96 protein-coding genes and 1 riboswitch (1 of these 97 running past the window's edge) are annotated in these 115,343 nt (G+C 67.0%); of the genes, 32 read left to right on the top strand and 64 right to left on the bottom strand.

The genetic code is table 11. The annotated features are described in order from the left end of the window. Together F1193_RS04365 and pxpB are read right to left on the bottom strand one after the other, a co-directional pair. Positions 1-335, bottom strand: the start of a protein-coding gene (locus tag F1193_RS04365; RefSeq protein ID WP_150096452.1) for a 5-oxoprolinase subunit C family protein. It extends 688 nt beyond the left edge of the window; 335 of the gene's 1,023 nt are visible here — the first part of the coding sequence; its start codon is at positions 333-335; the stop codon falls past the left edge of the window. Next, positions 332-1,045 carry a 5-oxoprolinase subunit PxpB gene (gene pxpB / locus F1193_RS04360; RefSeq protein WP_150096451.1) on the bottom strand — a complete coding sequence of 238 codons (714 nt, stop codon included), beginning with the start codon at positions 1,043-1,045 and terminating at the stop codon, positions 332-334. The genes F1193_RS04365 and pxpB overlap by 4 nt, the downstream gene beginning before the upstream one ends. A gap of 162 nt (positions 1,046-1,207) precedes the next feature. On the opposite strand from pxpB, the gene F1193_RS04355 reads away from it, so the two are divergent. Next, positions 1,208-1,981, top strand: a complete 774-nt coding sequence (locus F1193_RS04355; protein ID WP_150096450.1) for a LamB/YcsF family protein — start codon at positions 1,208-1,210, stop codon at positions 1,979-1,981. 64 nt (positions 1,982-2,045) lie between these two features. Further along, the gene (cofC, locus tag F1193_RS04350; protein ID WP_150096449.1) at positions 2,046-2,717 is read left to right on the top strand and encodes a 2-phospho-L-lactate guanylyltransferase; all 672 of its coding nucleotides are present in this window, start codon (positions 2,046-2,048) and stop codon (positions 2,715-2,717) included. Positions 2,718-2,723: 6 nt separating this feature from the next. On the opposite strand, the gene F1193_RS04345 is transcribed toward cofC, so the two are convergent. Continuing rightward, positions 2,724-3,716: a P1 family peptidase gene (locus tag F1193_RS04345; RefSeq protein WP_150096448.1), complete on the bottom strand. Its 993-nt coding sequence runs from the start codon at positions 3,714-3,716 to the stop codon at positions 2,724-2,726. 31 nt (positions 3,717-3,747) lie between these two features. Then, positions 3,748-4,893 carry a PQQ-dependent sugar dehydrogenase gene (locus F1193_RS04340; protein WP_150096447.1) on the bottom strand — a complete coding sequence of 382 codons (1,146 nt, stop codon included), beginning with the start codon at positions 4,891-4,893 and terminating at the stop codon, positions 3,748-3,750. 600 nt (positions 4,894-5,493) lie between these two features. On the opposite strand from F1193_RS04340, the gene F1193_RS04335 reads away from it, so the two are divergent. Further along, positions 5,494-6,222 (top strand): cytochrome c biogenesis CcdA family protein, encoded by a 729-nt coding sequence (locus F1193_RS04335; RefSeq protein WP_150096446.1) that lies wholly within the window; start codon positions 5,494-5,496, stop codon positions 6,220-6,222. A gap of 81 nt (positions 6,223-6,303) precedes the next feature. On the opposite strand, the gene F1193_RS04330 is transcribed toward F1193_RS04335, so the two are convergent. From F1193_RS04330 to F1193_RS04305, 6 genes are all read right to left on the bottom strand, one after another. Then, a complete protein-coding gene (locus F1193_RS04330) occupies positions 6,304-7,410 on the bottom strand; it encodes a branched-chain amino acid ABC transporter substrate-binding protein (RefSeq protein ID WP_150096445.1) in 1,107 nt (368 codons plus the stop codon). Positions 7,411-7,650: 240 nt separating this feature from the next. Beyond that, positions 7,651-8,124, bottom strand: coding sequence for a DUF6867 family protein (locus F1193_RS04325; RefSeq protein WP_246164122.1), 474 nt, complete (start codon positions 8,122-8,124; stop codon positions 7,651-7,653). 123 nt (positions 8,125-8,247) lie between these two features. Then, the gene (locus tag F1193_RS04320) at positions 8,248-9,015 is read right to left on the bottom strand and encodes an ABC transporter ATP-binding protein (protein WP_150096444.1); all 768 of its coding nucleotides are present in this window, start codon (positions 9,013-9,015) and stop codon (positions 8,248-8,250) included. Continuing rightward, entirely contained in the window at positions 9,008-9,928 is a 921-nt protein-coding gene (locus F1193_RS04315) for an ABC transporter ATP-binding protein (protein ID WP_150096443.1), read from the bottom strand. Before F1193_RS04315 ends, F1193_RS04320 begins: the two co-directional genes overlap by 8 nt. Further along, a complete protein-coding gene (livM, locus tag F1193_RS04310; protein ID WP_150096442.1) occupies positions 9,925-11,301 on the bottom strand; it encodes a high-affinity branched-chain amino acid ABC transporter permease LivM in 1,377 nt (458 codons plus the stop codon). Before livM ends, F1193_RS04315 begins: the two co-directional genes overlap by 4 nt. Before the next feature lies 1 nt (position 11,302). Next, a complete protein-coding gene (locus F1193_RS04305) occupies positions 11,303-12,220 on the bottom strand; it encodes a branched-chain amino acid ABC transporter permease (protein ID WP_150096441.1) in 918 nt (305 codons plus the stop codon). 315 nt (positions 12,221-12,535) lie between these two features. Here F1193_RS04305 and F1193_RS04300 point away from each other — a divergent pair, with 315 nt between their 5' ends. Beyond that, positions 12,536-13,042 (top strand): flavin reductase, encoded by a 507-nt coding sequence (locus F1193_RS04300; protein ID WP_150096440.1) that lies wholly within the window; start codon positions 12,536-12,538, stop codon positions 13,040-13,042. 113 nt (positions 13,043-13,155) lie between these two features. Here F1193_RS04300 and F1193_RS04295 read toward each other — a convergent pair whose 3' ends face one another. Together F1193_RS04295 and bcsS are read right to left on the bottom strand one after the other, a co-directional pair. Beyond that, positions 13,156-14,577 (bottom strand): FAD-binding oxidoreductase, encoded by a 1,422-nt coding sequence (locus tag F1193_RS04295; RefSeq protein WP_150096439.1) that lies wholly within the window; start codon positions 14,575-14,577, stop codon positions 13,156-13,158. A gap of 430 nt (positions 14,578-15,007) precedes the next feature. After that, a complete protein-coding gene (bcsS, locus tag F1193_RS04290; protein WP_170263351.1) occupies positions 15,008-15,736 on the bottom strand; it encodes a cellulose biosynthesis protein BcsS in 729 nt (242 codons plus the stop codon). Positions 15,737-15,880: 144 nt separating this feature from the next. Here bcsS and F1193_RS04285 point away from each other — a divergent pair, with 144 nt between their 5' ends. The 4 genes from F1193_RS04285 (at position 15,881) to F1193_RS04270 (ending at position 19,560) form a co-directional block, all read left to right on the top strand. Continuing rightward, on the top strand, positions 15,881-16,540 hold the full coding sequence (locus F1193_RS04285; protein WP_150096437.1) for a TetR/AcrR family transcriptional regulator: 660 nt from the start codon (positions 15,881-15,883) through the stop codon (positions 16,538-16,540). Beyond that, positions 16,537-17,313: an HlyD family secretion protein gene (locus F1193_RS04280; RefSeq protein WP_150096436.1), complete on the top strand. Its 777-nt coding sequence runs from the start codon at positions 16,537-16,539 to the stop codon at positions 17,311-17,313. Before F1193_RS04285 ends, F1193_RS04280 begins: the two co-directional genes overlap by 4 nt. Next, a complete protein-coding gene (locus tag F1193_RS04275) occupies positions 17,310-18,251 on the top strand; it encodes an ABC transporter ATP-binding protein (protein ID WP_150096435.1) in 942 nt (313 codons plus the stop codon). Before F1193_RS04280 ends, F1193_RS04275 begins: the two co-directional genes overlap by 4 nt. Positions 18,252-18,411: 160 nt before the next feature. Further along, a complete protein-coding gene (locus F1193_RS04270) occupies positions 18,412-19,560 on the top strand; it encodes an ABC transporter permease (RefSeq protein ID WP_150096434.1) in 1,149 nt (382 codons plus the stop codon). A gap of 166 nt (positions 19,561-19,726) precedes the next feature. Here the strand turns inward: F1193_RS04270 and F1193_RS04265 are convergent, their stop codons facing one another. Both F1193_RS04265 and F1193_RS04260 read right to left on the bottom strand, forming a co-directional pair. Next, entirely contained in the window at positions 19,727-20,236 is a 510-nt protein-coding gene (locus F1193_RS04265; RefSeq protein ID WP_150096433.1) for a DUF6803 family protein, read from the bottom strand. Between the two features lie 77 nt (positions 20,237-20,313). Beyond that, positions 20,314-20,667, bottom strand: coding sequence for a hypothetical protein (locus F1193_RS04260; RefSeq protein WP_150096432.1), 354 nt, complete (start codon positions 20,665-20,667; stop codon positions 20,314-20,316). Positions 20,668-20,817: 150 nt separating this feature from the next. Between F1193_RS04260 and F1193_RS04255 the strand changes: the two genes are divergently transcribed. After that, positions 20,818-21,564, top strand: coding sequence for a proteasome-type protease (locus F1193_RS04255; RefSeq protein ID WP_150096431.1), 747 nt, complete (start codon positions 20,818-20,820; stop codon positions 21,562-21,564). A 22-nt stretch (positions 21,565-21,586) separates the two neighbouring features. Here the strand turns inward: F1193_RS04255 and F1193_RS04250 are convergent, their stop codons facing one another. The 4 genes from F1193_RS04250 to F1193_RS04235 form a co-directional block, all read right to left on the bottom strand. Further along, positions 21,587-22,192, bottom strand: coding sequence for an exopolysaccharide biosynthesis protein (locus tag F1193_RS04250; protein WP_170263349.1), 606 nt, complete (start codon positions 22,190-22,192; stop codon positions 21,587-21,589). Between the two features lie 131 nt (positions 22,193-22,323). Next, entirely contained in the window at positions 22,324-22,608 is a 285-nt protein-coding gene (locus tag F1193_RS04245; RefSeq protein ID WP_150096517.1) for an usg protein, read from the bottom strand. 221 nt (positions 22,609-22,829) lie between these two features. Continuing rightward, positions 22,830-23,030, bottom strand: coding sequence for a hypothetical protein (locus tag F1193_RS04240; RefSeq protein WP_150096429.1), 201 nt, complete (start codon positions 23,028-23,030; stop codon positions 22,830-22,832). 344 nt (positions 23,031-23,374) lie between these two features. Beyond that, on the bottom strand, positions 23,375-24,157 hold the full coding sequence (locus tag F1193_RS04235) for a 3-hydroxybutyrate dehydrogenase (RefSeq protein ID WP_150096428.1): 783 nt from the start codon (positions 24,155-24,157) through the stop codon (positions 23,375-23,377). A gap of 329 nt (positions 24,158-24,486) precedes the next feature. On the opposite strand from F1193_RS04235, the gene groES reads away from it, so the two are divergent. After that, positions 24,487-24,801, top strand: a complete 315-nt coding sequence (gene groES / locus F1193_RS04230; RefSeq protein WP_150096427.1) for a co-chaperone GroES — start codon at positions 24,487-24,489, stop codon at positions 24,799-24,801. Between the two features lie 201 nt (positions 24,802-25,002). Then, complete coding sequence (gene groL / locus F1193_RS04225; protein ID WP_150096426.1) at positions 25,003-26,637, top strand: chaperonin GroEL; 1,635 nt, start codon at positions 25,003-25,005, stop codon at positions 26,635-26,637. Positions 26,638-26,985: 348 nt separating this feature from the next. On the opposite strand, the gene F1193_RS04220 is transcribed toward groL, so the two are convergent. From F1193_RS04220 to F1193_RS04210, 3 genes are read right to left on the bottom strand one after another with little or no spacing between them, the layout of a single operon-like run. Next, on the bottom strand, positions 26,986-27,837 hold the full coding sequence (locus F1193_RS04220; RefSeq protein ID WP_150096425.1) for a transglutaminase family protein: 852 nt from the start codon (positions 27,835-27,837) through the stop codon (positions 26,986-26,988). 29 nt (positions 27,838-27,866) lie between these two features. Next, on the bottom strand, positions 27,867-28,808 hold the full coding sequence (locus F1193_RS04215; RefSeq protein WP_150096424.1) for an alpha-E domain-containing protein: 942 nt from the start codon (positions 28,806-28,808) through the stop codon (positions 27,867-27,869). 33 nt (positions 28,809-28,841) lie between these two features. Then, entirely contained in the window at positions 28,842-30,257 is a 1,416-nt protein-coding gene (locus F1193_RS04210; RefSeq protein WP_150096423.1) for a circularly permuted type 2 ATP-grasp protein, read from the bottom strand. A gap of 377 nt (positions 30,258-30,634) precedes the next feature. Here F1193_RS04210 and F1193_RS04205 point away from each other — a divergent pair, with 377 nt between their 5' ends. Next, positions 30,635-31,384 (top strand): competence/damage-inducible protein A, encoded by a 750-nt coding sequence (locus tag F1193_RS04205; RefSeq protein WP_150096422.1) that lies wholly within the window; start codon positions 30,635-30,637, stop codon positions 31,382-31,384. A 157-nt stretch (positions 31,385-31,541) separates the two neighbouring features. On the opposite strand, the gene F1193_RS04200 is transcribed toward F1193_RS04205, so the two are convergent. The 7 genes from F1193_RS04200 to F1193_RS04175 form a co-directional block, all read right to left on the bottom strand. After that, the gene (locus F1193_RS04200; RefSeq protein ID WP_150096421.1) at positions 31,542-31,835 is read right to left on the bottom strand and encodes a HigA family addiction module antitoxin; all 294 of its coding nucleotides are present in this window, start codon (positions 31,833-31,835) and stop codon (positions 31,542-31,544) included. Positions 31,836-32,078: 243 nt separating this feature from the next. Continuing rightward, positions 32,079-32,243 (bottom strand): hypothetical protein, encoded by a 165-nt coding sequence (locus F1193_RS17030; protein WP_170263347.1) that lies wholly within the window; start codon positions 32,241-32,243, stop codon positions 32,079-32,081. 334 nt (positions 32,244-32,577) lie between these two features. Further along, the gene (locus F1193_RS04195; protein WP_425457204.1) at positions 32,578-34,527 is read right to left on the bottom strand and encodes a MacB family efflux pump subunit; all 1,950 of its coding nucleotides are present in this window, start codon (positions 34,525-34,527) and stop codon (positions 32,578-32,580) included. A gap of 94 nt (positions 34,528-34,621) precedes the next feature. Further along, positions 34,622-35,833, bottom strand: a complete 1,212-nt coding sequence (locus tag F1193_RS04190) for an efflux RND transporter periplasmic adaptor subunit (protein ID WP_150096419.1) — start codon at positions 35,831-35,833, stop codon at positions 34,622-34,624. Continuing rightward, positions 35,830-37,383 carry an efflux transporter outer membrane subunit gene (locus tag F1193_RS04185; protein WP_150096418.1) on the bottom strand — a complete coding sequence of 518 codons (1,554 nt, stop codon included), beginning with the start codon at positions 37,381-37,383 and terminating at the stop codon, positions 35,830-35,832. The genes F1193_RS04190 and F1193_RS04185 overlap by 4 nt, the downstream gene beginning before the upstream one ends. A gap of 581 nt (positions 37,384-37,964) precedes the next feature. After that, complete coding sequence (locus tag F1193_RS04180; RefSeq protein ID WP_150096417.1) at positions 37,965-38,945, bottom strand: hypothetical protein; 981 nt, start codon at positions 38,943-38,945, stop codon at positions 37,965-37,967. Continuing rightward, positions 38,932-40,407, bottom strand: a complete 1,476-nt coding sequence (locus F1193_RS04175; RefSeq protein ID WP_150096416.1) for an MBOAT family O-acyltransferase — start codon at positions 40,405-40,407, stop codon at positions 38,932-38,934. Before F1193_RS04175 ends, F1193_RS04180 begins: the two co-directional genes overlap by 14 nt. An 822-nt stretch (positions 40,408-41,229) precedes the next feature. Here F1193_RS04175 and F1193_RS04170 point away from each other — a divergent pair. Next, complete coding sequence (locus tag F1193_RS04170) at positions 41,230-42,009, top strand: transglutaminase-like cysteine peptidase (RefSeq protein ID WP_150096415.1); 780 nt, start codon at positions 41,230-41,232, stop codon at positions 42,007-42,009. Between the two features lie 286 nt (positions 42,010-42,295). Here the strand turns inward: F1193_RS04170 and F1193_RS04165 are convergent, their stop codons facing one another. The 7 genes from F1193_RS04165 to F1193_RS04135 all read right to left on the bottom strand — a co-directional run bounded on the left by F1193_RS04165 (position 42,296) and on the right by F1193_RS04135 (position 50,226). Continuing rightward, positions 42,296-42,838 (bottom strand): gamma-glutamylcyclotransferase family protein, encoded by a 543-nt coding sequence (locus F1193_RS04165; protein WP_150096414.1) that lies wholly within the window; start codon positions 42,836-42,838, stop codon positions 42,296-42,298. 35 nt (positions 42,839-42,873) lie between these two features. Beyond that, entirely contained in the window at positions 42,874-43,515 is a 642-nt protein-coding gene (gene anfO, locus F1193_RS04160; protein WP_150096413.1) for a Fe-only nitrogenase accessory protein AnfO, read from the bottom strand. A 189-nt stretch (positions 43,516-43,704) separates the two neighbouring features. Then, positions 43,705-45,132, bottom strand: a complete 1,428-nt coding sequence (gene anfK / locus F1193_RS04155; RefSeq protein WP_150096516.1) for a Fe-only nitrogenase subunit beta — start codon at positions 45,130-45,132, stop codon at positions 43,705-43,707. Between the two features lie 41 nt (positions 45,133-45,173). Then, on the bottom strand, positions 45,174-45,590 hold the full coding sequence (gene anfG, locus F1193_RS04150; RefSeq protein ID WP_210247293.1) for a Fe-only nitrogenase subunit delta: 417 nt from the start codon (positions 45,588-45,590) through the stop codon (positions 45,174-45,176). Between the two features lie 11 nt (positions 45,591-45,601). After that, positions 45,602-47,185: a nitrogenase iron-iron protein, alpha chain gene (anfD, locus tag F1193_RS04145; RefSeq protein WP_150096412.1), complete on the bottom strand. Its 1,584-nt coding sequence runs from the start codon at positions 47,183-47,185 to the stop codon at positions 45,602-45,604. Between the two features lie 66 nt (positions 47,186-47,251). Next, entirely contained in the window at positions 47,252-48,079 is an 828-nt protein-coding gene (gene nifH / locus F1193_RS04140; protein ID WP_150096411.1) for a nitrogenase iron protein, read from the bottom strand. A gap of 521 nt (positions 48,080-48,600) precedes the next feature. Beyond that, complete coding sequence (locus tag F1193_RS04135; protein ID WP_150096410.1) at positions 48,601-50,226, bottom strand: sigma 54-interacting transcriptional regulator; 1,626 nt, start codon at positions 50,224-50,226, stop codon at positions 48,601-48,603. A 223-nt stretch (positions 50,227-50,449) separates the two neighbouring features. Between F1193_RS04135 and F1193_RS04130 the strand changes: the two genes are divergently transcribed. Continuing rightward, a complete protein-coding gene (locus tag F1193_RS04130) occupies positions 50,450-51,097 on the top strand; it encodes a pyridoxamine 5'-phosphate oxidase family protein (RefSeq protein WP_150096409.1) in 648 nt (215 codons plus the stop codon). A 407-nt stretch (positions 51,098-51,504) separates the two neighbouring features. On the opposite strand, the gene F1193_RS04125 is transcribed toward F1193_RS04130, so the two are convergent. From F1193_RS04125 to F1193_RS04085, 9 genes are all read right to left on the bottom strand, one after another. Further along, positions 51,505-51,855: a hypothetical protein gene (locus F1193_RS04125; protein ID WP_150096408.1), complete on the bottom strand. Its 351-nt coding sequence runs from the start codon at positions 51,853-51,855 to the stop codon at positions 51,505-51,507. A gap of 296 nt (positions 51,856-52,151) precedes the next feature. Then, on the bottom strand, positions 52,152-52,472 hold the full coding sequence (locus tag F1193_RS04120) for a DMT family transporter (RefSeq protein WP_150096407.1): 321 nt from the start codon (positions 52,470-52,472) through the stop codon (positions 52,152-52,154). Positions 52,473-52,515: 43 nt separating this feature from the next. Beyond that, positions 52,516-54,294 (bottom strand): allophanate hydrolase, encoded by a 1,779-nt coding sequence (gene atzF, locus F1193_RS04115; RefSeq protein WP_150096406.1) that lies wholly within the window; start codon positions 54,292-54,294, stop codon positions 52,516-52,518. After that, complete coding sequence (gene uca, locus F1193_RS04110) at positions 54,294-57,902, bottom strand: urea carboxylase (RefSeq protein WP_150096405.1); 3,609 nt, start codon at positions 57,900-57,902, stop codon at positions 54,294-54,296. The genes atzF and uca overlap by 1 nt, the downstream gene beginning before the upstream one ends. A gap of 3 nt (positions 57,903-57,905) precedes the next feature. Beyond that, on the bottom strand, positions 57,906-58,553 hold the full coding sequence (locus F1193_RS04105) for an urea amidolyase associated protein UAAP2 (protein WP_150096404.1): 648 nt from the start codon (positions 58,551-58,553) through the stop codon (positions 57,906-57,908). 14 nt (positions 58,554-58,567) lie between these two features. Continuing rightward, a complete protein-coding gene (locus tag F1193_RS04100; RefSeq protein WP_150096403.1) occupies positions 58,568-59,284 on the bottom strand; it encodes an urea amidolyase associated protein UAAP1 in 717 nt (238 codons plus the stop codon). Beyond that, positions 59,265-60,140: an ABC transporter ATP-binding protein gene (locus F1193_RS04095; RefSeq protein WP_150096402.1), complete on the bottom strand. Its 876-nt coding sequence runs from the start codon at positions 60,138-60,140 to the stop codon at positions 59,265-59,267. The genes F1193_RS04100 and F1193_RS04095 overlap by 20 nt, the downstream gene beginning before the upstream one ends. After that, the gene (locus tag F1193_RS04090; protein WP_150096401.1) at positions 60,137-60,958 is read right to left on the bottom strand and encodes an ABC transporter permease; all 822 of its coding nucleotides are present in this window, start codon (positions 60,956-60,958) and stop codon (positions 60,137-60,139) included. Before F1193_RS04090 ends, F1193_RS04095 begins: the two co-directional genes overlap by 4 nt. Before the next feature lie 82 nt (positions 60,959-61,040). Then, the gene (locus F1193_RS04085) at positions 61,041-62,111 is read right to left on the bottom strand and encodes a putative urea ABC transporter substrate-binding protein (RefSeq protein ID WP_150096400.1); all 1,071 of its coding nucleotides are present in this window, start codon (positions 62,109-62,111) and stop codon (positions 61,041-61,043) included. 118 nt (positions 62,112-62,229) lie between these two features. Further along, positions 62,230-62,333: riboswitch (guanidine-I (ykkC/yxkD leader) on the bottom strand. Positions 62,334-62,551: 218 nt separating this feature from the next. Here F1193_RS04085 and pgeF point away from each other — a divergent pair. The 3 genes from pgeF (at position 62,552) to F1193_RS04070 (ending at position 65,577) form a co-directional block, all read left to right on the top strand. Beyond that, positions 62,552-63,346 carry a peptidoglycan editing factor PgeF gene (pgeF, locus tag F1193_RS04080; protein ID WP_246164115.1) on the top strand — a complete coding sequence of 265 codons (795 nt, stop codon included), beginning with the start codon at positions 62,552-62,554 and terminating at the stop codon, positions 63,344-63,346. A 339-nt stretch (positions 63,347-63,685) separates the two neighbouring features. Next, complete coding sequence (locus F1193_RS04075) at positions 63,686-64,264, top strand: hypothetical protein (RefSeq protein WP_150096398.1); 579 nt, start codon at positions 63,686-63,688, stop codon at positions 64,262-64,264. A gap of 359 nt (positions 64,265-64,623) precedes the next feature. Beyond that, the gene (locus F1193_RS04070; protein WP_150096397.1) at positions 64,624-65,577 is read left to right on the top strand and encodes a ribose-phosphate pyrophosphokinase; all 954 of its coding nucleotides are present in this window, start codon (positions 64,624-64,626) and stop codon (positions 65,575-65,577) included. A 193-nt stretch (positions 65,578-65,770) separates the two neighbouring features. On the opposite strand, the gene F1193_RS04065 is transcribed toward F1193_RS04070, so the two are convergent. After that, the gene (locus tag F1193_RS04065) at positions 65,771-69,547 is read right to left on the bottom strand and encodes a chemotaxis protein CheB (RefSeq protein ID WP_150096396.1); all 3,777 of its coding nucleotides are present in this window, start codon (positions 69,545-69,547) and stop codon (positions 65,771-65,773) included. A gap of 627 nt (positions 69,548-70,174) precedes the next feature. On the opposite strand from F1193_RS04065, the gene F1193_RS04060 reads away from it, so the two are divergent. Then, positions 70,175-70,834 carry a phosphoribosyltransferase gene (locus F1193_RS04060; protein ID WP_150096395.1) on the top strand — a complete coding sequence of 220 codons (660 nt, stop codon included), beginning with the start codon at positions 70,175-70,177 and terminating at the stop codon, positions 70,832-70,834. Between the two features lie 50 nt (positions 70,835-70,884). Then, positions 70,885-71,094 (top strand): ChaB family protein, encoded by a 210-nt coding sequence (locus tag F1193_RS04055; protein ID WP_150096394.1) that lies wholly within the window; start codon positions 70,885-70,887, stop codon positions 71,092-71,094. A 69-nt stretch (positions 71,095-71,163) separates the two neighbouring features. Here the strand turns inward: F1193_RS04055 and F1193_RS04050 are convergent, their stop codons facing one another. The 3 genes from F1193_RS04050 to F1193_RS04040 form a co-directional block, all read right to left on the bottom strand. Next, positions 71,164-72,735 (bottom strand): oleate hydratase, encoded by a 1,572-nt coding sequence (locus tag F1193_RS04050; protein WP_210247292.1) that lies wholly within the window; start codon positions 72,733-72,735, stop codon positions 71,164-71,166. 133 nt (positions 72,736-72,868) lie between these two features. After that, on the bottom strand, positions 72,869-73,342 hold the full coding sequence (locus tag F1193_RS04045) for a PaaI family thioesterase (protein ID WP_150096392.1): 474 nt from the start codon (positions 73,340-73,342) through the stop codon (positions 72,869-72,871). Between the two features lie 168 nt (positions 73,343-73,510). After that, positions 73,511-74,638, bottom strand: a complete 1,128-nt coding sequence (locus F1193_RS04040; protein WP_150096391.1) for an NAD(P)/FAD-dependent oxidoreductase — start codon at positions 74,636-74,638, stop codon at positions 73,511-73,513. Positions 74,639-75,073: 435 nt separating this feature from the next. Here F1193_RS04040 and F1193_RS04035 point away from each other — a divergent pair, with 435 nt between their 5' ends. Together F1193_RS04035 and F1193_RS04030 are read left to right on the top strand one after the other, a co-directional pair. Beyond that, on the top strand, positions 75,074-76,120 hold the full coding sequence (locus F1193_RS04035; protein WP_246164114.1) for a D-alanine--D-alanine ligase family protein: 1,047 nt from the start codon (positions 75,074-75,076) through the stop codon (positions 76,118-76,120). 57 nt (positions 76,121-76,177) lie between these two features. Continuing rightward, positions 76,178-76,717, top strand: coding sequence for an NAD(P)H nitroreductase (locus F1193_RS04030; protein ID WP_246164112.1), 540 nt, complete (start codon positions 76,178-76,180; stop codon positions 76,715-76,717). Between the two features lie 95 nt (positions 76,718-76,812). On the opposite strand, the gene F1193_RS04025 is transcribed toward F1193_RS04030, so the two are convergent. Beyond that, a complete protein-coding gene (locus F1193_RS04025) occupies positions 76,813-77,736 on the bottom strand; it encodes a hydrogen peroxide-inducible genes activator (protein ID WP_150096389.1) in 924 nt (307 codons plus the stop codon). Positions 77,737-77,905: 169 nt separating this feature from the next. On the opposite strand from F1193_RS04025, the gene katG reads away from it, so the two are divergent. The 9 genes from katG (at position 77,906) to F1193_RS17025 (ending at position 91,948) form a co-directional block, all read left to right on the top strand. Then, a complete protein-coding gene (gene katG, locus F1193_RS04020; protein WP_150096388.1) occupies positions 77,906-80,074 on the top strand; it encodes a catalase/peroxidase HPI in 2,169 nt (722 codons plus the stop codon). A 339-nt stretch (positions 80,075-80,413) separates the two neighbouring features. Further along, positions 80,414-81,484, top strand: coding sequence for an alkene reductase (locus tag F1193_RS04015; RefSeq protein WP_150096387.1), 1,071 nt, complete (start codon positions 80,414-80,416; stop codon positions 81,482-81,484). 19 nt (positions 81,485-81,503) lie between these two features. After that, positions 81,504-82,106, top strand: a complete 603-nt coding sequence (locus F1193_RS04010; protein ID WP_150096386.1) for a TetR/AcrR family transcriptional regulator — start codon at positions 81,504-81,506, stop codon at positions 82,104-82,106. Positions 82,107-82,357: 251 nt separating this feature from the next. Further along, a complete protein-coding gene (locus F1193_RS04005; RefSeq protein WP_150096385.1) occupies positions 82,358-83,530 on the top strand; it encodes a cell surface protein in 1,173 nt (390 codons plus the stop codon). Next, positions 83,530-84,495: a DUF6384 family protein gene (locus F1193_RS04000; protein WP_150096384.1), complete on the top strand. Its 966-nt coding sequence runs from the start codon at positions 83,530-83,532 to the stop codon at positions 84,493-84,495. The genes F1193_RS04005 and F1193_RS04000 overlap by 1 nt, the downstream gene beginning before the upstream one ends. A gap of 2 nt (positions 84,496-84,497) precedes the next feature. Further along, the gene (locus F1193_RS03995) at positions 84,498-85,934 is read left to right on the top strand and encodes a coiled-coil domain-containing protein (RefSeq protein WP_150096383.1); all 1,437 of its coding nucleotides are present in this window, start codon (positions 84,498-84,500) and stop codon (positions 85,932-85,934) included. A 265-nt stretch (positions 85,935-86,199) separates the two neighbouring features. Next, the gene (locus F1193_RS03990) at positions 86,200-87,120 is read left to right on the top strand and encodes a tellurite resistance TerB family protein (protein ID WP_170263345.1); all 921 of its coding nucleotides are present in this window, start codon (positions 86,200-86,202) and stop codon (positions 87,118-87,120) included. A 131-nt stretch (positions 87,121-87,251) separates the two neighbouring features. Further along, positions 87,252-87,686 (top strand): hypothetical protein, encoded by a 435-nt coding sequence (locus tag F1193_RS03985; protein ID WP_150096381.1) that lies wholly within the window; start codon positions 87,252-87,254, stop codon positions 87,684-87,686. Between the two features lie 575 nt (positions 87,687-88,261). Further along, positions 88,262-91,948 (top strand): cadherin domain-containing protein, encoded by a 3,687-nt coding sequence (locus F1193_RS17025; RefSeq protein WP_170263340.1) that lies wholly within the window; start codon positions 88,262-88,264, stop codon positions 91,946-91,948. 129 nt (positions 91,949-92,077) lie between these two features. Here the strand turns inward: F1193_RS17025 and F1193_RS03975 are convergent, their stop codons facing one another. From F1193_RS03975 to F1193_RS17750, 5 genes are all read right to left on the bottom strand, one after another. Beyond that, positions 92,078-92,848: a sulfite exporter TauE/SafE family protein gene (locus tag F1193_RS03975; protein ID WP_150096380.1), complete on the bottom strand. Its 771-nt coding sequence runs from the start codon at positions 92,846-92,848 to the stop codon at positions 92,078-92,080. 1,197 nt (positions 92,849-94,045) lie between these two features. After that, the gene (locus tag F1193_RS03970; RefSeq protein WP_150096379.1) at positions 94,046-95,968 is read right to left on the bottom strand and encodes a DUF4857 domain-containing protein; all 1,923 of its coding nucleotides are present in this window, start codon (positions 95,966-95,968) and stop codon (positions 94,046-94,048) included. Further along, positions 95,968-96,876, bottom strand: a complete 909-nt coding sequence (locus F1193_RS03965) for an ABC transporter ATP-binding protein (protein ID WP_150096378.1) — start codon at positions 96,874-96,876, stop codon at positions 95,968-95,970. The genes F1193_RS03970 and F1193_RS03965 overlap by 1 nt, the downstream gene beginning before the upstream one ends. Beyond that, complete coding sequence (locus F1193_RS03960) at positions 96,873-97,193, bottom strand: hypothetical protein (protein WP_210247291.1); 321 nt, start codon at positions 97,191-97,193, stop codon at positions 96,873-96,875. The genes F1193_RS03965 and F1193_RS03960 overlap by 4 nt, the downstream gene beginning before the upstream one ends. Positions 97,194-97,459: 266 nt before the next feature. Then, positions 97,460-97,927, bottom strand: coding sequence for an Hsp70 family protein (locus F1193_RS17750; RefSeq protein ID WP_425457201.1), 468 nt, complete (start codon positions 97,925-97,927; stop codon positions 97,460-97,462). On the opposite strand from F1193_RS17750, the gene F1193_RS17415 reads away from it, so the two are divergent. Both F1193_RS17415 and F1193_RS03950 read left to right on the top strand, forming a co-directional pair. After that, positions 97,838-98,302 (top strand): hypothetical protein, encoded by a 465-nt coding sequence (locus F1193_RS17415; protein WP_246164109.1) that lies wholly within the window; start codon positions 97,838-97,840, stop codon positions 98,300-98,302. The genes F1193_RS17750 and F1193_RS17415 overlap by 90 nt on opposite strands. 367 nt (positions 98,303-98,669) lie before the next feature. Continuing rightward, entirely contained in the window at positions 98,670-100,082 is a 1,413-nt protein-coding gene (locus F1193_RS03950) for an MATE family efflux transporter (RefSeq protein WP_150096377.1), read from the top strand. 316 nt (positions 100,083-100,398) lie between these two features. On the opposite strand, the gene F1193_RS03945 is transcribed toward F1193_RS03950, so the two are convergent. From F1193_RS03945 to F1193_RS03900, 10 genes are all read right to left on the bottom strand, one after another. Further along, on the bottom strand, positions 100,399-101,058 hold the full coding sequence (locus F1193_RS03945; RefSeq protein WP_150096376.1) for a protein-S-isoprenylcysteine O-methyltransferase: 660 nt from the start codon (positions 101,056-101,058) through the stop codon (positions 100,399-100,401). 12 nt (positions 101,059-101,070) lie between these two features. Further along, positions 101,071-101,727, bottom strand: a complete 657-nt coding sequence (locus tag F1193_RS03940) for a TonB family protein (protein ID WP_150096375.1) — start codon at positions 101,725-101,727, stop codon at positions 101,071-101,073. 86 nt (positions 101,728-101,813) lie between these two features. Continuing rightward, on the bottom strand, positions 101,814-102,350 hold the full coding sequence (locus tag F1193_RS03935) for an ExbD/TolR family protein (protein ID WP_210247289.1): 537 nt from the start codon (positions 102,348-102,350) through the stop codon (positions 101,814-101,816). Beyond that, entirely contained in the window at positions 102,350-102,985 is a 636-nt protein-coding gene (locus F1193_RS03930; RefSeq protein WP_150096373.1) for a MotA/TolQ/ExbB proton channel family protein, read from the bottom strand. Before F1193_RS03930 ends, F1193_RS03935 begins: the two co-directional genes overlap by 1 nt. A 27-nt stretch (positions 102,986-103,012) precedes the next feature. Continuing rightward, positions 103,013-105,211, bottom strand: coding sequence for a TonB-dependent receptor (locus F1193_RS03925; RefSeq protein ID WP_170263338.1), 2,199 nt, complete (start codon positions 105,209-105,211; stop codon positions 103,013-103,015). Between the two features lie 11 nt (positions 105,212-105,222). Then, positions 105,223-106,491, bottom strand: a complete 1,269-nt coding sequence (locus F1193_RS03920) for an MFS transporter (protein ID WP_150096371.1) — start codon at positions 106,489-106,491, stop codon at positions 105,223-105,225. Further along, the gene (locus tag F1193_RS03915; RefSeq protein ID WP_150096370.1) at positions 106,488-108,221 is read right to left on the bottom strand and encodes an ABC transporter ATP-binding protein; all 1,734 of its coding nucleotides are present in this window, start codon (positions 108,219-108,221) and stop codon (positions 106,488-106,490) included. Before F1193_RS03915 ends, F1193_RS03920 begins: the two co-directional genes overlap by 4 nt. Positions 108,222-108,223: 2 nt before the next feature. Next, entirely contained in the window at positions 108,224-109,936 is a 1,713-nt protein-coding gene (locus F1193_RS03910) for an ABC transporter ATP-binding protein (RefSeq protein WP_170263336.1), read from the bottom strand. A 288-nt stretch (positions 109,937-110,224) separates the two neighbouring features. After that, positions 110,225-111,148: a helix-turn-helix transcriptional regulator gene (locus F1193_RS03905; RefSeq protein WP_170263334.1), complete on the bottom strand. Its 924-nt coding sequence runs from the start codon at positions 111,146-111,148 to the stop codon at positions 110,225-110,227. A 638-nt stretch (positions 111,149-111,786) separates the two neighbouring features. Further along, entirely contained in the window at positions 111,787-114,675 is a 2,889-nt protein-coding gene (locus F1193_RS03900; RefSeq protein ID WP_150096367.1) for a DEAD/DEAH box helicase, read from the bottom strand. Positions 114,676-115,343 lie beyond the last annotated feature (668 nt).

The following is a 115,343-nucleotide window of genomic DNA, read 5'->3' as shown; positions in this document are numbered from 1 at the left end:
CGCAGGCCCGCAACCTCGATGACGTCGCCCGTCACCACCCGCACGCTGCGGCCGGGCGGAACGGTGCGCGGGGCGGGGCCGCCGATCGCGAGCGGCGTGTCGCCGCCGACCAGCGCGACGATGGCGCTCTCGGCCTCCACTTCGAGCGCCGGCCCGGCCAGCCGGATCTCCAGGGCCGCGGCGTCCGGCGGGTTGCCGGCCAGGGCGTTGGCCAGCGCATAGGACTCGGGGTCGAGCGCGCCAGAGGTCGGCACGCCGAACCGCTGCAGGCCGAAGCGGCCGCGGTCCTGCACCGTGGTGGAAAGGCCCGGACGGTGGACGAGGAGGGTGCTCACGGCAGCGGCTCCGGGTCGAGCCGGAAGCGCTCTGCCGCCACTGCCGCGGCGATGGCCTGCCACTCCGCTTGCGGGATGGGGCGGAAGCGCACCCTGTCGCCGGGCGCCAGCAGGGCCGGCGGATCGGCGGCGAGGTCGAACAGCTTCACCGGCGTGTTGCCGATCAGATGCCAGCCGCCGGGACTTTCGACCGGATAGATCGCGGTCATGGCCATGGCGATGGCCACCGAGCCCGCCGGCAGGCGGGTGCGCGGCGTCGTGCGCCGCGGCAGCCGCAATGCGGCGTCGACATCGCCGAGATAGGGATAGCCCGGCAGGAAGCCGAGCATATAGACGTGGTAGGTGATGCCGGCGTGGCGGCGCACCACCTCGTCCGTGCCGAGCCCGGTTGCCTCTGCGACCGCTGTGAGATCCGGCGCCTGCTCCGGCGCGTAGCAGACGGGGATCGTCCACAGCCGGCCTGGCGCGGCTGCCGCAACGCTGTCGGCGGCCAGCGGCGCAATGGCGGCCATCAGCTCGCCCTGGCCGATGAGAAGCGGATCGTAGAACACCATCAGCGAGCGGAAGGTCGGCAACAGCTCGCGCACGCCGGGGATGGCGCAGGCGGCGATGCGGCCGGCGAGGCGGGTGACCCGCGCGCTCACCTCGGCGTCGATGGTGTCGCCGAATTCGACGACAAGGGCGCTGTCGCCGGACGGCAGGAAGCGCATGACTGCTCCAGTGTGCGCGACTTCGGGGTTTTCGTGCTGGTTGTAAACCTTAACGAATTAATCATAGGCCGAGTTTGCGAGTGAAAACGATGTATTTGAATCAATTTTACGGATTATTTTGGTCCCTGCCGGACGGGGTGCTTGCCGGAAGGAAGGTGCTTGGTGGCCGAACGCATAAACCTTAACGCTGATATCGGCGAGGGCTTCGGACTTTACGCTATCGGCAATGACGAAGCGATCATGGAGATCGTGCGAAGCGTCAATGTCGCCTGCGGCATGCACGCTGGCGACCCGACGGTGATGCACGAGGCCGTGCTGAAAGCCAAGGCGCGCGGCGTTTCGGTCGGCGCCCATCCCGGCTTCAACGATCTGTGGGGGTTCGGGCGCCGCCGCATCGACATGTCGACTGCCGATCTCGAATACCTCGTCGCCTACCAGATCGGCGCGCTGGCCGGCATCGCCGCCTATGGCGGGCTCAAAGTGACGCATGTCAAGCCGCATGGCGCGCTCCACAACATGGCCGCGGTGAATGACGATTATGCCCTAGCTATCGGCCGGGGCATCAAGGCGGTGGACCGCGACCTCGTCTATCTGGCGCTGGCCGGCTCGGCGATGGAGCGGGCGGCGAAGACACTCGGGCTGCCGCTGGCGCGCGAGGCGTTCATCGACCGCGCCTATGGCGACGACGGCAACCTGCTGTCGCGTAAGGTGGCCGGTGCGGTGATCACCGATCCCAGGGTCGCCGCCGAGCGGTGCGTGCAGATGGTTGTGACGGGGGAAATCGTGTCGGCGAGCGGCAGGCGCCTGCCAACCAGGTTCGATTCGCTCGGGGTGCACGGCGACGAGGCGACCGCGCTGGCGGTGGCCCGCGCCTGTCGCGATGCGCTGGATGCCGCCGGCATCGCGGTCGTCACCTTGCCCGAGATGCTGGCATGAGCGGGGCAGCCATGCCGCAGGCAGGTGCTCTTCCGCTGCCGGTGTGCGTTGAGGATTCAGGGACATGATCAAACCGATCGTCATCATTCCTCTCAGGGCGGCCGCCGGCACGCTGGGACGGCTCGCGGACGCGTTCGATCCGCGCCAGCGCCGCGGCCTGCAGCGGGCGATGGCGCAGGACGTGGTGGCGGCGGCGCGCACGTTGCGCCCGGTGCCCGACGTGGCGCTGGTCGCCGAAGATCCGCTGTCGGCGCGGCGGCTGGCCGGCCGCCGCGGTCTGGTGGTCGAGGCGGCGCCCGGCGCCGGGCTCAATCTTCATCTCGCCTGCGCCGTGGCCATCCTCGGCGCGCATCGGCCGGACACCGCGGCGCTGGTGCTGGCGGCCGACATCCCGATGGTGCAGCCGCGCGAGATCGTCCGCCTGCTGCGGGCGACGGCCGAGCATGATCTGGTGGTGGTGCCGGACCGCCACGGCCGTGGCACGAATGCGCTGGCGTTCCGGCTGGCGCGGCCGCCGGCCTTCGCCTTCGGCCCCGACAGCTGCCTTGCGCATATCGACAATGCCAACCGGGCCGGCCTGACGGTGCGGGTGCTGGAGCTCGGCTCCTTCGCGCTCGATGTCGATGGCCCGGAAGACCTCGATCTGCTGCGGGGAAGTCCCGGCGCGCCGCGCACCCACGCCTTTCTCACCGGCGCCGGGCCGGACGACGAGGACGCCCATCAGGCGGCCGAGTAGGGACCCTCAACCACCGAAGCGGTCGCGCCAAGCCGGCAGCGCGCCGGGCAGGGGGAGGGCGCTCGCGGCATGCACCGCCCGGGCGCACGCCCGCGCCAGCGTGATCGCCGCCGCCGCGCCTAGCCGCGCCAGGTCGTAGATTGGGTCGGCCATCGGCCGGTGGCCGGTGGCGGCGGCGAACACCGTGTCGCCGTCGAGCGGGGTGTGGACGGGGTGAAGCGCGCGTGCCAGCCCATCCTGCGCCATCACCGCGAGCTGGCGCGCCTCGGGCTTGGTCAGCACGGCGTCGGTGGCGACCACGGCGATGGTGGTGTTGGCGCCAGGATCGGCGCCCTTCATCTTCAGCTTGGCGGCATCGGCGGGCCATGTGGACGGCAGGCCGCGGCCGCCGAATTCGCCGTCCTGCTCGAACGGCGCCGCCCAGAAATGGCCGCCCAGACCGATGGTGGCGCTGCCCACGGCATTGACCGCGACCAGCGCGCCGACGATGTGGCCGCTGTCGGCAATCGTGCTGGCCGAGCCGAGCCCGCCCTTGAGATCGGCGGTGGTGGCGCCGTAGCCGGCGCCGGCCGTGCCGAGCGTGAAGTCCGGACCGGCGGCGGCAGCCGCGGCGTAGCCCAGCTCGCGATAGGGCGGAAAGCGGCCCCACGCCTTGTTGCCGCCATTGAGGAGATCGAACAGCACGGCGGCGGTGACGATCGGCACCCGCACATCGCCGATGGCGAAACCGCGCCCGCGCTCGGCCAGCAGCGCCTGCACGCCGGCGGCGGCGTCGAGCCCGAAGGCCGAGCCGCCCGACAGCACGATGGCATCAATGGCGCCGACCGTCTTCTCGGGCGACAGCAGGTCGGTCTCGCGGGTTCCCGGTGCGCCGCCGCGCACGTCGACCGAGGCTGTGGCCGGCGTGTCGAACAGGATGGCGGTGACGCCGGAGGCGACCGTCGGGTCTTCGGCCTGCCCGACCGCGAGGCCGGGAACGTCGGTGATCAGGTTGCGCATATGGGAAGTGGAGCCTGTCGCCGCGGCGGCGTCAATTGCGCGCCGGGGTGAGGCGCAGGATTGCGCCGTCATTCTCGTCGGTCAGCAGCAGGATGGCGCCATCGGGGGCGACGCGCACGTCGCGGATGCGGGACCTCACGGGGATGCGCTCCTCGCCGGTGACCTTGTCGCCGTCGAGCGTGAGGCGCACCAGGCTCTGCCCCGCCAGCGCGCCGACCAGGAGGTTGCCGCGCCAAGCGGGAAAGGCGTCGCCGGCATAGAACGCCAGGCCCGATGGCGCGATCGACGGCGTCCAATGATGGATGGCGTCGGCGTATCGCGGATGGCTCGGCGGCAGCGGGATCGGCCTGCCGTCATAATGGGTGCCCCAGCTCACCTTCGGCCAGCCATAGTTCTTACCGGCCTCGACGATGTTGATCTCGTCGCCGCCGCGCGGCCCCATCTCGGCGACCCACAGCCTGCCGGTCTGCGGATGCAGCGCCGCGCCCTGGATGTTGCGGTGGCCGAGCGAGAAGATCTCGGGCCGCATCTCCTTGCGGCCGGCGAACGGGTTGTCGCTCGGCACCGTGCCGTCCGGGCCGAGGCGCACGATCTTGCCGAGGTGGCTGCGCGGATCCTGCGCCGGCTGGAACTTGAAGCGCTCGCCGAGCGTGAGGAACAGCGTGCCGTCCGGCCGGAAGACGATGCGCGCGCCGAAATGGTTCGGCCCCGGCACCTTCGGCTCCTGGCGGAAGATCACCTTGAGGTCGGTGAGCGCATCATTGCTCTCGGCCAGCCGGGCGCGGGCCAGCGCGGTTCCGGCGCCGTCGCGGCCGGCTTCGGCGAAGGCCAGATAGACCAGCCGGCTGGTGGCGAAGTCGGGTGCCAGCGCGATGTCGAGCAGGCCGCCCTGGCCCTCGGCGAACACATTCGGCACGCCGCTCAGCGGCGGCGACAGCCGGCCGTCCGGCGACACCACCCTGAGCCGGCCCGGGCGCTCGGTGACGAGGAGATTGCCGTCCGGCAATTGGGCGAGGCCCCAGGGATGCTCCAGGCCGGAGGCGACGGTTTCGACCTGGAGGACGCTGTCGGCGGTGCGCAGCGTGTGGACCTGCGCCCGCGCGGGCACGGTCGCCGCGGCGCCCAGCAGCAGGGCGGCGAGCAGGAGGCGGGTGATGTAAGGGATGGCGCGCATCATCCCCTCTCGAGTTTGCAGTCTCAGATTGCGGCGGTCGCAGGGTCAATGACTGCGGCCGGGCGTGGTTCCATGCCGGCGGGTGTCATAAAGGCGGATGTCATGAAGGTGGATGTCCGGGCGGCGGCGGTGCGCCGCTGGATCGGCCGCCGGGTGGGCGGCCGGCGCATCGGGGCGATGCACCGGCCGCAGCGCCGTGTGGACCACGGACGGACGCGCCCGACCGGACGATCGGCGAGAGCGAGCTTCGCGCTCGCCTTCTGTCCGGCGGTGACGGTGAAGCCTACCGCTCTTGGCCTTAAGCCGAGGTGAGAATGACTGTGAAAAGTGGTGCGTATAAACGCATATAATGCCGGTCGGCCATGACGACCATCGCGTTCAATTTTCTTCAAATTTTTCGAATCCCGGTATCGTCGATGCCGGCTGCCCGGCGGCAAGTCCGGCGAGAATGGCGCGGGATTTGCTTTTTGTGCGGTCCGCCGTACCGGTGCACGACAGCCCCGCGCGATCTCGCCTCGATTCTGATGGCGGCTGGTGTAAGAAACGCCCGCGCCTTCGCCCGTGCGCTTCCGTTCCAAAGAGGGCGATCCAGAAGGGCGATCCATGACCGACGTCACCTTTCCGGCCGCGTTCGTCGCAGGACTGATCAGCTTCCTGTCGCCCTGCGTGCTGCCTTTGGTGCCGCCTTATCTGGTCTATCTCGCCGGCACCACGCTCGACCGGCTGCAGACCGAGGCCGAGCCGGCGGCGGCGCGCCGGGCGCTGGCGGCGGCGGCCCTGTTCGTGCTCGGCTTCTCCAGCGTGTTCGTGGCGCTCGGCGCCGGGGCCTCGGTGATCGGCCAGGTGCTGCGCACCTATTCGACGGTGCTGTCCACCGTCGCCGGCATCGCCATCATCATCATGGGCCTGCATTTCCTCGGCCTGTTCCGCATCCCGTTCCTGATGCGCGAGGTGCGGGCCGAGGTGCGCCGGCCGGTGTCGCTCGCCGGTGCCTACGGCATGGGGCTGGCCTTCGCCTTCGGCTGGACGCCGTGCATCGGCCCGGTGCTGGCCACCATCCTGGCGGTGGCGGCGGCGGATTCGACGCTCGGCAAGGGGGCGGGGCTGCTCGCGGTCTATTCGGCCGGGCTCGGCGTGCCGTTCCTGGCCGCGGCGCTGTTCGTGGGGCCGTTCCTGCGCGTCGCCGGCCGGCTGAAGCGCCATCTCGGCCTGATCGAGAAGGCGATGGGGGTGCTGCTGGTCGTCACCGGCCTCGCCTTCCTGTTCGGCTGGGTGGCGGATGCCGCCTATCTCATCCTCGAAGCGGTCCCGGCGCTGGGCAAGCTCGGGTGAGGCTCGGAGGATATGAAAACGCCCGCCCCGAGGGGCGGGCGTCGTGATCGTGTGTGGCGATCGTCTGGGCAGCGCCCAGGCTCACATCTCGTTGTACGTGCCGTCCTTGTTCCAGATGTAGAACACATAGTCGATGACGGTGATGTCGCCCTTGGCGTCGAAGCCGAGCTTGCCCAGCACCGTGTCCCACTGGCCGGCGCGGATGGTCTCAGCCACCGTCTTGGGATCGGTGGTGCCGGCCTTCTCGACGGCCTGCGCCCAGATCTGGATCGCGGCGTAGGTGTAGAGGGTGTAGCCTTCCGGATCGATGTCCTTGGCCTTGAACTTCTCCAGCACCGCGGCGGCGGCGGGCTTCTTGCGGGCGTCGGGGCCGAAGGTCATCAGCGAGCCGGTGCCGGCCGGGCCGGTGATCTGCCAGAACTCCTTGGTGACCATGGCGTCGCCGGAGATGAGCTGGGTCTTCTGGCCCTGTTCGCGCAACTGGCGCAGGATCAGGCCGGATTCGGTGTGATAGCCGCCGACGTAGACGACATTGATGCGCGCGGCCTTCATCTTCGACACCAGGGCGGAGAAGTCCTTCTCGCCCTTGGTGTAGGCTTCGTACATCGTCTCCTTGACGCCGGCCTTGTTGAGCGCGGCCTTGGTGGCGTCGGCAAGTCCCTTGCCGTAGGTCGACTTGTCGTGAAGGATGGCGATCTTCTTGCCCTTGAAGTTCTTCGCGATGTAGGCGGCGGCGACGGCACCCTGCTGGTCGTCACGGCCGCAGACGCGGAAGGTGTTCCACAGCCCGCGCTCGGTGAACTGCGGGTTGGTCGAGGCCGGGGTGATCTGCAGCACGCCGTTCTCGGCATAGGCGTCGGACGCGGGAATCGACGACGATGAGCAGAAATGTCCGGCGACCAACACCACGCCTTCGCCGGCCAGCTTTTCGGCCACCGCGCGGGCCTGCTTCGGATCGCAGGCATCGTCCCCGACCAGGAGGCGGATCTGCTTGCCCAGCACGCCGCCGGCGGCATTGAGATCGGCCACCGCCAGTTCGGCGCCGTTGCGCATCTGCAGGCCGAAGGTGGCCTCGCCGCCGGTCATCGGCCCCGCGACCGCGATGGCGATGTCCTCCTGGGCGGCGGCGGCACCGCCGAACGCCAGGCTGGCGCCGAGCACCAGACTCGCGAAGGTGAGCTTTTTCATACGGTTCTCCCAGTGTCAGTTGGCGTGGGGGTTGAGCCGTGGAGCTTCGAACAACTCGACGGAGCCGGCTGATCCTGCGCGCAAGAAAAGACGGATCCGCCGGTTCGCAATCGGCAGCTTAGAGCATTCTCCGCAAAAGTGGAGACCGGTCCTGCGAAGGAACATGCGATAACTCAAGACCTTGCAACACCCGTCCGACCGGGTGGCCGAAGCCTTCGGTCGCCGCCATCCGCGTTCCGGTCACGGGCTGGCGGATGTCTCGTCGTCCCTCGTGATCGACCAGCCGAGCGGGCCGCGGCGCACATAGAGCCAGCCATATTGCGTGGCCATCTGGCGCGCCCGCGTCGTCCGGTAGCCGAGGCTGGCGATGGCGGCAAGGATGATGAAGTCGACCGTGTAATAGGGCAGCGACAGCAGCGTGCCGTGGAACAGCGCGTAATGGATGAACCGAACCGCCGCGGCCAGGATCAGCATATAGGCGAGAAGCTGCACATAGGGCCGCCAGGTTTCGGCCACCGCCTGTCCCGACAGCCACGCCGCGCCACCGCCGAGCAGCACGGTGACGATGATGAAGTCGCCCGTGGAAACCTCGATCACCAGCGCGGGATCGACGACCAGCAATGCCACCACCGCGGCGAGGGCGAGGAGCGGGCCGAGCGACTGCGCCGCGAAGAACGAGCCGCCGGAGAGCGGATTGTCGGAGGCGTGGTCCATGGCCGTATTCACCGCGATGTCTCCAGCGTCCGCAGGTTCGATTGACTCCGCGAACGCGTCTCGGATTCCTGCGTCATCGCATCCCCGTTCGCAACACCGGCTCCCGCTCGTACACGCACGGCTCTATTTTCGTCCGCCTTCGAGATAGGCGGCCTTGACCTCGGGCCGCTCCAGGAGCTCGCGGCCGGTGCCGGCCATGGTGATGGTGCCATTGACCATGACGTAGCCGCGATGGGCGAGCCGGAGCGCGTGATAGGCGTTCTGCTCGACCAGGAACACGGTGAGTCCTTCCGAGCGGTTGAGTTCGTCGATCACCTCGAAGATCTGCTTCACGATCAGCGGCGCGAGGCCGAGCGAGGGCTCGTCGAGCAGCAGCAGGCGCGGCCGGCTCATCAGCGCCCGCGCGATCGCCAGCATCTGCTGCTCGCCGCCCGACAGCGTGCCGCCGCGCTGGTGCAGCCGCTCCTTCAAGCGCGGGAACAGCGCGAACATGCGCTCCAGGTCGTCGTCGAAATGGACGTAGCCGTCCACCGCCGCGCCCATCTGCAAATTCTCGAACACCGTCATGCGCGGGAAGATGCGCCGGCCTTCCGGCGACTGGGCGATGCGCAGCGCGGCGATGTCGTGGGTCGCCAGCTTGGTGATGTCGAGGCCGCCGAAGCGGATGGCGCCCGCGCGCGCGCGCGGCTGGCCGAAGATCGTCATCATCAGCGTCGACTTGCCGGCACCATTGGCACCGATCAGCGTGACGATCTCGCCCTCATTGACGTCGAGGTCGACGCCCTTGAGCGCCTGGATCTTGCCGTAGAAGGTCTCGACGCCGCGCACCGCCAGCAGCGGCTCGCGCAGGGCCGGGGCTGCGAGGGGGGCAGAGGTCAGCGTGTCAGTCAAGGCCGACCTCCTCCACGATCTTCTCCACCTCTGCCTCGTCCTCGACGCCGAGATAGGCGGCGATCACCTTGGGATCGTTCTTGATCTCCTCGGGGCTGCCGTCGGCGATCTTGACGCCATAGTCGAGCACGACGACGTGGTCGGAGATCTCCATCACCACGCTCATGTCGTGCTCGATCAAGAGGATCGAGGTGCCGGTCTCCTGACGGATCGACAGCAGGAGCGCGTTCAGCGCCGCGCTCTCGCGCGGGTTGAGGCCGGCGGCCGGCTCGTCGAGGCAGAGCAGCACCGGGTCCGAGCACATGGCGCGGGCGATCTCCAGCCGCCGCTGGTCGCCATAGGGCAGGTCGCCGGCCGGATCGTCGGCGCGCGCCACCAGATTGACCTTTTCCAGCCAGTGCACCGCGCGCGCGACCGCGGCCTTCTCGGCCTTGCGGAAGCCGGGCAGGCCGATCAGCCCGCCGACGGTGAAATTGGAGGCGTGCATCAGCCCGTTGTGCTGGGCGACCAGCAGGTTCTCCAGCACGGTCATGCCCTGGAACAGGCGAATGTTCTGGAAGGTGCGGGCGACGCGGGCGTGGCGGGCGACCAGATGGTCGGGCAGGCGCTCCAGCAGGAACACCGCGCCGTCCGCAAAGCGAGCGAAGCCGCGGTCGTGCGCGGTCACCGGGCCGAGATGGGCCTTCAGCGTCGCAGCATCGCCATGCACAAGGGCGATGCGGCCCTCGGTCGGCCGGTAGAAGCCGGTGACGCAGTTGAACACCGTGGTCTTGCCGGCGCCATTGGGGCCGATGATGGCGGTGATGTCGCCGCGGCCGGCCTGGAACGACAGGTCGTTGACGGCGATCAGACCGCCGAAGCGCATCGTCAGGTGCTCGACCGCGAGAATCGGCTCGTTCTCCCAGCGCCTCATCCGTGGCCCTCCTGGATGAGGTCGCTGGAGATGGTCTTCTTCTCCTTCAGCGCGATCGAGGGCCGGCGCGTGGCGATGAGGCCGCGCGGCCGCCAGATCATGATCAGCACCATCACGAGGCCGAAGATCAGCATGCGGTATTGGGTGGGATCGAAGTTCGGTCCGAAGACGCTCTTGAGGAATTCGAGATTGCGCAACATCTCGACGCCGCCGACCATGGCGATGGCCGAGATCACCACGCCGAGCAGGCTGCCGGCGCCGCCCAGCACCACGATGGCCAGGATCATCGCCGATTCCATGAAGTTGAAGGATTCCGGCGAGATGAAGCCCTGCCGCGTGGCGAAGAACGAGCCGGCGAAGCCGCCGAACATCGCGCCCAGCGCGAAGGCGGTGAGCTTGGTGTTGGTGGTGTTTATGCCGAGCGAGCGGCAGGCGATCTCATCCTCGCGCAACGCCTCCCAGGCGCGGCCGATCGGCAGGCGGCGCAGCCGCGTCGAGACGAAGGCGGTGATGAGTGCCAGCATCAGGATGACGTAATAGAGAAAGACGATGCGGTGGGTGGGGTCGAAGTGAAGGCCGAAGGTCGCGGCAAACCCGTCCTTGCCCGGCGTGAAGGGCAGGCCGAAGAAGGTCGGGCGCGGGATGGAGGCGATGCCGTTGGGGCCGCCCGAGAAGTCCTGCCAGTTCAGCAGCACGATGCGGATGATCTCGCCGAACGCCAAAGTGACGATGGCGAGATAGTCGCCGCGCAGGCGCAGCACCGGAAAGCCGAGGACGATGCCCCAGAACGCCGCCAGCAGGCCGGCGATGGGCAGGCAGATCCAGAACGCCCAGGGGCCGAGTGCGGGCAGCGTCGCCGGGATCACCTGGGTGGAGATGATGGCGAACGAATAGGCACCCACCGCATAGAAGGCGACATAGCCGAGGTCCAACAGCCCGGCGAGGCCGACCACGATGTTCAGCCCCCAGCCCAGCATGATGTAGGTGAGGATGAGGATGCCGAGGTCGAGCTCGTAGCGGCCGGTGACGGGCAGGAACGGCAGCACGAGTGCCAAGCCGAGCAGCGCCGGGCCGGCCAGCCGGAACAGCGCGCTGCCGGCCGGCTTCAGCCGCTCCAGCACCGCCGAGGAGCCGGCCGCGTGCGGGCGGTGGCCGGTCCACAGCGTGAGCGCCAGACGGGCTGCGAACACCAGAGCGACCATCACCGCCACGAGGTCGAAGCGGGTGGTCAGGATCAACTTGTAGTCGGGACCCTGGTCGGTGCGGAAGCCGACCAGCGGCAGGGTGACGCCGAGCGCGATCAAAGCGGCGATCGCGGCATCCTTGAGGGCGGCGGCGAAATCGGCGCGGGCGGTCGCAGCGTCGCTCTTCATGTCACACCTTCTCGACCTCTGGCTTGCCGAGAATGCCCTGCGGCATGAAGATCAAAACGATGGCGAGAATGGAGAAGGCCGCGACGTCCTTGTATTCGACCGAGAAATAGGCCGACCACAGGGTCTCGATCAGGCCGATCAGAAGCCCGCCCAATACGGCGCCGGGGAGGGAGCCGATGCCGCCCAGCACCGCGGCGGTGAACGCCTTGACGCCCGGCACGAAACCGTCGGCGAAGCTCACAACACCATAATACATCAGGTACATGGTGCCGGCGACGGCGGCGAGCGCGGCGCCCATCACGAAGGTGAGCGAGATGGTGCGGTCGACATTGACGCCGAGCAGGGCGGCCATCTTGCGGTCCTGCTCGCAGGCGCGCTGGGCGCGACCGAGCGGCGTCTTCTGGACCACGTACCAGAAGCAGGCGAGCATCACCGAGGTGACGACGATGATAATGATCTGCTTGTAGGAGATCGTCACCTGATAGGAGCCCTCCTGCATCACCACGATGACGTCCGACAGCATCGGCGGAACCGGCTTGTTGCGCGGGCCCTGCGTCACCTGCACGAAGTTCATCAGGAAGATCGACATGCCGATCGCCGAGATCAGCGGCGCGAGGCGGAAGGAGCCGCGCAACGGCCGGTAGGCGAGGCGCTCGATGGTCCACCCGACGATGGAGGTGAACAGCATTGAGACGATCAGCACGATCAACAGCGCCAACACCACCGAGCCGACGCCGAGCCAGGTCGTCAGGATCAGGAAGGCGATCAGCGCGATGAAGGCCGACACCATGAACACGTCGCCATGGGCGAAGTTCACCATGCCGATGATGCCGAACACCATAGTGTAGCCGATGGCGATCAGGCCGTAGATCGAGCCCAGCGTCAGGCCATTGATCAATTGCTGAACGAACACTTCCATGTGCGACATATTCCTGCACGCGCCATGCCAAGCGGCTGGCGCGATCAGTTGACCGCGACGGCCCAGCGCGTCGCGCAATAGACCACATTACCGTCATAACGTGGCCTTCGGCTCGTCGCAACGTGACGAAACCGGTCTTCGCCCCCAGGCACCGAAACGTGACGGCACGGGCGCAGGCGCGCGCCGCGCCGATGCCGGCTCGAACGCCGCTTGAGGTGGCCGGAGGGGGCAGCCCGATCAGAACTGCGGCACCGTCCCGTCGCAGGCTCTTGCGCGAATGCCTATTTCCAGGGCATGGAGGCACCCGTGACACAGATGCTCGATATCTCAGAATTTCCGATCCTGGTTCCCGCGCAGACCTTTCGGGACGGCATGAGCCGTGTCGGCGCGGCGGTCCACATCATCACCACCGGCGGCCTCGCCGGGCGGGCCGGCTTCACCGCCACCGCCGTCTCCTCGGTGTCGGACGAGCCGCCGACCGTGCTGGTCTGCCTCAACCGCAACGGCCGCAGCGCCGCCGTGCTGGCGGAGAACGGCGTGTTCTGCATCAACACGCTCGCAGCCGAGGATCAGGCGCTGGCCGACGTGTTCGCCGGTCGCGGCGGCATCGGCGGCGAGGAGCGCTTCCTGCACGGCGCGTGGGAGGAACGCGCCACCGGCGCGCCGGTGCTCGGTGGGGCGCTGGTGGCGTTCGACTGCCGGGTGGTCGATCTGCGGCCCGTTGCCACCCACCAGGTCCTGATCGGACAGGTGGAGGCGGTGCACCTCGGTCCGGCGCGGCCGGCGCTGCTCTACGCCAACCGCGCCTATCACGGGCTGTGATTCGGATTCCGGCCTGGCCGGCTCGGATTGTCGTTTTCCCTTGATCGCGGCCCGGCGAAAGCGCTTGTGGTTAAGCGTGCGGAGCGACGATCGCGAGACGGGGGGAGACGGCGCTATTTGCGGCCCCACACCACGTTCTTGCCCCACAGCGCCTCGACCGCGACCTGGATGAAGCCGCGGACCCTGCGCGACTGGAAGGCGGAATTGGGCGTGTGGATCTTCGACCACAGTTCGCGGAACGGCGCAGCCTTGTACTTCGTGCGCAGGGCGGAATACCAGTCCTGGTCGTACTTCGTCCAGAAATCCTCCTGGCTGTAGAAGGTCTGAGCGTAGAGCATCTTGCGGCTCGGAAGATTGAGGATCATCTTCTCCAGGTTGATCGTGTCGTTCACCGCGTTACCGGTGGCGGGCTGACCGTAGATACCGACGTTCAGCAGCATCTCCTCGCCGTCCCGGTAATGGGACGACAGCTTCTGCGGGGTGGTGACCGATTTGATCGGGCACATCCACACCGGATAGATCTTCGGTCCGCTGGCATTGTAGCTGACGATGCGTGCCGCGTCGTTCCAGTCCATGTAGAAGTCCTGGACGACATATTCGTGCTGCACGTTCATGGCGTGCAGGCCGTCATAGAGCTTCCGCGTGCGCGAGATCGGCGCGAGGAAGAAGCGGGTCACCGGGTTGCTGTTGACGCCGAACAGCGGGAACAGGTGCTCGCCCATCCAGAACGCGCCCTTGTCGTAGCGGAAGAGGTAGTCGACCAGCGGCACGGCGATCGACTTGCCACCCTCGGCCGCCGTCTGGTGCATGTAGCGGTGATACCAGGGGTCGATGTTGCGGCCGAACCGGCGGATCGGATGGTCGGCCTTGTCGGTCAGCCGGCCGGTGATCACCGCGCCTAGGGTCTCGCTGAACAGCAGCCCCTCAATGAAGTCGATACTGTCGTCTTGGGTGTGGGTGCGAATCGCCTCGGTGCAGGCGGCGGCCGACCCATAGGGCTGGATATCGAGCGCAACATATCTGGCGGCCGGCTCCAGCTTGAGGCGGATGCGCGTCACCAGCGACAGCGAGCCGTGCGAGGTGGCGATGCCGTGGAACAGGTCGGCGTACTCATTGTCCGGGGTGGCGACGATCCGCGTGCCGTCGCCGAGCAGCATCTCGTATTCGAGCACAGTGTCGTTGAGCTGGCCGTATTTGAAGGACGAGCTTTCCAGCGCGCCGCCCTGCACCGCGCCGCCGGCGGTGATGCCGGGAAACTCGGGCACGACGAGCGGCATGAGGTTCGCCTGCAGCGTGGCGGCGATCAGCGCGTCCATCGGCACGCCGGGCTCGATGTCGATGTAGCGCGCCGCGCTGTCGAGGCCGACGATCTCGTTGAGGTCGGTCAGGTCGACCTCGGCGGCGTTGCCGCCGGCCACGCGCTGGCGCGTGCTGTTGGTGGAGCTTCTCTTGAAGCGGACGGTTCGGTTCTCCTTGAAGATGTCCGCAAGCTGGGCCTGGAGCTTCAAGACCTTGGCTTCATGAGTCTGGCTCATTTGAGCGCACCTGTTCCTGCCAGAATGACGCAACGTCCGTCTTATACGGTTTCCGGTTGATCCCTTCGGGATACCGGAAGCGGTTTCGCCGAAAACCCCAGGTCCTCAAGAGAGTCTCGATAACGGGATTTTCGGCGATCGGACGACGGTTCTCCGGCTTGATCAGCCGGAAACCGTCTTGCCCGATCGGCGGCACGGCCAGCCAACCACGGTCCCAGCCCGCGGGCGGTGCCGCGGCGGGAGGCGGTCCGCAGGCGATCGAGACAGGGGGACTCGATCTCGGCCGGCGACGGCTGGGGAAGAGAGCCGGGCACATTCAGACGCGCCGGCCCGCCGCCGCTTCGGCCGCGGACTGTCGGGCGATTACACGTTCGCGGCAAGATAGGCCACCTCCTATCGGCGGCGGGCGGACTCCAGGCGGCGGCCGGGATCAGAACCGCCGCCACATCGACACGAGGCCATAGGCGCTGGTGTCGGCGTCGCCCTCGGCGTCATCGGCGACGCCGGCCGCGAGCCGCGTCTCGAACGGGCCGACCGAGAGGCCGGTCAAGCCGAGGCCGAAGCGGAACTCGGAGCCCGCGGCATCGCCGACAGCGGCCGTCTCCGGCCCGAGGCAGACGCCGGCAATCCGGCCGCAGACGGCGGCGCGCAGCGCCCAGGACGCGCGCGCGCTGCCGTAGCTCGCCGACGCCATCACCTGAACCAGCGGCGACGGGGCAGCCCACAGCTCGCCGGCGATCGCCACGCCCCAGTGCGTGCCGCGGTCCGATGACGGAACGGCGGGGTGGTCCGGCTCGCGGGCATCGACCTCGCCGCCGACGAACAACGCGGTGCGCCGGCTCGGCGTGATCCAGCCATAGCCGGCGGCGAGCGTGGCGGTCTGCTTGCGGACGGTGATGTCGGTTGCGCTGTCATCGGGATGACTGGTCCGGTAGCCGCCGGCCGAGGCGGTCCCCCGCAGGCGCAGGCCGGAGCGGTCGATCCCGCCGGGGGCGTAGTCGGCGCCGATCCAGCCATTGGCGACGCGGCCGGTCGCCTCGGCGCCCGAGAAGATCAGCCAGGACGGGAGAGGGGAGGGCGACGGCGCGGCGTCCTCGGCCGCGACGGCTTCCACCACCGCAACCATGCAGCACAGCGCCGCCGCTCGCGTTGCCGACAACCCGGACATCGCCGCCCCCCAAGGTTAACTCAACCTTAACGGGCCTGGGGTTGCGAGTCACCGCGGGTCCAGGGCGCCTGCCAACTGATTCGATCCGGACTATTCCCAATGAATTATGACTGACCGGTCAGTCATAATTTCGGCATGACCACGCAGAAACCAGCCGGAACAAGCCGCACCCGGCGCCCCAGGGCGCCGGAGGGTGGCGAGCGCACGGAGAAGGGCGCAGCGCGCCGCGCCGCCATTCTCGATGCCGCGCTCGACGAATTCGCCGCGCGCGGCTTCGCTTCGGCCCGGCTCGACGACGTGGCCCGCCGGGCCGGCGTCGCCAAGGGCACCATCTATCTCTACTTCAAGGACAAGCAGGCGCTGTTCGAGGAGCTGGTGCGCACCAATCTGGTGCCGCACATCGCCGCCATCGAGGCGATGCCAACCGAGGGGCCGTTGCGCGCCCGCGTCGAGGCATTCGCCGAGCACTTCGTGCGCGAGGTGCTGATGACGCGGCGTGCCGATGTCATCCGGCTGGTGCTCGCCGAGGGGCGGCGCTTTCCGGCGCTTGCCGAATTCCATTATCGCGAGGTGGTGCAGCGGGCGCTGACGGCGCTGCAGCGGCTGATCCAGATCGGGGTGGAGCGCGGCGAGATCCGGCACGAGGCGCTGGTGCGGTTTCCGCAGCTTGTCATGGCGCCGATCATGATGGGGCTGATCTGGACCGGGCTGTTCAACCGCTTCGCGCCGCTCGATGTCGCCGCGATGATGCGCGCCCATCTCGACATGCTGTTCGCGCCGGGGAGGGAGCCATGAGGCGTCCGATCGCATCCATTCTCGCCGCGCTGGCGGCGCTGGCGCTGGCGTCGTGCGACAAGCCGGCCACCACCTTTCAGGGCTGGGTCGAGGCCGACATCGTCTATGTCGGGCCGGACGAGGCGGGGCGCATCGAGACGCTGACGGTGAAGGAGGGTGACACGGTGGCGCGCGGCGCCGATCTCTTCACCCTCGACGCCGACCTGCAGAAGGCCGACCTCGGCATTGCCGAGGCGGCGGTGGCCAATGCCAAGCGCACCTTCGAGCGCGCCAATGAACTCCTGAAGACCAAGACCGGCTCGCAGAAGAATTTCGACGACGCCCAAGCGCAATTGCGCGACACCGCCGCGCGGCTCGATGCGGCGCAGACGCGCCTCGCCCGCCGCAAGGTGGCGAGCCCGGTCGACGGCACGGTGGAGCAGCTCTATTTTCGCGTCGGCGAACTGGTGGCCGCCGGCCGGCCGGTGGTGGCGATCCTGCCGCCCGGCAACATCAAGGTCCGCTTCTTCCTGCCGCAGACCGAGGTTGCGCGCATCGCGCTGGGCGACAAGGTGCAGGTCGCCTGCGACGGCTGCGCGGCGGGGTTTTCCGCCAAGGTCACGTTCATCTCGCGCAGCGTCGAATTCACCCCGCCGGTGATCTACAGCCTGGAGGAGCGCGCCAAGCTGGTGTTCATGATCGAGGCGATGCCGGACCAGCCGGACAAGCTGCGGGTCGGCCAGCCGGTGCAGGTGAGGACCGCGGCGATGGCGGGGCGGGAGACGCGGCGATGACCGCGCCGGCCATCGCCATCGAGGTCGAGGGCCTGACCAAGTCGTTCGACGGCCGGCAGGTGGTGCGGAACCTGTCGATGACGGTGAAGCGCGGCACCATCTATGGATTCCTCGGCCCCAACGGCTCGGGCAAGACCACCACCATCCGCATGCTGTGCGGGCTCTTGACCCCGGATTCCGGCCGCGGCACCTGCCTCGGCTACGACATCCGCACCGAGGCCGACAAGATCAAGCTGCACGTCGGCTACATGACGCAGCGCTTCAGCCTCTATCAGGATCTCTCGGTGCGGGAGAACCTGGAGTTCATCGCCCGGCTCTACGGCATCCCCAATGCGCGCGGCGCGGCCGAGCGGATGATCGGGCGGCTGGGGCTTGAGGGCCGCGGCGAGCAGCTTGCGGGCTCGCTGTCGGGCGGCTGGAAGCAGCGGCTCGCGCTCGGCGCCTGCACGCTGCCCGAGCCGCAGCTTCTGCTGCTCGACGAGCCGACGGCCGGCGTCGACCCCAAGGCGCGACGCGAGTTCTGGGCGCAGATCCACACGCTGGCGGCCGAAGGGCTCACCGTGCTGGTCTCGACCCACTACATGGACGAGGCCGAGCGCTGCCACGAGATCGCCTACATCGCCTATGGCGACCTGCTGGCGCACGGCACGGTGGACGAGGTGATCGCCGGCTCGGGCCTCGTCACCTTCACCGTCAGCGGCCGCGGCGACAATGGCGGCCTGGCGCAGCTCGGCCGCGCGCTGGAGGCCGCGCCCGGCGTCGACATGGTGGCGCCGTTCGGCACCAGCCTGCACGTCTGCGGCCGCGACCGGGCGGCGCTGGAGGCGGCGATTGCGCCCTACCGCAGCGATGCGTCGCTGGCGTTCGAGCCGGCGGCGCCGACGCTGGAGGACGTGTTCATCGACCTGATGACGCGGGCGAAGGACAATTTCCAATGAGCGTGGCGTGGTCTCTCGTCATCCCGGCCAAGCGGCGAAGCCGCGCGAGCCGGGATCGTTTGCAGAATGGGGCGTCTGTTCATGCGGACGATCCCGGGTCCTCGCTTCGCTCGGCCCGGGATGACGAGGCATCCAATGTTCACGTCGTGGAGGCGTGGCAATGAGCGCGGCCGACACCATGCCCCGTCGCCGCGCTGGCTTCTTCCGCCGGGTGTTCGCGATGGTGGTGAAGGAGCTTCTGCAGCTCCGGCGCGACCGCGTCACGCTCGCCACCATGGTGTCGATCCCGCTGCTGCAGCTTGTGCTGTTCGGCTACGCCATCAACACCACGCCGCGCTTCCTGCCGACCGCCGTCCTGATGCAGGAATCGAGCGATGTCGGGCGCTCGATCATCGCGGCACTCCAGGCCACGCGCTATTTCAAGGTCACGCGCATCCTGCACTCCAAGGAGGAGTTCGACCGGGTGCTGGCCACCGGCGAGGCGCTGTTTGCCGTCGAGATTCCGGCGGGCTTCGAGCGCGCATTGCGGCGCGGCGAGATGCCGGCGCTGCTGATCGCCGCCGACGCCACCGATCCGGTCGCCACCGGCTCGGCGCTGGGCGCGCTCGACAAGCTGGTCGCCACCGCGCTGATGCACAGCCGCGCCATACCGGAGGCCACGACGCCCGCCTTCGAGATCCGCCAGCACCGCCGCTACAACCCGGCCGGCGTCACCCAGCTCAACATCGTGCCGGGGCTGCTCGGCACGATCCTGACGATGACCATGCTGATCTTCACCGCGCTGTCGGTGACGCGCGAGACCGAGCGCGGCACCATGGAGAGCCTGCTCGCGCTGCCGATCTCGCCGCTGGAGATCATGCTGGGCAAGATCCTGCCCTACATCCTGATCGGCGCCTTCCAGGCCTGCCTCATCCTCACGGCCGGCGTGCTGCTGTTCGACGTGCCGATCATCGGCAGCCTGCGACTTCTGGCGCTGCTGACGACGCTGTTCATCGCCACCAATCTCGCCATCGGCTACACCTTCTCGACCATCGCCCAGAACCAGCTTCAGGCGGTGCAGATGACGATGATGTTCTTCCTGCCCAACATCCTGATGAGCGGGTTCATGTTCCCGTTCTCGGGCATGCCGCGCTGGGCGCAGTGGATCGGCGAATGCCTGCCGCTCACCCATTTCGTGCGCATCGTGCGGGCGGTGATCCTCAAGGGCGCGACGTTCACCGACCTCAAGGTGGAGGCCGCGGCGCTCGCCGGCCTGATGCTGGTCGCCATGACGATCGCGGTGACCCGCTTCCGCCGCACGCTGGACTGACGGGGTTGCCGGGAGATCGCGAGGCGACCTCCCGGAAACCGCATCATGCGGTTTCCGGCCGATCAGGCCTTCGAGCCGTATTCCGATCACCGAAAATCCCATTATCGAACAAGGATTTTCGGCGAGACCGTTTCCGGCATCCCGAAGGGATCAGCCGGAAACCGCATCAATGCATCTCGTGCCCGTGGCTTGGCTGCTGGGGCATCACGCCGCCGGCCAGCGTCGGGTCGGTCATGCCGGCGATCATCGCGATATGGGCGACGATCAGGAACAGGCCGACGAAGGCGGCATGCAGGCCCATGCGGGCGTGATCGTCCTTCAATCCCCGGCCGATCAGGCCGAGATCGAGCGCGGCGATGCCGGCGAGCGGGATGACGCCGGCGAGATAGGCGACCACTGCGACGACGTCGATCGGCCCGCGCCAGCCGCCATCGCTGGTGAGCGGCACCACGACGTTGGGCACGAGATAGGCGAACACGCCGATGAAATAGAGCCCGACGACGATGCTCGCCGTGCGGTTCAGCGTGCGCACCGCGCCGTGATAGCGGCGGGTGTAGAGGAGATAGAGTTCGGTCACGGCGACCGTTTCGGCCAGGATCACCGGCACGGCCATGAAGATGAGGAGGTTCCAGGGCTGGTTGACGGCCAGCAGCTCCATGTAATGAGTCATGTTCATCGGTTGATCATCCGATCCAAGGCAGAGATGGACCGGCGCGGGTGGGCGCCGGCGATTGCGTTGGGGAGGTCGGACGATCAGCCGCGCGGCGGCGGGGTCGGCGGGCGCACGGGGAGGGCGCCGGGGTCGCGTTCGCTGCCGGCATCGATGCGGGCCGCCAGCCTCTCGGCCAGGGTGGCCGGCGGTTCATCGGGCAGCTTGATGCCGCACAGGCCGCAACTGCCGAGCCCGAGGCCGGGCGCCGTGCGCTCGGCCGGCGAGTGCTCGGACGGCGCTTGATCGGGCAGGGCGGGCAGATTGGGCAGGCTTGCCGCAGCGTCCGGTGACGTCGCCTGCGCGGCCGCGTGGCAACCGGCAACACCCACCGGCGCCGCAGAGACGACGATGGCCAGCAGCACCCCGGCGAACAGCGCAGCCACGAGCTTCAGCACGCCGCGACCCTATCACACGGCTTCCGGGAGATCACCTCGGGCTTCCCGGACACCAGGGGACCTTCGTTCCCGGCCGGCACCGGACGCCGATCGCCTGCCATTTGACATCCGGCTTTGCTATGAGTGCCCCGAACCTGGGGATGACGACCGATGACCTATTGCTGCGGACTTCTGGTGCGCGACGGCCTGGTGATGATTGCCGACACCCGCACCAATGCCGGCCTCGACAATGTGTCGACCTTCCGCAAGCTGCACGTGTTCGAGCGGCCGGGCGAGCGGGTTATGGGGCTCGCCTCCGCCGGCAACCTGTCGATCTCGCAGGCGGTGGTCAGCCTGCTGGCGGAAGGCATCGAGAATTTCGACACCGGCGAGCGCGAGACGCTGCTCGGCGCGCCGACCGTGTTCCAGGGAGCACAGCGCATCGGCAAGGCGATCCGCATGGTGCACGCGCTCTATGCCGCGGGTCTCGAGGAGTCGAAGGTGTCGTTCGACGTGTCGTTCCTGTTCGGCGGGCAGATCGCCGACGGCAAGCTGGAACTGTACATGATCTATGCGGCCGGCAACTCGATCATGTGCACCCGCGACACGCCCTATCTGCAGATCGGCGAGCACAAGTACGGCAAGCCGATTCTCGACCGCTCCTGCACCTTCGAGACCGACCTTTATGACGGGCTCAAGATCGGGCTGATCTCGATGGATTCGACCATGCGCTCGAACCTCGGCGTCGGCATGCCGCTCGACGTGCTGGTGGTGCGCCGCGATTCGCTGCACGCCGAGCTGAACCACCGGATCGAGCCCGGCGAGCCCTATTTCCACGATCTGCGCGAGCGCTGGTCGGCCGCCCTGCGCGCCGCCCACAACGCCATTCCGCGGCCGCCCTACGGCATGCCGAAATGATCGCGCGCGGGGGATCGGCGCGTCAGAAGGCGATCGCCTCGAAGCCCATCACCAAGCCGGCGAGCATGCTGGCCACCGCGATGACGGCCACCGTGCCCAAGGCGTAGCCGACCGCGACCACCCGGCCATCGTGCTCCAGGAGGCCCAGCGACAGGACCGCGATGGCGATCCCCGGCGGAATGTTGCCGATGATGGGCACCGGTAGCATCATTGCCACCGCCAGCACGGCGATGACCGCGCCGAACACCTGCCGGCCGGTGCCGGAGGTGAGAATCTGCAGGCGCGGCGAGGCCAGCCGCTCCACCCGCACGATCCAGGGCAGCGCCTTGTCCAGCACCTTGGCGAAGCTGCCGCGGGCAAATCCCCGGGTGCGGATGGCGGCGGGCAGCCAGGGCTCCTCGCGGCCGAAGGCGAGCTGCATCGCCAGCAGCAGAATGGCGCAGCCGGTAATCACCGAGATGCCCGGCACCATCGGGAAGCAGTTCGGGATGGCGAGCACCAGGAACAGCGCGCCGAACGCCTTGTGCTCCAGGCGGTGGAAAATCTCGCCGAACGTGACTTGGCCGTCGGGATCCCCGACCGCCAGTTCGGACAAGAGATCGGACGTGCGACGACCGGCGGCGGACATACTCAACTTCCCTGTGCCCGCCATTAGGTGTCTTAGGCTGCGGGCGAAATCAAGGGTCGGCCGCAGCCCTTCGCGACATCACGCTATCCGATCCGATCCGGCTACCTCTTATGCGCGTTTCCCGCGATCTCTCAGTGCAGCCGGAACAGGCCGTCGACCATCTTGAACTCGGCCGGCCCGATCAGCCGGCAATGGGCGACCGTCACCGAATGCAGCGGTCCTTCGAGTTGGCGCTGCCAGAACTCCAGAAACCGCGTCAGTGTCGGAAACTCGGGGTAGAGGTCGTACTCCTGCCAGACATAGGACTGCAGGAAACGGGGATAGTCGGGCAGACGATAAAAGATCTGGGCCGTGGTCAGACCGTAACCGGCGACCTGCTTGCGGAAATCGTCGCTCACCACACCATGGCTCATCATGTCGTCGTGCTCCTTCAAGGCGTCGGCGGAGGATTGTCGGAACACCAGCGGCCAGGGACAAGTCACAATTCGTTTTCCAGCGTCCAATCAAGGCGTTGGCAGCATCGATGGCGAATTGCTGACAAAATCTCGTGTGTCCGGCCCGGGCCGGAGCGGACGGGCGATGTCGCCTCCCTGACGCAGCTTCTGTCGCAAAACCGTCATCCTTCGCGGTGACGGATTCAGTGGGACACCGTGGCCGGCGGCGCGACGGCGGCCAGCCGGTGCGCCGATTGGCGGCCGACCGGCAGCTCGCCGGTGAGGCCGAGCGCGACGACCTGGCGTTCCTTGACGGCGATGGCCGGGCCTTCCCCAGCGGCGGCAAACAGCGCGAGCAGCCCGGCACTCGACAGGGTCAGCACGGACAGGCAGCGAACCAGCATATCGACCTCCACGATGTCGACGGTGCGTCCACAAGACCGCGCGGACGGCCGCACCGATCACCATGCAAGCGATGGTCCAGCCGCGGGGGGTGCCAATCCGTTAACGATGACGCTTCCGTGACCGGCCGGCGGGCCGCAGGCGAAAACGCCGCACCCGGAGGGTCAGCCGGGGCGGGGCCGGTCTTGTACGCGGGTGCCGAAGGCCTGAGGAACCCGCAGGGGGCCGGGCTGTGCCGCGGCCGCAAGGCGTTCTGCTTAAAAACCAGGCGGGATGCGGAATCGCCTGAAAACACGGCGGGCAGCCAGTGCCGACTGCCCGCCCGATGTCGCGTCGCAGGCCGGGTTCACTGCGCCGTCCAGCCGCCGTCCATGCTGAGGGAGGTGCCGCGCAGGTTGGAGGCGGCGTCCGAGCACAGGAACAGCACGAGCTCGCCGAGCTGCTCGGGGGTGACGAACTGCTTGGAGGGCTGCTTCTCGCTCAAGAGCTCGCGGCTCGCCTCCTCGTTGCTGATGCCCTTGCGGGCGGCGATGGCGTCGATCTGCTTCTGCACCAGTGGGGTGAGCACCCAGCCGGGGCAGATGGCGTTGGCGGTGATGCCGGTTTCCGCCGTCTCCAGCGCCACCACCTTGGTCAGGCCGAGGATGCCGTGCTTGGCGGCGACGTAGGCGGACTTATTGACCGAGGCGACGAGGCCGTGCGCCGAGGCGATGTTGACGATGCGCCCCCAATTGCGCGCCTTCATGCCCGGCAGCGCGTACTTGATGGCGTAGAACGCCGCCGACAGGTTGATGGCGAGCACCTGCTCCCACTTCTCCTCCGGGAAGTCCTCGACCGGCGAGACGAACTGGATGCCGGCATTGTTGATCAGAATGTCGAGGCGGCCGAACTGGGCGATCGCCGCCTCGATCAGCCCCTTGGTCTCGGCGGGCTTGGAGAGGTCGGCGCCATTGTAGGCGGCGCGCACCTTATGGGTCTCGGCGATGTCCGTCCGCAGCCTCTCGATCTCGGCGGGCTCGCCGAAGCCGTTCAGCATCACGTCGGCGCCCTTGGCGGCGAGCGCCTGCGCGATCCCCAGCCCGATGCCGCTGGTCGAGCCGGTCACCACCGCCACTTTGCCCTTCAACATGCTCGTCTCCCCATTGTCTTCGGCCCATTCGGACCTGACGCCATTGCCTTCAGCCGGACTGGGCCGGCCGGCCCCACCGGACGCTTCGGTTGCAGCTTACACGATGGCAGCCGGATGGAAGACGCCGGTTGCACCTGCCATCGCGCGAGGCGGCGCTGGCCAGCGACATGTTGGCACTCCCCCGCGGTGAGTGCCAATTTTTTGCCGGTCCCCTCTTGCGGGGCCGTCTGGCGGCGCCTATCTGGCGCTCGGACGGTGGCCCGCCTGGGGAGGGGGTGCCGGTCCCTGCGTGATTTATTCAGAAATCTCAATGTTTCAGGAGGAATGACATGAAGTTCCGGCCGCTCCATGATCGCGTCGTGGTCAAGCGCATCGACGCTGAGCAGAAGACCGCCGGGGGGATCATCATTCCCGATACGGCCAAGGAAAAGCCCCAGCAGGGCGAAGTTCTGGCGGTTGGCCCCGGCGCCCGCGATGAAGCCGGCAAGCTGGTCGCGCTCGATGTCAAGGTCGGCGACCGTGTGCTGTTCGGCAAGTGGTCGGGTACCGAGGTCAAGGTCGACGGCACCGAAGTGCTGATCATGAAAGAGTCCGACATCATGGGCGTGATCGAGGGCGCCGAGGCGTCCAAGAAGGCCGCCTGAAGCTGAAGGCCGCCTGAAGCTGAAGGCCGCTTGAAACATCAAAGCTGCCTGAAGAGCGAAGGCTGCCCGAGAAACTTCGCCTGAGACGGCGCTGACGAGCCGGCCGGGCTGCGCTCGGCCTCCACCTCGGACCCGATTGGAATGACGGCGGACCACTCCGCCCGCACGCGTTTTGCGGCGCGACAACCCAAGGACTGATCCATGGCTGCGAAAGACGTCAAGTTCTCCACCGACGCCCGCGACAAGATGCTGCGCGGTGTCGACACCCTCGCCAATGCGGTGAAGGTGACGCTCGGCCCCAAGGGCCGCAATGTCGTGCTCGAAAAGTCCTACGGCGCGCCGCGCATCACCAAGGACGGCGTCACCGTCGCCAAGGAAATCGAGCTTGAGGACAAGTTCGAGAACATGGGCGCGCAGATGGTGCGCGAGGTGGCCTCGAAGTCCTCCGACCTCGCCGGTGACGGCACCACCACCGCCACCGTTCTGGCCCAGGCCATCGTGAAGGAAGGCGTCAAGTCGGTCGCCGCCGGCATGAACCCGATGGATCTGAAGCGCGGCATCGATCTTGCCGTCGAGGCGGTGGTCGCCGACCTCAAGAAGAACTCCAAGAAGGTCACCTCCAACGAGGAGATCGCCCAGGTCGGCACCATTTCGTCCAATGGCGATTCCGAGATCGGCGGCTTCCTGGCCGATGCCATGAAGCGGGTCGGCAATGAGGGTGTGATCACCGTCGAGGAGGCCAAGAGCCTCGCCTCCGAACTCGACGTCGTCGAGGGCATGCAGTTCGACCGCGGCTACGTATCGCCCTACTTCGTCACCAATGCCGAGAAGATGCGCGTCGAGTTCGACGACGCCTACATCCTGATCTACGAGAAGAAGCTGTCCGGCCTGCAGGAGTTGCTGCCGCTGCTCGAAGCGGTGGTGCAGACCTCCCGTCCGCTGCTGATCGTGGCGGAAGACGTCGAGGGCGAGGCGCTGGCCACGCTGGTCGTCAACAAGCTGCGCGGCGGCCTCAAAGTGGCGGCCGTCAAGGCGCCGGGCTTCGGCGATCGCCGCAAGGCCATGCTGCAGGACATCGCCATCCTCACCGGCGGCACCGCCATCAGCGAGGATCTCGGCCTGAAGCTTGAGAACGTCACGCTCGCCCATCTCGGCCGCGCCAAGAAGGTGGTGATCGAGAAGGAGAACACCACCATCGTCGACGGCGCCGGCCAGAAGGCCGACATCGACGCCCGCGTCGCCCAGATCAAGGCCCAGATCGAGGAGACCACCTCGGACTACGACCGTGAGAAGCTGCAGGAGCGTCTCGCCAAGCTCGCCGGCGGCGTGGCGGTGCTGCGCGTCGGCGGCGCCACCGAGATCGAGGTGAAGGAGCGCAAGGACCGCGTTGACGACGCGCTCCACGCCACCCGCGCCGCGGTCGAGGAAGGCATCCTGCCGGGCGGCGGTGTTGCCCTGCTGCGCGCCACCAAGGTGCTCGACGCCATCCAGGTCGCCAATCCCGACCAGAAGACCGGCATCGAGATCGTGCGCAAGGCGCTGTCCTATCCGGCCCGCCAGATCGCGCTCAATGCCGGCGAGGACGGCTCGGTGATCGTCGGCAAGATCCTCGACGACAACACCTATGCGTTCGGCTTCGATGCCCAGTCCGGCCAGTATGTCAACCTGGTCGCCAAGGGCATCATCGACCCGACCAAGGTGGTTCGCACCGCGCTGCAGAACGCGGCGTCCGTCGCCAGCCTCCTCATCACCACCGAGGCGATGGTCGCCGAGTTGCCGAAGAAGCAGGCCGCGCCGGCCATGCCGGGCGGCGGCATGGGCGGCATGGACTACTGATCGCACGCGATCAGTAGGACCGACAATTCGACTGGGATGCGCGGGGCGGCTTCGGCCGCCCCGTTGCGTTTGGTGCTGCGTGGATTGAAGCTCACCGACGCGAATCCTGATGCTGTTCCCAGGGGATCGGCTCGGCTCTTTTCTTCCCTCTCCCCTTGCGGGAGAGGGTGCCGATCGATCTTCAGATCGTGAGGCGGGTCAGGGGTGAATCTTCAAGCGCGCGTTCGCACGTACCCCTCACCCGGCTCAACCTCGCTGACGCTCGGTTCGCCACCCTCTCCCGAAAGGGGAGAGGGAAGAACGCGGCGACCAATCGGGAAACATATGAGCCGATTCCGCCGGCGGCGGTCAGCTCTGGCTCTGCCGCTGCATCTGGCTCTGGGCGGGGACCGGCGACTGTCCGACATGGACCTCGACGGAAAGGCTCTCGCCGTCGCCCCCGCGGCGGCTGCCGCGCATCGGGGCGGCGCCGAGATAGTCGAGGCCCATGGCGACGCGGACGTGGGCGTCGGTGATGCAGATGCCATTGGTGGCGTCGAAGCCGACCCAGCCGAGATCGGGCACGAACGCCTCGGCCCAGGCGTGGCTGGCCTCCGCCTGATCCGCCTCGTTGCCGCCGTAGTAGTAGCCGGCGATATAGCGCGCCGGGATGCCGATGCGGCGGGCGGCGGCAATGAAGATGTGGGTGATGTCCTGGCAGACGCCGCGTTTCAGCGCGAAGGCTTCGGCGGCGGTGGTGGCCGCGTGGGTGGGGTCGCCGTCATAGACCATGTCCTCGTTCAGCCGGGTGAGCAGCGTGTGCAGCCGGCTGAGGATGGCAGGCTCGCTGCTGGCGGCGATGTCGAGCGCGAACGCCTCGATCGCCGGGTCGGCTCGGGTCAGGTCGGTTTCGCGCAGGAACAGCGAGGGCGGCAGCCGCTCGACCGTGCCGCGCACCACGCCATGGCTGTTCTCGGTTTCGACCTCGCCGGCGACCAGTACGCTGAGTTGGTCGAGATGCCCCTGCACCGAGAAGGTGTCGGTCAGGTTGCCGAAGGCGTCCTCGTGGCGCTCCAGCCGGCAGTCGGCCGAGACCTCGATGCGCCAGTCCACGACATACTGGCCGTCATGGTTGCGCGGCGCCAGACGCAGGATCTGGGTCAGCCCATTGACCGGTTGCTCGTAGCGATAGCGGGTTTCGTGGCTGATGCAGATTCGCATGGCGTCGCGCCGGGTGGGTCAGGAGACTATCACACCAGATATTGTTCGGTCACTTCGCTGCCGAGGCGATGATTGTCGGCGAGGAAACCGGTGATGAACTCGTGCAGGCCGGTACCGAAAATCGCTTCCATCCGGGCGTTCTGCAGGCGGGCGCGCATGGCCCGTGCGTGGCGCTGGGCCGGCCCCTGGCGGCCATACCCCTGCGCCAGCATGTCGAGATAGCGGGTGATGTTCTCGTAGCAGCTCGCCAGGGAGCGCGGCATCTGCTCGTTGAGGATCAGGAAGTCGGCGACCAGCCAGGGCTTGACGCTCTCGCGGTAGACCCAATGGAACGAGGTCACTGCCGAGACCGCGCGCAGCACGCTGGTCCACTGGTAGTAGTCGAGCGCGCCGCCGACGTGCGACTGATCGGGCAGCAGCAGATGGTATTTCACGTCGAGGATGCGGGCGGTGTTGTCGGCACGCTCGATATAGTGGCCCAGCCGCTCGAACCAGTAGGAATCGCGGCGCAGCATGGTGCGCGAGGCCGAGCCGTCGAACAGCAGCGAGGCCTCCTTGACCTTGTTGAGGAAACGGTTGACATCGTCGCGGTCGAGCTTGCGGCGGTTGAGCTTCTTCAGCTCCAGCCACACGTCGTTGATCGCCTCCCACATTTCGACGGTGAGCGCGGTGCGCACCGCGCGCGCATTGGCGCGGGCGGTCTCCAGGCAGTTCACGATCGAGGACGAGTTCTCCGGCGAGAAGGCGAGGAACTCGGTGACGGTGCGTTCGGTGGCGTCACGGTAGTGCTTGTGGAAGGAGTCGGCGCAGCCGGTTGTGGCGAGCGCCGACTCCCACTCGTTGGATGAACCGCCATAGGACGTGGGCAGCGAGGCCATGCGCTGGGCGACCTCGATGGTGCGGGCGACGAACTCGGCTCGCTCGATATAGCGGGCCAGCCAATAGAGATTGTCAGCGGTGCGCGACAGCATGAGCGTGGCCAGAGGACAGACGGTGAAGGGAAATCATGCGCCGAGCACCCAGGTGTCCTTGGTGCCGCCGCCCTGCGAGGAATTGACCACCAGCGAGCCGGCCTGCAGCGCCACGCGGGTGAGCCCGCCCGGCACGATGCGCACGCCGGTCTTGCCCTGCAGCACGTAAGGGCGCAGATCGACGTGGCGCGGCGCGATTCCCTCCTCGACCAGGCACGGCGCGGTGGACAGCGCCAAGGTCGGCTGGGCGATGAAGGTGGTGGGGTCGTGCTTCAGCTTGGCGCGGAAGGTCTCGATCTCTTCCTTGCAGGCCTTCGGCCCGATCAGCATGCCGTAGCCGCCCGAGCCGTGCGTCTCCTTGACCACCAGCTCCTCCAGATGTTCGAGCACGTATGCGAGGGACTCGGGCTCGCGGCAGCGCCAGGTCGGCACGTTCTTCAGGATCGGCTCCTCGCCGAGGAAGAAGCGGATGATGTCCGGCATGTAGGAATAGACCGCCTTGTCGTCGGCCACGCCGGTGCCCACGGCATTGGCGAGCGTGACGTTGCCGGCCCGGTAGGCGCCGAGCAGGCCCGGCACGCCGAGCGCCGAATCGGGGCGGAAGGCGAGGGGGTCGAGGAAGTCGTCGTCGACGCGGCGGTAGATGACGTCGACGCGCTGCGGCCCCTCGGTGGTGCGCATGAAGACGATGTTGTTCTCGATGAACAGGTCGCGCCCCTCGACCAGCTCGATGCCGAGCTTGTCGGCCAGGAACGAGTGCTCGTAATAGGCCGAATTGAACAGGCCCGGCGTCAGCAGCACCGCGGTCGGCTCGGCCGCGCTGGTGAGCGGGGCCACCGACTTCAGCGTCGCCAACAGCTCGTCCGGATAGTTCTCGACCGGCGCCACGCGGTGGGTGGCGAACAGTTCGGGGAACAGCCGGATCATGATCTCGCGGTTCTCCAGCATGTAGGACACGCCGGAGGGGGTGCGGGCATTGTCTTCCAGCACATAGAAGGTCTCGGGATCGACCCGCACCACGTCGATGCCGGCGATGTGGACCCAGATGTCGTGCGGCACGCGCTGGCCGTTCATCTCCGGCCGGAACACCGGGTTCTGGAAGATCAGCTCCTCGGGCACGATGCCGGCGCGCATCGCCTCGCGCTTGGAATAGACGTCCTGGATGTAGAGGTTGAGCGCGCGCACCCGCTGCTCCAGCCCCTTGGAGAGCTGGGTCCATTCCTCGTGGGCGATGATGCGCGGCACAATGTCGAAGGGGATCAGCCGCTCGGTCGATTCCGCGTCGCCATAGACCGCAAAGGTGATGCCGATGCGGCGGAACAGGAACTCCGCCTCCCGCCGCCGTTCCTCCAGGAGGGCGCGCGGCACCCCGGCAAGCCAGTCGGCCAATTGCCTGTAGCCGGGGCGGACCTGGCCGTTCATGCCCCGCATTTCATCGAAGGCCGTCATCGGGCGCCTTTCCGCTGGCGCGTGCGCGCCATGCACGCAAACTTAGACGCAAATTCCGGGCCGATGGAAGAGCCAATGCTGCATTGTGCGGCAATTCCGCTGGAGTGATCATCTCTGCCCAATAATTATGCAATTTGCCGTGCGGCCGCCTGCCGGACGGGCGCTGTCCGGCCGGGGGCCGATTCCGGCGACAATCGTATGGGATCGCGCCTGAATTCGGTCTACACGCATTTTCACACGGTTTCCGGAAGTTCACGTCGTGGTCCGGAAACAATCTCGCCGAAAATCCTTGTCCGGGAACGGGATTTCCGGTGACTGGAGCACGGTTCTCCGGCCAGCGGGCCGGGAACCGCATCCGTTCGCTGGGGGAGTAAGCGATGGCCGAGCCGAAATCCGTCACCGCCGCCGTGCTCGTCATCGGCGACGAGATCCTGTCCGGCCGCACCAAGGATCGCAATATCGGCCACCTTGCCGAACGCCTGACCGGGATCGGCATCGACCTCAAGGAGGTCCGCGTGGTCAGCGACGACGAGGCGGCGATCGTCGAGGCGGTGAACGCGCTGCGCGCCCGCTACACCTACGTGTTCACCACCGGCGGCATCGGCCCCACCCATGACGACATCACCGCCGATTCGATCGCCAAGGCGTTCGGCGTGGCGATCGGCGTCGACCCGCGCGCCAAGGCGCTGATGATGGAGCGCTTTGCCGAGGCCGACCTCAACGAGGCGCGCCTGCGCATGGCGCGCATCCCGGCCGGGGCCAACCTGATCGCCAACCGGATCTCCAAGGCGCCCGGGTTCTGGATCGGCAACGTCATCGTGATGGCGGGCGTGCCGGCCATCATGCAGGCGATGCTGGAGGAGGTGATCCCGAAGCTCGAAACCGGCCTGCCGATGCTGTCGGAGACGGTGCGCGCCGACCTGCGCGAAGGCGACATCGGCACCGAGTTGGCAGCGGTGGCCCAGGCCCATCCCGAAGTCACGATCGGCAGCTATCCGTTCCTGGACGATCTCGGCCTGCCCAACACCAACTTGGTGGTGCGGGGGCGCGACGCGGAGAAGCTCACGACGGCCAGGGCCGAGGTGGAGACGATGCTGGCCACGGTGCGGGCAAGGCTGGGGCGGTAAGCGGCTTCCACCAACGGCAGCGAAGGTCGGCCGTTGGTCCCGGTCGCGGATGTTCCGGACATCTCGGATCTCCGGAAAGAACTTCCGCGCGTGTCGACCGCCCGAGATGTCAGCGTTCTGGGTTGTCGATATTGGCTGTCGGTACTGGCCGCCGAGATTACGCCGCCCGAGGGGTTTCCTTGGCCGCGATCCGGGAGGCCGCGGCGTTGCGGGCCAGTTCGAGGTCGTAGGCCGCCTGCATGCCGATCCAGAATTCCGTCGATGTGCCGAAATAGCGGGCCAGGCGCAGCGCCGTATTGGGCGACACCGAACGCCGGCCACTGACGATCTCGCTGAGGCGCACTTGGGGAATGCCCAGCACCTTGGCCGCCGCATGTTCGCTCATGTTCAGCGGTTTGAGGAAATCCTTGCGCAGGACCTCGCCGGGGTGGGGCGGTGCGAAATCGGCCATTGCTTCATCCTCAGGCGCATTCCTCGCAGAACCGGGAGTCAGTCTTGCGAATGAGATGCAACAAAACAGGAATCAGGAGCGTCAGGTCTCTTACAGGCCCCGAGTGATCATTTTGTGTTCCCGGAACCACACACGCCGAAAATCCGCGGGTGAGACCGGAAGCCTTGACGATCGGAAGCCCGCACCCCCGGGCCCCCAGCCGGAGAAATGTTTCAAGCCCGCTTTGGCTGGTTCCGCCAGCCCTCATCGCACGCCGGCGACGGCAACCTCGGTCAGGTGTGCGGTGCGGTGCAGCGTGGTTGACACCACGCCAGCCTGGCCATGCACGGCCACGGCGACAACGGCGGACAGCACGGCGACCTGGAGGCCCAGGGCAAGGGTGAGCGTGGTCCAGAATGCGCGAGCCATGACGCCGTCCTGTGCCGGTTGTCCGGGTCCGCCCCTGGCGGCGCCGGACGTTCTGCAGCCGATGGAACCTGCGTGGGCGGGACTTGCGGGTCCGGTCCACGGCATCCTCCTAGCGCACTCCGATTTCGGTCCGGTTGGCATTTGACCGCCAAATCGCCTGGCGGGGTTCGTCCCCCGTTAACCCTGCCGCGGCGCGGGGGTTCCCGGCAGTTCACTCGGCTTCCCGTTGGTCCTTTCGGGATCGAAGGAAGCGGTCTCGCCGAAAACCTTGATCCGAGACGGATTATTCGGCGAGCGGAATACGGAACTCCGGCCTGATCGGCCGGAAACCGCATCAGTCCCGCGCCAGCGCCACCACCGGATCGAGCAGCGAGGCGTTGTGCGCCGGCAGATAGCCGAAAATGACGCCGATCAGGGTCGAGCACACCACGGCGGCGATGATCGAGGCGGTCGAGTAGATCAAAGTGAAGGGCGTCTCAAGCATCGCGAACACCGCGCCGAAGCCGAGCGCCAGCGCGATGCCGAGCACGCCGCCGATCAGGCACACCAGCACCGCCTCGATCAGGAACTGCTGCAGGATGTCGCTGCGCCGCGCTCCCACCGCCATGCGCACGCCGATCTCGTTGACGCGTTCGGATACCGACACCAGCATGATGTTCATCACGCCGATGCCGCCCACCACCAGCGAGATCACCGCGATCGAGGCGATCAGCATCGCCAGGATTTCCGTGGTCTGGGTGATGGTCTTGCGGATGTCGTCGGTGTTGAGGATGAAGAAGTCCTTGGTGCCGTGGCGCTGGATGAGGAGTTGCGTCACCGCGGCCAGCGCCAGGTCGGTCGGCGTGTCGTCGGCGACCCGCACCGTGATGGAGCGAAGCGCCGTGGTGCCGAGGAAGCGGGCCTGCACGGTGGAGTAGGGCAGGTAGACGGACGGGTTGGCGCTGGAGCCGAAGCCGCCCTGCTGCTTCTGCACCAAGCCGATGATGCGGCTCGGCACGTTGCCGACCAGGATGACCTCGCCGATCGGGCTCTTGCCGGGATCGTCGGCGAACAGCGCGTCGCGCGCCGTCTCGTCGATCACCACGTCCTGGGCGATGCGCTTGACGCTATCGGCGTCGAACAGCCGGCCCTCAAGCAGCTTGGTGCCCTTGACGTCGAAATAGCGGTCGCCGACGCCATTGACCATGCCGTTGGCCTCGGTCGAGCGGTAGCGCAGGGAGCGGGTGGTGGAGACAGTGGGCGTGACCGCCGCGACATAGGGTTGCTGCGCCAGCGCGTCGGCATCGGCCACCACCAGCGTGCGGATGCGGCCCGAGCGCGTGTCGCCGAAATTGAGGCCGGGGAACACTTCCAGGGTGTTGGTGCCGAGGCTGGAAATGTTCGCCAGCACCTTCTGGCGGGAGCCTTCGCCGAGCGCCACCATGCACACCACCGCGGCGATGCCGATGACGATGCCGAGCATGGTGAGGAAGGTGCGCAGGCCGTGGGCGCGCATGGCGAACGAGGCCATGCGGAACGCTTCGCGGAAGCGGCCGACCGCTGCGCGCCAGGGCGTGGACGGCGTGCCGGCGCCGCCGAGCCGCGGGGCCGCCGACGGGCGCGCCGGCGTCGCGTTTCGCCGGTCGGAGATGATCTCGCCGTCGCGCAGCTCGATGATGCGCTGGGCGCGGGCGGCGACCGAGGCATCGTGGGTGACGATGATCACCGTGGTGCCTTCGGCGTTGAGCTCGTCGAGGATGCGCAGCATCTCCTCGCCGCTGCGGCTGTCGAGCGCGCCGGTGGGCTCGTCGGCGAGGACGATCTCGCCGCCGTTCATCAAGGCGCGGGCGATCGACACGCGCTGCTGCTGGCCGCCGGAAAGCTGGCCGGGGCGGTGGTGGACGCGGTCGGCCATGCCGAGCCGGTCGAGCAGGCGCGCCGCGCGCGTCTGGCGCTCGGCGCGCGGCAGGCCGGCATAGACCGCCGGGATCTCGACATTGCCGAGCGCGGTCAGTTCCGACATCAGGTGGTAGCGCTGGAAGATGAAGCCGAAATGCTCGCGGCGCAGTTCGGCGAGCTCGTCCGGGCCGAGCTGCGCGGTTTCGCGGCCGGCGATGCGGTAGCTGCCCGAGGTCGGCCGGTCGAGGCAGCCGAGAATGTTCATCAAGGTGGATTTGCCGGAGCCCGAGGCGCCGACGATCGCCACCATCTCGCCGGCGGCGATGGTGAGGTCGACATCCTTCAGCGCGGCGATGGTGTCGTCGCCAGACTGGTATTCCCGCCGCAGGCCGCGGATCTCGATCAGCGGCGCATCCGGCGCGGAGCGCTGCGCGCTCGCCAGGGGAACATCGACGGCTTGAAGGGTGTCAACCAAGGCAAATCCACCCGCTGTGATCGGATCAGAACGGCCGTGGCGGGCCGCGGAAGCTCGGCGTGCCGGCATCCGACTTGCGGCTGGTGACCACGCGCTCGCCCTCCTTGAGACCGGCGCGGATCTCGGCCGTCGACTTGTTGTCGAGCCCGACCTCGACGTCGCGCGTCGAGACAGTGCCGGCGTCGTCGACCACATCCACCGTGTAGCCGCGGCCGCTGCGGCGCAGCGCCGCCGAGGGAACGGTCAGCACGCCCTTGGCCTCGCCCAGCACGATGCGCACCTGCGCCGTCATATAGGTGCGCAGCCGCCGTTCCGGGTTCGGCACGTTGAACACGCCATAATAATAGATCGCCGAGGACGACGTCGACGACGAGGATGAGGACGACGAGGCCGCCGAGGTCGAGGTGGTAAAGCTCGAATCCGACTTGATCGATTCCGGCGCCGGATCGATCGATTCCAGCGTGGCGTGGTAGCGCCGGTCGGGATCGCCCAGGATGGTGAAGTAGACCGGCTGGCCCGGCTTCACCCGCACCACGTCGGCTTCGGAGATCTCCACCTTGACGGTCATGGTGTCGATCTGGCCGAGCACCACCATGGTGGGCGCGGTCTGGGTGGCATTCACCGTCTGTCCTTCCTGCGTCACCACCGACAGTACGGTGCCGTCGATCGGGGCGGTGACGCGGGTGTAGCCGAGATTGGCTCTCGCATCCTCCACCGCCACCTCGCCCGACCGGATCTGCGCTTCGAGCGCGGCGATCTGCGCCTCGGTCTGCTTGACGGTGGCCTCGGCGGTGTCGAATTCCGCGCGCGAGGTGGCACGCTGGGCGAGCGTGAGCTTCTGGCGCTCAAGGGTGGCGCGGGCCAGCGCCACCGTCGCGATCTTCTCCAGGCGCTGGGCCCGCAGGTTCTCCAGCGAGGCCTGCGCCTTGCGCAGGGCGTTCTGCTGGTTGACCGGGTCGATCTCGGCAATCAGGTCGCCCGCGGCGACCTTCTGGCCGAGCTTGACCTTCATCGACACCACCCGGCCCGACGCCTGGGCGCCGACCGCGACCAGCTTGACCGGCTTCAGCGTGCCGCTGGCCAGCACGGTCTGCTCGATGTCCCCGGTGGTCGCCCGCGCGGTCATCATCGACTCTGTTGCCGGCGGCGCCCGGTAGGCCCGAAGCCCCAGCACGGCGAGGCCGGCGATGACGAGCGCTGCGACGGCGAGGCCGGCGCGTTTCTTGTTTCGTGTCATTGGCTTACGCGATAGAAATGGGGCCCGGTGCCGGTGTCGACGACCTCGGGGGTCGAGACGTCGACCGCGTCGGTCCAGCCGCCGCCCAGCGCCTTGGCGAGGGCGATGTAGTCGGTGGAAATGGAAACCCGGCTCTGCAGCAGCGAATCCTCGGCCGAATAGAGCGAGCGCTCGGCATCGAGCACGTCGAAGAAGCTCGTCGAGCCGAGCTGGAAGAGCTGGCGCGACAGGCGCGCCGCCTCGCGATAAGCGAGGGCGGATTCGCTGAGCCGGGCCGCCCGGGTGCGTTCCTTGGCGAGCGACACCAGCGCGTTCTCGACGTCTTCCAGTGCGGTCAGCACGGCGGCGCGGAAGGCGATGTGGGACTGGTCGCGCTGGGCCTCGGCGACGCCGACCGCAGCCAGCAGGCGGCCGGCATTGAAGATCGGCACGCTGAGCTGCGGCCCCCACGACCAGCCGATGGTCGAGCTCTTGCCGAGATCGCCGAATTTCTGCGCGCTGGTGGAGATGTTGCCGGTCAGCGTGACGGAGGGATAGAGCGCGGCCTCGGCCTCGCCGATATTGGCGGTGGACGCGGCCAGCCGGCGCTCGGCGGCGCGCACGTCCGGCCGGCTGAGCAGCACGTCGGCCGGCACGCCGGGCTTCAGCGGCAGGCGCGGCGCCGGGATGGACCGGGGCCGGGCGAGCGGGGCGGACAGCGCCGATGGCTCGCGCCCGAGAAGCACGCCCAGGCGATGGACGCTCTCGGCATAGGCGCTCTCCAGCGCCGGAATATTGGCCTCGGTCGAGGCGGCCTGGGCCGTGGCCTTGGCCACATCGACCGCCGAGGCCGAGCCGGCGTCGAACTTGCTCTTGGTGATGGCGGCGGTTTCGCGCTGCGAGGCGGCCGTGCGACGGGCCAGCGCGGCGCGCGCCTGATAGCCGCGGGCCTCGACATAAGTGGCGGCGACGTCGCCGATCAGCGTGAGCAGCGCGCCGTCGAGATCGTCCCAGGCGGCGTCCAGCGCATCGTTGGCGGCCTCGACATTGCGGCGGTTGGCGCCGAACAAGTCGAGCTCCCAGGAGGCATCGAAGCCCGCCTGATAGAGCGTGTAGGGCGGGGAGGCGATGGAGCCGGCCGTGTCGGTGCTCGACGCGCCGCGGCTGGTCGCCGTCTTGTTGCGGGTGGCCGAGGCGAAGCCGTCGACATTGGGATAGAGCGCGCCGATGGCCTGGCGGCGCAGCGCGCGCGCCTCGCGCACCTTGGCCTTGGCGGTGGCGACATCGAGGTTTCCGGCTACCGCCTCGTCGATCAGAGCGGTGAGGATCGGGTCGCGCAGGCCCTGCCACCAGCGGGTGAGGTCGCTCTTGGGCGCCGGCTGCGCCGCCGGCCGTTTCTTGGCGCTGCCGTACTGCTGGGGCAGATCGAGCAGCGGCGTGCGGTAATCCGGCCCGACCGCGCAGCCGGCGAGGCCCAGCGCGAGCGCGAGGCCGCCGGCCGCGGCGCCGTATCGCCGCCTCCACCGTGGCCCCGGGGCCGCCGGCCTGTCACTCGGCCTCTGGTCTGTCATTCTCACGATCCGCGGGCATTGGAGCGTCCGCCGATCCGAAGACGCCGGATCGACTGCCCCAGGTGGTACCAGACTCCAGCACCCACACCGGCTCCTTGGGTTGGCGCGGGCGCGGTTGCAAGGCGCCCACCCTTGGGGCAGAACCCGAAGGCGGGCGGCGGGCGACGGTTTGATCCGATGCATCGCCGGTCTGCTTAGCCTCGGCCTGGCCGGTTTGAAACTTAACGATTTCTAATATCGCCCGAGGCGGTTTGGCATTGCGTGTGGTCTTGCCGCAAGCCTCTCATCCGGCAGGCCGCGTGCCGGCAGCATGGTGTGCCAATCCGCCGCGGCTGGCGCCTACCGCGCCTGCCCGGGCGCACTCGCCGCAAATGTGGGAACCGGCGTCGCGAAAGAGAGTGGTACCGTTTCCGGCCTCCCGAAGGGATCAACCGGACACCGCATCATACGAACGGCCCCAAACGCTGAGGCGTGGGACCGTTGACTCTCGCGAATTTTCTCTTGGGAAATCAAATATTTTATGGAACTTCGCACGTGGCGCCAACGGTCGGCTATCGTCGCCGTTGGTCTTATGCCGGCGCTCATCTGGCGCGCAGGATGTCGCTTACGATACCGTTTGTCCGGATCATCCTGCCTTGCGCGTTGGGGTGGATTTCGGAATCGCAGAAATATTTCCGGTCCAGTGCCGGCGTCACCGATACCAGCATGTTCTCCGGCAGCAGTGCGGACAACTCCCTCACGAACTGCTCGGTAATCCCTCCAGTATCGGACGCCAACGGCGGGATGGAAACGATGACGGTGGCATACGGAAAGATGGTTCGAATTCCCTGCAGGCGTGGAAGAATGACGTCGAAAACGTCGCTCGCGCGATTCAAGATGTGTCTCTCGCTGTCATAGCGACACGTGATCATCTTGAAATTCAGATCGCCGTAGGCTTCGTCGACCGAGAGCTTTCCCTCTGCGTCCGTGCCCTTTCTGGATGGCCTGAGGAGTTGCGGGGCGACGACGGCGATCGCGTACAGCAGCGGTTCATTCGGTGTCAGCGTGACGTGAAGCTGCCGTCCGACCAGATCATGCGTCAGGTTCTCGTCCTGGCGCCTGCGTTCCAGCGCGAGATCGCCGAACGGCGCGATCGTCGACAGGACGACGAACTTCACCTTGGCGCGGACGGCGCGCGGAATGCTTTCCTCCATGAAATTGAAGTAATTCTTGTCGTAATGACCTTCGTGCATCAACGATATGTTGTAGGCCGACAAGCCGGTCTGGCGGGAAATCTGCTTGGCGCTCACGCCGAACAGGGAATTCGAGCCACCGACAATCACGACATCCAAGTCGTTCGTTGCACGCAAATGCGCGGTGCGCCGGTCAACGATCTCCTGAAGATGAATTATGTAGTCGTTTCCCGCATAACGAATATTGACAGCAATCATATGCCAGACATAGGCAATAGCCAAGGCTGCCATGATTGAGCGGACCAGCCACGCCTTGCGGCGGGACGTGGTTCTGGCTGCGCTCTTCGAACCGGCCTCGCCCGATGTGCTGTCGGTCCTAGCGTTGGCCATAGACTGCATAGCTTGCGCCCCCATCCGACTGAATGAGCAGTATGGTCGCTGCGAGTATGAGTATCTGGCTGATGTTCGTTCTCAGGTATTTGTAGGTTCGCTGGCGAAAGAGGCGCTGCTTTGCGAGCGCGAATTCCAGAAACACGAGCGTCGAGGCCATGGCCAGGCTGATATAGGCTATGGTGGGTATCTTTGCCTCGGAGATCTGTGCCGGGAAGGTGCTGTCGAACGTCATCTTGGCCAGGAGGCGTTCCGTGTCGCTGTCGACGAACAGCATCCGGCCGTACACGATCGCGAACACCATCAGGATTGTCGTAAGCAGCCGCCAGTCAGATTTCAATAATTTGATCGTTAGCCAGAAGCACACCGCGTGGAAAATGCCCCAAATTACGAAATTTATGGCGACGCCGTGCCAGAACGCGGAACTGACATAGACGATGAAGAGGGCGGTCGTGCCGCCGAACGCTTTTCGCGTCGGGGTGTAGAACAGGGTCTTGAGGACCGTCGACAGGCTGATGTGCCAACCACGCCAGAATTCGATGATGTTGCGCGCGGAAAACGGCTGCTGGAAGTTGAGCGGTATCTTAAGACCAATTATTCCGCAGACGGCGTAGACGATCAGCGACAGGCCGGCAAAATTGAAATACACGAACATTTCGAAGATCGCGGCGAACTGCAGGGAAGTCAAGATGTTCGTGCAATCGATCATCCAGAAGAAGTTGCCGAGCGGCGCGCCGACGATCTTGAAGAAGAAGAATCCAATCAGCGCGTAGGGAAAATAGTGTATCAGGCGCCTCTTGAGGCTGGAATATTTGATCAGTCCGGCGCTCGTGGCAATCGGTCCGGTAAACAACAGCAACGGATTGGCGGACGTGACCGCCGTCGAGACCGTCAGCGACCGCAGATAGACGTGGTAGGCGAGGCTGGCACCGTAAAACGACAGGCCGTAGACTGCGGGATTGGAGGAGATGACGTGGAATCCGGTCATCGTCTCGGTAACGCCGAGGAACGATGTTGCGGAGATCGCAAAGAACAGCAGATAGGGAATCGCCGAAAAATTGCGGGCGGCCGGCAGCGCAATCAAAACTGGATAAAGGACGCCGAGGACGATCAAGGTGGAATAGATCGTCTTGATTATGAATGGCGAGGTGTCGTTCGAAAACAATGACAACGTGGCGAGGGCAAAAAATCCAATCAGCCAGAATATGATGTATCTAAATAGGGTCGTATCAAATGGAATCGCGGGAGGTCGCCAGGTGGCGCGAATATCCCAATCCGATGCGGTTTGTGCGCTGATGCGCGTATTGTTCGGCCCGAGAACCGCGGGAATCATCTGCGGATCTGTAGCGTCAAATGTATCCGAAGGACTGTTTTGTTGTTGTGAATTCCGGCGCGATGCGGACGATCTGTCTGCCTCGCTTGCAGAAATACCTCCTGAGAGATAGTGATATTCTGTCGTCATCGAATGGATAATAAGGGCTGAATGTTACGGCTGTTTGTCAGCACCTTGGTAATCGGTGCCAGCGATGGAAAATCGTTGCGAGACAGCGGGGGCAGGGCGGCAAATCGGGCTGCAGACGGACGCACAGCGAAGAATTTCTGGCGACAGATCAAATGTTTGCGGGGCTTTGATCTGTCGTATCCCGTCTGCACGACCGGCTCCCGGTCTGCGGAGGGTGCTCTCGTGGATGAAATCCGACGCCTGGAACCCGCACGGGTCAGGCGTATGAGAAAAATATTTTTAAAATCAATATGTTATGGGCAGGCGTCGCCTGACTATTGCAGGCGCAAATGGCAGGGTCGGACTGCGAGCAGGTGTCGTGCGCGTGTCGCCGTGTCCGGCAGGCGCGGGTAACGGTTTCACGAACATTCGCAGGCGGAGGCGACGGTCGGCACGAAGGCGGTCGGGGCTTGAGGAATACGACAGGGTCAAGACTCGGCTTGATCGGCCGGCCTCCGTGTGAATTGGCGTCGGCGAGCGGCGGGCCGGTTTCGTGTGCCGGGCGCACGGTGTTGCGTCCGGCACGTCCTCGGATCTGTGCCCGCGGCAAGGCCGGGCTCGGCTTTCGCGAGGGAGCGGCGGCGCTCCGCGACCGACGCCGCGCGACGGGACACGCCCCGCGCGGCCGCCGGGGCGAGCTTGAACGTCTCATCATTTTGGCGAGTGCAGCGCAACATCTGTTGGATCTACCCTCGCCGCGGGGGGGATCGCGGAGCATTTCCGGGCGCTGGAGCTGATCTGGTGTGCAGCGCAGCACGTAGGACTGCGCCGTAACGACAACCGATGAACAACAAGAAGACGGGCGATAAGAACATGAACATAACTGGCGTGTGTGAAACGGCGCGTATGCCGCGCGGCATCTTTGGTGTCTGTGCGGCGAAGCAGTGGATTTTTGCCGCGCGGCGCGTTGCGGGCGCGGTCATCTTCAGCATGGCGGTCGGGGCCGGCGGCTTCGCCGCTGCGTCGCCGCTTGCGGTGACCCGGCTTGCGAACCCTATCCCCAAGAGCACTGCCATGGTGCCGGGCGGCGCGGTGTTGGCGCCGGTGGCCGCGGTCCGATTCTGCCTGGACAATTCCGAGGACTGCCGGGCCAATGGCTCGGAGGCGGTCGAATTGACCCAGGCGCGCTGGGCGGAACTCGAGTCGGTCAACCGGTCGGTCAACGACAGGATCAGGCCACGGCCGGACAGCGGGCTGGATACCTGGTCGCTCGGGGCCGCCGCGGGTGACTGCGACGATTATGCCGTGCAGAAGCGGCACGACCTCATCGTCCAGGGCTGGCCGGGCGGCGCGCTGTCGCTGGCGGTGGCGCGGCTGCGTACCGGTGAGTTCCATCTGGTGGTCGTCGCCCGCACCGACCGCGGCGACTATGTGCTCGACAACCTGTCGGACCGCGTGATGCCCTGGCGCAGCACCGGCTATGACTGGATCATGCGTTCGGCCACCGACGACCTGCGGCTTTGGCAGTCGATCGGCAGATCGCGGCGCCTGCGGTCGCTGCTCGATGGCGTGGTGCCGGGCATGGATCCGCGATCGCGCGGCGTCTCGAACATCGCGTCGTGAGCCGGGGACGGTTCTGCCAACACCGCCGCCCATCGAGACCTTGAGCCCATCAAGATCTTTGGCCTTTCAAGACTGATGCCTATGGCTTCAGCCTGTCGGTGACCTCGCCGGCAAGCGTGGGCTCATGCGGTTCTCCGGCTGATAAAGCCGGAAAACCGTATTCCGATCGCCGAAAACCCCGTCATCGCGAACCACTTGCGGAACTGGGGTTTTCGGCGAGACGGTTTCCGGTATCCCGAAGGGATCAACCGGAAACCGTGTCGCAGGCATTAAGGCTGCGGATCGGTCAGCAGGCGCAGGAGGATGCGAAGGCGGGCGCTGGGCGGCGCAGCGGCACGCTGTAGCTCGCCGGTCTCGAAGGGATGCGCTTGAGCCGCGCGACATAGGCTGCGGACAGGCCGTGCGCTTCGGCGCCGGCGATGATCTGCTGGATGTAGTCGCAGCTCGGCGCCTGCGGCTCGCCCTCCATCGCCCGCTTGTAGAACAGGGTGTCATAGCGCGTGCCATCAAGGCCGATCACCTCGTCTGGGTAGTGGAAATAGGGGCCGCTGCCGTCGAGCTTGACGCTCTGGCTGGCGTCGAGCCGATCGAGATCGGAGACCGAGAGCCGGTAGACGACACCGTGGACCGACGCATCGGCGCGGCGCACCAGTGTCTTCTCGCCGCCGTCCCAGGTGTCGCAATGGCCGAAGAAGCCGAGATCGTGGTGGGGCAGCACGGCGGGCGCCACCGGCTTCGCGGCGCGGCAGATCGAGGCCATGATGCCGGGGTTCATGGTCGGCCCGTAGGCGAAGTAGAGGATCGGCGGCGGCTTCAGTCGGGTCATCATGATCGCGTCCTTTCGCCCCGAGGGCATCGTCGGTCCTATTCGGCGCAGATGGTGATGGTGGACATCACGCCGTCGCGCACGACGATCTCGCGCTTGAGCTTGAGGCCGAGATCGCGCACCGAGCGCCACAGCCATTTCGGATTGTGGTCGCACACCAGCTCCAGCCGCCGGAAGGCGCGCTCTTCCAGGACCGGCAGCAGCACCGTCATCGAATCGTGCCCGCCATCGGGGATCTGGAAGCGAGTGAGGTCGGCGCGGTAGTGCTCCGCGCCGACCCGCTCCAATATCAACATCGGCAGTGGCGGATCGTCCGCCTGTTCCGCCGCCGCGAGGTCGGCCAGACGTTCGGCCTCCTTCAGCGCCACTGTGTCCAAGAGGTCGAGCGCGCAGCCTTGGCTGTGCCAGGTCTGGAAGCCCAGCTCCTCCTGCAGCACCGCATTGAGCGCGCCCTTGGAGCCGGCGGAGACGAACAGCCGGCAGTCCTCAAGCTGGCGTGCCACCTCGGCGAGGCGCGCCTTGAGGCCGGCGATGGTGGCGGGGGCCCCGGCGCCCGGAAACGGGATGTCCCGCTCGATGGTCCAGGCGCCTGAGGCGTCGTCATAGAGCACGATGCGGCCAAGCTCGTGGAGGCCGGCGAGGTCGCCGTTCTCGTCGATGAAGGCTGCGATCCGCATCATGGCAGGCTCGATCGAGGCAGGTTGAGGGATCCCGGACGATGTTCGCAGAGCCGGCTTGCGTGCGCTCGGGTTGCTCCCCCTCACCCGGTGCCCTCGCTCATATTGGGACTTCGATCTCGCCCCGAAAGGAGAGGTCGCGGGTTAAGCGAGCGGGTGAGGGGGGCGCGAACAGGGCAGCCCAGCGCTGCGTCACCAGACGTTGAGCAGCCACTCCTTGTTCTTCTTGTATTCCATGTCGGTGAACAGCGCGTTGGCCATCTGCTCGGCGAGCCAGGTGGCGCCGCCATAGCCGACGACGGGATGGCGATACATGCCGGCGCGGTCGTAGGTGGGGAAACCGACGCGCACCATCGGGATCGAGTAGTCGATCGACACGAAGCGCCCCTTGGAGTGGCCGAGGATCAGATCGAGCTCGATCTCGCCATCCTTGATGCGCCGTTCCAGCTCCCAGAAATCGGCATTGGTGACGATCTCCATCGGATAATCGACGCCGTCCTGAATCGCCTTGATGCGGGGATCGTCGCCATAGGACGAGTTGTCGTCGCCCAAGAGCAGCAGCACCGGCTTCATCTCGAGGTCGAGGCAGAATTCGGCGAGGCCGATGACGAGATCGGGATTGCCGTAGATCGCCACCTTCTTGTCGGCCAGGAACATGTGGGTGAGGTCGGCCAACGCATCGATGGCGATGCCGCGCTCCTTGACCAGCGAGGGCGGGATCGGCTTGCCGGTCATCTCCTTGAGGTTCCGCAGGAAGGTGTCGGTGTTGCGGATGCCGATCGGGGTCGGGCCGATGATGGTGGGCAGCTTGAACTTCTTCTGCAGGAACTGCGCGGCCTTGCCGCCCTCGTAGCGGTTCAGCGCGATGGTGCCGAGCGCGTTGGCGGTGTCCTGCAGGTCCTCAATGGTGGTGTTGCCGTGGGAGACCGCGCTGCCATCGGGCATGACGGGAGAGTCGAAATCCTCGATCTCGAACAGCACGGTGGCGTCGATGTCCATCTCGGCCAGCAGGTGCTTCAGCTCCTTCACGTCGCCGGGATTGACCCAGCCGGTGATGAGGTTGAGCTTGCCGTTCGGCTCGGTCTTGCGGGCGAACTTCTTGACGAAGTCGCGCACCGCGATGTCATAGCCCGACACCATCGAGCCGACGAAGCTCGGCGTCTTGATGACGAGGAGGTGCACGTCCCGGTCGCCATACTTCACCGGGAGAAGCTCTTCCTCCAGCTTGTTGACGACGCCGTCGCAGTCGTCGCCGATGATCTCGGTCGAGCAGGTGGTGATGATCGGGATGACACGGACGTGGGGATAGCGTTCGAGAAGCACGTCGATGCCCTGCTCGACGCGGCCGGTGGCGCCGAACACCGCGCCATCCTCGTGCACCGACGAGGAGGCGAGCTCGAAGCTCTCCTTGAGGTGCTGCGAGATGAGCAGGCGCACGAACATCACGCAGCCCTGGCCGCCATGTACGATGCCGATGCAGTCCTTGATGCCGATGGAGACAAACTGCGCGCCGGCCGGCTGGCAGGTGAAGATCGGGTTGATGGTGCCGATCCGCTCCTTGGCCTTGAGCTGGCAGAACTTGGATTCGCAGGCTTCGATTTCGCAGGTTTCGCTGGACATGGCTTCGCTGGACGTAGTTTCGCTGGACATGGGATCTCCGATCAATAGTGCGGCACGGTGAGTTCTTCGTTCAGCGAGCCATCGACGGTGAGATAGTCGATGCGCTCGTGCAGCCGTTGCAGCAGCGTCTTGATCTCCTCCCTGGTCATGTCGGCAAGCCACGGCAGGCGTTCGCGGTAGGCTTCGGCGAGGCTCACTGCCTCCACCCAATAGTAGCGGTCGCCCGGCGTTTCGCGCGCGATCTCCTCTCCGCAGAGAAGCTGTGCGGTCCTGGGGATGATGCCGGCATTCTGCTTCTTGCGGTCCCAGCCGCGCGAATTGAACTGCCACAGGCAGTATTTCATGATGTAGTCGACCATCTGCTCGAGACGGTCGTGGGTCACCGCGTCGATCGGCACGGCGAGCCCACCCACGACGATGCCGTCGGTGGGGGAGGCGGTCTTGGTCATGTCGTCCATGGCGGTCCTCCTCACTCGGCGGCGGTGGCGGCAGCGCTGGCGGTTCGCGCGAGACGCTCGAAGTCCGGATAGGTCTTGGCCCGCAACCCGGCGATCGGATCGAACTTGCCGTCGTAGGGCTTCAGAACCTGCGAGTTGCGGATGTCGTCGCTCAGGCTCGAGTCCGACAGCATGCGGGCGGTAAGGAAGCCGCGGCCTGTCGGAATCTCGTCCTTGCTGATGTCGAGCGCGGAGAGCTGGTGGATCGGCGAATAGATGCCATTGTAGATGTCGCGGGCGAAGCGCACCCAGCCCTCGTAGCCCTTCCACGGGCCGTTGTGGTAGGCGTGGGCGTTGAGGTAGGGCACGCGCACCTTCTTGGCCACCTCGCCCGGACGCTTGCCGGTGAAGATGATGTCCGGCTTCAGCTTGGCAAGCGCCTCAAGGCCTTCGAGCTCGTTGGGATCGTCGATCGCCAACGCCCCTTCGCCGCAACGCGAGACGCCCTTTTCCATATCGCCCTGGTGTCCGAACTTGGTGTAGACCGACACCACTTCGACGCCCATCTCCTCCTGGATGACGTGCGCCCAGTGCCACAGCTTGGAGCCGCCGGGCCACAGGCACACCTTCTTGCCGCGCAGCCGCTCCTTGTACCAGTCGAGCTGCGGCCTCCACTTCGCGGTCTCTTCCTCGATGATCTTGATCGCGCGATCCTCGATGCCGAAGAAGCGGCCGACCTTGCGCAGCGAGATCGACAGCGGCTCGAAGCCGAAGCCGTCGATATCCATGCGCGGGATGCCGTAGCGCACGCGCAGCTCGTCGCAGATGTATTCGGCCGAGCGGGCGCATTCGAGCACGTTGAGATGCGCGCGATGCATCGAGCGCAGGCCGTCATAGGTGCCGTTGCCGGTGAAGGTCGACAGAACCTGGATGCCCATGCGCTTGAAGAAATCGAGCATCACCTCCTGGTCGCCCTGGATGTTGTACTCGCCGACGTAGTTGATCACAAAGTCGGAGGTGATCTCCGGTTCGAACGTGCCGACCTTGTTGTTCACCCAGGCGATGTTGATCTTGTGGTGGCCGCCGGACTGTGAGGGTCCGGCGAAGCCCGGCGAGTTGCACACGAAGATGTCGACGTCGGGCAGCTCCTCCTTCACCTCGGCGGCGACGGCGTCGATGTCGTCGCCGATCAGTGCGGTGGCGCAGGTCTGGTAGATGGTCATGCGCTTGATGTCGGGGAACGCCTTGAAGGCCTCAAGGATGTTCTGCTTCAGCATGCCCTCGGCGCCGAACACGACGTGCTTTTCCTTCACGTCGGTGGCGAAGGTGTATTTGAGCTGGAAGTTGTTGTTGTCGGAGATGTAGCGCTTGGTCTGCCAGGTATCGTAGGTGCATCCCACCGGCCCGTGGCTGATGTGGATGACGTCCTTCATCGGCGTGCCGATCACGTGCTTGGCGCCGCAATAGGCGCAGCCGCGCTCCGAGATCGAGCCGGGGATGGTGTTGAGATAGCCGAGCGGCAGACAGGAGGTGAGGTCCTCTCCGGGACCTTTCACCACGGCGTGCTTCTTGCGCTCGGGAATGCAGGTACTGCAGTCGAATTCATGGTACGGCACGTCATGGCCTCCTAATTCGGGGTCATTGGTCGCACGAAGGTTTCGGGGGACGCATCGCGCGCGGCGTCAATCGCAGAGGCCGTACTTCACGACCATCTTCTCAAGCTCGTCCATGGTCAGCGGCTTGGGAATGACGAACATCTGGTTGTCGATGATGTTCTGGGCGAGCTTCTTGTACTCGTGCGCCTGGTTGACCGAGTCGTCGAACTCGGTGACTGTCTTCTTGTTGAATTCGGCCTTCTGTACGATATTGTCACGCGGCACGAAGTGGATCATCTGGGTGCCGATCGCCGCGGTGAATTCCTCCAGGAACTCGCGCTCGCCGTCGACGTTGCGGCTGTTGCAGATGATGCCGCCGAGGCGCACGCCGCTCTGCTTGGCGTATTTCACGAGGCCCTTGCAGATGTTGTTGGCGGCGTAGATCGCCATCATCTCGCCGGAGGCGACGATGTAGACCTCCTGGGCCTTGCCGTCGCGGATCGGCATGGCGAAGCCTCCGCACACCACGTCGCCCAGCACGTCGAAGAAGATGAAGTCGAGGTCGTCGGTGTAGGCCTCGTTCTCTTCCATCAGGTCGATGGCGGTGATGACGCCGCGGCCGGCACAGCCCACGCCCGGCTCCGGACCGCCCGATTCCACGCAGCGGATGCCCTTGAAGCCGGTCCGCACCACCTTTTCGACGGTGACCTTCTCCGCGCCGTAGATGCGCAAGGAGTCCATCACGGTTTCCTGCATCTGGCCGCCGAGGATCAGGCGCGTGGAGTCGGCCTTGGGGTCGCAGCCGTGGATGAAGATGTTCTTGCCGTGGAAATGAGCCAGAGCAGCGGCCGTATTCTGCGTCGTCGTCGACTTGCCGATGCCGCCCTTGCCGTAGATCGCAACCTTACGGGTCATAATTTCAGATTCCTTGATCTGGCTTGCGAAGAATTTCGCCTGACACGAGGCGGGTATCGCAACCGGCGTGCCAGAACGGTGGGCTTCCGGCGGGAAATCGGCGTCAAGCGCAGAATATTTCGAAGCCGCTTCCGGCAAGCCGCTAATGTTTTGGAGTATCGAACAAAAGCGCTGCCTCATTGCGCCGGCAACAGCTTGGCGATGCACACCGGGGGTGAATTCGGAGAGGAATCTACATTCCGGTAAATTTCACTTCGCCGGCCGGTCAAAGGCGGCGTCCGCGGGAATTCACCGGTCCGGTAAATTCGCGCGGCATTGTGCGGGTGCGGTAGATTCTGGTGGGCGGTGGGCGAGCCGATTGGCGCCGTGATCGCCGGGCTTGTTCCGGCGATCCCGATTGAAGAGGCTCAAGCGCGTGCGGCCATATCGTCGAGATGGCCGGGACAAGCCCGGCCAGGACCATGGCGAATGAGCTCAATGATGAGGAACGGAGATATCCGGCGCAAATCGCGCCACTGCGCTCAGGCCTCGTCGGCGTTCCATTTGCGCACATCGGCGCCGCGGAAGCTTTTGTAGCTGATGCCGTATCGCTCCATCCGCACGCCGAGCATGCGGCGGGTGAGGCCCAGCTCCTTGGCGGCATCGCCGATGTGGCCGTTCGATGTCTTCAGCGCCTCGACGATCATCTCGTATTCAACGGCGCGCAGCTTCGACTCCAGGCTGACGCCGAAGGCGGTGCCGCTTTCGTTCGGCGTCTGCAGCGAGGGCGGCAGATCGTAGGCGTGGATGACGTCGTCCTCCGACAGGATGACCGAGCGCTCGATGACGTTCTCCAGCTCGCGCACATTGCCGGGCCAGTGGTAGCTCATCAGCATGTTGAGCGCGGGCGTCGAGATGCGCTTGATGGTCTTGGCGTTCTCCTTGGAGAAGCACGTCACGAAGTGGTCGGCCAGCGTGATGACGTCGGCGCCGCGCTCGCGCAGCGGCGGCACGGTGATCGGGAACACGTTGAGGCGGTAGTAGAGGTCTTCGCGGAAGGTGCCGCGCTCGACCATTTCGGCGAGGTTGCGGTTGGTGGCGGCGATGATGCGCACGTCGACCTTCACCGGCCGCGTGCCGCCGACCCGCTCGAACTTCCTCTGCTGCAGCACCCGCAACAGCTTGGCCTGAATAGAGAGGCTGAGCTCGCCGACCTCGTCGAGGAAGATGGCGCCGCCGTCGGCCTGCTCGAAGCAGCCCTTGTGCAGGGCCAGCGCGCCGGTGAACGAGCCCTTCTCGTGGCCGAACAGCTCGCTTTCGGCGAGGTTCTCCGGCAGTGCCGCGCAGTTGGAGGTGACGAACGGCCCTTCCGCGGTGGCGCCGTTGTAGTGGAGGGCGTTGGCCACCAGCTCCTTGCCGACGCCGCTCTCGCCCAGGATCAGCACGGTGGCCTTGGTCGCGGCGACCTTTTCGATCAGGTTGTAGACGTCCTGCATCGGCTTGGAGTTGCCGATGATGTTGGAGGGCCGGAAGCGCTCCTTCAGCGCGGCCCGGATGCGGCGCGCCTCATGCTCCTGGCGCACCTTGTCGACATTCTCCATCAAATAGAGCTCGACCGCCGGCGCGATCATCGAGGCCACCATCGCCAGGAGTTCGACATCCTGGCGCAGCAGGCGCGGGTTCATGTAGACGCGCTCGGCGCCGATGGTGCCGAGCACCCGCTTGGCGTGGACGATCGGCACGCAGAAGAAGGCGGACTTGACGCGCGACGAGCTTCGGCGTGAGGCGCCCTCGGCGTCTGCGTCGCCGCCCTGATGCTGCACGACCACGGCCTTGCCGGTCTCCACCACCCTGGCGGTGACGCCGCCGTCGGGCGCGTAGGCGCCGGCCGTCTTCTCCGCCTCGGCAAGGCCGAAGGAGTCGTGGATGAAGATCGAGCCGGAGTGGCGGTCATAGAGCGTCACCATGCCGCGCTGTATCTTGAGGTGCTGGCGCATCACCCCGAGAATGATCGGCAGCGCGCGGGCGAGGTCGGCGGAATTTGTGTTGATCTGGCTGATCTTGTAGAGAATCGGCAGCACGCTCACGCGGCATTCGCCAGTGAAGCAGTGGCTGAACTCCTCGACAAAGTCATCGATGTCGAATGTGAGGACGGTGGTTTCGTCCATAGAGACCCTTCGCGCTGGACTGGGGGAACCCAGCTTGAAACCGTATAGCAAATTCGAGGCCAATCTTGGAAGAGCGGGGATCTCCGGCAAAATTATTTGCGTTATATAAAATGTCTATAAAACGAAAAGAGGCGGTCGGCATGCTCTGTGCAAGAGGCGGGGCAGGCTGGCCCGATCGGCATCCGCGGTGGGCCGCTGGCATGCAGCACAGGAGGCTTCGCGAATGACACCCACCCCGCCCAGCGAGCGCACCCGCGTCCGGCGCTACAATTGGCTCGCGCGCTATGACCGCGATACCATCGTCGCCATTCTCGACGCCATCCCCCACTGCCACATCGGCTATGTGGCCGACGGCCAGCCGCTCGTGACGCCGACGCTGCACTGGCGCGAGGGCGACCAGCTCTATTGGCATGGCTCGGCGGCGAGCCGGATGATCCGGGCGATCGAGGGTGCGGAGGTGTGTCTCACGGTCAGCGCCATCGACGGGCTGGTGATGGCGCGCTCGGCCTTCAACTTCAACGTCAACCACCGCTCGGTGATGGTGTTCGGCAGGCCCTCGAAGGTCACTGACCCGGCGGCCAAGGAGGCCCATTTGCGCACCATGGTCAATCGCCTGATTCCTGGGCAGTGGGAGCGGCTGCGGCCGATGAAGCCGAACGAACTGGAGGCGACCACGGTGATGTCGATGCCGTTCGACGAGGCATCGGCGAAGGTGCGGGTCGGCCCGCCGGAGGATGACGAGACCGATTACGCCTTCCCGGTGTGGGCCGGCGTCATCCCCATCCGCACCGAGGTACTGGCGCCGGAGCCCGATCCGCGCAACCTGCCGGGCGTGGAGATGCCGGCGGAGGCGCTGGCGTTCCGACCGTGATGCCGAGGGCGCAGGCAGGCTGACGCTTTCGGTCTGATCGATCGACGTCGTGGCCGGGCTCGTCCCGGCCATCTTCGTTATTGCTTCTCTCCTTCGGTTTCCGGGTGATCACGTCGCGATCCGCGGAATAAGACTCGCCGAAAATCCGCCGTGGAGAGCGAGATTTTCGGCGAACTGAACGCGAAACTCCTACGCTCCTTCGCCGACAGCCGGCTCCGGGCCGGCGGATGCGAAACATCACGAATCCCCGTTGGTGTGCCGCCCTCGACCTTGTCCTCGACCTCACCCTCGTCCTCAGAATCTTAAGTCTGCCCTGAGAACCGAACAGCCCTGCGTGAGCGAGGGGGAGCGGCCCTGCGCCACAGCTCCAGCTTTCGTTCTGCCACCGGTTGCAGGCGCTGGCGCCGTCAGGGCTCCAGCCGGTCGATCGCCCGTCTCAGCTTCTTCGCGGCAGACAAGGCGTGCTGGCACGCGGGGGCGATGCCATCCGGCTGAGCGAGACCGAGCTTCGACTTCATCTCCTGGAGGGCTTCGCTAAGCTCTGCCGTGGCCCTGTTGAGACCATACCCTCTCTTGAGCTTCACAAGTTTGCTGATTTGCCTGGTTGCAGAAATATATCTGCGAACCTCTTCGGTGCTCGGCGGGATATCCGAGCCGAGGCTTTCCTCTATTGGAATGAACAGGTCGTTGATTTGGTCCTGCAGCCAGGACTTACTTCGGAACCAAACGAGCGCGCCTGTCAGATTTGCGATATCCATGAGAGCCTCGCGCATTGAATGTCGAGAGCCTGAAGCCGTATTCCCTACGCCTAGCACGAAAAGGTTGCAATAATTTGTATCACACGTCCTGGTATGGCGGCCTTGTCGGATTCCTATGACCGCAGCGGACATCCGCAGATGGCGGGGCGCGCGTCGGTCGTCAGTCTTGATTCCGTCGATGAAGTTCCGGCGACGCCCGCATGCAATGCCGATGTCCGGTGGCGGATTTTGTCGGCCGCCGGACTTGGCGCTGCGGGCGGGTGTCCCCTGTGAATTCAAGCCGCGTCAGTCGGCGCTCAGTCGCCCGAGGCGAGCTTCATCAGCGCGATGCCGCAGACGATGAGCGCGGCGGCCACGAGGTGCAGCGCGGTCAGCGGTTCGCCCAGGAAGACGATGCCGATGGCGAAGGCGCCGACCGCACCGATGCCCGTCCACACCGCATAGGCGGTGCCGAGCGGCAGCACCTTCGTCGCCAGGGACAGCAGCACGAGGCTGGCGATCAGCGCGGTGATGGTGATGGCGGTCGGCAGCGGGCGGGTGAACCCCTCCGACAGCTTCATCGCATACGCCCACACGATCTCCAGCAGCCCGGCGAGAAGCAACGTGAGCCAAGCCAAGGACGTCTCCCTTCCTGCGCGCCTTAACGAACGACACAAGCCCTCATGACGATGCCGCGCAGGATGCGCGCCAGGCGCGCCAGCCGCCAAGCGCGGTGATGTCGAGCGCGTCCGTCACCGCCCGGCCTTCGCACAGGAAGCCCTTGACCTCGCTGCCATCGGCCAGCGTCACCGTGCCGATGCAGAGCGGCGGCGGCACCAGCGCCACGAAGCTGCCGAACCCGGCAGGGTCCAGCTCATAGACCTCGACCTCGATGCCGCCGGCGCCGGTCTCGTCGCGCACCAGGCCGGGCTTGGCGGGCGTCGTGCCCTTGAGCGCATAAAGGCTGTAGCCGGGCGCGGTGCGCGTGGTGGCGACGCGGCGGGCGTCGCGCTCGACAAGCTGGCCGTGCAGCGGCTGGCCTTCGAGATGGGCGCCGACCACGGCGAGCCGGACGCGACCGGCGGATGGCTCGATGCGCGCGGGCGGGGTCGTGGCGAGGCCCGCGCCGGTCGCGCCGATGCGGGCGCCGGGCAAGGCGCGATGCAGCGCGTCGGCGAGCAGCGCCAGGGGCTCATCCTCGAATGCCCGGCCGACCAGCGTGACGCCGAACGGCAGGCCGTCCGGCCGGAAGCCGGCCGGGATGGCGATGGCGGACAGATCCATCAGATTGACGAAATTGGTGTAGGTGCCGAGATTGCTGTTGAGCCGAACCGGGTCGGCCAGCACTTCGTCGATGCGATAGATCGTGGGCGCGGTGGGCAGCAGCAGGACGTCCATCTTCGCCCATTCCGCCTCGGCGGCGCGGACAAGCTCGGCGAGCCGGTACTGCGCCTTGAAGGCGTCAACGGCCGACCAGTTTTCGCCGCCGAGCACGATCGCGCGCACCACCTCGTGCACCGCCTCGGGATGCGTGGCCGCGAAATCGCCGATCGCGGCACGCCGCTCGGCCACCCACGGTCCGGCATAGAGCAGGGAGGCGGCATCGCGGAACGGCGCGAAGTCGATCGTCACCGCTTCGCCGCCCAGGGCTTCGAGCCGTGCGACGCTCTCGCGGAACAGCACTTCAGCAGCCGTATCGCCGAAGAAGGCGAGGTCGGCCGGTACGCCAAAGCGCACGCGCGCGGGCAGGGCCGGCGCCGGCTGCGGGCGGCGTGAGAAGCCATCCTCGGTATCGAAGCCGCCAGCGATGCGCAGCACCGCCAGCGCATCGCCGATCGTGCCGGCGAACACCGAGACGCAATCGAGGCTGCGGCAGGCCGGCACCACACCGCGTGTGCTGACGAGGCCGCGCGTCGGCTTCAGCCCCACCACGTTGTTGAACGCGGCCGGCACGCGGCCGGAGCCGGCGGTGTCGGTGCCGAGCGCGAACGCGACCTGCCCGGCGCCGACCGCGACGCCCGAGCCCGACGACGAGCCGCCCGAGATATGGTCGGCGCTGAACACCGAGGTGCAGGCGCCATAGGGGCTGCGGGTGCCGACCAGCCCGGTGGCGAACTGGTCCATATTGGTCTTGCCGATCAGGATGGCGCCGGCAGCCTGCAGACGCTCCACCACGGTGGCGGAGCGCTCGGGCGTATAGGCGAAGGCGGGGCAGGCGGCCGTCGTCGGCAGGCCAGCGACGTCGATATTGTCCTTCACCGCGAACGGGATGCCCCACAGCGGCCCGCGCGGTGCGGCGGCAAGCTGCGCCAGCGCTGCGTCCCTTGAAAGCAGCGTGATCCACACCGGCCGCTCGCCCCGCGCGGCGATGCGGTCATAGACGGCATCGAGCACGGCCTCGGGCGAGAGCGTGCCGGTGGCGTAGCCGTGCTGGAGCGAGGCGATATCGAGCGACAGCATCAGCGCGCCTCCGCCGGTACGACCACGGCCAGCGTCTGGCCGAGCGCCACCGCGCGCGCCTCGGCGCAGCGCAGCTCCGCGACCACGCCGGAGATCGGCGCGGCGACGTTGATCTCCATCTTCATGCTTTCCACCACCACCAGGATGTCGCCGGCCTCGACGCGCTGGCCGGGCTCGACGGCGATCTTCCACACGCTGCCCGGCACCGGCGATTCTGCGGCCACGCCGCCGGGCGGCAGCGGGTTGTCGTCACCACTGTCGAGGATCTCAGGCAGCTCGGCACCATAGCCGATCTGGCCCGAGGCCTCCCAGCGGGCGCGCTCCTCGTTGAAGGCCTGCTGCTGGCGCCGCTTGAAGGCGTCGATCTCGTCGCGGTTCGCGGCGAGGAAGCGGCGATAGTCGGCGAGGCGGAAGGTGCCATGCTCGATCCTGAGCTTCGCCTTGCCGCGCGGAAAATCCTCGCGGAAGGCCAGGAGCTCCTCGGCGCTCACCTCGACGAAGCGGATCTGATCGAAGAAGCGCAACAGCCACGGCTTGCCGGGCTCGAAGGCGTCGGTCGCCTTGAAGCTGTTCCACATCTGGCAGGTGCGGCCGACGAACTGGTAGCCGCCCGGGCCTTCCATGCCATAGACGCACAGATAGGCGCCGCCGATGCCCACCGCGTTTTCCGGTGTCCAGGTGCGCGCCGGATTGTACTTGGTGGTGACGAGACGGTGACGCGGATCGACCGGGGTCGCCACCGGCGCGCCGAGATAGACGTCGCCGAGGCCGAGCACGAGATAGCTCGCCGCGAACACGATGCGCTTGACCTCGTCGATACTGTCGAGACCGTTGATGCGGCGAATGAACTCGATATTGCTCGGGCACCACGGCGCATCCGCGCGCACCGACTGCATGTACTTGCGGATGGCGAGCTGGGTGGCCTCGTCGTCCCAGGACAGCGGCAGATGGACGATGCGGGTCGGCACTTCCATGTCGCCGGTGTCGGGCAGTGAAAGCTCGGCACGGCGCAGGAGGTCGAGCAGCGCCGGCAGCTTCAGGGTGCGGCTGTCGTAATGGATCTGCAGCGAGCGGATGCCGGGCGTCATCTCGATGATGCCGGCGCGCGCGAGCGCCTTCAAGGCCGTCATCAGCGCATGCACGCGGAAGCGCAGTTCGAGATCGAGCACCGGCGGACCGTATTCGACCAGCAGGTACTTGTCGCCGGCCCGGCGATAGACGACATGCGGGCGCTCGCCGGCCGGCGGCATCTCGCCCACGATGGCCGAGTCCGGCCCGCAATCGCCCGCGAGCCAGAGCGGATCGAACGGCACCGGCGCGAAGCCGGCGATCTCGGCCTCCTGCTGCGCCTCCATCGCTGCGGCTTCGGCGGGCTGAAGGCGGCGGAAGCGCACGCGGTCGCCGGGGCGAAGCTGGCCGATCTTCCACAATTCCGCCTGGACGATGGTGGCCGGGCAGACGAAGCCGCCGAGGCTCGGCCCGTCGAGGCCGAGGATCACCGGCATGTCGCCGGTGAAGTCGATGGTGCCGATGGCATAGGCGTTGTCGTGGATGTTGCTCGGGTGCAGGCCGGCCTCGCCGCCATCGCTGCGCGCCCAGGCCGGGCGCGGGCCGATGAGCCGCACGCCGGTGCGGTTGGAATTGTAGTGCACCTCCCAGGACGCCGCGAAGAAGGCGTCGATGTCATCGTCGGTGAAGAAGTCGGGCGCGCCGTGCGGCCCGTAGAGCACGCCGATCTCCCAGTTGCGGGTGAGCGGCGGCACGAGCGACTCCGGCACCGCGCAAGGCGCGGTCTCGCTCGCATCGCCGAGATGCAGCACGTCGCCGGCCTTCAGCGCCCGGCCGGCCGGGCCGCCGAATTTTCCGAGCGTGAAGGTCGATTTGGCGCCGAGATAGGCGGGCACGTCGAGGCCGCCGCGCACCGCGAGATAGGCGCGGCAGCCAGCACCGGTGACTGCGCCGAGCCGCAGCACCTGACCGGCTCGGACCTCAACCGGCTGGAGGAAGGGCAGGGGAGCGTCGTCGAGATGCGCCTCCATCGTCGCGCCGGCAAGGCAGATCACCGCAGCCGCGTTGAACTTCAGCGTCGGGCCGGACATGGTGATTTCGAGCGCGGCGGTGCCAGCCGCATTGCCTACCGCGCGGTTGGCGAGGCGGAAGGACAGATTGTCCATCGGCCCGGAGGGCGGCACGCCGACGTCCCAATAGCCGACGCGGCCGGGATAGTCCTGCACCGTGGTCTGGGTGCCGGCGGCGATCACCTCGATGGTGCGCGGGTGATAGGCGAAGGTCGCGAGCGTGCGCGTGGTCATGCGGCCGCTCGCGAAGTCCTCGCCGGCCACGACGGCGCGCAGATAATCGAGATTGGTCTCGATGCCGCTGATTTCGGTGGCGGTGAGCGCCGTGCCGAGCTTCGCCAGCGCATCGGCGCGGTCGGTGCCGGTGACGATAATCTTGGCGATCATCGGGTCGTAGTAGGGCGACACCTCGACGCCGGCCTCGACCCAGGTCTCGATACGTGCGCCTTCCGGCCAGCGCAGATGGGTGAGCAGGCCGGAGGAGGGCCGGAAGTCGCGTGCCGGATCCTCGGCATAGAGCCGCACCTGGATCGAGGCGCCGCGCGGCGCTGGCGGGTCGCGCAATGGCAGCGGCTCGCCCGCCGCCTGGCGGATCATCCATTCGACAAGATCGATGCCGGTCACCTGTTCGGTGACGCCATGCTCCACCTGCAGGCGGGTGTTGACCTCCAGAAAGTGAAAGGCGCCGCTGTCGGTGTCGTAGAGAAACTCCACCGTGCCGGCATTGGCATAATTGACCGTGCGGCCGAGCCGGGCCGCGGTGTCGAACAGCTTCTGGCGCAGCGCGGCCGACAGGCCGGGTGCCGGCGTCTCCTCGATCACCTTCTGGTTTCGCCGCTGCGCCGAGCAGTCGCGCTCGCCGAGCGCCACCACCTCGCCCTGGCCGTCGCCGAAGATCTGCACCTCGATGTGGCGGCCGCGCTCGACGTACTTTTCGACGAACAGCCCGGCATTGTTGAAGTTGTTGCGGGCCAGCCGCTGGACGCGCTCGAACAGCGGCGCAAGCTCGTCCGCGCTGCGGCAGAGCGTGAGGCCGATGCCGCCGCCGCCGGCGGTGCTCTTCAGCATCACCGGATAGCCGATGCGCGCGGCCTCGGCCCGGGCGTGGTCGAGATCGGCGAGCAGGTCCGAGCCCGGCGCCAGCGGCACGCCGGCAGCACGCGCCAGCTCGCGCGCGGTGTGCTTGAGGCCGAAGGCGCGCATGTGCTCTGGCCTCGGGCCGATGAACACGAGTCCATGCGCGGCGCAGGCGTCCGCGAACTCCGGGTTCTCCGACAGGAAGCCATAGCCGGGGTGGATCGCTTGCGCCCCGGTCTTGAGGGCGGCGTCGAGAATGGCCTCGGTGCGCAGGTAGCTCTGCGCGGCCGGGGCGGGGCCGACGAGGATCGCCTCGTCGGCCTCGGCCACATGCAGCGCGTGGCGGTCGGCCTCCGAATAGACGGCGACGGAGGCGATGCCCATACGGCGCAACGTGCGGATGACGCGGCAGGCGATGGCGCCGCGATTGGCGATCAGGACCTTTGAGAACATGCGTCAGGCCCCTTCGTCCCAGATCAGCACCTCGATCGGCGTCGGATTGTAGGCGTTGCACGGATTGTTGAGCTGCGGGCAGTTCGAGATCAGCACCAGCACGTTCATGGCGGCGACCATCTCGACATACTTGCCCGGCCCCGAGACGCCATCGGCGAAGGTGAGGCCGCCGTCCCGGGTGATCGGCACGTTCATGAAGAAGTTGATGTTGTGGCCGATGTCGCGCTTGGTGAGGCCGAAGCGGTCATGCTCCGCCAAGGCGAGCAGATAGGAATCGCGGCAGGCGTGCATGGTCTTCTTCTCAAGCGCATAGCGCACGGTGTTGGATTCCGTGGCGCAGGCGCCGCCCAGCGTGTCGTGCCGGCCCACCGTGTCGGCGGTGATGGTGAGCATCACATTGCCGTCGGTCGACAGCAGCTTCGAGCCGGTGCCGAGATAGACGTTGGCCTGGGCGCGGATGGTGTCGGTGGCCGAGTAGCGCTCGAACGGATCGTCGGCGTTGTAGAACAGCGTGTCGGCGGCCTGGTTGCCATCGACATCGACGATGCGGAACGTCTGACCCGTCTTCACTTCATGCAGCCAGTAGTCGCCGGCGGGAACGATGGCGCGATAGCGTGCGGCCGCGGGTGCGAGCGTGCTTTCCTTCAACATGGTGCGAACCCTCCTCAGCCGATCAGGTGATAGAGACGGTTGTTCTCAAGGCCGCGCCGGTTCTCCGGGCAGGCATTGAGGCAGACGTCGTCTTCGGCCATCGGCGGGGCGCTGCGGACCTGGTAGCGCACGGCGGCGCGCGGATAGTCGGCGGCGGGGTTCAGCGGGTGCGGGCAGGTGTGCAGCAGCACCAGCGTATCCATCTCGAAACGGAGATCGACGTGATCGCCGGCCTTGGCGTTGGTCGGGTCGAAGATCATGGCACCGTCGTCGGCCACCACCACTTTCGAGAACCAGTTGACGTTGGCGGCGAGGTCGCGGCGGCCGAGGCCATACTTGCCGCCCTCGACCAGGAAGCTGTCATGGCCGTTGAGCTGCCAGTCGTTGCGGCAGGCCTGATAGGTCCTGGTACCCCAGCGCTCGGCCACCATGGCGCGGGTGGTGTTGCCGCACACGGTGTCGTGCCAGCCGACGCTGTCATCAATGATCGAGCAGAATACCCGCCCCATGTCGGAATAGAGGCAGTTGCCGCGGGTGAGCTTGAAGGTGTGCTGGCACTTCAGCGTGTCGGGCGCGTTGTAGCGCTCCAGCAGGTTGGCGGGATTGTAGAACAGCATGCCGGCATTGGCGCCGCTATCGACAGCGACGAGACGCAGCACGAGTCCGCGCCGGACGACGAAGGACCAGTGCGTGCCGCCGGGCAGCACGTCCTCATACAGAAGTTCGCTCATGCGACTCTCTCCGCTTGCGCCGGGTCGTCCCGGCAAAATCGAAGAGCCTGGCCCAGGGTCGTCCCCGGGTGGCGCCCTCTTCATTCTCCGTCGCTGCGAGGGCGGGCAGTTTCGAGACGATCTCGGCGCGTTCGGCCTTGTCGTCGAGCGGGATGTTGAACTTCACGGTGGCGCCGTAGGCCTCGGGCGCCTGCGGGTCGTGGCGGACCTTGTCGAAGGCGAGCACGCGCGTCGCGAGCGAGAAGCCTTCCTTGAGGTCGTGGGTGACCATGAACACGGTCATGCGCTCGGCGCGCCACAGCTCGCGCACCAGCACGTACATCTGTGCCTTGGTGCCGGGATCGAGCGCGCCGAACGGCTCGTCCATCAGCAGGATGCGCGGCTTGCGCACCAGCGCCTGGGCGATGGAGAGCCGCTGCTGCATGCCGCCCGACAGCTCGCCGGGATATTTCGTGCGCGACGGGCTAAGGCCGACGCGCTCGATGGTCTCGGCAACCTCCTCCAGCGCGCGGCGCTTCTTGGCGCCATACAGCCGACCGGTCAGCGGCGCGCGGGCGAATTCGAGGCCGAGGACGATGTTCTCCTCGACGGTAAGATGCGGAAACACCGAATAGCGCTGGAACACCACGCCGCGATCGGGCCGCGGCTCGCCGGGCAGCGGCTTGCCATCGATGGTGATGGTGCCGCGCGTCGGCTGCTCCATCGCCAGAAGGAGGCGCAGGAACGTGGTCTTGCCGCAGCCGGACGGGCCGACCAGCGCGCAGAACTCGCCCGACGGGATGTCGAGATTGATGTGCTCCAGCACCACCTGGTCGCCATACTGCTTCCAGAGATTGCGTACGCGCACCGTGCTCATGCCATCCCCCGTGTCAGCCAGGGCGAGGTGCGGCGGTTGAGTGCGCGCAGGCCCCAGTCCATCAGGAAGGCCATAAGCGTGATCCAGGCGACATAGGGCAGGATCACGTCCATGGCGAGATAGCGCCGCACCAGGAAGATGCGATAGCCGAGCCCGTCCTGCGCGGCGATGGCCTCGGCCGAGATCAGGAACAGCCAGGCCGGGCCCAGCGACAGCCGCAGCGCATCGATGAGCTTCGGCAGCATGGTTGGCAGCACGAGGCGGGTGATGATCTGCCACGTCGAGGCGCCGAGCGTCTGCGCCTTGATGACGAGTTCGGGCGGGATCGCCTCGACGCGCATCGCGAGGTCGCGGATCAGGAACGGCGCGATGCCGATGACGATCAGCACCACCTTCGACAGCTCGTCGAGGCCGAATGAAATGAACAGGATCGGCAGCAGCGCCATCGGTGGGATCAGCGACACCACCGCGACGAAGGGCGACAGGCCGGCGCGGAGATAGGGCACGAGGCCGCTGGCGATGCCGATGACGAGACCGAGCGCGGCCGAGACCGCGAGCCCCCAGGCGAGGCGGGCGAGGCTCGCGGCGGTGTCGACCCACAGCAGCACCTGGCCGGTGCGCTGGTCGGGGGTGAAGGCGAGGCGGACAACGGTTTCGGCGATGGTGGAGAGCGCCGGCAGCAGCTTGTCGTTGGGGTTCTCGGCCAGACGCATGGCCGAGAAGGTGAGGTAGAGCGCCAGCACCGCGAGAAAGGGAAGCGCGCCCCAGAACAGCGCGCCGCCCCGGCCCGGCCGTCGATTGATGATGCGAAGGCCCATGCCTCAGTTTCTCCCGGTACCTGTCGTTGGAGCGTCCGGCCAGCTCATCGAACCAGCCGGAAGCTTCGCACTTGACGAACGTTCAGAGTTTGCCCTCGGCGGCGAGCTTCATGGCCTCGGCGTCGAAGCGCAGCTTCACGTTCTTCGCGTCGCCCAGGATCTCGCCGCCCGGGAAGGCGATGCCGACGGCGTCCTTGGTCTTGGCGCCCTCGCCGAGCAGGCCGTGCTCGAACGAGAAGGTCCGCACGAGGTCCATGGTCTTCGGAAGCTGCGGCGAGGTGGTGAACTCCATCGCCTCGGCGGGCTTGTAGAACATGCGGGTGGTGACGAGCTGCGACTTGTAGCCGGCGAGGTCGGTGCCCGAGGCTTTCGCCATATGGGTCAGCATCGCCTCGTCGCCTGCCGCCATCTTCTCCATCATCTCGTACCAGACGCCGGTCAGCGCCTTGGCGAGCGCCGGATTGTCCTTCAGCGTGCCGGTGTTGACGACCAGGAGATCGATGATCTCGCCGGGAACCTTGGAGGAATCGAACACCTTGGTGGCGCCCTTGACAGCGGCGACCTCGGCGAGCTGCGGGTTCCAGGTCACCACCGCCTTCGAATCGGACGAGGAGGTGAACACCGAGACGATGTCGGCATCCGAGGTGTTGACGATCGAGACATCCTTCTCGGTCAGGCCAACGCTGTCGAGTGCGCGCGCCAACAGATAGTGCGACACCGAGAGCTGGACGAGATTGATCTTCTCGCCCTTGATGTCGGCGACGGTCTTTCCGGTCTTCAGCACGACGCCGTCATTGCCGTTGGAGAAGTCGCCGACGATGAGGGCGGTGGAGTCGACGCCACCGGCTGCGGGGATGGTCAGCGCGTCCATGTTGGTCATGACGCAGCCATCGAAGCCGCCGGCGGTGTACTGGTTGATGGATTCGACATAGTCGTTGATCTGCACGATCTCGACATTGATGCCGTATTTGTCGGCCCACTTCTTCATCAGGCCGGAGTCGGCGGCGTAGCCCCAGGGCATCCAGCCGGCATAGATCGACCAGGCGATCTTGAAGCTCTTCTTCTCGACGGCGCCGGCCGGCGAGCAGGCGATGGCGGCGGCGGCGGCGAGCCCGAGGCAGAAGGCGGAAATTCGCTTGAGTGAGATGGTCATGGAACCTCTCGCGATTGGATCTCACGCATCGTTCGCGAGGAGATCCGAATCGGGAGGCCCATCGAGCGGGTGCACGGGCAGAGACCTCGCCTTGAGAATCCGAAGCTTCTCGCGGTGGATCTCCCGGGCTTTTATCCCGCCGTGGCTCCGCCCCAACGGGGCGGGAGCGCATCTCTCGGACCAGACGCCGCAGGTGCGGCCGGAACCCTAGATGCATTATGGCCAGTACCTCAGCACGTTTCATGCCAGAAGAACAGCCCGATAATTCGGTGGTCCGGATGAGACTGTGCCTATGGGATCGGCAATCCGGGTGGGGCCTGATCAGGTATTGTGCAGGCGGGGCACGCGCTTGCCGATGAGCGGGCTTCCGGTCTATCGCAACGGTGTCCGCAACGCCGATGCCCGCGCCTGCGAAATCCCGCCGCAACAGGACATCCTCCGTGCCGAACTCCCGCCCCGAAAGCCCGTTTCCCGTCGTCACCTCGCCGCGGCTCGCCGTGCTGGGCCATGTCCGCCATGCCTTCTTCACCCGGCAGGGCGGGGTGTCGGAGGGGCTCTATGCCAGCCTGAACGGCGGCCAGGGCTCGGATGACGAGCCCGCGCATGTGCGCGAGAACCGCGCCCGCATGGTGGCGGCGCTCGGCGTGCCGGGGCCGCTGGTCAGCGTCTACCAGGTGCATTCGCCGGACGTGGCGGTGGTGGCCGAGCCGTGGGAACGCGAGGCGGCGCCCAAGGCCGACGCCATGGTGACCGACCGGCCGGGGATCGCGCTCGGCATCACCACCGCCGATTGCGGGCCGGTGCTGTTCGCCGATCCCAACGCGCAGGTGATCGGCGCCGCCCACGCCGGTTGGCGCGGCGCGGTCGACGGGGTGATCGCGGCGACCGTGGAGGCCATGGAGCGGCTCGGCGCCCGGCGCAGCCGCATCCTGGCCGCCATCGGCCCGCTGATCCGCCAGCCCTCCTACGAGGTGGGGCCGGACTTCATCGCCCGGGTGCGCGAGGCCCATCCCTTGAGCGAGCGCTATTTCGCCGCCGGCACCGGCGATCGCGCCTATTTCGATCTGCCCGGCTTCATCCGCGACCGGCTGGCGGAGGCGGGGGTGGGGGAGATCGAGGATCTCGGCCTCGACACCTATGCGGACGAGGCGCGTTTCTTCAGCTATCGCCGCACCACCCACCGCGGCGAGCCGGATTACGGCCGGCTGATCAGCGCGATTGCTCTCAGTTCCTGATTGGTGGTGACAGCTCCGTTGCCGCCGTCCAAGAGGATATGGCCCGGGAGCCGTAGCAGCCGTATAGGGCGCAATAGCGAAAGCATTCTCAGCCGGGATGTCAGAACGACGGGATACGCTTCGCTATCCCGCCCTACCGTGCCCCGCTGCCGTCGTCGGGATCGTTTGCAGGAAGGGGTCTTTCCGGATGACGGTCCCGGGTCTCGCTGACGCTCGCCCGGGACGACGACTTCCAGGCGATCTTCCCGGCCACCCGCGCCTACGGGTCCACCCTCTCGACTCGGGCTTAACCTTTCATTAAACATCGCCCCTTGGTGCGACAGCAGCATGAGGGCGGGCATGCGCGAGAGCAGAGGCGGCTTTGCGTTTTTGCAGGGCTGGAACGGCCGGCTGGCCGTCCTGGCACTGGTGCTCAACGCCGCCGGCTGCGTCTCCAATGCCGATCAGGCCGCCTCGCTGGCCGCGCAGTCTGGGCTGGTGCCGGTCGCCTTCGAGTCGATCAGTGGTGCGCCGCAACCGGTGTTCGACCGTCTGGTCGCCGACATCGCCCGCGAGTCCGAGGCGCGGCGGGTCCTGATCGTCTCCCGAAACGACAATGCCGATTACCGCGTGCGCGCCTATCTGGCGGCGCACAATGAGGGCGCCGAAAGCAAGGTGGCGTGGGTGTTCGACGTGTTCGACGCCAGCCGGCGGCGCACCGTGCGGCTGTCCGGCGAGGAGGTGGCGGCCGGCAGCGACGCGTGGTCGGGCTCCAGCGCCGCCGTGGCCAAGATCGCCGCCCAGAGCGTTGCCGAGCTGTCGCAATGGCTGCGCACCGCGGCGCCGGCGGGCACGGCGGCCCCGCGCGCGGCCGAAGGAGCCGACGTCGCCGCCGGTGAGCCGGCCACCTCGGCCGTCACCGGCTACACAGCGGATTGACCACGTCTTTGCCGATCGGCGTTCCCGCTATTTACGCCTTGTCATCGCGTTGTTATCAGGACGCCGGCCGAAGAGCGCCCGCTCGGCGCGCTGCGAAGGGCAGCGCGCAAGGCCGAGTTTTTCGCAATGGGTTCGCCGCAAATCCCGTCGCGGGTCAGGCGGTTGGCGAGAAGGGAGTAGCCGGGATCACGGCGTGATCGTCCGGGGAACCGGCGTGATACGAAATCCGGCCGGCAGGGCCGGAGTTCCGCACGCCGGTCGCCGCAAATTCTGCTCTCCAGCACGGGTTTTCGGCGGGATTGTCTCCTGAGGTTGCGAAGCGGTCGTCCGGACACCGTGTGATGGGGATTTTCGACGTCATGTCTACGCGCAACGGCGTAATCAAACTCGTTGCCGGGAATTCGAACCGGGCGCTGGCCGAGGCAATCGGCGCCTATCTCGAAACGCCCTTGGCGAAGGCGGTGGTGCGGCGCTTCGCCGATATGGAGGTGTTCGTCGAGATCCAGGAGAACGTGCGCGGGCAGGACGTGTTCGTCGTCCAGTCGACCTCCTTCCCGGCCAACGACCATCTGATGGAGCTCCTGATCATCATCGATGCGCTGCGCCGCGCCTCGGCGCGCCGCATCACCGCGGTGCTTCCCTATTTCGGCTACGCCCGCCAGGACCGCAAGCCGGGCCCCCGCACGCCGATCTCGGCCAAGCTGGTCGCCAACCTGATCACCCGCGCCGGCGCCGACCGCGTGCTGACGCTGGATCTCCACGCCGGCCAGATCCAGGGCTTCTTCGACATCCCCACCGACAATCTCTACGCCTCGCCGGTGATGGTGCGCGACATCAAGGAGCGCTACGCCCTCGACAAGGTGACGGTGGTGTCGCCGGACGTCGGCGGCGTGGTGCGCGCCCGCGGCATCGCCAAGCGCATCGACGCGCCGCTCGCCATCGTGGATAAGCGCCGCGAGCGCCCCGGCGAGAGCGAGGTGATGAACATCATCGGCGACGTCGAGGGCCGCATCTGCGTGCTGGTCGACGACATCGTCGATTCCGGCGGCACGCTGGTGAATGCCGCCGAGGCGCTGCTGCACCAGGGCGCAACCGAGGTCTACGCCTACATCACCCATGGCGTGCTGTCGGGCGGGGCGGTGTCACGCATCACCGCCTCCAAGATCAAGGAGCTGGTGATCACCGACTCCATCCAGCCGACCGAGGCGGTGCGGGTCTCCCGCAATATCCGGGTGATCTCGATCGCCACGCTGCTCGGCGAAGCCATCTGCCGCACGGCGTCGGAAGAGAGCGTGTCGAGCCTGTTCGATTGAGGCGGTGCCAGTGATCGTCATCCCGGGCGAGGCGTGAGCCGAGACCCGGGATCGTCGACCGGCGAAGCTCCTTCTGCACACTGTCCGTTGTCGTGACGGCGCCTTAGCGACGGTCGCCCGCGTGCTTGGTGCAGAGGGCAGGGCGCCATCACGGGCGAGGGGGCACGTTGCCGCCCACCGCCGCAAAATCCGGTCACGATGCGCCGAACGGGCCGGGGGACTCATGGCCCCGCGCGAGCCGGGCGATGGCGATGTCGTCGCGCGCATGGTGCCGCGGCGTGTCGCCACCATTCGGCGACGGGCGCAGCAGCATGCGCTCCGGCCCGAAGGCCAGGGTCACGGCAGTGCCCTGGCCTGGCGTGCTGTCGATCGACAGCGTGCCGCCATGCGCCTGCATCAGCGCGATGCTCACCGGCAGGCCGAGCCCGGTTCCCTCCTCGCCGCCGGGCGACAGGAGGCCGGACGTGATCGGGCCGGAGCCGATCCGCGCGACCGTCTCCTGCGTCATGCCGACGCCCGTGTCCTGCACCTCGATCGCCGCGCCGCCGTTCTCGAACGCGGACACCTTCACCCGGACCGTGCTGCCGCGGGGCGAGAACTTGATGGCGTTCGACAGCACGTTCAACAGAACCTGGCGGATGCGGCGCTCGTCGATGTTCATGAACATCTGTGCGGCGCGGAAATCGGGCGCCACCATCACGCCGGCCTTGGCGGCAACGGGCGAGACCACATTGACGGTGTTCGACACCAGCTCGACGAGATCGACCATCGTCTCGCGAAGCTGGAGCATGCCGGCCTCGATCTTGGCGATGTCGAAAATATCGTTGATGAGGTTGGCGAGATGGACGCCGGAGGTGTGGATGTCGGTGATGTAGGAGAGGTAGCGCTCGTGCTGCAGATGGCCGAACACCTCGCTCAGGATGGCGTCGGAGAAGCCGACGATGGCGTTCAGCGGCGTGCGCAGCTCATGGCTCATCTTGGCGAGGAAGTCGGTCTTCGCCCGGCTCGCCTCCTCGGCTACCTTCTTGGCGGCCTCCAGCGTGACGCTCATCTCGCGGATGCGGGTGTTGTCGCGCAACGTGATGGCGCGGTAGCAGCCGCTCTCGATCGCGAATTCGCTGAGCAGCACGTCGAAATGGCGGAACTGGTCGTTGCGCGGGATCGAGATCTCCAGCCGGCGCTCGGCGTTGGGGCCTGAGGTCGACAGCAGGTGCTCCAGCAGCGCGTCCGCGCGGTCGCTGTCGAAGAACAGGCGGTCCGCCGGGAAGCCGATGACCTTGTCGGCCACGACATCCAGGAAGGCGCAGGCGGCCGGATTGCACACCACCACGCGGCCGGTGCGCTCGGTGATGATGATGCCCTCGCTCGACGTCTCGATCAGATGCTCGGCGCGCCGGCCGTGCTCGGCGGCGGCCTGCTGGGCGCGCCGCAGCTCGGTCATGTCCGACACGGTGATGATGGCGCCGCGCAGGCGCTTGCGCACCTTGTTGGCGGAGATCTGCATCAGGAACGTGCCCTGGTCGATCCGGATCTCGCCGACATGGTTGCGCCCGGTGGTCAGCACGGTCTCGATCCAGGTCAGGATCTGCGGCATGTCGGCGACGATTCCGCTCTTGAGCAGGTTCTGCTTGTCGGGCATCGGCGACAGCCGCAGAATCCGCGCTGCCTTGCTGTTGTAGCGCAGCACCTGCAGCTTCGGATCGATGAGGACGATCGCCTCGACCGAGTTGGCGAGGATGCCCTCAAGCTCGCCATTGATCTCCGCCAGCGCGTTGGTCTTGGCCGACAGCTCGTCATTGACGGTCGACAGCTCCTCATTGGTCGCCTGCAGCTCCTCGTTGGTGGTCTCCAGTTCCTCGTTGGAGGCCTGCAGCTCCTCGTTGGAGGCGTGCAGCTCCTCATTGGCCGCCTGCAGCTCCTCGTTCGAGGTCTCGAGCTCCTCGACGATCGACTGCAGGTTCTCCTTGGTCGCCTTGAGCTCCTGCTCCAGGGTGGCGACCTGCTGAACGTCGATCTCGTTGACCAGTCCGGCGGCCTTCTTGCCGCGCGGCCGCGCCGGGTCGGCCTCCTCGAAACTCAGCATGAACAGCGGGTCGTCGGCCTCGCTGTTGTCGACGGGGTGCATGGCGAGCCGGACGAGCCGGCCGGGCGGATGACTCTCGCGATACTGGCCCCGGATGGGGAGGCGGTCGCGCGTGCAGCGATGCAGCAGGACACGCAGATCCGACCGGAAGGCGGGATCGACAAGCGTCATCAGGTTGAAGTCGACCGGACCGGTTCCGGCGCCGACGCGGATGAAGCGGCTGACATTGCCGTAGAAATGCAGCGGGTCGCCATCCTGCGACAGCAGGATGCTGGGCGGGCCGTAGGAATCCGCCAGCAGGTTGATGCCGGCCTGAACCAGAGTCGGGTTCGGGAGGCCGACGCCCTTGCCGGGCCTTCTCGCGCCCTGGTCGGGCGGCGTGTCGGGCTCCTTGGGCCTCGGGACGTGGTGGGGCCGGTTGGAGACGTCGCGGCGATGGTAGATCTTGTGGCGGAAGTCGACGACGCTGAACAGCGAGCGGCTGGAGCCGAGCGATTCCGAGCGGCCGAGGAACAGATAGCCGCCCGGCGCCAGTGCGTAGTGGAACAGCTTGAGAATGCGCTCCTGCAGCGCCGGCTTGAAATAGATGAGCAGGTTGCGGCAACTGATCAGGTCGATGTTCTTGAACGGCGGATCGTTCACCACGTCGTGGCGCGAGAACACCACCATGTCGCGCACGAACTTGCTGATGCGGTGGACGTCGCCGGCCTTGACGAAATGGTTGCGCAGCAGCGCGCGATCGAGATGGGCGACGCTGGCGCCGGGAAACTCGCCGCGCCGCGCCTGCATGGTGGCGAGCGCGTCGATGTCGGTACCGAAAATCTGGACGCGCGGCGCATCATTGCGGACCAGCGTCTTCTTGGCCAGCAGCAGCGCAATCGAATAGGCTTCCTCGCCGGTGGCGCAGGCCGGCACCCAGATGCGCAGCGTTTCGCCGGTCTGCTTCTTGGCGGCGAGCTTTTCGAGCACCGGCTCAAGGGCTGCGAACGCCTCGGTGTCGCGCATGAACGACGTGACCGAAATCATGAAGGATTTCGCCAAGTCGTCGATTTCCTCGCGGTGGGTGTCGATGTGGCTGACGTAGTCCTTGAGGTTCTTGATCTTGAGCGTCGCCATGCGCCGGCCGATCCGTCGGCGCAGTGTCGTCTCCTTGTAGTTGCTGAAGTCCATGCCGGTGTGGCGGCGCACGACCTGAATGAGAGCGTGGAACGGGCTGACGCCGCTGGTCTTCTCCGTCATCTCCAGGTGGAGATCCTGGCCCTTGGCGGTGAGGCCGAGCTTGGCGGCGATCTCCTTGGGCGAAAGGACGATGTCGGCGCCGCCGGTCATGATGGCGGCGCGCGGCATGCTTTCATATTTCGCGGTGACCGGATCCTGGGCGAAGGTGATGCCGCCATGGGCCTTGATGGCGCGAATGCCGTTGGCGCCGTCGGAGCCGGTGCCCGACAGCACCACGCCGATGGCGCGGCCGGCGAGTTCGGACGCGAGGCTGGCGAAGAACTGGTCGATCGAGGGCTTCGGCCCCTTCTCGTCGAGAGGGGCGCGCAGCACGAGCTTGCCGGACCGGTAGAGCACGTCGCAGTTCGGCGGCGTCACATAGATGGTGTTGGGCTTCAGCGACGTGCGGTTGGTGATGCTGCGCACCGGAATCCGGGTCTCGCGCGCCAGCAGGTCGACCATCATGCTGCGGTGCTGCGGCGACAGATGCTGGATGATGACGAAGCAGAGATTGGAGGATTCCGGCAAAGCGGCGACCAAAGGCCGAAGTGCTTCAAGCCCGCCGGCCGAGGCGCCGATGCCGACGACCCGCAGATCGTCCTTTTCGGACGAAACGACCTTTGGCGGACCGTCGGGGCTGGAAACCTCCTGGCCTGGCTGATCTGTCAAGGCTCTCTCCAGCAACCTTGGCGGCGCCCAATGCAACTTTATGTCATGTGCAGGACGGTACGGCGCGCGAAGAATAAATCATCGTTGCCCGATTCTCTGGCTCGATTCGCAAATTGCGACATGAAAATGGGTCTATAAGTAGACTGCCGCATTCCGCATGGTGATCCTGCGCGCTGGGTGCCGAATTGCTTCGGCGTGGGAAGGGCGTCGGCCATCGTGAGGGTGCTGTTGCGCGCCAGGATCTCATCGACGTCGCGATTGATGCCAGGGACCGCAAAACGTGACTCGTCATGCTTGAAGTGGACCTGGTTTTGGGATCAGTGGTTTACGGTCCTCCAGCCCTGCCGCGCGGAAGTCGGATATCGTTCGCCGCGTCCGGTCCGGCGACGCCGGCTCGGCGCATGCTCCGGCGAGGCGCTGAACCGCACCGGCATCGGCACGTTGCTGTTCGACCGGCTGACGCGCCAAGGGATCTGGCCATCATTCCCGGCGCGACCCATATCTTTCTCGAGTCCGGCGCGATGGAGGCGGCGGCCGATCTCGCGTTCGGCCGGTTCGCGCGGTTCCTCGTCGCGCCGGCGCGCGGCGCTGGCGGATAATCGTGCGGGAAGGTTCCTGGAGGCCCCCATGCCGTTCATCGATCGCATCGACGCCGGCCGCCAACTCGCCAAGGCACTCGCGCCGCTCAAGGACGAACACCCGGTGATGCTGGCCTTGCCGCGCGGCGGGGTGCCGGTCGCGGCCGAAATCGCGGCCGCGCTGGCGGCGCCGCTCGATCTCATACTGGTGCGCAAGATCGGCGTGCCGTTCGAGCCGGAACTGGCGATGGCGGCGGTGGTCGACGGCCCTTCGCCGATCGTCGTGCGCAATGACGATGTGATCGCCAAGCTGGCCATCGGCGAGGCCGAGTTTGCCAGGGCCCGCGACAGCGAACTGGCCGAGATCGAACGGCGGCGTAAGCGCTACCTTGGCGATCGCGCCCATCCGGACCTGGCGGGCCGCACCGTCATCGTCGTCGATGACGGCATCGCCACCGGCGCCACCGTTCGCGCCGCGCTGCAGGCGACCCGGCAGCGCAATCCGGCCAAGCTCGTGCTGGCGGTACCGGTGGCGCCGCCGCAGGCGCTGGAGGCGCTGCGCGGCGAGGTGGACGAGATCGTGTGCCTGGAGACGCCCGAGCCGTTCGGTGCCATCGGCTTCTTCTATGACGACTTCCGGCAGGTGTCGGATGCCGAGGTCATCGAGCTGCTGGCGCGCCATCCCGCGGTGTCGCCGGCCGGCGGCTGAGACGGGGCCGCCTGCGGATCGTGCCGGAGACCTGTCTGGAGGGTCGGCCAATGCCCTATCGCAGCAATGACGATCTGCCGCCGTCCGTGGCCCGGCATCTGCCGTCGCACGCGCAGGACATCTTTCGCGCCGCCTTCAACAACGCGTTTGCCGCACATGCCGACGATCCGCGCCAGGAGGAAGCCGCCCATCGCATCGCCTGGGCGGCAGTGAAGCGGTCCTACGTCAAGGTGGGAGACGACTGGGTCGAGCGCCGCTGACCCGCCGCTCCCCTGGCAGACATGTTGCGTGGGGCCGTGCAAACGCCGCATCTGGCGCCGGCCCCAACGCTATCCGGCGAGCATGACGCGCGCGGCGTTCAACAGCACGTCGGGGCGATTGTCGGTGCGGACCACGGCGGGCGGCGCCGGCACGCGCCCGGTCATCGCCTGAACGGCCGCCCAGGCGGAGCGCACCGAGTATTCGACGGTGAACACGCAGTCGCGCTTCATCTCGCAGAACTGGCCGATAATGGCGAAGTTCTCGGCGCCGTCGGGGCGAACCGGCGGGCGATCCCCGGCCCGGCGCGGCATGAACTGGCTGGTGATGAACGGCATGCGGCAGGGGACGATGCGCGCGCCGGAGAACCACGCAGCCTGTGCTTCGGTCAGGCGCAACTGGCCGGCCAGTTCCTCAAGGATCTCGGCGCCGGTTGCCTGCCACATCGGCTTTCGGACGAAATCGCCGTCGCGCTCGCCGCGCAGCCCGTATCCCCAGAATACGTAGGTGCGTTGCGCCTGGGTGCGGAAATGCGGCTGGTGGAGCATGATGATCGATAGCGTCCAGCCAGAGCCGGCGAAGGTCACGAGACCGCCCGTGCCGGTGCGGTTGCCGCTGAAGCGCTCCATGAAGTCGAAGAATTCGGGGCCGTCCAGCGTGACGGTGAAGGAGTTCCAGGCGGTCTTGACGGTGTCGGCGCAGAAGACCTCAGGCCGGCCGAGGCCATCGTACCGTGCCGCGAGCCTGCGCCACAGCCGCCACGCGGCGCCCTCGCGGTCGTCAAGCGCGGGCACGGCCGTTGCCGAGCCGGTGCAGGAGGCGTCGGTCATCGAGCCCAGCGTGATGTAGACGCGGTCCGCCGGGGCGACGGCGATGGTCTCGCCGGAGTCGAGCGCGAGGCGGGTGACGCGGCGGGCGCGGCTGTCGCCTTCGATCTCGACATCGCTGACGGCGGCGCCGGTGTGGAATCGTACGCCTCTTGAACTCAGCCATGCGCGGATCGGCTCGATCAGCGAGTCGTATTGGTTGTAGCGGGTGCGCAGCACCCCGGCGATGCGCGCGAGGCCGGGAAACAGATGGATGAACCGGCGCATGTAGCGGCGCATCTCGGCCAGCGAATGCCAGGGCTGGAACGAGAACATCGTCGACCACATGATCCAGAAATTGGACTCGAAGAAACCGGGGCGGAACCAGGACTCGATGGTCCTGCCGTCGAGCCGCGACTCCGGCGTCAAGGTCAGGCGAACAAGGTCGAAGATGTCGCTGGCGCCGAGCCGGAGGCGCAACCGGTCCTCGGCCTTTTGGCCCTCGCGGATCAGACGGCACTCCGAGAAGCCCGGAACCTGCGCGTTGAAGGCCAGGATGTCGGCCTTGACGCTGATCGACGGATCATCGGTGGCGGGAATGGTGTCGAGCAGGTCGAACGTGCAGACATAGTTGCTCTCGAACATGCGCCCACCGCGTGTGAGATAGCCGTCCGTGGCGTTTCCCGAGCCATCGAGGCTGCCGCCAAGGACCGGGCGCTGTTCGAGGATGCAGATTTGATCGCCGGGCACGCCGGCATCGCGCACGAGGAGCACTGCGGCGGCAAGCGAGGCGATGCCGCCGCCGATCATGAAATGCTCAGCCGCTGTCTGTGACATGCCCATTCCCCCGTCTCGACGCTTCAGGCCGCGTCCGGCGTGGGCGTGGCCTAAGCCGATGGAACCGAACAGAGGATGGGATTATCGCCGCGCGCGCTGGTTCTGTCGCGGCCTTGAATCGGCGCTGCGGCTCTCAACCCGGCTGGGCCGTGCCGAAATCCTCCGGCATCTGGATTGCCACCACATGGCCGCGGGCGGTGAGCACGCCGGCCGCCAGCACCGCGGTCTCGACCACCACCTTGCGGCCCTTGACCTCGGTGATGCGGCCGCGCAGCTCGATCGGGCCGTCGATCGGCGTCGGCTTGAGGAAATCGACGTGCAGCGATCCGGTGACGAATCGGAATGGCGGCAGGGAATCGAGGTCGCGGCCCTCGGCGCGGTACATGGCGGCTGCGGCGCTGCCGGTGCTGTGGCAGTCGATCAGCGAGGCGATCAGCCCGCCATAGACGAAGCCCGGCACCGAGGTGTGATAGGGCTCGGGCGTGAAGCGGGTGACGGTCTCGTCGCCCTCCCACACGGTCTTGATCTGGTGGCCGTGCGCGTTCAGGCGGCCGCAGCCATAGCAGTGCGCGACGTTCTCCGGATAGTGGTCCTGGAAGGCATCCATGTGGGGTTCCCGCTCCGATGATTCCGATGAGTGTGAGACCGCCGGACGTCGAGGCCCGGCGGCCATGGCGAATGGCGGTCAGCCCGGCGCTGCCGCGTGCGGAATGGCCGAGCCTTGGCTTGAGGGTGCCCCTAGGGAGCCGCGCCGGTCAAGCCGGCAGGCGAGCGGTCAGCGGAACGTCCGCAGATAGTAGCCCTCGAAGAATCGTTTCAGCCAATGGAACAGCTTCATCCGTGGGCCGACGATGTTGAAGCGCTCGTTGCGGAACACCAGCATGCCGTCGTCGAGCGTGTCGACGATGCAGATCAGTTCCGGCTTGAACCGGGTCTTCGGTTCGCGCCCGGCCAGCGCGGCGGCGATGTTGGCGGCTGCGGCCTTGGCCTGCAGGTCGGCCTGATGGGCCTGCTTGGGCATCCAGTCGGGGCCTGGGAACGAGCCGGCATCGCCGACTACCCAGACATTCGGCCGTCCCTCCACCCGGCACATCGCGTCGGCCATCACCATGCCGCCCGGCGACAGCGGCAGGTCGGTACTGGCGAGCCAGGCCGGGCCGGTGATGCCTGGCATGAACAGGATCAGGTCGGCGTCGATCTCGCCGCCGTCGGTGACCACCTTCTTCTCCTCCATGCACACCATCTTGTGGCCGAGATGGGTCGCGATCTCCCGCCGCTTCATCTCGGCGATGAGGCCGTCGACGGCCTTCGGCCCGAGGCGGGCGCCGGGGCGCGGGGAAGGGTTGAAGAAGGTGATGTCGAAGCGGTGGCGGCGGCCCTGCCGGCGCAGCAGCGTGTCGATGATGAACAGGAACTCGAACATCGGCCCGCCGCGCACGGCGCCCTGCTCGTTGGGATTGGCGGAAAAGCCGATGGCGATGCGGCCGGAGGGCAGCGCTTCGAGGCGCCGGCCGATCTCTTCACCAACGGCGATGCCTTCGCACGGGATCAAGGCATGCTCGATGCCCGGCAGCTTGCGGATCAGCCGGCCGCCGGTGGCGATGACGAGATGGTCGTTGCGATAGGCGCCCTGGTCGGTCAGTACCGTGCGCCCGCCGTCTTCCAACCCGGTGACCGCGGCGCGTACGAAATTCACGCGGTGCTGGGCGAAGAAGTGCCTGAGCGGCACCTTGAGCTCCTCGCCCTTGCGCAGGTTCGCCGGCAGCCAGATCACGCTCGGCAGATAATGCAGCTCGTCGCGCGGCGAGATCATGGTGATCTCGGCATCGACCCTGTGCCGGCGCAGTTCGCGCGCGGCGGTGAGCGCGGCGAAGCCGCTGCCCAGGACGGTGATGTTTGTCACGTTCGGCTCTCCCGGTCGGATCGCCGACGTAAGGGACGCCGGCCGTGTGGATGCAATCATCGCCCAGCCTCGGTCTGCAGTCTGTGACGATGTCACCGGCGGTTGCGCCGGGCCCTTCGCCCGGGCGGAGGTCTTGGCGCCACCATTGCAATGATCCGGCTTCTTCCGCTAGGTCAGAATTCGGCCGGAGACGATGCGCTGCGAAGCCGCGCCGCGGTTCCCGCCGCCGGGACACGGACGTGTCCAGACAGCAGGCCGGCGATGGCTCTGCCGGTCTGGTCGGGCGACTGCACCGGCGTGTACGCGCCACACCGGATTCCGTGCCCGGGGGGAACATTCATCCGATGACGACTCGTCGCGCAGGCTGCGCGCTCGCCGGTTGGTGCGGGCCTGCCGGGGAAACAACGCCACTCGTCGGCCCATGCCGGAGGCACAATGTCCGTGTTGGCTCGTCAGTCGATCTGCGATCGCGTGATCCGGCCGCCGAAGGCGCCTGCAATCCGCATCCTGTTTCTCGCGCGCTACGCGCCGCAGGAGCCGGACTATGTGTGCCACGCGTTTGCCGGCGATGGCGGCTATCCCGCCTATTATCACCGCGTGTGGCGCACCCTCACTCAGCTTGGCTATCCGGTGATCACCACGCGAAGCTGCCACGCGCTGCTCGGCACGCCGGGCAATATCGATCTGGTGTTCTCGCTCTACAACCGGATGCCGATCAACAATCCCGAGGTGTTCGTCGCCTCGATGTGCGAGTTCCTGCGCGTGCCCTGCGTCGGCGCGCGACCCAACACGCGGGCGCTCGCCGAGGATAAGTGGTTCGCCAAGCTTGCGGCCAAGGCGATCGGCATTCCGGTGACGGACGGCGCGGTCTACGCGACGGCCGCGGACCTTGCGACGCCACCGTCGTTTCCGGGGCCGTATTTCGTCAAGAACCGCTTCGGTGCGGCCTCGGAAGGCGTGAGCGCGGACTCCATCCAGGACGACTGGGCGGGCGCGGCTCGCGTCGCAGCGGACCTGATGGCGCGCGGCATGGCGGTGCTGGTGGAGGGGTTCGCGCCGGGCATCGACATCACCGTGCCGGTGCTGGGCGGGACGCCGCCGCTGATGCTCGGCGTGGTGCGGCCGCGCTCGGACCGGGCCGGCGCCATCATCACCGAGGACCTCAAGCGCAACGACCCGCTGGGCTATGAGATGTTCAGGCCGGACGACGCATTGCGGACATCGCTGGACGCCGATGTCGCCGCGTTGTGGACGGCGGCCGGGCCGATGGATTATCTGCGGCTCGATTACCGCTTCGATCCGGCGACCGGCCGGCGGGTGTTTCTCGAATTCAACATCTGCTGCCACATCGGCCGCAGCGGCGCGATCTGCCTCGCCGCCGGCGAATGGGGCCTCAGCCAGGCCGACGTGCTGGGCCATGTGGTCGAATACAGCCTGCGCCGGCAGGCCGGGCTCAGGGAGGCACGCGCATGGGTGTCGTGACGGCGCTATCGACGCGCGCGCAAGTGACGATTGAGTGGGGGACGGATTGTGGACGCGATGACGCTTCTTCTCGAACGGCGTTCGTGCGCCAAGCTCACGTCGCCGGGGCCGGCGGGGGATCAGCTCGCCGCCATCCTGCGCGCGGGCATGCAGGTACCCGATTTCCAGCATCTGCGCCCGTGGGAGTTCATCGTCGCGGCGGACGATGGACGCAACCGGCTGGGCGAGCTGATGCGACAGGCGGCGGAGGCCGCCGGTGAGCCGGGCGAGGTGATCGAGCGCGCCGCGCGCATGCCGCTGCGCGCGCCGGTCGTCATCATCGTGGCGTCGCGTTTCAGGCCGCATCCTCTCGTCAACAAGTTCGAACAGCAGCTCAGTGCCGGCTGCGCGGTGATGGCCATGCAGATGGCCGCGCTCGCCCAGGGCTTCAACGGCATCTGGCGCTCCGGCTGGCCGATGTTCAACCGCCACCTGCACGCGGCGCTCGGCCTCGGCGACGAGGATCAGATCATCGGCTTCCTCTATCTCGGAACGGCGGAGGCACCGCCGCCGCCAGCGCGCGACGTCGATATCACCAATCACATCCGCGCGCTGTGACGAGGCACCCGCGGATCATTGGCGATTCCGGAAATGCGCGCATCGCGATCCGTGTTCGAGGTCGCGAATTCCGGCCATCGAGGCCGGTTCTCGGCTCATCCGGCGTGTGGCGCCGAATGGGGCAGGGCACGCCGACGCACGGTCTCGCGCACGGTCTCGGCAATGTGCGCGAACTGATCGGACAGGGGGTTCGTTCGGCGCCAGACCATGCCCAGCGTCCGTGTCGGGCGGGGCTGTCCGAGCCGCGCGACGGAGACGTCCGCGGAACGGGTTTCGATGGCGATGGCGATTTCCGGGATCAGGGTGACGCCGATGCCGGCGCCCACCATCTGCACCAAGGTCGAAAGCGAACTGCCTTCCATGAGGTTGCGTGTCGCCGATGAGGGCATCTTGCAGAAGGATAGCGCCTGGTCGCGGAAGCAATGCCCTTCCTCCAGCAGGAGAAGGCGCATCTCGCGCAGCGTCTCCGGACAGGGCACCGGCTTTGAAGCATCGGCCTTCGGGCGGACCAGGACGAACTCCTCCTCGAACAGCGCGTGCTCGTGCAGCGCCGGCTCCGACAGCGGCAAGGCGACAATGGCGGCATCCAGGCGGCCATCGATCAGGCCCTCGACGAGCTTGTGCGTCACTGCCTCGCGCGGCCTCAGATCAAGCCCGGGGAAGCGCTCCGTCAGCCCGTGGATGATCGCGGGCAGCAGATAGGGGGCGACCGTCGGGATGACGCCGAGGCGCAAGCGCCCGGTCAGCGGGCGCAGGGACGTGCGAACGAGGTCGTCAAGCTCGTCGACCGCCCGCAGGATGTCGCGCGTGCGCTCGACAAAGGCTTCACCGAGACTGGTGAGCCGGATCTGCCGCGTGCCCCGCTCGATCAGCGGCGCGCCGAGCAGATCCTCCAGTTCCTTCATCTGCAGGGACAGCGCAGGCTGCGAGATGGCGCAGGCTTCGGCCGCGCGCCCGAAATGGCCGTGCTGGGCCAGCGCCTCGAAATAGCGCAGATGTCGCATCGAGAGACCGCTCATAAGAAATACCTATCACACCAATAAGAAAATGCAAATTCGCTTTATGGAACGGCCCTGCTATCGATCGTTGAATAAGCGGAGGGTTTGCTGGCGAGGAGTCGCCATGCCCGTTAAGGAGGATGAAACGGATGCCCTTCGCTCACGCAGTCGGTAAATGAGGGAGAGAGACATGGATACGAAGACGATGGCATCCGCCGGGAAATGCCCGGTGATGCATGGCGCGAACACCTCGACCAGCAGCACGGTGATGGATTGGTGGCCCAACGCGCTGAACCTCGATATTCTCCACCAGCATGACACAAAGACCAACCCGCTCAAGGGATTCAACTACCGCGAGGAGGTCAAGAAGCTCGATTTTGCTGGGCTGAAGAAGGACCTCACCGCGCTGATGACCGACAGCCAGGACTGGTGGCCGGCGGACTGGGGTCACTATGGCGGCCTGATGATCCGCATGGCGTGGCACGCCGCCGGATCCTACCGCACGGCCGACGGCCGTGGCGGCGGCGGTACGGGCAACCAACGGTTCGCGCCGCTGAACTCGTGGCCGGACAACGCCAACCTCGACAAGGCCCGCCGCCTGCTGTGGCCGATCAAGAAGAAGTACGGCAACAAGATCAGCTGGGCCGACCTGATCGTCCTGGCGGGCACCGTGGCCTATGAGTCGATGGGCCTCAAGACCTTCGGCTTCGGTTTCGGCCGCGAGGACATCTGGCACCCGGAAAGGGACGTCTACTGGGGCTCGGAGAAGGAATGGCTGGCGAAGAGCGGCAACCGCTATGAAAGCGACGACCGCTCATCGTTGGAGAACCCGCTGGCGGCGGTGCAGATGGGTCTCATCTACGTCAATCCCGAGGGCGTGGACGGCAATCCCGACCCGCTGCGCACCGCCAAGGACGTGCGCGTGACGTTCGCCCGCATGGCGATGAACGACGAGGAAACCGTGGCGCTGACCGCAGGCGGCCACACCGTCGGCAAGTGCCACGGCAATGGCAGCGCCGCCAATCTCGGCCCCAGCCCGGAAGGCGCGGACGTGGCCGAGCAGGGCCTGGGCTGGATCAACCACACGACCCGCGGCGTCGGCCGCGATGCCGTGACCAGCGGCCTCGAGGGCGCCTGGACCACCCATCCGACCAAGTGGGACAACGGCTATTTCTATCTGCTGCTGACCTACGACTGGGAGCTCAAGAAGTCGCCGGCCGGCGCCTGGCAGTGGGAGCCGATCAACATCAAGGAGGAAGACAAGCCGGTCGACGCAGAGGATCCGTCCATCCGCCACAACCCGATCATGACCGATGCCGACATGGCCATGAAGATGGATCCGGTCTATCGGCAGATCGCGGAGCGGTTCTACAAGGATCCGGATCTTCTTTCGAAAACCTTCGCCCGCGCCTGGTTCAAGCTGACCCATCGCGACATGGGGCCGAAGGCGCGCTACATCGGTCCGGACGTGCCGGACGAGGACCTGATCTGGCAGGATCCGGTGCCGGCGGGCCACAGGGACTATGACGTGGCGGCGGTGAAGGCGAAGATCGCCGCTGGCGGCCTCACGGTTCCTGAGATGGTGTCGACCGCCTGGGACAGCGCCCGCACCTTCCGCGGCTCGGACATGCGCGGCGGCGCCAATGGCGCGCGCATCCGCCTCGCTCCGCAGAAGGACTGGGAAGGCAACGAGCCCGCGCGTCTCGCCAAGGTGCTGGGCGTGCTGGCCGGCATCGCCAAGGAGACCGGGGCGAGCCTCGCCGACGTGATCGTGCTCGCCGGCAATGTCGGCGTCGAGACCGCGGCGAAGGCGGCCGGCTTCGACGTCACCGTGCCGTTCGCGCCGGGCCGCGGCGATGCCTCGCAGGAGGAGACCGATGCGGAATCCTTCGAGGTGCTGGAGCCGCTGGCCGATGGCTACCGGAACTGGCTGAAGAAGGACTACGTCGTCAGCGCCGAGGAGCTGATGCTGGATCGCACCCAGCTCATGGGCCTGACCGCGCCCGAGATGACGGCGCTTGTCGGCGGCATGCGGGTGATGGGCACCAATCATGGCGGCACCAGGCATGGCGTGTTCACCGACCGGGAAGGCGCGCTGACGACCGACTTCTTCGTCAACCTGACCGACATGGCCAACACCTGGGTGCCCAAGGGTTCGAACCTCTACGAGATCCAGGACCGCAAGACGGGTGCCGTGAAGTGGACCGCGACGCGCATCGATCTGGTGTTCGGGTCGAACTCGATCCTGCGCGCCTATGCGGAAGTCTATGCCCAGGACGACAACAGGGCGAAGTTCGTGGGTGACTTCGTCGCCGCCTGGACCAAGGTGATGAACGCCGACCGGTTCGACTTGGCGTGACCTGAGCGAACACCCCTGCGCAGCCGGATGGTTGCGCGGGGGCTTCTGTCGTGAGGACTCGCGTCTCGGTCAGGCGGCAGGCGCTGCCGGGAACGCTCGAAGATCGAGCCTCATACGAACGGCCCCAGACGCTGACGCGTGGGGCCATTCGCAGTCGCGGATCTTCTTTCATGAAATCATATATTTCGTGAGAATCCGCGACCGGAGCCAACGGTCAGCTTTCGCTGTCATTGGTCTCACACATTCCATCCGTCGTCCCGTCCCGCGCTTCGCCTTGACCGTACCGGACGGCTCAACTAGGTTCTGGACCGATCAGTCCATTACCTTGAAGGTGCCAGCATGCCCGCGTTCGACCACCTCCTGTCGCCAGTCAAGCTGGGGGCGCTCAGCCTGCCGAACCGCGTGGTGATGGCCCCGCTCACCCGCAGCCGTGCGGTGGAGGGCGACGTGCCGTCGCCGCTGGCGGTCGAGTATTATTGCCAGCGCGCCGAGGCCGGCCTGATCATCAGCGAGGCGTCGCAGGTCTCGGCCCAGGCGAAGGGCTATCCGCGCACGCCGGGCATCTTCACAGACGCCCAGGTCGCCGGCTGGCGCGCCATCACCGACGCGGTCCATGGCCGCGGCGGCCGCATCTTTCTGCAGCTCTGGCACACCGGGCGGCTGTCGCACCCGTCAACCCAGCCCGATGGCGGCCAGCCGGTGGCGCCCTCCGCCATCCGGGCCGAGGGCCAGACCTTCACCGCCACCGGGCTTCAGCCGTTCGTGACGCCGCGTGCGCTGACGTTGGAGGAGATTCCCGGCGTCGTCGCCGATTTCGCCGCCGGCGCCGCCAACGCCAAGCGGGCTGGGTTCGACGGCGTCGAGATTCACGGCGCCAATGGCTATCTGATCGACCAGTTCCTGCGCGACGGCACCAACCAGCGCGACGACGCCTATGGCGGCCCGGTGGAGAACCGCGCCCGCTTCCTCAAGGAGGTGGTGGAGGCGGTCGTCGGCGTGTGGGGTGCCGACCGGGTGGGCGTGCGGCTGTCGCCGATGTTCGACAATTATGGCATGCGCGATTCCGACCCGGCGGCGACGTTCGGCTACGCCGCCGAAATGCTCGGCCGCTACGGCCTCGCCTATCTGCATGGCATGCAGGGCGGGCCGGCGGGGTTCGATTTCGGCGCGTTCCGGCGCCGGTTCGCCGGCAGCTACATCGCCAATAGCGGCTATGACGCGGCGCGGGCCGACGCGGCGATCGCGGCCGGCGATGCCGACCTCGTGGCGTTCGGCGTGCCGTTCATCGCCAATCCGGATCTGGTCGAGCGCTTCCGGCGTGGTGCGCCGCTGAATGCGCCCGATCCGGCGACGTTCTTCCAGGGCGAGGCGCGCGGCTACACCGACTATCCGACGCTTGCTGCGGGGTAGGCGGCGGATCGCGGGCGTCATGGTCAGGCCGCAGGAGTTCAACACCGCCGAGGTGCTCGACAAGGCGCTCGGCCTGTTCCGGCGCAAGGGGTTCGAGGCGACCTCGATGTCCGATCTCCTGGCCGCGACGGGGTTGAGCCGGAGCAGCCTCTATGCGGCCTTCGGCGGCAAGCGCGACCTGTTCCTCGCGGCGTTCGACGCCTACCGCGCCGAGCGCACCGCGGAGCTCAACCGCAACCTTGACAGCAGGCCGGCCCGCGAGGCGATCGAGACGTTCTTCCGGTCGATCATCGACTCGGTCCACGGGCCCGAGTCGTCCTGCGGCTGCATGAGCACCAACCAGGCGGTCGAGCTCGCGCCGCACGATGCGGCGATTCGCAGCCGCATCGCCGCCGATTTCCAGGCGATCGAGGATGCCTTCCGCCGCACCATCGCACGGGGGCAGGCGGAGGGCTCGATCGCGTCCGCCAGGGATGCGGGCGCCATCGCCCGGCTGCTCGTCGTGGCGTTCCCCGGCTTTCAGGTGATGGTCCGCGCCGGCGCCGACCCGGCGCGTCTCGACGCCGCGCTGAAGGAACTGCTTACGCTGCTGGGCGAGGGTCCGCCACATCCGTCGGCCTAGAGTGCGATCCGATCCGACTGCGCCAGATCGGGCGATCTAAGCTCTTGAGTTGTCGCGTTCTCTTTCGCGAAACCGGCATCCACTTTTGCGGAGAATGCTCTAGCCCCTTCTCTTTCGCGGGACCAGTCCCACTTCTCCGGAAAATGCACTAGAATCACGCTATTGGTGCACCGGTTTCGCGGTGCGCCGGGAGCTGTCCGCCACCACCTGCGGCGGAGACGGTTACGCTGGCGAGCGATGGAGACGATGCAATGGCAGACGTGATCCCGCCCACTTCGATGCAGTATCTCGACCGAGCGGTCGGCGCGTTGCGTGATGTCGGGCTCGCGCCCGAGAAGACCGAGCCTGCCCCGATCAACGCCCTGCTGGAGAAGATCTCCGACCTCGACCCCGACAAGATCCAGGTGATCGCCCGCACGCTCGGCCAGGCCTCGCTGTTCAACGAGGTCGTCCGAGAGCAGATCGCCGGCATGGAGATCGGCCAGCGCTACGAGCAGATCACCGCCGGCTTCAACTCGATCCGCGACGACGCCAAGCGCATGGTCGACCAGATCGCCGACAGCAAGCTCGACATCCTGGAGCGGGCCACCAATGTGTGGATGAAGATCGCGCGCGGCGACATTGCCGACCGCTTCGACAAGATCAAGGCGATCTATCTCGACGTCACCCAAGCCACGAAGGGCCAGATCGATCGCGAGCACGTCATTCTCGAAGCCTATCGTGACTTCCGCGGCGCGCTGAAGCAGTCCGAGGTGCTGGCCTTCGAAGTGCTGGCGACCGCCACCAAGGCGCTGGAGCGCGAGCGCAGCCTGCTCGCCGAGGCGTCGGCCAAGGTCGCCGGTTTCGCCGGCACGGAACCGGCCGAGCGGGCCAAGCTCGAGCTCGCACGCGACGAGCAGATCCGCCGCGTACAGGACGAGGAAAGACGCTATCAGATCGCCAAGGATCTGTCCGACAACCTGACCATCTCTTACAATACATCCGAAGTGGTGATGGCGCGGCTGCAGCAGACCACCAACGCCAAGGAGAGGATCTACGCGCAGTCGATCTCCTTCTTCTCGACCAATGACACCGTGCTGACCGCTCTCAAGGCATCCTTCACCGGCATGTTCGGCCTGCACGAGTCGACCGCCACGCTCGACGCCATGAAGGAAGGCATCTCGAAGTCGCTGGAGACGCTGTCGGAGGTCGGCTCAGAGGTGCAGGAGGCGGCCATCCGCTCCGGCTATGGACCGACCGTGCGGGCCGATGCGGTGAAGAAGCTGGTCGACTCGGTGGTCTCCTACCAGGAGCGCGCGCAGACCATCATCGACGAGATGCGCCAGATGGCGACGAAGAACTCCGCCGAGATCCGCGATGCCGTCGAGGACGGCAAGCGCCGTGTGGCGAAGCTGGTCGCTGACGGAAAGGCGCTGTCACTCTGATGGCGGCGGCGCCCGACACTGCGGCACCGCCTGCCGAGGCGGCGCGCAAGCCGGCCGGCTCGCTCGACGAGCTGATGCTGGCGATGGATGTCGTCGACACGCTGCGGCATCGCACGGTGATGGTGGAGCGCGAGCTCGCCGAGGATACGCGCGAGGGGGAGCTGATCGCGCGGCTGCGGGCGCTCTACAAGGGGCAGGGGATCGACGTTCCGGACAGCATTCTCGCCCAGGGCGTCAAGGCGCTGAAGGAGAGCCGCTTCGTCTACACGCCGTCGCCGCCTGGCTTGCGCCGGCTGGCGGCGCTGACGTGGGTTCGGCGCGATCGGTATGGCATGCGGCTTGGGCTCGTGGTTGCCGCCGGCCTGGCCGCGTGGCTGGTCTATGATGTCGGTGTCGTGCGGCCGCAGCGGCAGGCGGCCGAGGCCGTCCGTGTCGAGCTTTCCGAAACCCTGCCGCATCGGCTCGCCACGACGCGTGACGCCGTCTATTCCGAGGCGATCGACGCGGCCGCGCGCCAGCGGGCGGATGCACTCTTCACCCGTGGCCGCGCCGCCCTCGATCGGCGCGATGTCGCCGAGGCACGCACGGCCGCCGCCGATCTCGACGGGCTGGTGGTGCAACTGCGCCAGGAATACGAGCTGCGCATCGCCGGCCGGCCGGAGGATCGGACCGGGATCTACCGCGAGCATCCGAGCTACAAGGGACACGCCTTCTATCTCGTCGTCGATGCGATCGATCCGCAGGGGCGTCCCGTCAAGCTGCCGATCCGCAACGACGAGACCAACAAGATCGAGATGGTCAGCCGCTTCGCCGTGCGCGTTTCACAAGCGACCTACGAGGCCGTGCGCGACGACAAGGTGCGCAACGGCATCGTGCAGAACATACGGCTCGGCGAGAAGCGGCGGGGCACCCTGGAAACGGTGTTCAAGATGCCGGTGCTCGAAGGCCGCATCACCACCTGGTGAGGATGTCGATGATCTCGGGCCGCGATGCGATGATGACGGTCGAGCAGGCGATCAGCCGGGCGCGCACCGACGAGGGGCAGTATGATGTCGCGCTCCGCGCGGCGATGGAACAGGCTGCCATCCTGCGACGCACCGAGGCGGAGGGATTCCGCTCGCTCGCCCGCATCCGGCTTGACGCCGCGATCCGCGAGAACGTGATCGGCTCGCTCGACGCCAGCGAGCGGGCAGCGCTCGCCATGATCGACGAGCACCGGCGGCGTCTTGAGGCGTTGGCCGGGCAGCGCGACGAGGCGCAGCGCGCCCTGGAGCAGGCCGAAGGCGAGAAGCACCGCGTCGACCAGATTCTGGCGGAGGCGCTCGATCGGCTGGAGGATCTGCAGCAGGCAACGGCCGAGCGCATGCGATCCGATAAGGCCTGGCAGTCGGCGAAGGCCCGCCTCGATGCGGCGCGCGAGGTCGCCGGCAAGGCCGAGGAGAAGGCAGCCCAGACGGAAGCCGATCTCTCCGCCAAGCGCAAGCCCTACGAGGACGATCCGCTGTTCATGTATCTGTGGCGCCGGCGGCACGGCCAGTCCGAGGATACGAGCGGGTCGCTGGTGCGGTCGATCGACCGCTGGGTGGCCGATCTGGTCGGCTACCGCGACGCGCGGGCGAATTTCGTGATGCTGCAGGAGATCCCGTTGCGGCTTCGCGAGCACGCCGACGGCAAGCGGCGCGAGTTCGAGGCGGTCGAGCAAACCGTCGGGCAGATCGAGCGCGCCGCCCTGGTGGCCGATGGCGTCGAGCCGCTGGAGGCCGCCGTGGCGGCAGCGCAGGCCGAGGTGGAGCGGGCCGAAGCCGAGGTGACGGCGGCGACGGTACGCCTCGCGGCGCTCGACGCCGAGCGACAGGCCGAGGGCGGGGTCGGCGATGCCGCCGTGTTCGACAAGGCGACCGACATGCTGGCGCGCGCGCTGGCAACCCAGGATCTGCAAGACCTTCTCGCCAGCGCCAAGCGGACGCCGCAGCCGGCCGACGACCAGGCGATCGGCGTGATCGCCGAGACGCGCCGCCGGCTGCAGGCGGTCGAGAATGACCTCGGGCGCCTGCGCGAGGCAATCCGCGACATGGCGGAACACCGCGCCGAGCTGGAGAGCGCCCGCGACCGGGCCCGCCGGTCGGGCTATGGCGATCCGCGTGGCACCTTCGAGGGCGGGGCCGACCTGCTCGGCGAGGTCATTGGCGGCATTCTGACCGGCGCCATTCGGGGCGCCGAGCTCGACCGCGTGCTGCGCGGCGGGTTCCGGTTTCCGCGGCCGCAGTCCGATCCGGACTTCGGCCGGCGCGGCCGCTCGCCATGGCCGAGCCCCCGGGGCGGGACGGACCGCGGTGATGCGGGATTCCCGCCGTCCGGCGGCGGTGGCAGCGGCGGCGGGTGGCGCACCGGCGGCGGTTTCTGATCGCGAGGACGAGTCCCGGCACGCCGTCCGCCGGCGAACCGGCGCGGGTTGAGCCGTCAAGCGGCTCCGCGGACGTCAAGGCCGGAAACCGGATGGCGTCTGGGGTGTTGTCCCACGCGCTGCAAAACGGCAGCGCTCGGCGTTCGGCATGGGGCCCGGTGCGACCGTGCGTCCCTGGTTGAAGGACGTCACGCGGGGCTGCCGTCAAATGGGCCGCTCAGATCGATGCATGAAGGCTCAGCCTTTCCCAAGGGAGATTGCGACCATGGATTCGAAGAAGTTGCTCGATGCGGTCATGGGCGGCGGCTCGCCGCAGGGCGCGGCCGGTGGAATTGGCGAGGTTCTCGGACAAGCGGCGAGCGAGGTCCAGGCGGGGATGCGCGAGGGTGCGGCCGGCAAGCCGGTGGGCGCTGGCAGCTTCGCGTCGGTGGTTGGCCAGATCCTTGGTGCCGCGACCTCCGGCCTGCAGAAGGCCGCCCACGACATCGACGCCCGGACCGGGGTCAGCGACAAGGCCAACCAGACGCTCAAGGATACGACCGGTTCGAGCGCCGGAGACCTATGGGCCAAGGCCCGCGATCTGGTCGGCCAGAACCAGACGGCGGCTGGCGCGGCGCTCGGCGGGCTCGCTGCGCTGTTGCTCGGCACCAGGGCCGGGCGCGACATCGCGGCAGGCACAGCGAAGCTCGGCGGCCTCGCCGTGATCGGCGGCCTCGCCTACAAGGCGTGGGAGAACTATCAGGCCGGCAAGCCGATCATCGACATGGGACCGGGCGTGCAGGCGCCGCCCGGCGAAAGCGCCTTCGGCGAAACCGCCGATGCGGCCGCCGACCAGCAGACCGCGCTTTTGATCGTGCGCGCGATGATCGCTGCGGCCGCGGCGGACGGCGTGGTCGATCAGGCCGAGCGTCGCTACATCGTCGGCGGGCTCGCCCGGGCGGGACTCGATGCCACGGAGACGAACTTCCTGGAGAGCGAGTTTGCCAAGCCGCTGACGGTCAATGCGCTGGTCGTGCAGATCGCATCGCCGGAGGTTGCGGCGCAGGTCTACACGGCCGCGCGGCTCGCCATCAACCCCGACAATGCCGCCGAGAGGGGCTTTCTCGCCAATCTCGCAACCGGCCTGAAGCTCGATCCGGGATTGGTGGCGCGACTCGACGCGGCGGCTGCCGGCGCGCAATCCTGACGCGGGCGGCCTGCGGCCCGCGCCGCGATCCGGCCTTTCATGGCGCTGCCTGGAGAATGCAATCGAGCGGATCGGTGTGCTACTTTTCAAACAATGAACGTTGGGGGGCAGTCTTGCGACGTGCGGCCTTGTTGCTCTTCGCCGCGATGGCGTGCGGGTTCGGCCGGGCCGAAGCCGCCTCCATCGGGGCATGCGAACATCTCGACCGGATCAGCTTCCTCGCCGAAGGACCGCGCACGTTCTCGAACGGCAAGATCCGGGTGGCGCTGGTCGATACCGACGGCGAGCCCGTCTCCGGCAGCGTCCATGTGCTGGTGTTCATACCGGAGGAATCAATCGGTTCCCGGTGCTTCGCGGTCAGCCGGACCGCTGCGACCGCCGAGGGCGGCAGCGCCCTGGGGTTCTACGACGTCGCCTGGGCCAAGCTGAAAGCATCCTATGACGCCCAGACGGGCCTGCTGATCGTGCTGCCCTACAGCCTCTATGACGGCAGCGGCGGGAGCCCCGCCGGAGACCTGCGGATTCGAATCGATCTGCGCGGAGAGGGAGCGGTTCGGCTGGAGTGATGCGACCCCGGCTTGATCAGCCGGATATGCCAGCAGCCCAGGAAACCGCATCAACGGGAGGCGAGGGGGCTGCTTCCCGATCCCTTTTCACAGCCGAGTGCCGGCCCACCGCGACAGTCTTTCGCGACAGTCTTTGCGGCCTCCACCGATGACCCATCGTCATCGTGGCCGGGCTCGGTTTCTGCGCCGCACATCCTTGTTTTTCAAAAGAATTCAACAGTTGGACGGCCGTGCAGGCAAATTCGGCCACATGCCTGAGCTTTGCCTTGAGTGTGGCAAGGTCAGCAAAGGTTGATGGCCGCTGGTATAGGTTAATATTTTCCTGATTTGGATCAGGGAAACGGGTTGGACAAGGCCGCGGGGCGATGCATCAATAGCAAAAGATGTCTGGCAGCGGTCGCGCATCTCTTTGTGTGCGTCAAGTTCAGCGTTTCAGGCGTCTTCAGCGTTCCGGGCGCCATGCTCGACTTCCGAAGGGCGAGCATCGGGCGACCGACATCTCAATAGTCAAGACAACGTTTCAGAAGCACCATCACATCGCGCGGCCGGCGCAGAGATTTCTAAGGAGAGCGGTCATGGCAGTCGTGGTCGGCAACATCACGCTTGATGGACTCCTGGGGGACTGGACGGCGACCGACCGGATCGACGGGGCCGCACCGGTGGACGGCTTTGAAGCCTACGGCAAGACGACCGGCGACAGCTATGTGTTCGCGATCAAGGCGCCACTCGACACCACGATCGGCACCAACACCACGATGTGGCTCAACACCGATCAGAACAACAGCACCGGCTACAAGATCTGGGGCTGGGCTAACGGCGTCGAGTATCAGGTCGAGCTCAATGCAGGCGCGCTGAAGCTCTATGCGGTCGCTCCCGACGCCTCCGGCAATCCCGTTACCACCTACAAGCAGGATCTCAGCTTCGCGCTGGGCGCGGACGGCACCACCATCGAATTTGCGGTCCCCAAGGCCGCGATCGGCAGTCCCGCCGGCCTCAGTGCGCTGATCGATATCAACGACCAGACCTTCTTGCCGGGGGTCTACAACACCGCCTACGCCGTCACCGACACCGGCAGCCTGCCGGCGCGCGCCGATCTCACCAAGAAGGTGGCCATCGTCTATTCCGACACGACCGCCGCCCGCTATTTCGGCCTGACGGACGTCAACCTCGCCGAGACCGCGTACACCCAGCTCTTCATGGCGGCGCAGAACCAGGCGGCGATGGCCGGCGTGCCGTTCGACGTGATCACCGAGGCCGACCTCAAGGATCTCTCCAAGCTGGTCAATTACGACGCAATCGTGTTTCCGTCGTTCGAATACGTCAAGGCGGCCGATGTCGCGGCGATCGAGAGCAACCTGACCCTGCTGGCGAAGAACTACGATACGAGCCTGATCACCGCCGGCAACTTCATGACCAACAGCGAGACCGGCGCGGCGCTGGCGGACGCCTACGCGCGGATGAAGGCGCTGTTCGATGTGCAGCTCAAGGCGTCCGGCTGGAGCGGCTCAAGCGGCGTCACCATCAAGTCGGTGGGCAGCGGATTTGATGGCGTCGGCGGCTATACCGCCGGCGAGACGATCAACGCCTATTCGAACAGCGGCGGCGTCGGCTGGCTCGCATTCGAGGACGCCACCGCCGGCACCACGCCGCTCTCCGTGATCGCCACCCAGACGGTGACCGGAACGGGCGGCGGCTCCTACAATGCCGTTATCGCCAGCAGCATCAATGGCGACCGCAACGTCCTGTTCTCGACAACCTCGGTGATGGGCGACAACAATCAGCTCTCGCAGGCCATCTCATACGCCGTCAACGGGGCGACAGGACCGACGGTCGGCCTGCAGATGAGCCGCCAGGGTTCGATCGTGGCGTCGCGCACCGACATGGACCAGTCGCAATACATCGACGAGGTCCATCCCGACGACGGCAGCGCCGGCATCTATGACAAGATGCTGCCGATCCTCCAGTCGTGGAAGACGGCGTACAATTTCGTCGGCTCCTACTACATCAATATCGGCGACAAGCAGTCGGCGGGCGAGTGGACCAACCCCGCCTACTCGCTGCCCTACTACCAGCAGCTTCTCGCCCTCGGCAACGAGATCGGCAGCCACTCCTACACCCATCTCGTCAACCTGAATCCGGCCGAGAACACCAACATCCTCAAGACGGGCACCGGCCCCGGGACGTTCGACTACGAGTTCCGCGCCTCGCGCGACTACATCGCCAACCTGCTGGGCCTGGACAAGTTCAGCATTGGCGCGGCGGTTCCGGGCGCGGGCGAAACGCGGGCGACGGCCGAGCAGATCATCCAATATTACGACTATCTCACGGGCGGCTATTCGAGCTACGGCGCGGGCTATCCCGGCGCGTTCGGCTATCTCTCCGCCCAGGATGCCAGCGCCGGCAAGGTCTATCTCGCGCCCAACATGAAGTTCGACTTCACGCTGATCGGGTGGGAGAAGATCGGCGCGGCGGCGGCGCTGGCCGAGTGGAAGAAGGAGTTCGACGCGCTGTCGAAGCACGCCGAGCTGCCGGTCATCCTCTGGCCCTGGCACGATTATGGGGTGACCGTCTCGGAAGGGGGCGGCTACACGAAGCAGATGTACACGGACTTCATCGCCTATGCCTACAGCAAGGGCGCGGAGTTCGTCACGCTCGCCGATCTCGCCGACCGCATCAAGAATTTCGAGCAGTCGTCCATCAATTATTCGGTCTCGGGCAGCACCGTCACCGCGACAGTGACGTCGGCGGATGCCGGAAAGTTTGCGCTCGATCTCGACAATCTCGGCTCGCAGGTGATCAAGAGCGTCGCCGGCTGGTACGCGTACGACAGCGACAGCGTGTTCACGCCGAAGCTGAGCGGCGGAGCGGCAACCTACACCATCACGCTCGGCGCTGCGGCCGATGACGTCACCCACATCACGGCGCTGCCGATGCGCGCCGAACTGCTCTCGGTGTCGGGCGACGGCACCAATCTGTCGTTCTCGCTGATCGGCGAAGGCCAGATTGTCATCGACCTCGGCAATTCGGCCGGCCGGACGGTCTCGGTGTCGGGGGCCAGGATCGTCAGCCAGGTCGACGATATGCTGACGCTGGATGTCGGCGCCAACGGGCAGCACGACGTCACGGTCACGCAGTCGGCGCCGGGGGTCAATGTCGCCCCGACCATCACGTCTGCTGCCGCCGTCGCGTTTGCCGAGAATGGAACGGGCACCGTGCTTGCGGTCACCGCCACCGATGCCGCAACCCAGACGCTGACCTATGCGATCTCGGGCGATGATGCCGCGCTGTTCACCATCAATGCGGCGACCGGCGCTCTCCAGTTCAAGGCGGCGCCGGACTTCGAGACCCCGCAGGACCAGGACCAAAGCAACGTCTACGGCGTGACGGTCACGGTCTCGGACAACGGCACGCCGGTGCTGAGCGCCACGCAGGCGTTGTCGATCACCGTCACCGATGTCGCGGGCATCACCTACACCGGAACCTCCAGGGCCAACACCTTCAATGGTGGTTCGGAAAACGACACCATCAATGGCAATGGCGGCAACGACACCCTCTACGGGAACGCCGGCGACGACGCGATCAAAGGCGGGGCCGGCAATGACAAGATGTATGGCGGCTTCGGCAACGACACCTATATCGTCAACAGCACCGGCGATCTGGTGAGCGAGGTCGGCGGCGGCGGAACCGACACCGTGAAATCGTCGGTGACGCTCAGCCTGTCGGACACCAGCCGCGTCCAGGGCGATGTCGAGAACCTGGCGCTCACCGGTTCGAACGCCATCAATGGCACGGGCAACGCGCTGGCCAATGTGATCACCGGCAACAGCGCCAGCAATGTGCTGACCGGCCTCGACGGTGCGGACACGCTGAGCGGCGCCGGCGGTCGCGACAGGCTGATCGGCGGCGCCGGCAACGACACTCTCACCGGTGGAAGGGGCGTCGACGCCTTCGTGTTCCGGGCTCCGGCCGAAGGTGTCGACACTATCACCGACTTCGTGTCGCGGACCGACTATTTCGAGATTTCGGCCTCGGGCTTCGGTGGCGGGCTGGTGGCCGGCACATCCGCGACCTTGAAGACGGTGGCCGACGTGGCCGCAGCCTCCAATACCGGCACCAAGGGCTACTTCATCTTCGACAATTCCGGCGCGAATGCCGGAACGGTCTATTGGGATCCGACCGGCGGCGTGGGCAGCGATGCCGTCGCCTTCGCCAAGATCGCCGCCGGCAGCGCCCTTGTGCCTACGGATTTTCACGTCGTGTGAACCGCACCGCTCAGAGGGTCGGCCTATCGGTCGTTTCCGCGTGATTCGGTTGCCGGCTGATCCCTTCGGGATACCGGAAATCGCGTGACACCAAGGGCATTGAGTGGCGATGGCTGTTTCTTGTCGTGATCAAAGGAGGTGGAGCGCGCGGATCATCACATAGACCGCAACAGCGAAGACCACCGCCGCAAACACGATGTTGAGCGCGCCGCGCTGCTTCGCGAGCCGGCGGGCTGCCGCAGTCCCCAGCAGTCCGCCGACGAACCCGCCGGCGACGAACACTCCGGACAGCGTCCAGTCGACCAGGCCCGAGACGGCGTAGTTGCCGGCGGTCGTCAACCCGAACAGCGTGACCGCGACGAGCGATGAGCCGACGGCGTTGATGATCGGCATGCCGGTCGCCATCATCAGGCCAGGCACGATCAGGAAGCCGCCGCCGATGCCGAAGAAGCCGGCGAGAAAGCCGGTGCCGGCGCCGATGCCGAGCAGAAATGGCAGGTTCTGGCGATCGAGCCGGACGTTCGGATCGCCCACCTTCGACCGGCGGCGCAGCATGATCACGCTGATCGCCATCATCGCCAGCGCAAACAGCACGAGGAGCTGCTGGCCGTCGGTGATCTTGCCCAATGTCGAGCCGCCGAGCGCGCCGATCACGCCGGCCAACGCGAACACGGTGGCGCAACGCCACTTCACGTTGCCGGCGCGCGCGTGGCTCACCAGATTGACCGCCGCGTTGACGGTGACTGCAACCGCGCTGGTGCCGATGGCGAGATGCGTGCTGCCGATGCCGACGAAATAGAGCAGCAGCGGCACGGCGAGGACCGAGCCGCCACCGCCGACGATGCCGAGCGAGAAGCCGACGACGACGCCCGAGAGAAGCCCGAGGCCGATCTGCACCATTGTTCCGTTCCCCCCCTTGCGCCCTGTCCGGGTTCTTCGATTGCACGACGGGACGCCGTGCCGCGCCCTTCTTGGTGTCACCGGCGAGCGCCGGCTTCTTGCGGTTTCCGGGTGATTGCCGCGCAATCCCGGAAAACGCGTCCTGGTGCCATTCAGATCATGACAGCAGGTCCGCGCGCCGCTCATCCGCCACCGCTGGCGGCTCCGGCGGCGCGATCGTTGGGAGTGCCTCGCCGCCAAGCCGCGCGGCTGCCGGCGAGGCACTCGTCATGGACGTTTCACTCCCCCACCGGGCAGAAGTCTGCACCGTCACGCGCGATGCCGCGACCGGCGAAGCAGGCTTTCATACATGTAATTTCATATATTCAGGTATAATAATATGATTTCTGTCAAGGGCGGCCGCGTGATCGGCAGGGGTGCGGCGCAGAAGGCGGCCAGGGGTACTGACGTGGGCGGGTGCTGACGTTGGCGGGTGCTGACTCGGGCGGGTGCTGACGTTGGCGTCGGCTTGCGAGCGGGCACTCAAGCGGCGCTGTCGCGAGCGCGCGGCCTTGGCGGTGGCCGGTGGCGTGCGTTGTCAGTTGCCGCACCTTGTGGGCGCGGTCGAGCAGCAGCGCCGAAAGCACCGCCTTCCACAAGCACCGCCTTGCCGGCACCGGCTTGCCGGCGCTGGCTGGCCCGCGTCCCAACGTGTGGCCGACGTCGCCAGCGTGGCGAGAACCGGAACGGGGTCAAGCCCTTGGCCTTGCCGATCACAAGTTTCACTTGTTCCGGGCGTCCAGATAGGGATGATCAAGGGCGGCTGGCGCCGGCGCGCAACAGGAGGAGTATGGAGGCGGCTCGATGACCCCATCGGGACGGGAGTTGTTCCGCTCGGCCGGCAACGATGCCCGTGGTCAAGTCGTTCGGCCGTACGTCGAGGATCCTCGTTTCCGGTCTCCCGAAGGGATCAGCCGGCAGCCGCATCGGGTGCCAATTCCATGGCGAAATCGCTCGACCATACCGACACGGGTCATCCCGCCACGTTTCATCCCGCGCTCTTGCCTCGTGCTCGCGGGTGGACTCGGTGGCCCGCGCGGCACCTGACTGGAACCCGGTTGCGCCAGACTCTGCCGGCGCTTCCAGCCGAACAGCAGCACGGCCCGCCGGCACGGTCAGGAACGCGCCTTGCCGGCCCGGTGCCTTGCCGGCCCGGTGTCAGGCGGTCCGCTCCGGCCAGGCCGGGCCGGTCAGGCGGGCGGCGATAAGGCCGAACATGCCGAATGCGATCGTCAAGGCGACGGTCACAAGGCGCTCGCGGCGGCTCGTCCGCCGGCGGTCGAGACCCCCGACGATCATCGCGAGCCCGAGCGAGACGGCGAAGGCAGTCCATGCGCCGGCAGCAAAGGACCATTCCAGCCGATCTCCGCCGCGGGCTTCCAGCCGGATTTCGAAGGGGACGAACGTGCGGACGACGCGCTCGGCCCAGCCGCGCGGGCGCTCGGGCGCCGCGCGCTCGAAAGTGTCGACCAGCGTCAGGTCCGGGGCCAGAGCGGCGGCACGCGCGCCTGCGGCATGGCTCCACGTCGCGGTGGGGGCGACGGGGTTCATGATCAGCTTGTAGTCCATCGCGTCGGGGACGTATCCCGCCGTCGGCAGCGGGACGAGGCGGTAGTCGCCGTTGCGGATCAGGAACAATCGTCCGTCGCGTGAGAGAAGTAGCCCCAGGAAACGCCGCTGCGCGTTCTCGACGACCTGGATGCTGCGGATGCCAAGATCGGCGGGGATCGGCGTGCGCACCACCCGCGGGCGGCCGCCCGCCCGCTTGATGTGGAACACCGCCCCCTTGGCATCGACGACGAGATATCCCTCGTCGAACGGCTTGAGGATGGTGGCGCGGCCTTCCACCAGCCGGGGCGGGAAGGCGAAGCCCTTCTCGGCCAGTGCCTCGGTGAAGATGCGTGTCGTCGCCGCCTCGACCGCGAGCGTGTCGACGTTGAGGAACTCCATGCGCTCGGCGGTGAAGCGGAACACGTCCTCCGGAAACTGCAGGCGGGCCTGTCCGGGCTCGGATTCGATCAGGGGATAGACCGGCACGTCGGCGCGGCGGTCGGCGATGTCGCGCGGCTTCAGCTCGAAGATCATGCGCTCGTCGGCCAGCGCCCGGCGGTCGAACGCCCGGCCGTCGATCGTGACCGGCAGCAGGCCCCACACCTCCATATCGCGGTTGTAGATGAACGGCAGCAGGGTCTGGAAGGTCTTGCGGTCGAGGTCCGCGCCCTCGCGTGTCGCGTGGCGGAATTCGTGATCGCGCAGATGTTCGCGATAGACGAAGGTTCGCGACACCGGGCTGAAGAAGATCTGGGTCTCCTCCATCTGCGCATCGAACAGCGTGCCGGTCGCGACCGGCGCGGCGATCGCGCAGACGGCGACGATCAGGACGATCGCGGCCGGCCGGCCGACGCCCGGCGAGGGCGCGCCGCCGCCGTCGCGAAAGCGCCGCGCCACCCAGGGAATGGCCGGAACGAACAGCAGCGCGAGGAGGATCAGGCCCCAGATGGCGTCGTCATAGGCGCCGCGGTGGGTCGAGAGGTGGCACAGCGCGACGATGGCGGCGGTGACGATGAGCCACGCCACGCGCCGGATCGCCTGCGGCTCCAGCATGGCCGCGACGCCGCCGAAATAGGCGACGAGGCCGGCCACCATCCACGGCACCGCCGCGGACAAGGCGCTCGTCACGAACTCGGCCGGAAACCAGATGCCGACGATCGCCGCCAGCGCCGCGGCGTTGAGGGCGAACAGCGTGACCAGCACCGCCGTTCCCACCGCCAGGTGCGCGAGGATCAGCCGGTTGGTGGCGATCGGCAAATGCAGCGACAGGCGCAGGTGGCCGCGCGCCACCTCGGGCGCGAACTGCACGAAGGCCAGAAGGGCGCCGATCGCCAGCGGAACGTACTCAAATCCGGCGACGATGTTCTGGCCGATCCGTCCCACCTGGTAGAACACCATCTCGGCGTGTTCGAGGGTGAATTTCTGGCGCAGCGTCATCGCGAAATAGAGGTGGAACGCGACGCAGCCGAGAAGGATGGCGGCGAGACGGCCGCGCAGCTTGATCCATTCCTTGAGGAGCAAGGGCCGCATCAATAGCTCCCGGTGTAGCCGACGAAGGCGTCCTCAAGGGTCATCGGGACTTCGCTCAAGTGGGCGGGGTCGATGCCGGCGCCTCGCAGCGTTGCGCCCACGGCCTCGGCTGAATGAAAGGCGTAGATCGACCACGTGCCGTCCGCCTCGCGCTCGACGGTGTGGAGCGTGCCGCCGGCGCGCAGGTCGGCGTCGGGCGCAACCAGGCGGAAGCGGCGGAAGTCGCGCATGAAGTGGTTGAGCGGGCCAAGATAGGCCGGCGAGCCGCGGCGCAGCAGGATCACGTCGTCGACCAGCCGCTCCATGTCCTGCACGACGTGCGAAGTGACGAACACGGTCTTGTTGCCGGCGCGGGCGTGATGGACGAGATGGTCGAGGAACAGCCGGCGGTAGCCGGCGTCCAGCCCCATCGTGTAGTCGTCGAGGATCAAGAGGTCGGGGTCCTGCGCCAGCACCGCCGCCAGCACCACCTGCGAGCGCTGGCCTTCCGACATGTTGCGGATCAGATGCTGCGGCGGCAGCCCGAGGCGGTCCATGAAGTCGTGGAACACCTCCCGCCGCCAGCGCGGATACCAAGGCGAGAGGAAGCGTTCCGTCGCCTCGATGCTCAGGAAGTCGTAGGCGAGGTGTCCCTCGAACACCAGGCCGATCCGGCGCTTGGCCTGTGCCGGCAAGGCGTGCGACGGCTCGCCCAGCACGCGGCAGGCGCCGGAGAGTGGCGCGAGAAAGCCCATCAAGAGCTTGATCAGCGTGGTCTTGCCGACGCCGTTCTTGCCGAGCAGGCCGACGATCCGCCCCCTCTCGACCGAGAAGCTCAGGCCGTCGTGGATGACCCTGCCGCCATAGGCGTAGCGCAGGTTCTCGACCACGATCGGGCGATCGAGCGGCCCTTCATCGGTCCGGCTCAATGGATGTCCGTCCCCGACAGGCGGACCTGATGTCCCGCGCCGCCGTCGAACAGCACCGTGAAGGCGCCGGAGGGCTTGGCGAAGACGAATTCCGACTGCTCGTTCATCGCCCCCTCGATCAGCACATTGCCCGAGCGATCGAGCACCGCCAGCCTGACGCCGGCCGCGGTCGCGCCGTCCGAGAAGCCGCCCTCGCACAGGATGGTGCCGTCGCCATTGTCGTAGCAGGCGCACAAGGGTGTGTGCGCGTCCGCGCGCCGGGCGAGGAGCGTGACTGCGGACAGCACGGCAAGCGCCACGAGGAAGTGTCGGGACACGGGGCAAACCCTTTGTCGCAAGGAGTCGTTTCGACGCGATGCCGAAGCATCCGCCGATCTGATTGAACCGGACGGACGCTTCAAGTCCTTGATCCGGCTTCCGGTTGATCCCTTCGGGCCATCGGAAACGGTCTCGCCGAAAATCCCATGTTCGGTAACGGGATTTTCGGCGATCGGAATACGGCTCGAAGGCTCGATCAGCCGGAAACCGTATGAATTGTCGCAGTCTCTTCGCAAAACCAGCACCTGCCCTTGCGGAGACTGCTTTAGCCACTCGTCCCGCCAAACGCAATGCTATTGCGTCTCATTCGTAAAACAACTCGAGCGTCCGCCGATCTGATTGAACCGGACGAGCGCTCTAAGCCTTTGAGTAGTCGCATTCTCTTTCGCAATACCGGTCCCCACTTTTGCGGAGACTGCTTTAGGTCGAACTGCGCCACCGCAATGTGCCGGTACGGCGCAGTAGGCGGTCGGCCGCGGCATGATCGCCGGCGACGAGGCGTTCCAGTCCGGCTCCAGCCAGCGCTGCGCTCTGCTCGGCGATGCGGCGGACGGCTTCGAGCTCCGCCCGGCAACGCCGGCGATTGTCGCTGCCATTCAGGCGCGCGCCGCAAATCGGGCACGGCTCCAACACATCGGTGGTCATGGGCGGTGGCGATCACCTCGACCACGCCCTCCTCGATGCGCACGACCGAGACGGCGAATGTGCGGCCGCCGAGATCATAGACCAGCACCCGCTTGCCCTGCTGCTGGCCAGCCTCATAGACCAGCGCTGCCGCGGAAGGCCGAGCGCGTCTACGGTAGGCACGGCAGGGGCGACCGCGCCGCGATGTATCTTGGTCGCGAGTCTTGGCCGCGAGGGCAAGGTGCAGTCGGTGTATTTCCGGTTGCCGGAGCCTGGCAAGAACAAGAAAGGCGCGAACGTGGCGGACGATGCGAGTACCGCCGCGACGCCGCGCCCCGAGGTGTCCCGGAACGGCGTCGAGATGATCGGCGACCTTCGCGCCGACGCGCAGCACGAGGTGCTCGCGCAGGCGGGGTTCTTCTTCTTGTCGCTTATGAGAATATTTAATTTGTATAATTGCAATCTGTCACGTGCGGCAATTTAATGTTTCGGCGTTCTATTTTATTGCTATACTAAGCTGGTTTGAAGTCTCTGCTCACATTCCCCGTTCTCGAAAGGCCACCCGGCGGAAGATCGAGAGCATTCTCCGCAAGAATGGATGGCACCCTTGCGTCAAAGAATTCGGCAACTCAACAAGTTGGAGCAGTTGCTCGGCTCGGTCGGAACCGTGAACGCTTGATCGGCGCATGGTGTCGCGGCCGGGACGAAGGATCCCTCCGCAGGACCTGCACCGGCCGTGAACTCCGCTGCGTTCGGGAGCGGAAAGGCGAGCCGGTGCCCTGCGAAGTTCCGGCCAATTCCGCAACAGGATCCGGCCCAGAGGACCGACAGGCCCCGCAGAAGGACTCATCATGACCGAAGGTTCCGTATCCCGCGCCGGGCCGGCATCGCGTTCGCGGCTGCTGCCGACACTGCTTGTGTTGTCCGGTCCAATCATTGTCTCCCAGTTCGCGCAAATGGCGAACGGCGTTGTGGACGTCGTGATGGCAGGCAATCTCGGCGTTCTGACCCTGGGAGCCATCGCAGTCGGTGCCGCCGTCTGGACGCCGATGATGATTTTTCTGCTCGGCCTGCTGTACGGCATGACGCCGGCCATCGGCGCCCGTCTGGGAGAGGGGGATCCAGCGGGTGTCGCGGGCATCGTCCTGCGGGGCGTTGTGGTGGGCGTTCTGGGAGGCGCCTTGCTGGGGCTGGCGCTCTCTGCCGGCTGCGGTCCGTTGTTCCGCGCCGTCGGGGTGGCGCCCGAACTGATCCCGGAGGCGACGGCCTATCTGCAGTGGGTGGCGCTGGCCTTGCCGGGAATGGGACTGTTCCTGGCGGTTCGGTTCACCCTGGAGGCCCATCGGGCCCCGGCCATGGTCACCGTGGTTATCGTCGTGGGCGTCCTCGCCAAGATTTGGCTCAACGACGCTTTCGTCCACGGGCATGCCGGCCTGCCGGCGCTGGGAAGCGCCGGCTTCGGCGCGGCAACTGCGGCGGTGTCGTGGGGAATGGCGCTGGCGTTGATGGGCGTCACCCGCACGCATGGTGCCGTCCGGTATCTTTGGCAGCGCCCTCCGCGCATCGCCGAGTTATCCTTGGCGCGGATCGTCCGCTTCTGCCTGTTTGGTCTGCCGATCGCGCTGAATTTCCTGTCGGATTATCTGGTGATGGGGGTGGTGAGCGTGTTCATTGCCACCATTGGGGCCGTGGCGATCGGTGCCCACCAGATCGCCTTCAACATCCTCATGGTGATGCTGATGATCCCGACCGGCCTCAGCATGGCGGCGACGATTCTGATCTCCCGATCCGCGGGCGGCAGCGACCGGGCGAGCCTGCGCCCGCTCATGGCCTGGACGATGGGCCTTGCGGTGGTTTCGTCGCTGGCCATGGCGGCTGGCCTGGCGGCCTTCGACGCGGAGGTGGCGGGGCTCTATACCCAGGATCCCGCGGTTACCGCCCTGGCGCTCGATCTGCTCTGGGTGGTGGCCCTGATCCTGACCGTGGACGTGGTGGCCATCGCCTTGGGGTTTTTCCTGCGCGGCCTTGGAGACCCGGGCAGCCCGTTCTTGATCCAGCTTGGCGTGCACTGGCTCTTCAGCCTGCCTCTGGGCTACGCCCTGTGCTTCACGGACTGGATCGTCGCGCCATTGGGGCCGATCGGCTGGTGGTACGGATTGTCGGCCGGGCTGATCTTCACCGGCCTGCTGATGGCGTTGCGGTTGCGGCTGCGAATGGCCGGGAGCCCCGTGCCGGCCGGAGCGGCGCATGGCGCAGCGGAGTGATACGGCGTGCGGTCGATCCCTTCGGGATAACGAAAACCGTATATCCTTTCTCCACGGGCAACACGCGCCGTCGGGGCGCGCCGAACGGCTTCACGTATGTCGGCGGCATCAGCCGCATGTCGTGGCCCATCAGGAGCATCAGGCGACCGTGCGCCTCGTGAACGGCAACGTCCTGGCTGCGGTGGGCACGGTCATCGCGGCGTCCGGGGCGGTGACGCTCTCGTTCTGAAACGGAGACGGATGCCGGAATTCCATGTGGCGAGGGGGGCGATCTGCGGTGACATGCGAAAACGGCCGATCAAGCCGGAGTTTCGTATCACGCCGGGCTGCGCCAACGCGGCATGAGGCGGCCGGTTCGGCGGACGTACTCGTCCCACGCCCGTCCGAACAGGTCGCGCATCATCGCCTCCTCGCGGTTGATGCGCGTGACATAGACCGCGCCGAAGCCGACGAGGCCGGAGAGCGCGCCGGCCCAGTGCGGCACGAGCAGCGCCTGGGCGATCGCCATCAGCCACATCGCGGCGTACATCGGGTGGCGGATCCAGCGATAGACGCCGCGGGTGATCAGCGTGTGGTCCTGCTTGATTTCGAGGGTCGGCGACCACTGGCGGCCGAGATCGGCGTGCGAGCGCCAGAACAAGAGATCGGCGATCAGGTAAATGACCGCGCCGGCGATGACCGCGGCGGGGCTGGCGGGCGCAACCCATTGCGGCGGCCAGGGCCAGAAGATCGTCACCCAGGGCAGCACCATGACACCCATGGCGGCGGCGAGCAGCACGAGCTTTTCGGTGATGTCGATGCGGGTCTCGACGAGCGGGCCGTTGCGGGTGTGGGCGTAGAGATTGCGCAAGACCCACATCGTCAGGCTGCCGGCGACGAACGCCCGCGTGCCCCAATCGCCGGTGTCGGCGAACAGAACATAGGAGGTGAGCAGGGCGAGGGGGACGACGGTGCCGATGAGGGTGCGCGGCTGCATGGACAGAGGTTCCTAACGTATGCGGATGGAGACGTTGCCGGCGAAGCTGCCGCCGGGCGGCGGCGGAAAGGAGATGCTGGCGAGCACGGCGCGAATGGCGCGGTCGATGGTGAAGTTTCCCGACGCGCGTGCCAGCCGGTGCGACACCAGCCTGCCGTTCGGGCCGATCGAGAAGGCCACCACAACGACGCCGGCCACTTCTTCCAGGCCAAGGCCATCGACCCGGGCCTGGAGAATGGCCCGCACCCGCGCGGCATAGCCGGGATCGCGGCCGGACCGCGTTGCGGCGGCGGGCGCAGCCGCCTTCGCTTGCGAGGGCGCGCTAAGGCGGGCCGGCTCTTTGCGGCGAGCTGGAGGCTCGGCTTTCGGCTTCGGCCGCGGGGGCGCGGGGCTTGGTTTGGGGGGCTCGGCAACGATCGGCTCCGGCTCAGGCGTGACGATCGGCTCCGGCGGCGGCTCGATGATAGGTTCCGGCTCGGGCACAGGGTCAGGCTCCGGTTCCGCAACGGGTTCGGGACGCGGTGGCGGTGGCTCTGGCGCGGCGTCCACCGGCTCCGGCGCGGGCAGCTCGCTGACAACGGTGATCTCGACCTCCGTGGGCGGCGCTTGCGCCGGATCGGGACTGGGCAGCACGATCAGCGCCGAGGCATGCACCGCCGTGACCAGCACGATGAGGCCGGCCCGCCGTCCGCGACCCGATGGGCGGTCCGCGGGCGGTGGCGCCAAGGCGGTACGCCGGGAGATTGCCGCAAGGGTCATTGCGCGGCGGTGCCCGCTGGCGGAACCGTCGCGGTGGCCAGATTGCCGCTCTCGGCCTTGCCGGCCTCCGGCGTGGCACTGGCGCGGGCGTCAGGCCCCCCGGTAGCCTCGCGCGCCGTCTTCGGCTCGGTGACCAGCGCGAGACGGCGAACACCGGCGCCAGCGAGCAGATCGACGATGCCGACCATCTCGCCATAGGCGAGGTCGCGGTCGCCGCGCACCCGTACCGCGTGGTCATTGTCCGCGATCCTTGCCAGCACCGTCGCCGCCAGTTCCTCGCGGACGACCGGGGTCTGATCGACGGCGATGTGGCCGTCGCGATCGACCGAGACGACGATCGGATCCTTGGGATCGAGCGGCTTGGCCGTCGAGGCGCGCGGCAGATCGAGCTTCAGGCCGGCGGCCAGCAGCGGCGCGGTGATCATGAACACCACCAGCAGCACCAGCATGACGTCGACCAGCGGCGTGACGTTGATCTCCGCCGACGGGCGGTAGCTGCCGGGACGCGAGGATCCCAATCCGCCAGGGCTCATCATCCATCTCCATGCGTGGGGGAAGCAGGGCCGATGCCGAGCGCAACCGCGCGGCTCTCGACGTGATGGCGCAGCCGCTGCCCGGCGTGGCCGAGCACGGCGGAGAGGCGGTTGTAGCCGAGCGAGGCCGGAATGGCGGCGACGAGGCCGATGGCGGTTGCCGCCAGCGCCTCGGCGATGCCGGGCGCCACGACCGCGAGGGAGGTGTCCTGCGACGCGGCGATGCCCATGAAGCTCGACATGATGCCCCACACCGTGCCGAACAGGCCGATGAACGGTGCGGCGGTGGCGATCATCGCCAGAGCGGGCAGACCGCGTTCGAGCCGCATCATCACGAGGTCCGCTTCGCGCCCCATCGCCTCGGCGATGCGGGCGCGCCGTTCGGCGACGGACTCGGCGGCGATGTGAAGGCGGGCGGCCTCCTCGCCGGCCCGCTCGACGCCGGCGAGGAGCGCGGGCGCCTCGCCGCACGAGGCCGCCTTGAGCGCGCGGTTGAGGCCGCGATGGCCGAGCCAGACCTCGATCATCGCCACCCAGCACCAGATCGACGCCGCGGTCAGCGCCAGGATCACGCTGCGGCCGACCCAGCCGGCCGACAGGAACAGCCCGAGCGGCGTCATGTCCACCGTGTGCATGTCACGCCTCCGCAATCAGGAAAGCGGTCACAGCCGCACCTTGGCGCCGAGGCCGAAGGTGCGGCCGCGGGCGTAGCTCACGCCGGAGAGCATTTCGCCCGTCTTGGCGGACGGGGCATAAACATTCCCGTATGAAATGGTTTCCTCATTCAGCAGATTGCTGCCGAAGAGATAGAACTCCCGCTTCTCCCACTCCAGGCCGGCCCGCGCTCCCAGATAGTGCGAGGAATCGAGCAGGAACATGTTGCCGGCGTCGGCGAAACGCGCATCGACGAAGCTGTAATCCAGCCGCCAATACGCCTGTGCATCGCCGAGCTGGCTGCCGAGACCGAGTTTCTCGACATGGGTACGGTGGGCGAGCGAGGCCTTGAGGGTCCACTCCGGGACGTTGGGGATCTTGTTGCCGTCCACGAGCCCGTTCACCAGAGTGGCAAGAACCGGCAACACATTGAGCAACTCGCCCTGGGTGTAGGCGGCGCCGAAGCCGACGTCCCACCCCTCGGCGATGCGATAGCTGCCCTCGAGCTCGCCGCCCCAGCTCTGGACATCGACATTGAGTGCCAGCACCTCAAGCGTCGTGGTGTTGAAGGCAGTGATCTGCTCCTGCGAGACGTCGTTGTAGAACAGGGCACCGGACAGGTTCAGCCGGTTGTCGAGGAACGAGCCGCGGCTGCCGATCTCATAGGCGATCATCGACGTCGGATCGTACGGATCGCGGGGGATGCCGAAGGCCGCGAAGTGGTTGGACATGCCGTAGCCGCCACCCTTGTAGCCGCGCGCCACGCTGACCCAGCTCGACAGGTTCGGCGACCACTCATAGGCAAGCGAGGTGCGGCCGGTCCAGAAGCCGTAGGACATGGTGCCTTGCTCGGCAAATGAGGGGACTGTCCCCGGGGTACCGTCGGACGTGTAGAGGTTGTCGAAGTCCTTGCTTTCGTGGGTCAGGCGCCCGCCGACGGTCCATTTCAGCTTGTCCCACAGCGGAAGCGTGATCTCGCCGAACACCGCGGCACCAGTGGTGGTCTGGGTGTAGTCCTGGGTGCCGGCCATGAGCGGGGCGTAAAGCCACAGCTTGTTGTCCTGAACGAGATTCGCAGTGTCCTGATAGCCGACCACGCCGGCGATCCAGGAGATGGCGGAGCCGGGATTGGAGGTGAGGCGGAATTCCTGGGTGGCGCGCGACTCGTCGCGGGTCCAGTAAATGTGGTTGGTCGCCGGATCGGCGAACATCGAGGTTGGCAGGCCCGACATCGCGCTGGCGAGATGCACGTCGAGCGCGTTGTAGCGGGAGTTGACCTCGGCCTTGTGGTAGGAGGTCTGGGCGGTGAAGGTGAAGGCGTCGAAGGCGTATTCGAACTTCGAGTTCAGATTGACGAACTCCATGTTCTCATCGGCGACCGAATAGCCGGCGATCTTTTCCATGCCGTCGCCGAGCTGCATGTAATAAATTGGAGACAGATCGGTCTTCTCGCCGCTGGCGCTGACCAGCCAGCGGGTACGCTCGTTGGGGGTGAACAGCAGCGAGCCACGCCCGACATAGGACGTTTCATCGCCCAGATCGGAGCCTTCGGTGTTGGGGATGAAGCCGTCGATGCCGCGGGCGCGGAAGGCGATGCGGCCGGCGACCTTCTCCGGCACGATGGCGCCGGCCAACGCGCCCTCGACCTGGCGGTGATTGTCGGAGCCGTATTCGACCCCGACATAGGCTTCGGGCGTTTGGCTCGGCAGCACCGGAATGAGGTTGATGGCACCGCCCGAGGTGTTGCGGCCGAACAGCGTCGACTGCGGTCCCTTCAGCACCTCGACCCGCTGCAGGTCGAAATAGGCCGAGTTCGAGGCGGCGAGCGAGGTCGGCGCGCCGTCGATGAAGGTCAGCACCGAACTGTCGTCGGGGCTCAAGGGAAAGGTCACGGCGCCGACGCCGCGCATGATGATGAAGTCGTTGGAGCGGTCGCCGAAGGTGGGCTTCACCGCGCCGGCGATGTCGCGCAGCGCCGTGGTGCCGTCGATGATGCGCTTCTGTTCGAGCTCGGTGCGGCTGATCGTTTCGACCGAGAACGGGATGTCGCGCAGCTTCTCGGTCCGCTTGCGGGCGGTGACGGTGATTTCCTCGATCGTCTCGGTCTCGGTGTTGTTCTCGCTCTGGTTCTCCGGCTCGGCATAGGCCGGCGTCAGGGCGGTGGAGCAGAGCAGAGACGAAGCCAGCAGTATCGTGGATCGGCGCAAAGGGGCCCCCATTATTGCGGTTGTTCCAGAGAAGGGTGGTGAAGAAGGGCGCGGACCTCGGGTCCAGCCGCGACGATCAGCGCCACGACCGCGCCGATCGCGACAAGGCCGGTGACCGCGGCGAACAGGCCGTTGAGGCCGATTGCGGCGATCACCGCACCGGCCGCAGCTGCAGCAACGATGGAGATCAGCGCGTCGATGCCGGTGAGGGCGGCGGCCTGGGTGGCGGCGCGCTCGCCGTGGCACACGGCGAGGGTGAGGGCGCGATAGACGACGAAGAAGGCGTAGGAGGTGCCCATCACCAGAAAGGTGAGGGCGATGACCGCCTCCCAGGCGAGAATGGCCGAGCCCGCCGCGGCTGGAACGCCGAAGCCGGCGACCGAGGCGAGACACAGCGCGGCGAGGGTGCGCCACGCGCCGAAGCGCGCCATGCCCGCGCCGACCACACTCGAGGCGGCGAGGCCGACGATATTGGCGCCGAGCGCCGACAGCAGGCCGATTTCGCCGACACTGAGCCCGGCATCGACCTGCAGGATCGGCAGCGCGCCGGAGGCCAAGCCGAAGCTGCCATGCACGAACACCGAGATGGCGAGCCGCCGCTGCACCAGCCGGCTGACGAGGAACGCCCACAGACCGCCGCGCTGTGGCGCGGCTTTGTCGGCGGCGCGCATGGCGGCGCGATCGGGCAGCACCAGCGCCGGCAGCGCCACCAGCAGCGACAGTGCCGCCACCGCGATCACAAGCGTCGTCCAGCCGCGGTCGCCGAGCACGAGGATGACGACGCCGAGCACGGTGCCGCCGGCCGCGGCGGCGATGCCCTGGTGAACCGCCGAGCGCTGGCGGTCGGCGGCGCCCAGTGTGGCGACGAGGTAGGCGTCACTCGCCGTGATGGCGGTGACCAGCAGCGTCACCACCAGCGTGCTGAGGCCCAGCATCGGCCACACCGAGCCGGCGGGATCGATCGCCAGCAGCCCCAGCAGAGCCAACACCGCCAGGATGAGGAACAGGCGCAACATCGTGCGGTGGCGCGCGATGCGCCCGGCCGCCCACCGCTCCACCAGCGGCGCCCACGCCACTCTGAGCGCGAACGGCAGGTAGGCGAGGAAGACAAGCCCGACCACCTCCGGCGGATGGCCCGCCTGGCGCAGGGTGGCCGGCAGGATGGTGTAGACGAAGAACATCGCGATCATCGCGACGGCGTAAGAGGAGGCGGCAACCGCCTGGACGGTGGCGCGGCCGGCGGAGTTGGGCGCGGCGGCTGCGGTGTGAGGGCCGCTCATCGCAGCCTCCAGCCGCTGGCGCGCTGCTGCGCCGCCCACAGGCCGGCATAGAGGCCGCCACGTGCCAGCAGTTCGTCGTGGCAGCCGCGCTCGATGATGCGGCCGCGGTCCATCGCCAGGATCTGGTCGGCACCGGCGATGGTGTGGAGGCGGTGCGCTACCACGATCACCGTGCGGCCGCTTTCGAGCGCGGCGACGGCATCCTGGATCGCCTTCTCGGACAACGGGTCCATCGCCGAGGTCGCCTCGTCGAGCACGACGATCGGCGCGTTCTTCAGCAAGGCGCGGGCGACGGCGACGCGCTGGCGCTCGCCGCCCGACAGGGTGCGGCCGCCGTCGCCAAGGCGGGTGTCGAGGCCGTGCGGCAGCGCCGCCACCAGCTCGTCGAGGCGGGCCGCCGTTACCACCGCCTTGAGCCGGGCGTCGTCGGCGCCGGGATCGCCGAGCAGGATGTTGGTGCGCAGCGTGTCGCGGAACAAATGGACGTTCTGGTCCACCACCGAGATCAGCGCCTGCAGCCGGGCTGGGTCGGCTTCGGCAATGTCGAGGCCGCCGATCCTGATCGAGCCGCCGGCCGGATCGTAGAAGCGCGCCAGCAGCGCAAGCACGGTTGATTTTCCAGCGCCGCTCGGCCCGACGATGGCGGTGACGGTGCCGCGCAGGGCGGTGAAGGTGACATGCTCGACTGCGGTCCGCCCGTCCTTGCCGTAGGCGAACGACACCTGGTTGGCGCGAACGTCGAGGGTGTCGGCGAAGTCGCGTCGGCTGCCGGTCAGAACCGGTTCGGCGAAGAACGCCTCCATGCCGCAGCGGGCCTGTTCGCCGAGGCGGAAGATCAAGGCCTGCTTGATCACTGCGCTGGTCCAGGCGGTCTGGGCGGCGATGGCGAGAAACAGCGCCACCATGGCCTCGGGCGGCGAGCCCGCGCCGCCACCGCTCAGGGCGACCGCGACCAAAGCGAGTGGAACGCCGAGCGACAGCAGGAGGGCGTTGGCTTCCTGCATCGCCACCAAGCGCGGCGTGTTGCGGCGCATCAGCTGGTAGGCACCCTCGACGACGTCCTGGAACTGCGCCAGCGCCTCGCCCTTGCGCAGGAACATGCGGAACACCGCGATGCCCTCGCCATATTCGCCAATGCGGTGGTTGAGGTCGGTGATGAAGCGCGAGCGCGTCGCCAGCACGCGCGCGACGACGCGGACGATCGGCTGATGCACCACGAGCGCAACGAGGAGGGTGCCGATCATCACCGCGACCACCAGCGGCGAGAACAGCGCCGCCAGGGCGAACAACACGAGGCCGGCCACCGCGCCGGCCAGGATCCGGTGCAGCGTGAAGGTCGAGCACTCGTTGATCCAGCGCCCGTCCTCGCCGACCAAGGTGGCAAGGCGGGCCGGCCTCCAGCGCACCAGCACGCCGAGCGGAACGGCGCGCATGTGCTGGATCAGCCGGCGGCGCACGGTTTCGGTGGCGGTATTGCCGGCCTGGAAGCCGGCGCTCCACGCCACCCGCAACGCCAGCGTGCGCACCACGAAGGCGGCGACGACCGCGCCAGCATAGGGCAGGAGGTCGGACGGGGTGGCGTCGCCCGCGGCGAGACGGACGAGGCCGAGCCCGACCGCAGCCGCCGGCACCGCCGCGGCCAGCCCCTCCACCAGTGTCGCGACAAGGCTGAGGACGAACTTGCCGCGCGCCGCGCCAAGGTGCGCCCAGATGAACGACAATAGTTTCATGGTCAGTTCCCCCGGCTGGCGTGGCGATAGCTGCGCACCGCCTGATGGGCCGCCCACATGCGGGCGTAGAGCCCGCCGGCCGCGACGAGATCGTCGTGCCGGCCGCGCTCGGCGATCCGCCCCTGGTCGAGCACCAGGATCTCGTCGACATGGGTGATGGTGTGCAGGCGGTGGGCGATGACGATCATGGTTCGCCCGTGGGCGAGTTCGGCGATCGCGGTCTGGATCTCCGCCTCGTTCTCGGGGTCGGCGAAGGCGGTGGCCTCGTCGAGGATCAGGATCGATGCGTCCTTGAGAATGGCGCGGGCGATCGAGATGCGCTGGCGCTCGCCGCCGGACAGGCCGTGGCCGCGCTCGCCGACCAGCGTGTCGTAGCCATTCGGCAGGGCGCTGATGAAGTCGTGGGCGCGGGCGGCCTTGGCGGCGGCAATGATGTCGGCATCGCTGGCATCGGCGCGGCCGAGCCGGATGTTGTCGGCGATGGTGCCGGCGAACAGGAACACGTCCTGGAACACCACGGCGAGGCGGGCGTGGAGATCCTCCGCGCTCATGTCGCGGATATCGACGCCACCGATACGAACCGCGCCGCTGCGCACGTCGAGGAAGCGGGCGACGAGGCGCACCAGCGTCGATTTGCCCGATCCGCTCGGCCCGACCAGCGCGAGGCTGCGGCCCGGCTCGACCCGGACCGAAACGCCATCGATGACCGCCCGCTTGCCATAGGCGAAGCCGACCTGATCGAGTTCAACCGCCGCCGGGCCGATGGTGCCCTTGGTCGCGCTCTCCGGCATCTCGGGCAGGGAGAGGATGGACTCGATGTTGTCGAGGTGCTGCACCTGCCGCATCACCCGGTGGCTGATGCCCTGGATGGCGCCGAAGATGTCGCCAAGGCCGAGCGCAAGCGCGAGGAACACCGCCAGCGTCGCGGTGCTGACCTCGCCGGCCGCCGCCATCAGCAGCCCGGCGGGTGCCACCACCAGCAGATGGCTCGACAGCAGGATCTGCGCGAGGCCGCCGGGCACCACGGCGTCGCGCATCCAGTCGTTGGAGAAGCGCGTCATCAGCGCGAACATGTCGAAGGCGCGCTGCGTCGCCTGCTCGGCCTGATCGAACAGGCGCACGGTCGGCAGGCCGTCGGCGATCTCGGCGGTGGTCTCGGCGAGCCTGGCCTGGATCTCGATATAGTCGCGGGTCGGCCCTTCGCCGGATTTCAGCAGGCGGCCGAGCAGCCACATGCCGACCACCATCGGCACCAGCGTCAAGACCGTCAGCCGCCAATCGACCACCACGAGGGCGACCAGCACCAGCAGCGGCGCCAGCAACGCGGCGCTGGTCTCCGGGATCAGATGGGCGATGCCGTCCTCGGTGGCCTCGACGTCGTCGAGCAGGATGGAGCGGACGCGGCCCTTGGCGGTGTCGTCGAACCAGCCGAGCGGCACCCGCGACAGCTTGGCGGCGAGGCGAAGCCGCAGATCCTTCTGGACGCGGAAGGCGATGAGATGGGACAGCGCCGTCGACAGCCCGAAGAACACATGGCGGCCGATGAGGCCGGCGACGCCGGCAAGGCCGATGACGAGGAGGCGGTCGCTATTCGGGTTCGGCGAGGTCAGCTCGACGAAGGCCAGCGCCGCAGCGAGGTAGGGCGACAGCGCGAGCAGCGCGGCCAGGGTGCCGGCGACAGCCGATCCGGCAAGCAACCGGCGCCCGCTCGTCATCAGAGTCAGAATCCTGCGGGCGACCGCCGGAACGGAGAGGGGAGCGCCTTCCCGATTTCCGGGGTCAAATCCGGCGCATGAATCAGTATTGGCGTCGCCAGTCTCTGTTTTTCTGCCGACGAATCCGTCGTCTTTATTTATTCCAATGTAGCTCGACACGGCCTGCACTCTCTTTATGAGTGAAGCCGACATCTAAGGCCAGCGCTGTTGCGAGCAAATCGCAGTCAGTTTTGTGCGCCGGAATAAGATCTTTGCGCAAACGACACCCTGCACGCCGCATGGGCCGGCTCACGACGCCCGCAGCTCCGAGCGGGGTGGGTGGCCGAAGCGGCGGCGGTAGGCGGTGGCGAAGTTCCCCGGGCTCGCGAAGCCGACGCGGTAGGCGATCTGCGCCACGGTCAGGCGGTTCTCGCGCAGCAGGACACGCGCGACGTCGAGGCGGCGGTCGCGCAGATAGTCGATGATGGTGACGCCGAACGCCTGCTTGAAGCTGCGGCGCAGCGTCGTCTCGTTGACGCCGATCTCGCGGGCGATCTGGCCGATGGTCGGTGGATCGGCGAGGGCGCTCTCCAGCATCGCCTGGACCCGTTCGGCCTGCTCGCGGCGCAGCCGGGAGAGGGTGGGGCAGGCCGTTGCTGCGCCATCGAGATCGATCGCGATTTCGAAAATGGCGGCGAGGATGCGCGCTTCCGCGTAGAGCCGGGCGAGCGCGCCGGCATATGGGTTGGCGGCAAGGTCGAGCAGGGCGGCGCGCAGGCGTTCGGCGCGCTCGAACTGCCGGAATTGCAGGCCGCACCGGCAGCCGCGCAGGGGCGCCAGTTGCAGGTCGTCGAGCAGGGGCGCAAGGCCCTCAGCCTCGACGAAAAACCCGCTCATGTCGCAGGTCTGGCCGGCGCGGAAGTGCGTCCTGAACCGCATCGGCTCGCCGAGCGCGATCAGGGTCGGCACGCCGATGCGGTCGGTGGTGATCGAACGGCCCTCGACATCGGCAGCATGGCAGCCCGCGGTCAGCATGCCGACGAAGATGCTGGCTTGGTAGACGCCGGAGACCGGGATGTCGTGGAGATAACGAAAGCGGCACCCGCTGGTGAAGACGGACGGGCGGACGGCGTTGAACCAGAACTGGCCGTAGGCGAACGCCGTGTGCTCGTCGATGGCGATCTCATCCACGCCGGCCCACATCTTCTCGATGTTGGGGCAGGAGCCGATCATGTCTGCCACCGAGAGGGTCCGGTCGGCGTCGGCCGGCGGCACCGCCCGGCCCCATGCTACATTGTTCCGGCGATTCATCGGCTGCCACCCTGCACGCGGACGATGGAGGTAAAAACAAAGGGTATGCGAATAGATCGCATTCGCATTCGCATTCGCATACCATGCACGCCGCTGTCCAGCCATGTGCGCCGCGAAGACGCCATCCAGTGACGGACCCGCCGCGGGGCAGAGGCCGGGCGGATGACATGAGGCCGAACGACTTGCGATGCGCCGCCGGCCGCGTCATACGGTTTCCGGCTGATCAAGCCCTCGAGCCGTATTCCGATTGCCGAAAATCCCGTTATCGAGAGTTTCTTGGAGGACTGGGGATTTCGGCGAGACCGTTTCCGGTATCCCGAAGGGATCAACCTGAAACCGTATCATCGGTCGCGTGGCTCCGCCCCCACCACGGCCGCAGGTGGCGCATCCCGCGCCGCCGAGGGGTGTCGACGCGGGATTGCAGCGGCCGAGCGCGTCGGGCCGATTGCGGTCCGAGCCGCCGGGTGCCTGCCGGTGCCGTTCGCCTAAGCGCTTGTTTTGCTGATGAGAATGGCGCGCCATTCAGAACAAAACTGCGAACTCTTATGTAATTGAAATTCCTATATAATTTTTAGGATTGGCGTCGGCAAGGTGGCCAGGGGCTCGCGGCAGGCGGCGACGATCGCCTCGGTGGCGTCGAGAAGGCGCGCGACCTCGGCGCCCGAGACCAAGTCCGTGCCGGGCCACAGCGCGGCGAGCGTGGCCGTGGTGTTCGGCGGGATCGTGCCGCGCTCGACCAGCGATGCGATCTGGGCCGGCGACGCGGTAGCGGCACCGAGCAGCAACTCGCCGAGCGCCACCAGCCGGGCCGCCGCCGCATCGCCGATCGCCTTGGCGAGCAATGCTGGCGCCTCCTCCGGGAAGCCGCCCTGCGCCAGCACGCGGGCCATGCGCACCGCTCGCTCCGCCTTGCCGTGCAGGGTTGCCGCCTCGGCGGCTTTGCGCTCGACCGACACATCAGTCTCGACGAAGGATGGCGCCCGGTGCAGCACCCGCACCGGGCCTTCCACCAGCTGCAGCACGCCGCTCGCCTGCAGCCGCTGCATGGCGGTCCAGGTCGCGCGGTCGACCAACTCGACCTTCGGCGCGGTGCCGTCGCCGGTGGCGAGGCGCTTTTGCTCGGCCGCGAGCGCCTCGCCGTTAAGGTCGAGCACCGCCAGCACGCGCACCCGGCCGTCGCCGCCCTGCCGCGCCTCGATCAGCAGCGCCGCCTCACCGTGGCGGCATTTCAAGTCCTCCGCGACCGCTTCGTCCGGCGACACGATGCGCGGCGCAGCCTTTTCGGCAGCCTCCATCATCGCCTGCATGCGCTCGACCATGGCGCCGCGGCCGGAGGGCATCTTGAGCGCCGACACGTCGCCCTGGCCGTCGAGCACACCGTCGGCCAGGGCCTGCTTCTGGCCGAGCAGATGCAGGATACCGTGCTCGATCGAGCCCTCGCAGACGAGGTTGACGACCGTCACCGCGCGGGTCTGGTTCTTGCGCCAGGCGCGGGCGATGCGCTGCTCCAGCCTAGCCGGGTTCCATGGCAGATCGACATTGATCACCGCGCTGGCGACCTGGAGATTGAGCCCGACGCTGCCGCTGTCGGTCGACAGAAACAGTCGGCACGCGGGGTCGTTCTTGAACCTTGTGATCTCGGCGCGGCGGCGCTGCTGCGGCACCGAGCCGGTGTGCCAGGCGGTCTCGATCCCCATCTCGGCGGCGAGCTCGCGCACCAGCTCCAGCATGCGCTCCCATTCGGAGAACACGATCACTTTGCGGTCCGGTTCCTCGAACAGATCGCCGAACACCCGCTCCAGCTCTTCAAGCTTCGGGCTCACCCGGCAGCTTGGGTCGAGGATCGCCGGCGTGTCGCACACCATGCGCATGCAGGCGAGCAGCATCTGCAGGCGGTCGAATTCCTTTGGCAACAGCGGCCGGCGCTGCGCGATGGCGATGAGACGCGCCGCCTGCGACTTGTAATCGTCGTAGCGCGCCTTCTGCTCCTCGACCATCGGCACGAAATAATTGGTGACGGTGCGGCCGGGCAGTTCGCGCTCGACGTCGGCCTTGCGCCGCCGCAGCATGACCGGCGCGACGCGCCGGTGCAGATCATCGAGATTCTTGTAGTCAGCCGGCCGGCCGCGCTCGTCGAGCTGATAGAAGTCGCGATTGAAGCGGAACAGCGGCCCAACCAGCTCGGGATCGAGATACTGGACGATCGAGTAGAGCTCGTCGATCCTGTTCTCGACCGGCGTGCCGGTCAGCACGAAGACATAAAGCGAACGCAGCGACTTCACCCGCCGCGCCGTCTTGGTCTGCCAGTTCTTGATCCGCTGCGCCTCGTCCAGCACCACGAGATCGGGCGACAGGACGGCGTTGATGTCGTCGGCGTCGACGAGCACCTGCTCGTAGTTGACGATGGTGAAGAAGACCGGATCGCGGTATCGCGCAAGGCGCTCCGCCCGCGGCCCGAACACCGAATGCGCCGGCCGGTCGGTGAAGCGGGCGATCTGCTCCTCCCACTCGGCCTTCAGCGAGGCTGGGCAGACGATGAGGACGCGCGAAATCCCCTTGCGGCGGGCCAGGAGCTCGCAGGCGGCGATCGCCTGCACGGTCTTGCCGAGCCCCATCTCGTCGGCGAGCAGCGCGCGCTCGCCGAAGGCAAGATGCAGCATGCCCTCGCGCTGGTAGGGCAGAAGCGGCAGCTTCACCACCTCGAAATCGGCCTCGCCGCGCGTCACCTCGGCCAGGAAGGCGGCGCGCTCCTCGATGCGCGAGCGTGTCCGCTGCTCCCGCGCGAGCCACGGTCCGAAGAGGCGCGAGACGCGCAACCGCAGCCGCACGTCGGCCGGCGCTACAGACCACGCATCGACGAGGGTGGCGATATTATCGGGAGCCGGGTCGAGCGTGCCGTCAGCGGCGAGGAAAGGCGCCAGCCAGCCGCGCACCGGCTCACGGTCGTCCTCCAGTTCGCTCTCCGCGACCGGCCAGGCGATCATTGGGCGCGGCGTGCCGCGGCGATCGAGGAAGATCTCCACCCGCGTCGGGCCGGCCGCGGCCGCCGCGCGGAACGCCTTGGCGCCCCGCCTGTGCAAGGCCGCCAGCACGCCCTCGACGTGCTTGCAGGTGCCGAGCCCGTTCACCCGGTGATCGATGCAGCCGCACGAATTGGAAAAGCCCTTGAGGTCGCGGATCTCCACCTCGTAGGAGCCGCCGGTTTCCGAGCGGGTCTTGAAGGTTCCGAAAACCGGATGGTCCGCCTCAATCGTCTCGATGGCGACGATCTCGGTGGTGCCGCGCCAGCGGCGCAGTGCGATCTCCTCGTCGTCGGTGGTGTTCCAGCCCTGCAGGGCGGGCCGATCGAGCACCTTACGGGCCCGTCCACTCGTCTTCGGCACGGCCCGCTTCGCCGCCTTGCCGGGCCGCGTCCCGCCGCTGGACTTGGTGCGCGATTCCTTTGCCATAGAGGCGACGCTAACAAGATCAAAGGACAGGTCAACGGGTCATACGGTTTCCGGCTGACAAGCCGGTGAACCGTATTCCGATCGCCAAAAAATCCCTTCCAACTCAAGGATTTTTCGGCGAGACTGTGTCCTGTATCCCGAAGGGATCAACCGGAAACCGTATCAGTCCCGCCTTTCGAAAATCAGCTTTCCGCCCCCCCATACTTTGCCGCCAGCCCCGCTGACCGTGGATGAAGCGGCGGGACCATCTTTCAAATCTGAGGGGTGGGTGGAAAACGCTCAGCGTGCCGGTCGAATTGTCCGCCGAGCCGCGACACCGGACGCTTCGCTGAAAAGATGCCGCGGAATATTGATGATGGCAAAACGTCGTCGCTCCTCGGCGTGGGTTTCAAAATCGGCTTCAACAAAAATCTCGACCGTTTCCTCGCTGGCGTGACCTGGACCCGGATGGGAGAATCACCGAAGTCGACTCCATGCCGGCGGCCATTCTGTCCGCGGATGATCGCGTGAGGTATTGTGTGTCCCTTGTGAGCACCCACGTCCACGCCACCGATACGAACGCATCACCGATGGGCGACTTGTCCTACGAACAGTCGCCCATCCAGCGCGGCTTGAGGACTCTCAATCACGCCGCGGCCTGCCGCCAGGCCGTGTTCACCGCCGCGAGG

Origin of the sequence: Blastochloris sulfoviridis (assembly GCF_008630065.1) — a bacterium.
GTDB classification, from domain to species: domain Bacteria; phylum Pseudomonadota; class Alphaproteobacteria; order Rhizobiales; family Xanthobacteraceae; genus Blastochloris; species Blastochloris sulfoviridis.
This window is presented reverse-complemented; position numbering and strand designations above follow the sequence as displayed.

What these genes read in the sequence shown, in the direction of transcription:
- pxpB (WP_150096451.1), bottom strand. Translation starts at nt 1,045, where the DNA reads ATGCGCTTCCTGCCGTCCGGCGACAGCGCCCTTGTCGTCGAATTCGGC.
- cofC (WP_150096449.1), top strand. Translation starts at nt 2,046, where the DNA reads ATGATCAAACCGATCGTCATCATTCCTCTCAGGGCGGCCGCCGGCACG.
- F1193_RS04345 (WP_150096448.1), bottom strand. Translation starts at nt 3,716, where the DNA reads ATGCGCAACCTGATCACCGACGTTCCCGGCCTCGCGGTCGGGCAGGCC.
- F1193_RS04340 (WP_150096447.1), bottom strand. Translation starts at nt 4,893, where the DNA reads ATGATGCGCGCCATCCCTTACATCACCCGCCTCCTGCTCGCCGCCCTG.
- F1193_RS04335 (WP_150096446.1), top strand. Translation starts at nt 5,494, where the DNA reads ATGACCGACGTCACCTTTCCGGCCGCGTTCGTCGCAGGACTGATCAGC.
- F1193_RS04330 (WP_150096445.1), bottom strand. Translation starts at nt 7,410, where the DNA reads ATGAAAAAGCTCACCTTCGCGAGTCTGGTGCTCGGCGCCAGCCTGGCG.
- F1193_RS04325 (WP_246164122.1), bottom strand. Translation starts at nt 8,124, where the DNA reads ATGGACCACGCCTCCGACAATCCGCTCTCCGGCGGCTCGTTCTTCGCG.
- F1193_RS04315 (WP_150096443.1), bottom strand. Translation starts at nt 9,928, where the DNA reads ATGAGGCGCTGGGAGAACGAGCCGATTCTCGCGGTCGAGCACCTGACG.
- livM (WP_150096442.1), bottom strand. Translation starts at nt 11,301, where the DNA reads ATGAAGAGCGACGCTGCGACCGCCCGCGCCGATTTCGCCGCCGCCCTC.
- F1193_RS04305 (WP_150096441.1), bottom strand. Translation starts at nt 12,220, where the DNA reads ATGGAAGTGTTCGTTCAGCAATTGATCAATGGCCTGACGCTGGGCTCG.
- F1193_RS04300 (WP_150096440.1), top strand. Translation starts at nt 12,536, where the DNA reads ATGCTCGATATCTCAGAATTTCCGATCCTGGTTCCCGCGCAGACCTTT.
- F1193_RS04295 (WP_150096439.1), bottom strand. Translation starts at nt 14,577, where the DNA reads ATGAGCCAGACTCATGAAGCCAAGGTCTTGAAGCTCCAGGCCCAGCTT.
- F1193_RS04285 (WP_150096437.1), top strand. Translation starts at nt 15,881, where the DNA reads ATGACCACGCAGAAACCAGCCGGAACAAGCCGCACCCGGCGCCCCAGG.
- F1193_RS04280 (WP_150096436.1), top strand. Translation starts at nt 16,537, where the DNA reads ATGAGGCGTCCGATCGCATCCATTCTCGCCGCGCTGGCGGCGCTGGCG.
- F1193_RS04275 (WP_150096435.1), top strand. Translation starts at nt 17,310, where the DNA reads ATGACCGCGCCGGCCATCGCCATCGAGGTCGAGGGCCTGACCAAGTCG.
- F1193_RS04270 (WP_150096434.1), top strand. Translation starts at nt 18,412, where the DNA reads ATGAGCGCGGCCGACACCATGCCCCGTCGCCGCGCTGGCTTCTTCCGC.
- F1193_RS04265 (WP_150096433.1), bottom strand. Translation starts at nt 20,236, where the DNA reads ATGAACATGACTCATTACATGGAGCTGCTGGCCGTCAACCAGCCCTGG.
- F1193_RS04255 (WP_150096431.1), top strand. Translation starts at nt 20,818, where the DNA reads ATGACCTATTGCTGCGGACTTCTGGTGCGCGACGGCCTGGTGATGATT.
- F1193_RS04250 (WP_170263349.1), bottom strand. Translation starts at nt 22,192, where the DNA reads ATGTCCGCCGCCGGTCGTCGCACGTCCGATCTCTTGTCCGAACTGGCG.
- F1193_RS04245 (WP_150096517.1), bottom strand. Translation starts at nt 22,608, where the DNA reads ATGATGAGCCATGGTGTGGTGAGCGACGATTTCCGCAAGCAGGTCGCC.
- F1193_RS04240 (WP_150096429.1), bottom strand. Translation starts at nt 23,030, where the DNA reads ATGCTGGTTCGCTGCCTGTCCGTGCTGACCCTGTCGAGTGCCGGGCTG.
- F1193_RS04235 (WP_150096428.1), bottom strand. Translation starts at nt 24,157, where the DNA reads ATGTTGAAGGGCAAAGTGGCGGTGGTGACCGGCTCGACCAGCGGCATC.
- groES (WP_150096427.1), top strand. Translation starts at nt 24,487, where the DNA reads ATGAAGTTCCGGCCGCTCCATGATCGCGTCGTGGTCAAGCGCATCGAC.
- groL (WP_150096426.1), top strand. Translation starts at nt 25,003, where the DNA reads ATGGCTGCGAAAGACGTCAAGTTCTCCACCGACGCCCGCGACAAGATG.
- F1193_RS04220 (WP_150096425.1), bottom strand. Translation starts at nt 27,837, where the DNA reads ATGCGAATCTGCATCAGCCACGAAACCCGCTATCGCTACGAGCAACCG.
- F1193_RS04215 (WP_150096424.1), bottom strand. Translation starts at nt 28,808, where the DNA reads ATGCTGTCGCGCACCGCTGACAATCTCTATTGGCTGGCCCGCTATATC.
- F1193_RS04210 (WP_150096423.1), bottom strand. Translation starts at nt 30,257, where the DNA reads ATGACGGCCTTCGATGAAATGCGGGGCATGAACGGCCAGGTCCGCCCC.
- F1193_RS04205 (WP_150096422.1), top strand. Translation starts at nt 30,635, where the DNA reads ATGGCCGAGCCGAAATCCGTCACCGCCGCCGTGCTCGTCATCGGCGAC.
- F1193_RS04200 (WP_150096421.1), bottom strand. Translation starts at nt 31,835, where the DNA reads ATGGCCGATTTCGCACCGCCCCACCCCGGCGAGGTCCTGCGCAAGGAT.
- F1193_RS17030 (WP_170263347.1), bottom strand. Translation starts at nt 32,243, where the DNA reads ATGGCTCGCGCATTCTGGACCACGCTCACCCTTGCCCTGGGCCTCCAG.
- F1193_RS04190 (WP_150096419.1), bottom strand. Translation starts at nt 35,833, where the DNA reads ATGACACGAAACAAGAAACGCGCCGGCCTCGCCGTCGCAGCGCTCGTC.
- F1193_RS04185 (WP_150096418.1), bottom strand. Translation starts at nt 37,383, where the DNA reads ATGACAGACCAGAGGCCGAGTGACAGGCCGGCGGCCCCGGGGCCACGG.
- F1193_RS04180 (WP_150096417.1), bottom strand. Translation starts at nt 38,945, where the DNA reads ATGGCCAACGCTAGGACCGACAGCACATCGGGCGAGGCCGGTTCGAAG.
- F1193_RS04175 (WP_150096416.1), bottom strand. Translation starts at nt 40,407, where the DNA reads ATGACGACAGAATATCACTATCTCTCAGGAGGTATTTCTGCAAGCGAG.
- F1193_RS04170 (WP_150096415.1), top strand. Translation starts at nt 41,230, where the DNA reads ATGAACAACAAGAAGACGGGCGATAAGAACATGAACATAACTGGCGTG.
- F1193_RS04165 (WP_150096414.1), bottom strand. Translation starts at nt 42,838, where the DNA reads ATGATGACCCGACTGAAGCCGCCGCCGATCCTCTACTTCGCCTACGGG.
- anfO (WP_150096413.1), bottom strand. Translation starts at nt 43,515, where the DNA reads ATGATGCGGATCGCAGCCTTCATCGACGAGAACGGCGACCTCGCCGGC.
- anfK (WP_150096516.1), bottom strand. Translation starts at nt 45,132, where the DNA reads ATGTCCAGCGAAACCTGCGAAATCGAAGCCTGCGAATCCAAGTTCTGC.
- anfG (WP_210247293.1), bottom strand. Translation starts at nt 45,590, where the DNA reads ATGGACGACATGACCAAGACCGCCTCCCCCACCGACGGCATCGTCGTG.
- nifH (WP_150096411.1), bottom strand. Translation starts at nt 48,079, where the DNA reads ATGACCCGTAAGGTTGCGATCTACGGCAAGGGCGGCATCGGCAAGTCG.
- F1193_RS04135 (WP_150096410.1), bottom strand. Translation starts at nt 50,226, where the DNA reads ATGGACGAAACCACCGTCCTCACATTCGACATCGATGACTTTGTCGAG.
- F1193_RS04130 (WP_150096409.1), top strand. Translation starts at nt 50,450, where the DNA reads ATGACACCCACCCCGCCCAGCGAGCGCACCCGCGTCCGGCGCTACAAT.
- F1193_RS04125 (WP_150096408.1), bottom strand. Translation starts at nt 51,855, where the DNA reads ATGGATATCGCAAATCTGACAGGCGCGCTCGTTTGGTTCCGAAGTAAG.
- atzF (WP_150096406.1), bottom strand. Translation starts at nt 54,294, where the DNA reads ATGCTGTCGCTCGATATCGCCTCGCTCCAGCACGGCTACGCCACCGGC.
- uca (WP_150096405.1), bottom strand. Translation starts at nt 57,902, where the DNA reads ATGTTCTCAAAGGTCCTGATCGCCAATCGCGGCGCCATCGCCTGCCGC.
- F1193_RS04105 (WP_150096404.1), bottom strand. Translation starts at nt 58,553, where the DNA reads ATGTTGAAGGAAAGCACGCTCGCACCCGCGGCCGCACGCTATCGCGCC.
- F1193_RS04100 (WP_150096403.1), bottom strand. Translation starts at nt 59,284, where the DNA reads ATGAGCGAACTTCTGTATGAGGACGTGCTGCCCGGCGGCACGCACTGG.
- F1193_RS04095 (WP_150096402.1), bottom strand. Translation starts at nt 60,140, where the DNA reads ATGAGCACGGTGCGCGTACGCAATCTCTGGAAGCAGTATGGCGACCAG.
- F1193_RS04090 (WP_150096401.1), bottom strand. Translation starts at nt 60,958, where the DNA reads ATGGGCCTTCGCATCATCAATCGACGGCCGGGCCGGGGCGGCGCGCTG.
- F1193_RS04085 (WP_150096400.1), bottom strand. Translation starts at nt 62,111, where the DNA reads ATGACCATCTCACTCAAGCGAATTTCCGCCTTCTGCCTCGGGCTCGCC.
- F1193_RS04075 (WP_150096398.1), top strand. Translation starts at nt 63,686, where the DNA reads ATGCGCGAGAGCAGAGGCGGCTTTGCGTTTTTGCAGGGCTGGAACGGC.
- F1193_RS04070 (WP_150096397.1), top strand. Translation starts at nt 64,624, where the DNA reads ATGTCTACGCGCAACGGCGTAATCAAACTCGTTGCCGGGAATTCGAAC.
- F1193_RS04060 (WP_150096395.1), top strand. Translation starts at nt 70,175, where the DNA reads ATGCCGTTCATCGATCGCATCGACGCCGGCCGCCAACTCGCCAAGGCA.
- F1193_RS04055 (WP_150096394.1), top strand. Translation starts at nt 70,885, where the DNA reads ATGCCCTATCGCAGCAATGACGATCTGCCGCCGTCCGTGGCCCGGCAT.
- F1193_RS04050 (WP_210247292.1), bottom strand. Translation starts at nt 72,735, where the DNA reads ATGTCACAGACAGCGGCTGAGCATTTCATGATCGGCGGCGGCATCGCC.
- F1193_RS04045 (WP_150096392.1), bottom strand. Translation starts at nt 73,342, where the DNA reads ATGGATGCCTTCCAGGACCACTATCCGGAGAACGTCGCGCACTGCTAT.
- F1193_RS04035 (WP_246164114.1), top strand. Translation starts at nt 75,074, where the DNA reads ATGTCCGTGTTGGCTCGTCAGTCGATCTGCGATCGCGTGATCCGGCCG.
- F1193_RS04030 (WP_246164112.1), top strand. Translation starts at nt 76,178, where the DNA reads ATGACGCTTCTTCTCGAACGGCGTTCGTGCGCCAAGCTCACGTCGCCG.
- F1193_RS04025 (WP_150096389.1), bottom strand. Translation starts at nt 77,736, where the DNA reads ATGAGCGGTCTCTCGATGCGACATCTGCGCTATTTCGAGGCGCTGGCC.
- katG (WP_150096388.1), top strand. Translation starts at nt 77,906, where the DNA reads ATGGATACGAAGACGATGGCATCCGCCGGGAAATGCCCGGTGATGCAT.
- F1193_RS04015 (WP_150096387.1), top strand. Translation starts at nt 80,414, where the DNA reads ATGCCCGCGTTCGACCACCTCCTGTCGCCAGTCAAGCTGGGGGCGCTC.
- F1193_RS04010 (WP_150096386.1), top strand. Translation starts at nt 81,504, where the DNA reads ATGGTCAGGCCGCAGGAGTTCAACACCGCCGAGGTGCTCGACAAGGCG.
- F1193_RS04005 (WP_150096385.1), top strand. Translation starts at nt 82,358, where the DNA reads ATGGCAGACGTGATCCCGCCCACTTCGATGCAGTATCTCGACCGAGCG.
- F1193_RS04000 (WP_150096384.1), top strand. Translation starts at nt 83,530, where the DNA reads ATGGCGGCGGCGCCCGACACTGCGGCACCGCCTGCCGAGGCGGCGCGC.
- F1193_RS03995 (WP_150096383.1), top strand. Translation starts at nt 84,498, where the DNA reads ATGTCGATGATCTCGGGCCGCGATGCGATGATGACGGTCGAGCAGGCG.
- F1193_RS03990 (WP_170263345.1), top strand. Translation starts at nt 86,200, where the DNA reads ATGGATTCGAAGAAGTTGCTCGATGCGGTCATGGGCGGCGGCTCGCCG.
- F1193_RS17025 (WP_170263340.1), top strand. Translation starts at nt 88,262, where the DNA reads ATGGCAGTCGTGGTCGGCAACATCACGCTTGATGGACTCCTGGGGGAC.
- F1193_RS03975 (WP_150096380.1), bottom strand. Translation starts at nt 92,848, where the DNA reads ATGGTGCAGATCGGCCTCGGGCTTCTCTCGGGCGTCGTCGTCGGCTTC.
- F1193_RS03970 (WP_150096379.1), bottom strand. Translation starts at nt 95,968, where the DNA reads ATGCGGCCCTTGCTCCTCAAGGAATGGATCAAGCTGCGCGGCCGTCTC.
- F1193_RS17415 (WP_246164109.1), top strand. Translation starts at nt 97,838, where the DNA reads ATGGGCGGTGGCGATCACCTCGACCACGCCCTCCTCGATGCGCACGAC.
- F1193_RS03950 (WP_150096377.1), top strand. Translation starts at nt 98,670, where the DNA reads ATGACCGAAGGTTCCGTATCCCGCGCCGGGCCGGCATCGCGTTCGCGG.
- F1193_RS03945 (WP_150096376.1), bottom strand. Translation starts at nt 101,058, where the DNA reads ATGCAGCCGCGCACCCTCATCGGCACCGTCGTCCCCCTCGCCCTGCTC.
- F1193_RS03935 (WP_210247289.1), bottom strand. Translation starts at nt 102,350, where the DNA reads ATGAGCCCTGGCGGATTGGGATCCTCGCGTCCCGGCAGCTACCGCCCG.
- F1193_RS03930 (WP_150096373.1), bottom strand. Translation starts at nt 102,985, where the DNA reads ATGCACACGGTGGACATGACGCCGCTCGGGCTGTTCCTGTCGGCCGGC.
- F1193_RS03920 (WP_150096371.1), bottom strand. Translation starts at nt 106,491, where the DNA reads ATGAGCGGCCCTCACACCGCAGCCGCCGCGCCCAACTCCGCCGGCCGC.
- F1193_RS03915 (WP_150096370.1), bottom strand. Translation starts at nt 108,221, where the DNA reads ATGAAACTATTGTCGTTCATCTGGGCGCACCTTGGCGCGGCGCGCGGC.
- F1193_RS03910 (WP_170263336.1), bottom strand. Translation starts at nt 109,936, where the DNA reads ATGACGAGCGGGCGCCGGTTGCTTGCCGGATCGGCTGTCGCCGGCACC.
- F1193_RS03905 (WP_170263334.1), bottom strand. Translation starts at nt 111,148, where the DNA reads ATGATCGGCTCCTGCCCCAACATCGAGAAGATGTGGGCCGGCGTGGAT.
- F1193_RS03900 (WP_150096367.1), bottom strand. Translation starts at nt 114,675, where the DNA reads ATGGCAAAGGAATCGCGCACCAAGTCCAGCGGCGGGACGCGGCCCGGC.